At 47.4% G+C, this 115,343-nt stretch carries 109 protein-coding genes, 2 tRNA genes and 1 other RNA gene (2 of these 112 only partly in view); 86 read left to right on the forward strand and 26 right to left on the reverse strand.

Annotated elements, in window-relative coordinates; translation table 11 throughout:
• Positions 1-574, forward strand: partial view of a hypothetical protein gene (locus LKE33_05820; protein ID MCH3950436.1) — the end only. It extends 842 nt beyond the left edge of the window; only the last 574 of its 1,416 coding nucleotides appear in the window; its start codon lies beyond the left edge, outside the window; its stop codon occupies positions 572-574.
• Between the two features lie 279 nt (positions 575-853).
• Here LKE33_05820 and LKE33_05825 read toward each other — a convergent pair whose 3' ends face one another.
• The 3 genes from LKE33_05825 to LKE33_05835 all read right to left on the reverse strand — a co-directional run bounded on the left by LKE33_05825 (position 854) and on the right by LKE33_05835 (position 4,661).
• Positions 854-2,380, reverse strand: coding sequence for a pyruvate kinase (locus tag LKE33_05825; protein ID MCH3950437.1), 1,527 nt, complete (start codon positions 2,378-2,380; stop codon positions 854-856).
• Between the two features lie 623 nt (positions 2,381-3,003).
• On the reverse strand, positions 3,004-3,924 hold the full coding sequence (locus LKE33_05830) for a SufD family Fe-S cluster assembly protein (protein MCH3950438.1): 921 nt from the start codon (positions 3,922-3,924) through the stop codon (positions 3,004-3,006).
• Entirely contained in the window at positions 3,924-4,661 is a 738-nt protein-coding gene (locus tag LKE33_05835) for an ATP-binding cassette domain-containing protein (GenBank protein ID MCH3950439.1), read from the reverse strand. Before LKE33_05835 ends, LKE33_05830 begins: the two co-directional genes overlap by 1 nt.
• 297 nt (positions 4,662-4,958) lie before the next feature.
• Here LKE33_05835 and LKE33_05840 point away from each other — a divergent pair, with 297 nt between their 5' ends.
• The gene (locus LKE33_05840) at positions 4,959-5,471 is read left to right on the forward strand and encodes a ferritin (GenBank protein ID MCH3950440.1); all 513 of its coding nucleotides are present in this window, start codon (positions 4,959-4,961) and stop codon (positions 5,469-5,471) included.
• A 357-nt stretch (positions 5,472-5,828) separates the two neighbouring features.
• On the opposite strand, the gene LKE33_05845 is transcribed toward LKE33_05840, so the two are convergent.
• Together LKE33_05845 and LKE33_05850 are read right to left on the reverse strand one after the other, a co-directional pair.
• A complete protein-coding gene (locus LKE33_05845) occupies positions 5,829-6,494 on the reverse strand; it encodes an HD domain-containing protein (protein MCH3950441.1) in 666 nt (221 codons plus the stop codon).
• Between the two features lie 38 nt (positions 6,495-6,532).
• Entirely contained in the window at positions 6,533-7,897 is a 1,365-nt protein-coding gene (locus LKE33_05850; GenBank protein MCH3950442.1) for a PhoH family protein, read from the reverse strand.
• 314 nt (positions 7,898-8,211) lie between these two features.
• Between LKE33_05850 and LKE33_05855 the strand changes: the two genes are divergently transcribed.
• From LKE33_05855 to LKE33_05870, 4 genes are all read left to right on the forward strand, one after another.
• Positions 8,212-10,644: an autotransporter outer membrane beta-barrel domain-containing protein gene (locus LKE33_05855; GenBank protein MCH3950443.1), complete on the forward strand. Its 2,433-nt coding sequence runs from the start codon at positions 8,212-8,214 to the stop codon at positions 10,642-10,644.
• A gap of 285 nt (positions 10,645-10,929) precedes the next feature.
• A complete protein-coding gene (locus tag LKE33_05860; GenBank protein MCH3950444.1) occupies positions 10,930-11,190 on the forward strand; it encodes a helix-turn-helix domain-containing protein in 261 nt (86 codons plus the stop codon).
• Positions 11,191-11,517: 327 nt separating this feature from the next.
• Entirely contained in the window at positions 11,518-14,352 is a 2,835-nt protein-coding gene (locus tag LKE33_05865; protein MCH3950445.1) for an autotransporter outer membrane beta-barrel domain-containing protein, read from the forward strand.
• A gap of 369 nt (positions 14,353-14,721) precedes the next feature.
• Positions 14,722-15,810 (forward strand): PTS sugar transporter subunit IIC, encoded by a 1,089-nt coding sequence (locus LKE33_05870; protein ID MCH3950446.1) that lies wholly within the window; start codon positions 14,722-14,724, stop codon positions 15,808-15,810.
• Positions 15,811-16,003: 193 nt separating this feature from the next.
• Here LKE33_05870 and LKE33_05875 read toward each other — a convergent pair whose 3' ends face one another.
• Positions 16,004-16,633, reverse strand: coding sequence for an N-acetyltransferase (locus tag LKE33_05875; GenBank protein MCH3950447.1), 630 nt, complete (start codon positions 16,631-16,633; stop codon positions 16,004-16,006).
• A gap of 150 nt (positions 16,634-16,783) precedes the next feature.
• Here LKE33_05875 and LKE33_05880 point away from each other — a divergent pair, with 150 nt between their 5' ends.
• From LKE33_05880 to LKE33_05895, 4 genes are all read left to right on the forward strand, one after another.
• Complete coding sequence (locus LKE33_05880; GenBank protein ID MCH3950448.1) at positions 16,784-17,548, forward strand: EFR1 family ferrodoxin; 765 nt, start codon at positions 16,784-16,786, stop codon at positions 17,546-17,548.
• A gap of 575 nt (positions 17,549-18,123) precedes the next feature.
• Positions 18,124-18,822, forward strand: a complete 699-nt coding sequence (locus tag LKE33_05885; protein MCH3950449.1) for a permease — start codon at positions 18,124-18,126, stop codon at positions 18,820-18,822.
• Positions 18,823-19,132: 310 nt separating this feature from the next.
• Positions 19,133-19,648, forward strand: coding sequence for a cupin domain-containing protein (locus LKE33_05890; GenBank protein ID MCH3950450.1), 516 nt, complete (start codon positions 19,133-19,135; stop codon positions 19,646-19,648).
• 36 nt (positions 19,649-19,684) lie between these two features.
• Positions 19,685-20,176, forward strand: coding sequence for a cyclophilin-like fold protein (locus LKE33_05895; GenBank protein ID MCH3950451.1), 492 nt, complete (start codon positions 19,685-19,687; stop codon positions 20,174-20,176).
• Positions 20,177-20,363: 187 nt separating this feature from the next.
• Here the strand turns inward: LKE33_05895 and LKE33_05900 are convergent, their stop codons facing one another.
• From LKE33_05900 to rlmD, 4 genes are all read right to left on the reverse strand, one after another.
• Positions 20,364-21,608: an IS256 family transposase gene (locus LKE33_05900; protein ID MCH3950452.1), complete on the reverse strand. Its 1,245-nt coding sequence runs from the start codon at positions 21,606-21,608 to the stop codon at positions 20,364-20,366.
• Between the two features lie 196 nt (positions 21,609-21,804).
• Complete coding sequence (locus LKE33_05905) at positions 21,805-22,134, reverse strand: cupin domain-containing protein (GenBank protein ID MCH3950453.1); 330 nt, start codon at positions 22,132-22,134, stop codon at positions 21,805-21,807.
• Between the two features lie 428 nt (positions 22,135-22,562).
• Positions 22,563-24,332: a DUF262 domain-containing protein gene (locus LKE33_05910; GenBank protein ID MCH3950454.1), complete on the reverse strand. Its 1,770-nt coding sequence runs from the start codon at positions 24,330-24,332 to the stop codon at positions 22,563-22,565.
• A gap of 1,015 nt (positions 24,333-25,347) precedes the next feature.
• Positions 25,348-26,727 carry a 23S rRNA (uracil(1939)-C(5))-methyltransferase RlmD gene (gene rlmD, locus LKE33_05915; GenBank protein ID MCH3950455.1) on the reverse strand — a complete coding sequence of 460 codons (1,380 nt, stop codon included), beginning with the start codon at positions 26,725-26,727 and terminating at the stop codon, positions 25,348-25,350.
• Positions 26,728-27,102: 375 nt separating this feature from the next.
• Between rlmD and LKE33_05920 the strand changes: the two genes are divergently transcribed.
• Positions 27,103-27,486 carry a CrcB family protein gene (locus LKE33_05920; GenBank protein ID MCH3950456.1) on the forward strand — a complete coding sequence of 128 codons (384 nt, stop codon included), beginning with the start codon at positions 27,103-27,105 and terminating at the stop codon, positions 27,484-27,486.
• A gap of 69 nt (positions 27,487-27,555) precedes the next feature.
• Positions 27,556-28,668: a metallophosphoesterase gene (locus LKE33_05925; GenBank protein ID MCH3950457.1), complete on the forward strand. Its 1,113-nt coding sequence runs from the start codon at positions 27,556-27,558 to the stop codon at positions 28,666-28,668.
• Between the two features lie 565 nt (positions 28,669-29,233).
• Here the strand turns inward: LKE33_05925 and LKE33_05930 are convergent.
• The 3 genes from LKE33_05930 to LKE33_05940 all read right to left on the reverse strand — a co-directional run bounded on the left by LKE33_05930 (position 29,234) and on the right by LKE33_05940 (position 32,031).
• Positions 29,234-30,811 carry an FAD-dependent oxidoreductase gene (locus LKE33_05930; GenBank protein ID MCH3950458.1) on the reverse strand — a complete coding sequence of 526 codons (1,578 nt, stop codon included), beginning with the start codon at positions 30,809-30,811 and terminating at the stop codon, positions 29,234-29,236.
• Positions 30,812-30,890: 79 nt separating this feature from the next.
• Positions 30,891-31,310, reverse strand: a complete 420-nt coding sequence (locus LKE33_05935) for a MarR family winged helix-turn-helix transcriptional regulator (protein ID MCH3950459.1) — start codon at positions 31,308-31,310, stop codon at positions 30,891-30,893.
• A 52-nt stretch (positions 31,311-31,362) separates the two neighbouring features.
• Entirely contained in the window at positions 31,363-32,031 is a 669-nt protein-coding gene (locus LKE33_05940) for a Crp/Fnr family transcriptional regulator (protein ID MCH3950460.1), read from the reverse strand.
• Between the two features lie 144 nt (positions 32,032-32,175).
• Between LKE33_05940 and LKE33_05945 the strand changes: the two genes are divergently transcribed.
• Positions 32,176-32,925, forward strand: coding sequence for a 4Fe-4S binding protein (locus LKE33_05945; GenBank protein MCH3950461.1), 750 nt, complete (start codon positions 32,176-32,178; stop codon positions 32,923-32,925).
• Between the two features lie 413 nt (positions 32,926-33,338).
• On the opposite strand, the gene LKE33_05950 is transcribed toward LKE33_05945, so the two are convergent.
• Together LKE33_05950 and LKE33_05955 are read right to left on the reverse strand one after the other, a co-directional pair.
• On the reverse strand, positions 33,339-33,917 hold the full coding sequence (locus LKE33_05950) for a chromate transporter (protein MCH3950462.1): 579 nt from the start codon (positions 33,915-33,917) through the stop codon (positions 33,339-33,341).
• Positions 33,914-34,525, reverse strand: coding sequence for a chromate transporter (locus LKE33_05955; protein MCH3950463.1), 612 nt, complete (start codon positions 34,523-34,525; stop codon positions 33,914-33,916). The genes LKE33_05950 and LKE33_05955 overlap by 4 nt, the downstream gene beginning before the upstream one ends.
• A 154-nt stretch (positions 34,526-34,679) precedes the next feature.
• Here LKE33_05955 and LKE33_05960 point away from each other — a divergent pair, with 154 nt between their 5' ends.
• From LKE33_05960 to LKE33_05970, 3 genes are all read left to right on the forward strand, one after another.
• Positions 34,680-35,582: a LysR family transcriptional regulator gene (locus LKE33_05960; protein ID MCH3950464.1), complete on the forward strand. Its 903-nt coding sequence runs from the start codon at positions 34,680-34,682 to the stop codon at positions 35,580-35,582.
• Positions 35,583-35,658: 76 nt separating this feature from the next.
• Positions 35,659-36,123: a tRNA adenosine(34) deaminase TadA gene (tadA, locus tag LKE33_05965; GenBank protein MCH3950465.1), complete on the forward strand. Its 465-nt coding sequence runs from the start codon at positions 35,659-35,661 to the stop codon at positions 36,121-36,123.
• 23 nt (positions 36,124-36,146) lie between these two features.
• A tRNA-Ser gene (locus tag LKE33_05970) sits at positions 36,147-36,234 on the forward strand.
• 310 nt (positions 36,235-36,544) lie between these two features.
• Here the strand turns inward: LKE33_05970 and LKE33_05975 are convergent.
• The 5 genes from LKE33_05975 to LKE33_05995 form a co-directional block, all read right to left on the reverse strand.
• Complete coding sequence (locus LKE33_05975) at positions 36,545-37,669, reverse strand: site-specific integrase (GenBank protein ID MCH3950466.1); 1,125 nt, start codon at positions 37,667-37,669, stop codon at positions 36,545-36,547.
• Positions 37,650-38,027, reverse strand: coding sequence for a hypothetical protein (locus LKE33_05980; GenBank protein ID MCH3950467.1), 378 nt, complete (start codon positions 38,025-38,027; stop codon positions 37,650-37,652). Before LKE33_05980 ends, LKE33_05975 begins: the two co-directional genes overlap by 20 nt.
• Before the next feature lie 148 nt (positions 38,028-38,175).
• Positions 38,176-38,514 carry a hypothetical protein gene (locus LKE33_05985; GenBank protein ID MCH3950468.1) on the reverse strand — a complete coding sequence of 113 codons (339 nt, stop codon included), beginning with the start codon at positions 38,512-38,514 and terminating at the stop codon, positions 38,176-38,178.
• An 8-nt stretch (positions 38,515-38,522) separates the two neighbouring features.
• Complete coding sequence (locus LKE33_05990; protein ID MCH3950469.1) at positions 38,523-38,792, reverse strand: hypothetical protein; 270 nt, start codon at positions 38,790-38,792, stop codon at positions 38,523-38,525.
• The gene (locus LKE33_05995) at positions 38,789-39,178 is read right to left on the reverse strand and encodes a helix-turn-helix domain-containing protein (GenBank protein ID MCH3950470.1); all 390 of its coding nucleotides are present in this window, start codon (positions 39,176-39,178) and stop codon (positions 38,789-38,791) included. Before LKE33_05995 ends, LKE33_05990 begins: the two co-directional genes overlap by 4 nt.
• 135 nt (positions 39,179-39,313) lie before the next feature.
• Between LKE33_05995 and LKE33_06000 the strand changes: the two genes are divergently transcribed.
• From LKE33_06000 to LKE33_06010, 3 genes are all read left to right on the forward strand, one after another.
• Complete coding sequence (locus tag LKE33_06000) at positions 39,314-39,508, forward strand: helix-turn-helix transcriptional regulator (protein MCH3950471.1); 195 nt, start codon at positions 39,314-39,316, stop codon at positions 39,506-39,508.
• A 734-nt stretch (positions 39,509-40,242) separates the two neighbouring features.
• Positions 40,243-41,394, forward strand: a complete 1,152-nt coding sequence (alr, locus tag LKE33_06005; GenBank protein ID MCH3950472.1) for an alanine racemase — start codon at positions 40,243-40,245, stop codon at positions 41,392-41,394.
• 29 nt (positions 41,395-41,423) lie between these two features.
• On the forward strand, positions 41,424-42,824 hold the full coding sequence (locus LKE33_06010; protein ID MCH3950473.1) for an FAD-binding oxidoreductase: 1,401 nt from the start codon (positions 41,424-41,426) through the stop codon (positions 42,822-42,824).
• Positions 42,825-43,077: 253 nt separating this feature from the next.
• Here the strand turns inward: LKE33_06010 and ffs are convergent.
• Positions 43,078-43,245: signal recognition particle sRNA large type (gene ffs, locus LKE33_06015), an RNA gene on the reverse strand.
• Between the two features lie 21 nt (positions 43,246-43,266).
• Positions 43,267-43,356: transfer RNA gene (locus tag LKE33_06020), tRNA-Ser, on the reverse strand.
• 270 nt (positions 43,357-43,626) lie between these two features.
• Here LKE33_06020 and dnaX point away from each other — a divergent pair.
• The 22 genes from dnaX to LKE33_06130 all read left to right on the forward strand — a co-directional run bounded on the left by dnaX (position 43,627) and on the right by LKE33_06130 (position 63,017).
• The gene (dnaX, locus tag LKE33_06025) at positions 43,627-45,519 is read left to right on the forward strand and encodes a DNA polymerase III subunit gamma/tau (GenBank protein ID MCH3950474.1); all 1,893 of its coding nucleotides are present in this window, start codon (positions 43,627-43,629) and stop codon (positions 45,517-45,519) included.
• A 13-nt stretch (positions 45,520-45,532) separates the two neighbouring features.
• Entirely contained in the window at positions 45,533-45,865 is a 333-nt protein-coding gene (locus tag LKE33_06030) for a YbaB/EbfC family nucleoid-associated protein (GenBank protein ID MCH3950475.1), read from the forward strand.
• Positions 45,866-45,872: 7 nt separating this feature from the next.
• Positions 45,873-46,469 (forward strand): recombination mediator RecR, encoded by a 597-nt coding sequence (recR, locus tag LKE33_06035; GenBank protein MCH3950476.1) that lies wholly within the window; start codon positions 45,873-45,875, stop codon positions 46,467-46,469.
• Positions 46,470-46,597: 128 nt separating this feature from the next.
• A complete protein-coding gene (locus tag LKE33_06040) occupies positions 46,598-46,843 on the forward strand; it encodes a pro-sigmaK processing inhibitor BofA family protein (GenBank protein ID MCH3950477.1) in 246 nt (81 codons plus the stop codon).
• Entirely contained in the window at positions 46,844-47,242 is a 399-nt protein-coding gene (locus LKE33_06045) for a GtrA family protein (protein ID MCH3950478.1), read from the forward strand.
• A 20-nt stretch (positions 47,243-47,262) separates the two neighbouring features.
• Positions 47,263-48,207, forward strand: coding sequence for an NAD(+)/NADH kinase (locus LKE33_06050; GenBank protein ID MCH3950479.1), 945 nt, complete (start codon positions 47,263-47,265; stop codon positions 48,205-48,207).
• A gap of 16 nt (positions 48,208-48,223) precedes the next feature.
• Positions 48,224-50,260 carry a sulfatase-like hydrolase/transferase gene (locus LKE33_06055; protein MCH3950480.1) on the forward strand — a complete coding sequence of 679 codons (2,037 nt, stop codon included), beginning with the start codon at positions 48,224-48,226 and terminating at the stop codon, positions 50,258-50,260.
• Between the two features lie 138 nt (positions 50,261-50,398).
• Complete coding sequence (locus LKE33_06060; protein ID MCH3950481.1) at positions 50,399-51,745, forward strand: MATE family efflux transporter; 1,347 nt, start codon at positions 50,399-50,401, stop codon at positions 51,743-51,745.
• A gap of 144 nt (positions 51,746-51,889) precedes the next feature.
• Positions 51,890-52,678 carry a transporter substrate-binding domain-containing protein gene (locus LKE33_06065; GenBank protein ID MCH3950482.1) on the forward strand — a complete coding sequence of 263 codons (789 nt, stop codon included), beginning with the start codon at positions 51,890-51,892 and terminating at the stop codon, positions 52,676-52,678.
• Positions 52,679-53,138: 460 nt separating this feature from the next.
• Entirely contained in the window at positions 53,139-54,140 is a 1,002-nt protein-coding gene (locus LKE33_06070) for a sugar phosphate isomerase/epimerase (GenBank protein ID MCH3950483.1), read from the forward strand.
• The gene (locus LKE33_06075) at positions 54,141-54,527 is read left to right on the forward strand and encodes a RidA family protein (protein ID MCH3950484.1); all 387 of its coding nucleotides are present in this window, start codon (positions 54,141-54,143) and stop codon (positions 54,525-54,527) included. It abuts the gene before it with no gap.
• Positions 54,528-54,546: 19 nt separating this feature from the next.
• Complete coding sequence (locus LKE33_06080; protein ID MCH3950485.1) at positions 54,547-55,977, forward strand: sodium:solute symporter family protein; 1,431 nt, start codon at positions 54,547-54,549, stop codon at positions 55,975-55,977.
• Between the two features lie 80 nt (positions 55,978-56,057).
• Positions 56,058-56,255 (forward strand): 4Fe-4S binding protein, encoded by a 198-nt coding sequence (locus tag LKE33_06085; GenBank protein ID MCH3950486.1) that lies wholly within the window; start codon positions 56,058-56,060, stop codon positions 56,253-56,255.
• A 20-nt stretch (positions 56,256-56,275) separates the two neighbouring features.
• Positions 56,276-57,361: a 3-methyl-2-oxobutanoate dehydrogenase subunit beta gene (locus LKE33_06090; GenBank protein MCH3950487.1), complete on the forward strand. Its 1,086-nt coding sequence runs from the start codon at positions 56,276-56,278 to the stop codon at positions 57,359-57,361.
• A gap of 1 nt (position 57,362) precedes the next feature.
• Entirely contained in the window at positions 57,363-58,103 is a 741-nt protein-coding gene (locus LKE33_06095; protein MCH3950488.1) for a thiamine pyrophosphate-dependent enzyme, read from the forward strand.
• Positions 58,103-58,642, forward strand: coding sequence for a 2-oxoacid:acceptor oxidoreductase family protein (locus tag LKE33_06100; GenBank protein MCH3950489.1), 540 nt, complete (start codon positions 58,103-58,105; stop codon positions 58,640-58,642). Before LKE33_06095 ends, LKE33_06100 begins: the two co-directional genes overlap by 1 nt.
• Before the next feature lie 15 nt (positions 58,643-58,657).
• Positions 58,658-59,515 carry a YitT family protein gene (locus LKE33_06105; protein MCH3950490.1) on the forward strand — a complete coding sequence of 286 codons (858 nt, stop codon included), beginning with the start codon at positions 58,658-58,660 and terminating at the stop codon, positions 59,513-59,515.
• Between the two features lie 85 nt (positions 59,516-59,600).
• Complete coding sequence (locus LKE33_06110) at positions 59,601-60,797, forward strand: CoA transferase (protein MCH3950491.1); 1,197 nt, start codon at positions 59,601-59,603, stop codon at positions 60,795-60,797.
• A 33-nt stretch (positions 60,798-60,830) separates the two neighbouring features.
• A complete protein-coding gene (locus tag LKE33_06115; GenBank protein ID MCH3950492.1) occupies positions 60,831-61,616 on the forward strand; it encodes a sulfite exporter TauE/SafE family protein in 786 nt (261 codons plus the stop codon).
• A 202-nt stretch (positions 61,617-61,818) separates the two neighbouring features.
• The gene (locus LKE33_06120) at positions 61,819-62,508 is read left to right on the forward strand and encodes a FadR family transcriptional regulator (GenBank protein MCH3950493.1); all 690 of its coding nucleotides are present in this window, start codon (positions 61,819-61,821) and stop codon (positions 62,506-62,508) included.
• A gap of 46 nt (positions 62,509-62,554) precedes the next feature.
• Complete coding sequence (locus LKE33_06125) at positions 62,555-62,773, forward strand: 4-oxalocrotonate tautomerase family protein (GenBank protein ID MCH3950494.1); 219 nt, start codon at positions 62,555-62,557, stop codon at positions 62,771-62,773.
• A 64-nt stretch (positions 62,774-62,837) separates the two neighbouring features.
• Positions 62,838-63,017 (forward strand): hypothetical protein, encoded by a 180-nt coding sequence (locus LKE33_06130; GenBank protein MCH3950495.1) that lies wholly within the window; start codon positions 62,838-62,840, stop codon positions 63,015-63,017.
• Between the two features lie 127 nt (positions 63,018-63,144).
• Here the strand turns inward: LKE33_06130 and LKE33_06135 are convergent, their stop codons facing one another.
• The 4 genes from LKE33_06135 to tnpA form a co-directional block, all read right to left on the reverse strand.
• Entirely contained in the window at positions 63,145-63,714 is a 570-nt protein-coding gene (locus LKE33_06135; GenBank protein ID MCH3950496.1) for a chromate transporter, read from the reverse strand.
• The gene (locus LKE33_06140; GenBank protein MCH3950497.1) at positions 63,714-64,253 is read right to left on the reverse strand and encodes a chromate transporter; all 540 of its coding nucleotides are present in this window, start codon (positions 64,251-64,253) and stop codon (positions 63,714-63,716) included. The genes LKE33_06135 and LKE33_06140 overlap by 1 nt, the downstream gene beginning before the upstream one ends.
• A gap of 166 nt (positions 64,254-64,419) precedes the next feature.
• Positions 64,420-65,535, reverse strand: coding sequence for a transposase (locus LKE33_06145; protein MCH3950498.1), 1,116 nt, complete (start codon positions 65,533-65,535; stop codon positions 64,420-64,422).
• A gap of 6 nt (positions 65,536-65,541) precedes the next feature.
• Positions 65,542-65,943, reverse strand: coding sequence for an IS200/IS605 family transposase (gene tnpA / locus LKE33_06150; protein MCH3950499.1), 402 nt, complete (start codon positions 65,941-65,943; stop codon positions 65,542-65,544).
• A 221-nt stretch (positions 65,944-66,164) separates the two neighbouring features.
• Between tnpA and LKE33_06155 the strand changes: the two genes are divergently transcribed.
• From LKE33_06155 to LKE33_06375, 45 genes are all read left to right on the forward strand, one after another.
• Positions 66,165-66,776, forward strand: a complete 612-nt coding sequence (locus LKE33_06155) for a hypothetical protein (protein ID MCH3950500.1) — start codon at positions 66,165-66,167, stop codon at positions 66,774-66,776.
• A gap of 196 nt (positions 66,777-66,972) precedes the next feature.
• The gene (locus tag LKE33_06160; protein ID MCH3950501.1) at positions 66,973-67,983 is read left to right on the forward strand and encodes an undecaprenyl/decaprenyl-phosphate alpha-N-acetylglucosaminyl 1-phosphate transferase; all 1,011 of its coding nucleotides are present in this window, start codon (positions 66,973-66,975) and stop codon (positions 67,981-67,983) included.
• Positions 67,984-68,009: 26 nt separating this feature from the next.
• Positions 68,010-69,170: a UDP-N-acetylglucosamine 2-epimerase (non-hydrolyzing) gene (gene wecB / locus LKE33_06165; GenBank protein ID MCH3950502.1), complete on the forward strand. Its 1,161-nt coding sequence runs from the start codon at positions 68,010-68,012 to the stop codon at positions 69,168-69,170.
• A 5-nt stretch (positions 69,171-69,175) separates the two neighbouring features.
• Complete coding sequence (locus LKE33_06170) at positions 69,176-69,595, forward strand: hypothetical protein (GenBank protein MCH3950503.1); 420 nt, start codon at positions 69,176-69,178, stop codon at positions 69,593-69,595.
• Positions 69,596-69,622: 27 nt separating this feature from the next.
• The gene (gene atpB / locus LKE33_06175) at positions 69,623-70,321 is read left to right on the forward strand and encodes a F0F1 ATP synthase subunit A (protein MCH3950504.1); all 699 of its coding nucleotides are present in this window, start codon (positions 69,623-69,625) and stop codon (positions 70,319-70,321) included.
• 39 nt (positions 70,322-70,360) lie between these two features.
• Positions 70,361-70,618, forward strand: coding sequence for an ATP synthase F0 subunit C (atpE, locus tag LKE33_06180; protein ID MCH3950505.1), 258 nt, complete (start codon positions 70,361-70,363; stop codon positions 70,616-70,618).
• A gap of 34 nt (positions 70,619-70,652) precedes the next feature.
• Positions 70,653-71,144 carry a F0F1 ATP synthase subunit B gene (gene atpF, locus LKE33_06185; GenBank protein MCH3950506.1) on the forward strand — a complete coding sequence of 164 codons (492 nt, stop codon included), beginning with the start codon at positions 70,653-70,655 and terminating at the stop codon, positions 71,142-71,144.
• A gap of 39 nt (positions 71,145-71,183) precedes the next feature.
• Positions 71,184-73,049, forward strand: a complete 1,866-nt coding sequence (atpA, locus tag LKE33_06190; protein MCH3950507.1) for a F0F1 ATP synthase subunit alpha — start codon at positions 71,184-71,186, stop codon at positions 73,047-73,049.
• Between the two features lie 4 nt (positions 73,050-73,053).
• Positions 73,054-73,965, forward strand: coding sequence for an ATP synthase F1 subunit gamma (gene atpG / locus LKE33_06195; GenBank protein ID MCH3950508.1), 912 nt, complete (start codon positions 73,054-73,056; stop codon positions 73,963-73,965).
• A gap of 207 nt (positions 73,966-74,172) precedes the next feature.
• Entirely contained in the window at positions 74,173-75,558 is a 1,386-nt protein-coding gene (gene atpD / locus LKE33_06200) for a F0F1 ATP synthase subunit beta (GenBank protein ID MCH3950509.1), read from the forward strand.
• Between the two features lies 1 nt (position 75,559).
• Positions 75,560-75,997, forward strand: coding sequence for an ATP synthase F1 subunit epsilon (gene atpC / locus LKE33_06205; protein ID MCH3950510.1), 438 nt, complete (start codon positions 75,560-75,562; stop codon positions 75,995-75,997).
• Positions 75,998-76,047: 50 nt separating this feature from the next.
• Positions 76,048-76,236: a hypothetical protein gene (locus LKE33_06210; protein MCH3950511.1), complete on the forward strand. Its 189-nt coding sequence runs from the start codon at positions 76,048-76,050 to the stop codon at positions 76,234-76,236.
• 357 nt (positions 76,237-76,593) lie between these two features.
• On the forward strand, positions 76,594-77,025 hold the full coding sequence (locus LKE33_06215) for an MICOS complex subunit MIC60 (protein ID MCH3950512.1): 432 nt from the start codon (positions 76,594-76,596) through the stop codon (positions 77,023-77,025).
• A gap of 23 nt (positions 77,026-77,048) precedes the next feature.
• A complete protein-coding gene (gene murA, locus LKE33_06220) occupies positions 77,049-78,308 on the forward strand; it encodes a UDP-N-acetylglucosamine 1-carboxyvinyltransferase (protein ID MCH3950513.1) in 1,260 nt (419 codons plus the stop codon).
• A 6-nt stretch (positions 78,309-78,314) separates the two neighbouring features.
• Positions 78,315-79,355: a rod shape-determining protein gene (locus tag LKE33_06225; protein MCH3950514.1), complete on the forward strand. Its 1,041-nt coding sequence runs from the start codon at positions 78,315-78,317 to the stop codon at positions 79,353-79,355.
• A 138-nt stretch (positions 79,356-79,493) separates the two neighbouring features.
• Positions 79,494-80,900: a phosphodiester glycosidase family protein gene (locus tag LKE33_06230; GenBank protein ID MCH3950515.1), complete on the forward strand. Its 1,407-nt coding sequence runs from the start codon at positions 79,494-79,496 to the stop codon at positions 80,898-80,900.
• Between the two features lie 232 nt (positions 80,901-81,132).
• The gene (locus tag LKE33_06235) at positions 81,133-81,435 is read left to right on the forward strand and encodes a biotin/lipoyl-binding protein (protein MCH3950516.1); all 303 of its coding nucleotides are present in this window, start codon (positions 81,133-81,135) and stop codon (positions 81,433-81,435) included.
• 82 nt (positions 81,436-81,517) lie between these two features.
• Positions 81,518-83,245: a hypothetical protein gene (locus LKE33_06240; GenBank protein ID MCH3950517.1), complete on the forward strand. Its 1,728-nt coding sequence runs from the start codon at positions 81,518-81,520 to the stop codon at positions 83,243-83,245.
• Between the two features lie 496 nt (positions 83,246-83,741).
• Positions 83,742-84,524, forward strand: coding sequence for an ABC transporter permease (locus LKE33_06245; GenBank protein ID MCH3950518.1), 783 nt, complete (start codon positions 83,742-83,744; stop codon positions 84,522-84,524).
• Position 84,525: 1 nt separating this feature from the next.
• Complete coding sequence (locus LKE33_06250; GenBank protein ID MCH3950519.1) at positions 84,526-85,287, forward strand: ABC transporter ATP-binding protein; 762 nt, start codon at positions 84,526-84,528, stop codon at positions 85,285-85,287.
• A gap of 11 nt (positions 85,288-85,298) precedes the next feature.
• Positions 85,299-86,552 carry an MlaD family protein gene (locus LKE33_06255; protein MCH3950520.1) on the forward strand — a complete coding sequence of 418 codons (1,254 nt, stop codon included), beginning with the start codon at positions 85,299-85,301 and terminating at the stop codon, positions 86,550-86,552.
• A 98-nt stretch (positions 86,553-86,650) separates the two neighbouring features.
• Positions 86,651-87,970: a TolC family protein gene (locus LKE33_06260; protein ID MCH3950521.1), complete on the forward strand. Its 1,320-nt coding sequence runs from the start codon at positions 86,651-86,653 to the stop codon at positions 87,968-87,970.
• A gap of 308 nt (positions 87,971-88,278) precedes the next feature.
• A complete protein-coding gene (locus LKE33_06265) occupies positions 88,279-92,604 on the forward strand; it encodes a translocation/assembly module TamB domain-containing protein (protein ID MCH3950522.1) in 4,326 nt (1,441 codons plus the stop codon).
• 516 nt (positions 92,605-93,120) lie between these two features.
• Positions 93,121-95,379, forward strand: coding sequence for a BamA/TamA family outer membrane protein (locus tag LKE33_06270; GenBank protein ID MCH3950523.1), 2,259 nt, complete (start codon positions 93,121-93,123; stop codon positions 95,377-95,379).
• 30 nt (positions 95,380-95,409) lie between these two features.
• A complete protein-coding gene (locus LKE33_06275; protein ID MCH3950524.1) occupies positions 95,410-95,889 on the forward strand; it encodes an OmpH family outer membrane protein in 480 nt (159 codons plus the stop codon).
• 24 nt (positions 95,890-95,913) lie between these two features.
• Positions 95,914-96,849, forward strand: coding sequence for an outer membrane chaperone Skp (locus LKE33_06280; protein MCH3950525.1), 936 nt, complete (start codon positions 95,914-95,916; stop codon positions 96,847-96,849).
• A gap of 14 nt (positions 96,850-96,863) precedes the next feature.
• Complete coding sequence (locus LKE33_06285; protein MCH3950526.1) at positions 96,864-97,268, forward strand: OmpH family outer membrane protein; 405 nt, start codon at positions 96,864-96,866, stop codon at positions 97,266-97,268.
• 64 nt (positions 97,269-97,332) lie between these two features.
• Complete coding sequence (gene lpxD, locus LKE33_06290) at positions 97,333-98,364, forward strand: UDP-3-O-(3-hydroxymyristoyl)glucosamine N-acyltransferase (GenBank protein MCH3950527.1); 1,032 nt, start codon at positions 97,333-97,335, stop codon at positions 98,362-98,364.
• A 13-nt stretch (positions 98,365-98,377) separates the two neighbouring features.
• A complete protein-coding gene (locus LKE33_06295) occupies positions 98,378-98,986 on the forward strand; it encodes a YjbH domain-containing protein (protein MCH3950528.1) in 609 nt (202 codons plus the stop codon).
• 184 nt (positions 98,987-99,170) lie between these two features.
• Complete coding sequence (locus LKE33_06300) at positions 99,171-100,070, forward strand: lysophospholipid acyltransferase family protein (GenBank protein ID MCH3950529.1); 900 nt, start codon at positions 99,171-99,173, stop codon at positions 100,068-100,070.
• 5 nt (positions 100,071-100,075) lie between these two features.
• On the forward strand, positions 100,076-101,404 hold the full coding sequence (lpxC, locus tag LKE33_06305) for a UDP-3-O-acyl-N-acetylglucosamine deacetylase (protein ID MCH3950530.1): 1,329 nt from the start codon (positions 100,076-100,078) through the stop codon (positions 101,402-101,404).
• Positions 101,405-101,419: 15 nt separating this feature from the next.
• Positions 101,420-102,229, forward strand: a complete 810-nt coding sequence (lpxA, locus tag LKE33_06310; protein MCH3950531.1) for an acyl-ACP--UDP-N-acetylglucosamine O-acyltransferase — start codon at positions 101,420-101,422, stop codon at positions 102,227-102,229.
• Between the two features lie 4 nt (positions 102,230-102,233).
• Positions 102,234-103,058: a UDP-2,3-diacylglucosamine diphosphatase LpxI gene (lpxI, locus tag LKE33_06315; protein MCH3950532.1), complete on the forward strand. Its 825-nt coding sequence runs from the start codon at positions 102,234-102,236 to the stop codon at positions 103,056-103,058.
• Positions 103,059-103,534: 476 nt separating this feature from the next.
• Complete coding sequence (lpxB, locus tag LKE33_06320) at positions 103,535-104,668, forward strand: lipid-A-disaccharide synthase (GenBank protein ID MCH3950533.1); 1,134 nt, start codon at positions 103,535-103,537, stop codon at positions 104,666-104,668.
• On the forward strand, positions 104,665-106,473 hold the full coding sequence (locus tag LKE33_06325) for an ABC transporter ATP-binding protein/permease (protein MCH3950534.1): 1,809 nt from the start codon (positions 104,665-104,667) through the stop codon (positions 106,471-106,473). The genes lpxB and LKE33_06325 overlap by 4 nt, the downstream gene beginning before the upstream one ends.
• Before the next feature lie 29 nt (positions 106,474-106,502).
• Positions 106,503-109,037 carry a tetraacyldisaccharide 4'-kinase gene (gene lpxK / locus LKE33_06330; GenBank protein MCH3950535.1) on the forward strand — a complete coding sequence of 845 codons (2,535 nt, stop codon included), beginning with the start codon at positions 106,503-106,505 and terminating at the stop codon, positions 109,035-109,037.
• Positions 109,034-109,828, forward strand: a complete 795-nt coding sequence (gene kdsB, locus LKE33_06335) for a 3-deoxy-manno-octulosonate cytidylyltransferase (protein MCH3950536.1) — start codon at positions 109,034-109,036, stop codon at positions 109,826-109,828. Before lpxK ends, kdsB begins: the two co-directional genes overlap by 4 nt.
• Positions 109,829-109,832: 4 nt before the next feature.
• Entirely contained in the window at positions 109,833-110,660 is an 828-nt protein-coding gene (gene kdsA / locus LKE33_06340; GenBank protein MCH3950537.1) for a 3-deoxy-8-phosphooctulonate synthase, read from the forward strand.
• Positions 110,661-110,663: 3 nt separating this feature from the next.
• Entirely contained in the window at positions 110,664-111,644 is a 981-nt protein-coding gene (locus tag LKE33_06345) for a KpsF/GutQ family sugar-phosphate isomerase (GenBank protein MCH3950538.1), read from the forward strand.
• Positions 111,645-112,232, forward strand: coding sequence for an HAD hydrolase family protein (locus tag LKE33_06350; protein MCH3950539.1), 588 nt, complete (start codon positions 111,645-111,647; stop codon positions 112,230-112,232). It begins immediately after the preceding gene.
• The gene (locus tag LKE33_06355) at positions 112,232-113,101 is read left to right on the forward strand and encodes a lysophospholipid acyltransferase family protein (protein ID MCH3950540.1); all 870 of its coding nucleotides are present in this window, start codon (positions 112,232-112,234) and stop codon (positions 113,099-113,101) included. The genes LKE33_06350 and LKE33_06355 overlap by 1 nt, the downstream gene beginning before the upstream one ends.
• Positions 113,102-113,118: 17 nt before the next feature.
• Entirely contained in the window at positions 113,119-113,670 is a 552-nt protein-coding gene (gene lptC / locus LKE33_06360; protein MCH3950541.1) for an LPS export ABC transporter periplasmic protein LptC, read from the forward strand.
• Positions 113,667-114,524: an organic solvent tolerance protein OstA gene (locus LKE33_06365; protein ID MCH3950542.1), complete on the forward strand. Its 858-nt coding sequence runs from the start codon at positions 113,667-113,669 to the stop codon at positions 114,522-114,524. The genes lptC and LKE33_06365 overlap by 4 nt, the downstream gene beginning before the upstream one ends.
• 16 nt (positions 114,525-114,540) lie before the next feature.
• Positions 114,541-115,260, forward strand: a complete 720-nt coding sequence (lptB, locus tag LKE33_06370; protein MCH3950543.1) for an LPS export ABC transporter ATP-binding protein — start codon at positions 114,541-114,543, stop codon at positions 115,258-115,260.
• A 13-nt stretch (positions 115,261-115,273) separates the two neighbouring features.
• Positions 115,274-115,343 carry the 5' end (the start) of an LptF/LptG family permease gene (locus tag LKE33_06375; GenBank protein ID MCH3950544.1) on the forward strand. 1,022 nt of this gene lie beyond the right edge of the window, so the window shows 70 of its 1,092 coding nt (coding positions 1-70); the start codon lies at positions 115,274-115,276; its stop codon lies beyond the right edge, outside the window.

Genomic DNA, 115,343 nt, shown 5'->3' on the forward strand with positions numbered 1-115,343 from the left:
TCCGACAAAGGGCGCCGGCCTGCAGTCCCTTTTGTGGGGATCTGTTCTTTCCGTTACGTCCATTGCCGTGATGTGCCTGGTAGAAAAAGTATTTACGCTTTCGCAGCTGACGAATGAACTCTTAAAAGGCATGTGTGGGATGTTGGGTATTGCCCTCATTTTGTGCCTCGCCTTTGCCATCAGTCCGCTCATTAAAAAGCTGGGCACCGGTGCTTATCTGTCTTCTGTTTTTATGCAGTTTCTGACACCGGGGCTGCTGCCGGTGCTGACTTTTATCATTGCCATGCTCCTTTCCTTTGCAACAGGAACTTCTATGGGGACGATGGCCATTATGTCCGTCATTGCCCTGCCGATGGCAATTGACATGGGTGTCAGCGTGCCGCTGACTGCGGGCGCGCTCTTCGGTGGTTCCATCTTTGGTGACCATGCATCGCCGATTTCTGATACGACCATCATGTCGTGTGCTACGACAGGCTGCAATATCATGGATCATGTCAAGACACAAATGCCGTATGTACTTGGTTTTGCAGTTGTGTCGATTGTGCTTTATGTGGTCTGCGGGTTTGTGATGTAAAAACAGGGGCTGTGAAGTAATGCGTGTGCATTATTTCACAGCCCCTGTTACGCGCTTTCCGCAGCCCGCTGTCCGCATCCTGCCCATGAAAGAAAAATGACCAAAGCATTTTTCTTTGAACTTATAAAAATAAAACCTGAAATTTAGATTAACTGCTAAATTTCAGGTTTTATATCATATTTTACTTGAATCAAAAGCTTTAACATACTTTCGCAGACGAGGCTAAACGCCATAGGCCAAAAGCCAAAAGCGCTTTTTGTTTTTCCACAGCTTTTTTTATTACCGTTTGTACTTGTTTAATGTATCTTTAGCAAGATGCAGAACTTCCAGCTGCGGCGTCTTCTTGAATTGATGGCGGGTCATGCGGTTCAGAATATCGACAAGTCCGGACACTGCTTTGACAATGTAGGGACCCTTATTCAGCATTACACACTCGGCGCGTTCGCTCATTGCGGCATCAGTAATTTCGGCACGGGACGGGATTCCCGTTTTGACCAGGTTTTCCAAAACATGCGTAGCCCAGATGACGGGAACGTGAGCCGCTTCACAGATCCACATAATCTCTTCCTGGAGTTCAGCCAGCCGGCGATAGCCTGCTTCAACGGCTAAATCTCCGCGGGCAATCATGACGCCGAAGGGGTTATGCGAAGCAGCTTGCACGATGATTTCCGGCAGGTTGTGCACGCTGTCCTGGGTCTCTATCTTGGCGATGATAGCCATGCGGCGTGCCTTTTCCTCATTGCGTTTCCGCAGTTCACTTTGCAGCAGCTGTACATCTTCTCTGTTGCGTACAAAAGAATATCCTACGCAGTCCGCATTTTCCATTATGAAGTCCAGATCTTCTAAATCTTTTTCAGTGAGAGGGGAGAGGTCAACCGGTGTATTCGGGAAATTGATACTCCGCCGGTTTTTCAGGTTAAAGCCTTTAGCTCTCGTTGCTATAACTTCCAGATAAGCACCCTGCTTAACGATTTCTGTGACTTCACACTGTAGTTTGCCGTCGTCTATAATCACGGAATCGCCGACCCGAAGTGTTTTAAAGACCTCGGGGATACTACTTGCGATAACGACATTGCCTTCAAAGTCTTTAGGGTAATTGGAAATCTTTCCGCTTACGAGAAAAATCGTATCCCCGATAAAGACTTTATTAGCTTCTCCGGAAAGCAAAACTTGCGAAACTCGGATTTTTGGTCCTCCGATATCCATATAGATTCGGCAGTGGCGTCTGAGCCGCTTTTCCGCACTGTGCACGTTGTAGAGAATCTTTTCCCAAACATTGACGTCGTCGTGGGCGCAGTTGATACGTACCACATTCATGCCGGCGCGAATCAAATCGTAGGCGAGCTGCGGATCATCGGCTGCTTCCGTCGGCATGGTAACCATGATTTTCGTGTATTGACCTAACGGACGGTTGCCAAATAACAAATTAGCATTGCGGCGCAGCAGGCTGTCTCCCTGGAAAAAACGTCTTCCGGAAGGGTAGGGAATCAGTTCGGCCTCTTCTTTGCCGCAGATTCTTCCTAAAGACGCCATGACAGCATCCAGGTTGGGCATCGTCCTTGCTTCACTGCGCCCCAGCGAAGAAAGTCCCAGAGGCAGCAATTCCTTTTGCAGTTTCCGCAGATCATGGCAGCGGATAGACAGGTAAAACGCAAGGTTCATCGCACTGAAACGGAAAGAAGATCGCTCAATTTCTTTTTCCCAGGCATGGTACATCGTTAGTCCATCAGCAAGAACTGATTTTCTCAGCTGCACCAATTGGGCGTATAGTTTGGAAGCATATTCGGGTGTGATGGACGAATTCACAATAGTAACCTCCTTCCAGACAATACCTATTATCACTATACCATGAAAAAGTGTGAAAACAGTGGCTTTTACGAAAATTTTACAACTGGTGGTTTAATTACAAAAAGAATAGAGGGCTGACTGCAAAAAAGGGTTTGCCGCTGTTTAGCGACAACCCCTTTAGGCAGATTGTATCAATTTATGGATTAAGGGCAACCTGCGGCCAGCGCCCAGCGACCGGCGAAAAAAAGAGCTGTGAAAAAATAAAAAGCGCTTTTAGCTTTTTGGCATATGGCATATAGCCCAGTAAAGTGGATAGTGGCTAGTGGAGAGTGGTTAGCACTGTAGTGCTGGCAGCTACTTTGGCGGATTCTTGAGATAGAATGCAGCGAGCAGCTAGTAGAAAATAAAGGCGCTTTTGGCTTATGGTATTTAGCCTCGCTGCAGCAGTGTGGTGAAGGTTTTGATTCAAATAAATATTATGTAAAACCTGAAATTCAGCAGATAATCTAAATTCCAGGTTTTATTTTTTATAAGTTCAAAGAAAAATGCCCTGGCAATTTTTCTTCCACGGGCGGCCAGCGACCCGCGACCGGCGAAAAAAAGCCATGAAAAAATGAACTCATTTTTTCATGGCCCTTTTTTTATTTCAAGAATCCGCTGATAATTTCTTCTTCCGCTTCTGCTTCGGTAAGGCCCAGCGTCATCAATTTGATAATCTGGTCACCGGCAATTTTGCCGATGGCAGCTTCGTGGACAAGAGCTGCATCCAGGTTGTTGGCCTCCAGAGAAGGAACAGCCAGAATCTTAGCATCGTCCATGATGATGGAGTCGCATTCCGTATGTCCCGAGCAGGGAGCATTCCCGGTGATGCGCAGATTCAGCTTCTGATGGGACTGGTCTCTGGCGACACCGCGGGAAACCACATCGGCACTGGAATCTTCGCCGTTTAACGTGACCTGGTAACCGCTGACAGCGTTCTGTACACCGTGCGTCATCAGGCGTTCACGTACAACAAGCTTGCCGCCTTTAGCGACTTCAGCTTTGGTTTCGCGGTCTGTGTCGTCGACGCCCTTGATCTGGGTCATTTCCATTTCCATGGTGCTGTTTTCGCCCAGATGAACTTCTGTCACCGGGTTCAGAATGCGTTTGCCTTTGCCGGTACCACTGCCGTAGTGTTTTTCAATATATTTGACTTTGCAGTTTTTGCCGACGTAGAAGCGATGGATGCCATCGTGTTCGGAATCCTTGCCGCCGCAGTTATCGATGCCGCAGCCGGCTACAATGATGACATCACTGTCGTCACCTACGAAAAAGTCATTATAGACCATATCTTTCATGCCGGTCTTACTCATGACTACAGGGATATGGACACTCTCATTTTTAGTGCCCGGTTTGATTTTGATATCGATACCGCTGACATCGGTCTTTGGGATAATTTCGATATTGGCCGTAGACTGGCGGTCGGCTGCCTTGCCGTTGACACGGATATTAAAGGCACCCGTCGGGCGGGCATCAAGATCTGCTACTTCTTTCAGCAGCTGCAATTGAATTTTATCCAGCATCAGGCTTCTCCTTTCTCCAGTTCGGAACATGCCGTGACGGCAGAATCGGTACCGAGCAGGGTGGGCAGGATTTCGTCCCGAGGCCCTTGCTTGACGACTTTGCCATCAGCAATGACGATAATTTCATCGGCAATTTTCAGGATCCGTTCCTGGTGGGAGATGATAATCATGGTGCCGTTCAATTTTTTTTGCATACGTTCAAATACACGGATAAGGTTCTGGAAGCTCCACAGGTCGATACCGGCTTCCGGTTCGTCAAAGACGGACAATTTGGTGCCGCGTGCGATGACCGTGGCAATTTCGATGCGCTTCAGCTCGCCGCCGGACAGTTCGGCATTGACTTGACGGTCTACATAATCATTGGCGCAGAGGCCGACTTCAGACAAGTATGCACAGCATTCGCCGCGGGAAAGCGTCTTACCGGAAGCGATGCGGAGCAGGTCAATGACTTTAATGCCCTTGAACTTGACAGGGGCCTGCATGGCGTAGCTGATGCCCTTTTTGGCTCGCTCTGTAATAGAAAGACCGGTGATATCTTCGCCGTAATAGAAAATCTGGCCTTCATCCGGTTTATCGATGCCGACAATCAGCTTGGCAAGTGTTGACTTTCCGCCGCCGTTCGGACCGGTAATGACGTAAAATTTATCGTCATCAAAATGCAGACTTACATCGTGAATAATTCCTTTTGTTCCCGTCTCAGTTTCCACACCGAACGAAACGTGTTTTAAATCAAGCATAAACTCCTCCTTCATGAACCGCCCCGCGATTCAGTTTCTGCTTTTCGTGATGGATTTTGTGGTTGCAGCAAACCATATCTGCATTCTAGGTTTATCGCCTAAAAATTCAAATGTGTGAACCATAGATTTTTATTTTATCATGTTTTGTATTTATTGGGTATATTTTGAGGGAAAAAAGCCTGTATCGGGTAGGAAAAAGCTTTGCACAGTGTTCTGCATTCCTTTTAAATTTTACTGACGGGTGTTTATTTGAAATGCTATAATAAAAGTATCAATTGTGAAAAAGGAGTGGCTGTCATGCTGGCTAAAAAGGTTGCTAAGTTAATCAATGAACAAGTAACATTGGAATTTTATTCTGCGTACCTGTATCTTGATATGGCAAACTACTATGCGGATCAGGGACTGGAAGGCTTTGCCCATTGGTTTGAAATCCAGACGCAGGAAGAACGCGACCACGCAATGCTGATGCGGACGTATCTCTTAAATAATGACGTTCACGTCGTATTCGGCACGATTGATAAACCGGATAAAGTATATAAAAAGCTGGAAGATCCGCTTAACGCGGCTTTGGAACATGAACAGTTCATCACGGGCTGCATCAATAAGATCTACAGCGCTGCCGCAGATGAAAAGGATTACCGCACAATGCAGTGCTTTGACTGGTTCGTCAAAGAACAAGGCGAAGAAGAAAAGAATGTAGGCAATCTTATCAAGAAGTTCAAGCTCTTTGGCAGCGACCCGAAAGGTCTCTACGCTCTTGATCAGGAACTCCTGGCCCGCGTCTATACCGCACCGTCTCTGGTATTATAAAAAAGAAAATAAACCGCAGACCGCTGATGCGGTCCGCGAAAAAGGGACTATGAAGAAATGCATCTGTATTTCTTCATAGTCCCTTTTAATATAGATAGTGAAAAATAAAAGCACTTTTGGCCTATGGCATTTAGCCATTGCCTTCGGCAGTGTGGTATGGCTTTTGATTTAAATAAAATAATAAAAAAACTAAAATTTAGCAGATAGCCTAAATTTCAGATTTTATTTTTATAAGTTCAAAGAAAAATGCCCTAGTCATTTTTCTTCCACGGGCGGGGTGCGGACGGCGGGTTGCTGAAGGCGAACAAGAAAGAGACTGTGAAAAATGAGCTCATTTTTCACAGTCTCTTTCTTGTTCTAACAGATTTTATTCCCATTTGCGGTCATCTTGAACCGCAGTCCCAATAGCTCGGCAGCACGTTTGCACATGAGCATGCGGTCCAGGAAGATTTCGAAGTAATCGATCATGGAACAGATATTTTCGTCAAGCTCGATTTCCAGGGTGATGACTTTTTTGTGGGTGTCGATGTGAAGCTTATTGGTCAGTGCAGCATAGTTCACAGTATCGTGCTTATCGAAAGTTTCCGGCACGGTCTTGCGTACCCGGTTGCGCCGGACGTCGGTTTTGTCGGCGAGAATAATGGCGGCCGAGATGGGGTCGACGGCAGTTCCGCTTGCTTCGTCATGCTGGCCAATAGCCGTAATGATGCTCGCAATGTCTTCCGGCGGCGCGCCCCATTTCTGGAGCAGCTGGAAGGCCATCAAGGCACCGGTGTGGGCGTGGTCAACGCGGTTGATGCTATTGCCGATATCGTGCATATATCCGGCAATTTTGGCAAGCTCGATGGTGTGGTTGTCATAGCCAAGCTTTTTCAGGATACGGCCCGCCGTGATGGCTACCTTTGCCGTATGTTTCCGGGAATGATCCGTATATCCCAGGGCACCGAGAACCTTATTGCCTTCTTCCAGATAGATGTTGACTTCTTTCGCATGGGAAATAGTTTCGTAGGTCAGTTTTTTCATACTGTTGGCTGATTGAAAGTACAGCCGTATTCAACTCCTTATAATCTCCGAATAGCTTCCAGAGCCAGCGGAGAGCGTTCGCATTCGGAAGGCAGCATGGTGACCTGGCAGCAAAGTGGGCTTCCTTTCATCTTTTCGGAAGCATAGCTCAGACCGTTCGTGCGTTCGTCCAGGAATGGTTTATCGATTTGGTGAGGATCCCCCAAAAGGATGATTTTGGTGCCTTTGCCTGCACGGGTGATGATGCCTTTCGCCTGGTTTGGCGTCATGTTTTGTGCTTCATCGATGATGAGGTAAATCTTTTCGAGGGAACGGCCGCGGATAAAGTTCAAGGCCTCCATCTGGATAAGGTTGCGGTCAAAGACTTCCATCAGACGGCTTTCCAGTTCCATTTCATCATCGTAGCGGGACTCTTTGTCTTCGTCCATGAGCTGTTCCAGGTTGTCCATGATGGGGCGCATGAGCGGGGAAATCTTTTCCTGTTCATCACCGGGCAAAAAACCGATATCTGAGTCAAACTGCGAATTCGGGCGGCAAATCATGATGCGCCGATATTCGCCGGTGGGATGATTCAATACCTTCTCCAGACCTACTGCCAGCGCGTAGAACGTTTTGGCGGTACCGGCCTGTCCTTTGACAATGACAAGCGGTGCTTCCGAGGCAGGCTTCATCAGCGCTTCCTGCATGAAGTACTGACCGGCATTCCGCGGCTTGACGCCATACGGGTTTTCCCGGGCGTATTCGAGCGGAACGACCCGGTCACCCCAGACTCTGCCAAGGTGTGTCTTACGCAGGGAAGCATCGGCTTTTAAGAGGACGAATTCATTCTGAACGGGCGATACCGGAGTAGTATTGCCTTCCTCATCGCTCTGGTAGAGCAGGGAGACCGGCACGCCTTCTTCCATGAACTTATCAAAGTCCTTTTCCGGGACAAAGCATTCTGTGCGGCCCATATACTGGCTGCTGCCGCTGGAAACCTGCTCGGTGCTGAAATCCTGGGCTTCGATGCCGAGAATCTGCGCCTTGAGGCGCAGCACCAGATCCTTCGTTACAAGAATCGGATGTTCCGGAGCCAGATGCTTGCAGACCTTCAAAATCCGGTTGTCGCTTTTATCATCCGGCAGTGATTCCGGCAGCGGTTCGTTGACGCAGTTGGTTTCTACTCGCAGCGAGCCTCCGCTGTTAAGAGCGACGCCGGTGATTAAATCACCGCTGCAGCGCAGGCTTTCCAATGTGCGGATGACCTGACGGGCATTGTACCCTCGTTCTCCTTCGGCCTTCTTGAGGCCATCCAGTTCCTCGATGACCACAAGCGGGAGAACCAGATTGTTTTCTTCAAAGCAATCCAGTGCATTAGGAGCCTGAATCAAGACATTGGTATCAATTACATAGGTTTTAGCCAAAGTAACGCACCCCTTCCTTTTGGGAGTCTATCTTGCTCACCTTTAGTATAACAATGATTTGTATAAATTATGAAAATTTAAGTAAAAAGTGTGTACATTTTGCGGGAAACCGACAAATTTTGCGCAATTTGAGACAAAAATGCCATCAGGTACCGCGGCAGCCGGAATAAAAGCATTCACAGCAGATAGAAGTGAAGAAATACGGCCCCGATTCCTATTTACTTAGATTTTACAATAAAGAATGCGCTATCGTGGTAAAATTTATTTATAAATAAATAATCGTAATTAATTGTACTTTTGGGGAAGGGAAAATTATGATTACTAAAACGCTGACGAAGGCTATCTTATTGGGGTTAACTTTTTCTGTTGCAGGTACTGCAGAGGCTGTGTACAGGGGACAGCTGATGCCGGGCGATGTGACAACGGAAAGTGCTGCCATTACACACGATTCGCCCTTGATTGATCGTCCCGGTACTTACAATATCAAGACGCCTTCCGGTACGATTGATGTGACAGGAACGACAAAATCAGCTGGCATCATCATTGGCTCGGAAGAAGGAGATATTACAGTAAACGGTGATATCAATTTTTCCAGCCGGGATGTGCTGAGCCATTATCTGATTCAGGGCACAGGCGGCAAAACTATTACACTGAATGGCAATCTCACGGTGAACAGTTATAATTCTACGAAGCTCAACGTACCTCCCGAGTGGGCACCGCGCGGTATCCAAATCATGGAATATAAGGCCCCGGGGACCAAGATTGTCTTTAACGGAGATGTAGATTTTACGGTCTACAACGATATGGATCCCAACGGCAAAGATGATTCTTATACAGTGGCCGCAGTCATGGCTCCGGATACCGAAATTGATTTTAACGGCAACGTCCATATCGTGAACACAGTCGACCATTATGACCGCGGGTACGGCGGGGCAAATGCCGTGTATGCCGAACATAACAGCACGCTGAATGTCACAGGCGATGAGGTTGTACTGCAGACTATCAGCTGGCGTCCTCACGCAATCAGTGCCAAAGATGGTGCCGTGGTCAATATTGATGCCAAAACGCTTCAGGTTGTCGGATGTATTGATATGACGGAAGATAAGTCACCCGATGTCGCTAAGGGCGGCACAGTGAATGCTGTGTTTTCCGGTGAGGATTCTTATTGGTACGGTGATGAGATTAATGTGAATGGTGACGGAAATCTGAATCTGACCTTTAAAGACGGCGCCACGTACATTCCTTTCGGTACGGTGCGTGAAGTCGGGTACGCACCGAACTATTATCCTGTAAATCCGTACGGTTCAAAGAAATACCTGAGTCAGCTCGGACTTGAATCGGGCGGTATTGTCGATCTGTTTGATGCGGATGCCCAAAGTAAGTGGGAAGCCCTTGGCTTGGACAGCCGGTATACGGCTTTGAAGAGTGCCAAGCTTGACTATCTGATGATTGGTGACCTCAAGGGATCCAATGGGATTTTCCGGCTGGATGTGGATGATCTCGATAAAGCACATACCGATATGATCTATGTGCTTGATTCGACGGAAGGGGAAGGCCTCCATTACATTGAGGCCTATAATGACAACCAGTTCGGCGCGGTATCTGAGACGAATACGCTGCGTTTTGCCACGGTCGCGGCCGCGGCGGCAAATAAGCTGATTTTCCGTGACAAGATGAATATTTACGGGAATTCGTTGTGGGATTATCAGGTCCTTGTCGGACACGCTCCTTATGATGTCAATGATCCGGAAAACGCGGTGTACAATGGCAGCCGGGATGGGCTGACTGCGGACCAGCTCAATGAACTTATGGCCGGCGGTACTAACTGGTTTATTTACAGGGCGGACAAGGTTCCTACAGATAATGCAAAAGTTGTCATTGATGGAACCAATGCCGGTTACGATATGGCAGTTTCTCTTGACCGCTATAATAAGCGACACGGGGAAGCGCGGTTCCTCAATCCGGACAGTAATGTGTGGGTTCGCCTGCAGCGCGGCGATATGAGCCGTGATGACAGTTACGACGGACAGTATACGATGGGTCAGATCGGTCTTGAGTTTGGCAGCGGCCATCAGCATTACGGCTTTGCGGCTGATTATCTGAAGGGAAGCAGTGATTTATCGCGCCATAACGGCACGGTAGATACGACGCGGCGCGGTATCATGGCCTATGACACGCTGACGTGGGATAACGGCAGTTACCTCGATATGGTAGCCCGCTATGGCCGTATGGAAACCGATCTCGACGGTTACGACACCCGTAATGGGCAGGAAATCAGCGGCAATGCTTCTCAGGCTGTATATGGCGCAAGTCTGGAATATGGCCGGAAACTGCCGCTCGCAGGTGATGGGCTTTTCTTCGAACCACAGGCTCAGCTGCAGTATATGCACGTAGGCGGCGATTCTTACCGTACCGGCAACGGTTTTAACGTTCATCTCGATAGTACCAACAGTTTGATTGGGCGTCTCGGTTTCCGACTGGGGCAGGAATGGGCCGATAAGGGTTCTGTCTACTTGAAGGCCGACGTGCTGCGGGAATTTACCGGCGGAGAAGACTTTACGATTCTCTCTTCCGATGCCGTGATGAAAGATGCGGTAGAAAAACGGGGGACTTGGTACGATGTGGGTATCGGTGCCGATTTTAATATGGCACCGAATGCTGTGTTTACCTGTGACCTGGAACGCAGCTTTGGCGGAGAGCTGGGCAAGAATTGGGAAGTGAATGTCAGCGCCCGCTGGAAACTGTGAAGTTTTTTTAGATCTATAGAACAATAAAATAAATCTTCTCTCAGGTGGTGCATGTCTGGCTTTGCATGCGGCTGAGGGAAGATTTTTTTATAGGTATAAGTGTTACATCGCTGACTGCGTGATGGCACCGGTTATTGCTGCTATTTTCGCGGACTTTGCTAATCCTATCTGCAATGTATGATTTTAGGTAAATCTATTCCTAAATACGGCATTTTTAGGGTATTAATCCAGCTAAAAAATTATGCAAAAATAGTAGTGTTTTTAGTAAAGGATCGTGGAGATATTGTGAGCACTAATCAAAAGTTGTATTTTACACTGATTGGCGCCAAAATCCGCTATTACCGCAGAATCAGTCATTTAAGCCAGGAGGAGCTTGCCAAACGTGTAGGCATCAGCTTAAGTACCCTCCGCAGAATCGAACAGGGAACCTATAACCAAAGTACGCCCCTGGTGACTCTAATGGACATTGCCGATGGTCTCAATATGGATGTCCAGGAATTTCTTGTTGTATCAGACCTTGAAAAGCGGCTTTCCGGCTGGAAATAGCGCCAATATAATATAATCGAATAGGATAATGAGAGTTTGAAATAAAAAATCAGCAGTGGTCTGTGCCTGTGGTTGTCTTATTATTCATGACTAAAGCGTGTACCACGTATACGGCAGGTGAGGCTAAAGACTATACACCAAAGGCCAGATGTGATTTTACCCTATCCAAAATGAGCTGTTATTTGCAGCTCATTTTTTTTGACATTGATTACAAATAGTAATATCATGTAGATGGAAACTATAATTTTTATTATATATTGTTAAATATAAATTTAGAATTTACTGAAAAATTAAGCCAGACTTTTCTGGGGAAAATAATGGAGGAGAATGATGAAAGGACACATGCTGCAAAAATCGAAAGTAAAATGGATTTTGCTCGGCTTATCATTATCGACAATGACCTTGATGGGAAATGCTTCGGCAGGAACGATCACACGTGAAGGAGATAATGTGATTTTACACAATGTCGGAATCGTAAAAGGCGTTGGTCAGGGATCAAACTTCTACACCTCATTTAATGAGCCGGATAAGAATTTGACAATTAAGTGGGACGGGCAGATGAAAGGAGAAGGGCCTATCCGCAATGCAAATATTGTCAATGCAAAAAATCTGACAATTATTTCATCCTATAGTACCGGCGATGAGAACCAGGACCAATATTCCACCAAGGGAATCTTTGCTGATAAGTATCATGAAAATCCGCCCGGAAATATTCATGTCAATGTTTCGGAAGATATTAACATTACTACCGGGCATTTTCCGATTTTTACGGATCCGGGCAGTATCTTTATTACGGGATTCCAGAATTTGAATGCCACGGCAACAGGCTTGATTAAAGATTCCGGTTATGTGGTCCGCAATGTGGCTGTCACTTGGCCTAATGGTACGACTACGGACAGCACGATTCAGATTGTGGGACAGGATGACAGCACAATTAATCTCATTTCTCAAAAAAGTAATAAGACAGAAAAACTGACGGCCGTCGTGGAAGATGGGTCACAAAAAGGAACACTGATCAAGGGCGGCACCATCAATATCAATAGAATCCATAAAGAGCCTCATTCAATTGTGCTGACCGCTCACTCCGCCGATGAAGGCCATATTGACATTGAAGGGAATCAGGCGGTAACCATCGGCAGTGCTCATGATGATTATGCTGTGCAGGCCCATTCCAAGAATGTAGGAGCTTCAACTATTGATATAAACAAAACATCCGGCGGTGTCGTGACAATCAATGGGAAAGTGACAGCCGACAGCGGCACGCTCAATATCAACTATGCCGGTGCGGGGTCACTGCAAAACGGCGATGCCGAGACAAGTACCTTTGCTCAAAATCCCGGTAAGTTGAACCTGAACTTCAGCGGTGAAAATTCCGGTATGACGGGAAATCTGAGTGCATTGAATAACAGTACGGCAGCAGTTTCTCTCGCAAGTACCAATACGTACCTTACAGGGGATGTGACAACAAGCAGTAACAGTACGGCAACGGTTTCCCTTACGGGCAGCAATGCGGCTCTTACAGGTGATGTAACGGCAAGCGGTAATAGTACAACGTCGGTTGCTCTTGCCGGTAATAATACGTCTCTCACGGGGAACATGATGACAATCGGGACCAGTACTCTTACTGTAGAAGCTACCGGCAGCCATGCGGTGATCACCGGCGACCTCGACAACGAGGGCGGCACGGCGAATGTGACTTTGAGTAACCAGAGCCTTTGGACCGGTACCGCTGCGACCGCAGATAGTGACACGGCAGTTACGAACGTATCACTCGAAGATAATTCAGTATGGAATGTGACCGCGGATAGTACGGTTTCAACACTGACGATTTCCTCCGGCGGGGTCGTCAATATGGAAGGCTCAGCAAGCACCTTGCGCATCGGGCATCTGACCTCGTCAGAAAGTTTATCCGGCACGCTGAGGATGGATCTGACGTATCACGACAATTCAGTCAGCACGTATGAAAACGCAGCAGACAGTGATTTCATCTATGTGGATAGTGGAACAGGCCATTCCTTCCAGATTGAACCGACATCGAATTCCAATTTGAATTCGATGCAGGAAGGGGATAAGCTGTATTTCGCTCAGACCGGGATAGGAGCTTCCGCATTTGAAGTCAATCAGCAGGTTTTACTGCGGAACACGAACCGGCTTTACAATAAGGAACTTGTTGTAAAAAACGAAAGTGATCCTTCCCTGGCAAACTATGAGGATTGGTTCCTGACTGCGGATACAAGCGGCGGTGCAGAAGACGGCGATATCCTGAATCCGAATGGTTTGGCACCGGGATCCGCCCATAATGCAGCCGTCGCCATGTGGCGCGACCAGGATACGCTCCTGAAACGGCTTGGTGAATTGCGCTACAACCGGGATGATGAAGGCATCTGGGCCCGCTTCATCAATAAAAAGCTGGAGTACGGCGGCAATCGTGGGTTTGAGACCAATCTCAAGACGGTGCAGGTCGGCTATGACTGGAAAAATTCCGGCAAAGACAGCGATTGGTACTATGGTGGTGCTTTTGAGCACACTTGGGGCAGCAGTGACTTCGGGGATAACGGAACCGGAGACCATCACCTTTCCGATGTAGCCATTTACGGAACGAACATTGGGAAGCACGGTCATTACCTTGACCTTATCACCAAATTCGGTAAGATCAGCTCTGATTACGAGTCTTCTTACAGCGATGAGGGTGAATTCGATAACTGGGCCTTCAGTATCGGCGCCGAATACGGCCGCAAGAAGGACCTTGGCAGCGGTTGGTATATCGAACCGCAGGCACAGCTCACATACAGCTACATCTGGGGTGATGACTATACCACAAAGAACGGAGCCAGGATCAAGCAGGATGATACGGACAGCCTCATTGGGCGCCTCGGTTTTGTAATCAGTAAGGAATATGATACGGATACCAATAGGGCAAAACGCGTCTACGCGAAAGCTTCCGTGCACCATGAGTTCCTTGGAGACCGGAGCGAACGTCTCTATGACGACGTTGCTTTCCGTGACAGCGATGATTTTGGCGATACCTGGTATTCCGTAGGTATCGGTACGAACATCCGCATCTCCGATAATGGTGCTTTCTATTTCGACGCGGAAAGAGATTTTGGCGCGGACGTGAAGAGTAAGTATAGACTGGAAGGTGGCTTAAGATTCGAATTCTAAGCCGGAATTCCAGAATGTAAAAATTATCTGGGCAAATTGGTTTTCAGCAGGTTTCTGAATGCTAATTTGTCCAGATTTTTGTTTGGCAGGACCAAGAATTTGCTGGTTTTCCAGCTTTAGGGCAGGCCACTGAAGGTGGCCGAGGACTTACTGCCAGTTGCCGGAGGCAACCTAAGCAAGCCGCCCACGGCGGCGCGCAAACTGGCCGACAAAGTCGGCCCAAGGCTTTTCTTTTTACTGTCTTGTCACATAAATTGACATAAGTATAGGCATGCGGTATGCTGACTCCTGACATACTCTGTATACAAAATACGCTTGTCAAAGGCAGAAATTTTCTGATGGCGGCAAACAATATGAGGAGGTTACTCGATGGAATCGATACGGGCATTTTTAAAGAAGAAAGACGTTGAAATATCGGTACAGCGGTATCTGATTGACGCAATGGGTGCAATGGCGCAGGGACTATTCTGTTCGCTGCTCATTGGTACAATCATTAATACTCTCGGCACACTTTTTGATATTGGGGCGCTGAAAGCCGTTGTCGCCGTCGTCGGCGGCAAGAGTTATACCGTAGGCGGCCTTGCCATGGCTATGAGCGGGCCTGCTATGGCAGGGGCTATCGGGCGTGCACTGCACTGTCCGCCGATGGTAGTTTTCTCGCTTCTGACAGTTGGCTTTGCCACGAATGCCCTGGGCGGCGCCGGCGGCCCTTTGGCCGTTCTCTTTGTGGCGATTGTAACGAGCGAAATCGGTAAGATCGTTTCCGGTGAGACAAAAATAGATATTCTCGTAACGCCGCTTGTAACTATCGGCGTGGGTGTCGCCCTAGCAGCCTGGTGGGCACCGCCCCTGGGAGCGCTTGCTATGAAAACGGGCGCACTGATTATGTGGGCTACGGAACTGCAGCCATTTTTGATGGGTATGCTTGTATCTGTTCTTGTAGGTATTGCACTGACCCTTCCGATTTCTTCCGCGGCAATTTGTGCGGCCCTGAATCTTACCGGTCTTGCGGGCGGTGCTGCTGTAGCAGGCTGCTCGGCACAGATGATTGGCTTTGCCGTGCAGTCCTTCCGTGAAAATGGCATGGGCGGTCTCTTGTCACAGGGACTTGGTACGTCGATGCTGCAGATGCCGAACATCATCAAAAATCCGCGTATCTGGATAGGTCCGATTATCGCTTCCGCAATCACAGGGCCACTGGCCACGTGTGTATTTCAATTGCGGATGGACGGTGCAGCCGTGTCTTCCGGGATGGGGACCTGCGGCCTGGTAGGCCAGATTGGCGTATTTACCGGTTGGGTAGCAGATGTTGCTGCCGGTACCAAGGCAGCGATTACTTCCTTTGACTGGACAGGACTGCTGCTGATTTCCTTCATTATTCCCGCCGTGCTGTCACCCCTCATCAATGCGGGCTGCAGCCGTCTGGGCTGGGTTAAAGAAGGAGACATGAAGTTATAAGATCATATATCTAACACGGAGTAAAAAAACAGGAGCTGTGAAGAGATTTACCGAAAATCTTCTTTACATCTCCTGTTCTCGTTTTTATTTTGTTCTAATCAATAAGGTGTACAATGCTGCCGCAGGCACAGCTAAAAGCTTAATGCCAAAGGCGAAAAGCGTCTTTTATCATTATACTACCTGTAGCTATTTATCAATTGCCCAGCTGCCCGGGCAGCACGAGTTTTTCTTTCTTAGGAAACTGGGCGTCATAGCGTTCAAAGGCTTCCGGGTGCCGGAACGGTTCCAAATACCCTTCAGGATCCATAAATGTACCTTTCACATCACGCAAAAAGTCCGGTTTCAGTTCTTTTATTAGGAAATACTCTGCTTCGGGATCGCTTGCATAGCGGATGCCTCTGGATTTTCCAGCGACAAATCCGGATTTGCCGTAGAATAACGGATTTCCGGTGATGGCAATGGCACCTGCTCCGAGTGCGGCCGCTTTTTTGATAGAATTATCCAATAGATATTTCCCGTATCCCCGGCGGCTGAAATTGGGGTGGATACTGAGAGGACCAAACGTTACAATGGGGATCATTACACCTTTATCGGTTTTGATTTCTGAATGGACGTACATAATCTGCCCGATAAGCTGTCCATCTTTTTCCAGTACGAGGTCAAGTTCCGGGATGAAATCCTTTTTTGAGCGGTAACAGTGCAAAATATAATGTTCATTGCAGCCGGGATGATAAACATTCCAAAAAGCTTCCCGTACCAGCATTTCGGTTTGGTGGTAATCTTCCGGCGTTTCCCGGCGAATCAGTAAATCATTTTTTGTCATTTGGTTTATCCTCTGTCGTTAGCGCGTACCTATTACTTTTCTGATGTACAAGTCATAGCCATAGAAATTTCAAGGGATTGACGCTTTTGATATACTATGATTGCATCAGCACCATATCATGAATCAAAGAGAAAGACAAGGAGAAATCCCATGAAAATTTTATTCTTTACGGCAACGGGAAACAGTTTAGCCGTTGCTAAAGCGCTTGGCGGAACGCGGCTTTCTATTCCGCAGCTTATTACAAAAGGAATCTATGAAATTGAGGACGAAGAAGCTATTGGCATCATATATCCCATTTATGCCGGCAATACTCCAAAGATTGTCCGGGAGTACCTTAAAAGGGCAAAACTGACGGCTCCTTATTTATTTGCTATCGGGACCTATGGAAATTATGCATGCCAGGCCATGACGAATTTCAAACGTTATGCTGAAAAATGCGGCTATCATTTCCAATACACAAATACGATTCTTATGGTCGATAACTATCTTGATCTTTTTGAAATCAACCGTCAGATTGAAAAGATCCCTTCGAAGAAGACTGACGAACAGCTTAAAAAAATCAAGAAGGATATTGCGGCCCGTGTGATGTACACGCCGGGTAAGAGTCTCTTGACTGAGGTAATAAACCTTGTCGTAAAACCGCAGGTGGCTAAGTTCGACAGCGGAAAATTGGCGCAGTCCTACATCGTAACGGATGCCTGTGTTCGCTGCGGTATTTGCGCCAAGGTCTGCCCACGGGGCAACATTTCCGTAAAAGATCATGTCACTTTCTCCGACCATTGCGAGAGCTGTTACGCATGCCTTCATGCGTGTCCGAAGGGAGCTCTCCATCTGAAACATGAGAGAAGTGCCAAACGCTGGCGCCATCCTGATGTTACCTTAGCGGAAATTATCGAAGCGAACAACGTCCAGTAAGTAAACTGATTTTTCGGTTCCGACGTTTTTTGAGATGGAATCAATGCGGGAGAGCAGAGGTAAAGCTTATCCCTTTATGCAATAAAATAGAATCGGTAGACTGCCGTGGCAGGTTTTCTCCTGCTGCGGCGTTTTTATTTAAGTAGAACGGTGGCGGAAAATTGTTTTTATTCGAAAACATAGATTTTCACTATGAATTAATCGGGGATTATACAGGAAGCATTATATCTTTGTGAAAAAATTGAAAATCCAATTCCTATCTGATTGACAGCTATACCCAATAGGGGTAAGATAACGAAGTAATTTAGTAGGAATTAAGAATTAAATCTATCAGGAGGTATTTTTTCATGAGTGATGACACGAGTATGAAAGAACATTCGAATGATGCCTTTGATTTTCTGACCCTGCGAGGTCGGGTAAGGGCTGTTACGATTCAGCGTTTCCCCATAAGATCGCTTCGACGGCGCTGCGAAAATAAGATGTGTCTTTGAGCACATTGAAATAGCAGGGCAGATGAAACTATTGAAAAGAATGAGAGATTTATTTCCTGTATTTATGATTAGGAGGAACACTAGATGGTTATGACGCATTATATGGAGCTTTTGTCGCTTCATTCTCCGTGGTTTTTGATTATATTTATGGTAATTCCTGTCGTTTTCATTGAAACGATTTTTATGGCAGAAGCTTTTACTCTTTTATCGGACAAGGAACATCAGGCAAAATGGAAGCATATCAGCCACTATGGCGGGATTTTCCTGGGTCTCTTTTTCATTGCGGCACCCATTTATCTCGTGACAAGCTATATCCCTACAATCGAGTGGCGCGGCCCCATTGATTATATTGCTGTCTGGTCTTATGTCTTAGCCATCATTCCTGCGATTTTGCTCCTCCTTAAGGAATTCGGATTTATCTTCAATGGCCAGGATGAAAGAAAAAATGCAAAGGCTCATATTATCATCCTGATTCTTTTCGTCGTCTTTACGCATGTCGCCATGGTCTTCGGTATGGCCGATCCGCGTCTTGCCGGATATAAACCGGCACAGCCATCCATGCAGATGGATATGCCTATGGCTCCTGCCCCTCATGCTGGCAATGGGAACAATGCCACGATGCCCCACGACGGAAGTTCCATGAATGAACATATGGATAGTCATCAGGATCATCATATGGATGGCAATATGAACGATACGATGAACAATCATATGAGTGATTCCACAAATCATCACATGAACGGGTCCATGAGTGGGGTAGCCGGTACTTCTCAAAATCCCTGATATAGAAAAATTGTGAATGGCTATGAAAAAATAAAAATGCGCTTTTGGCTTGTAGCCTATAGCATTTAGCTTTGTCTGCAATAGTGTGTTAAAGCTTTTGATTCAAGTAAAATATGATATAAAACCTGAAATTTAGGCTAACTGCTAAATTTCAGGTTTTATTTTTAAATGTTTTCTTCCTTTAAAACAAAATGCCTTTTAAGCATACATGTCCATGTAAAATAAATATTTTACATGGACATGCTTTTTCATGTATCCTATGAATCAGAAAAGGAATCCATTCAATTTTGATTTAACAGGAGGAATAAAAATGAAAAAGTCTAAAGTATTTTCGCTGATTCTTGGTGGTTTGATGACGCTGGGCATCGCAGGCAGTGTATTTGCTGCCAGTGCACCTCCCACGTATGAAGAAGTAGCTGCTAAAATGAAAGGAATCAATGGCACGGTTTTCCCGATTGGAACCTATAATACGGCGTATGCTCCTTATTTTACGGGTCATACTTATCTTGCTTCCATCACCAAAGACGGCGTGCCCATTTCTAATGTAACCTTTATTGACGGAGCTCATACGTTCTGGCATAAACATCACGGTACCTGTCAGATTCTGGTCGCTGAATCCGGCCATGGGTATTACCAAATCTGGGGCGAGGAACCTCACAAACTGGAACCGGGCATGACAGTGACTATCCCGGAAGGCGTGAAACATTGGCATGGCGGTGCTCCAAACTCTATGTTCCAGCATTTGTCCATCATGGAACCGAAGCAGTCTTCCACGGAATGGCTGGAACCGGTTTCTGATGCGGACTTCCAGAAGTTAGCGGAATAAGGGTCATAAAAAACCTGTGCCGGTAAGGAGGAAACTATGAAATCCTTGAAGAGCTTTGCAGGACTTTTGATTGTGATGGTACTAGTTCTTGTGGGATGTGGTGCGGCGGTCTCTAAGGAGGGAGCTGCCGAAAAGGGCAGTTCCGCTTCTGCGAGTGATACCGGAAAGGACGTGAAATCCATGAAGATTGAAGTGAACGATGGTACACACAAGGTAGTCTTTTCTCTGAACGGCAGCAATGCATCCAAATCCCTTCTTGAGCAGCTTCCGCTGTCGATCACAGTAGAAAATTACAGCAGCGAGGAGAAAATTTTCTATCCGAAAAAATTATCGACTTCAGGGACCCCAAGATCGGATGCGAAAGCAGGAAAGCTGGCTTATTATGCTCCCTGGGGAGATGTGGTCATGTTTTACCAGGATGGACCCAGTGGTGCCAGCGGACTGTATGAACTAGGCGAAGCCGTGGAAGGAAAGGAACAGATAAAACAGCTGTCAGGAACTATCACTGTCAAGGCGCTGTCTGAGTGAAAAGTGTTTTTAAGGTGCGTTTCCCATAAGCGTTCCTAAGAAGAATATAACGTCTGAAAATCAAAAAGCACGAACCATTGGAATGTAAGATTCCTATGGCTCGTGCTTTTTTGTGGGTTTGTCAAGTTAAGTGTGTAAGTTTTTTTAGGTATCATAAAAGAAGATGCGTTACCAGTGATTGCTGGCTTTAAAATTTCTCGTATTTCAGGATACGAGCTTGCAGCTTATCATCCATAGCCAACTGGTTTCTGACCATCGCCCAGTTCTGGATATGATGCCCTTCCCACTTGGCATAGAGTTCCTTTACCCTGAGATAGAGAACCTTGAAGACAGATTCCTCGCTGGAGAACGAGCCCTTCTTGGTGACTTTTCGGAAGCTGGAATTCACGCTCTCTATCGCATTGGTGGTATACATCACCTTCCTTACGGCACTGCCATAGTTGAATAGTTGCTGGACATGCTGCCAGTTCCGCTTCCATGTTTCTACTGCACCGGGGTACTGGCTCCAGGCCTGCTTGAACCGCTCGAATTCGGTCTCAGCACTCTTCAGGTTCACGGCTCCATAGACCTTCCTGAGCTGGGTCGTGTAGGCCTTGTAATCCTTGGATGGGATGTACTTGATGGAGTTGCGGATCAGATGGACGATGCAGCGCTGCACGACCACCTGGGGGAAGATGGACTTTGCTCCCTCTTCCAAACCGGAGACACCATCCATGCAGATGAATCCGACATCTTCAACGCCACGGGCCTTCAGCTCATCGAATATCTGCATCCAGTTATGTTTGCCCTCCGTCTCGTTCATCCAAAGGCCCAGGACATCCTTCGAGCCATTGATGTCATAGCCGAGGATGACGTAGACAGCGTGGTTCTTGGTCTCATAATCCTTGCGTACAGAGACGTACAGGCAGTCTACGAACAAGAAGGGGTAGAAGGGGTTCAGAGGACGTGTCTGCCAATGCTGGACTTCGTCCATCACTCGGTCTGTGATGTTCGAGATGCTCTCTGCGGACAGCTCGAATCCATAGATGTCATCAATCGTCTTGGCAATATCCCGCTGGCTCATGCCGCGTGCATACATGGCCAGTACCTTGCTCTCGATCCCTGTGACATCCTTGGTGCGTTTGGGGACTACCTGGGGCTCGAAGGTAGATTCGCGGTCCCGTGGGACGCGGATGGGGACCTCGCCGACCGAAGTCTGGATGGTTTTCTCCGTATAGCCATTCCGACGGTTGGAGGTTTCCTTCTTGCTATGATCATTGGAGCTATACCCGAGATGGTTATCTATCTCGCCCTGCAGCATAGCTTCGAAGATAGGACCGAACACGTCCTTCAGCGCTATCTGCATGTCTTCCTGCGTCTTCGGCTGGTATTGTTCCATGATGAGCTTGGCGATTGCCTGGCCTTTCTCACTCGGGTTTCTACGTTTCTTCATCAGTGCTGTACTCAATTCCTTTCAACCTGCTTTCTGATAGTGTACCGCACCTCGACAAAAAAATGAAGTGCGTAAGTTAGTAAATTGGTTACCGGTAACTTACACACTTCATTTTACACTCCCTTTTTTGTTGTTTATGGCATATATACAGCCAAAACAAATTGTCTTTATGCGGGTGGTGCCGGATAATTTGCGGCTATCTTTCTACCACAACGGTCAGGAGAACCAGGTCTTCCGTTCCCGTATTGACCAGTTGATGCGCATGCCCCTTGGGACAAATATGGCATACACCACCGGTCAATTCTTCCTTTACACCATCACTGTACGCGATGCCTTTTCCTGAAATGACGTAATTGATGTCATCGCTTGTCTGATGCAGATGCATGCCAATAGATCCTCCGGGATGAATCCGTGACAGAATCACTTTCCCATTTTTATCCATGTACATTTTTGCACTCATCGTTCCGGTTCCCTTGTTCATTCCAGGGAAAACTTTATCTTGCATTTCATTAAAGTCAATTCGCATATTTTCCTCCTTTACAGTTAATAGCTCTACATTGACGTAAAAGCAGCCCTTTTATTTTACGGACAGTGCTTTTTGGTTCTTCCGGGACATCCATACGACTGTCTCGACATGGTACGAGCCTTAGAAATGGCTGTCGGATGAGTTTTCGTTTACTGAAAGAAGTCGTTTCCTTGTTTGCAAAACGGGTCTAAATGAAAATCGGAGCAAAATGGCTGTAGTTTTGGTTCGGACCGTTTGTAATAACTGGTCTATGAGCGGGTTTCTTCTAAATTCTATGATGAGTACCGACAATTCTGCTAATCATCTCAAAGGTACGGTATGATGGAAAAAGTTCAACAATCCATAATCCATCGTCTCAACATCCACTTCGTGGAAAACTCGTGTATCCGATTCATATCAGCCACTGCGATTACTTCCAGACGTAATACCTATAATACCTGCGATTTAAATAATACTTTTTGTAATTCTGCTTTTAATAAATCTCTTCTCTGTTTAATAAATTTTGGGAAATTAGCATATGTATAGTCTATATCTGGCAAATAATTCAGAGTACGATATTGATATTTATCATTATTTGTTGGAAATTGCGAATTGAACCAGACATCAAAGTCGGTTGACAGTTTTTCTTCATTGAGCTGTGCTGGTATTAACTGTAGATTAGATATTTCATTTACTGTATTTATATACCAATCCAATTTGTCATCCGAGATTCCTTGCTTCCGGAGATATGATTTTGTGAATTTACCCTTAGGATACATATGATCCATATGAAATTTATTACTAAAATCAAGCGACGGATAAAGAAGCATGAGGGTAGAAAGGGTGTCGCTCTTTCCATATTTCAAGTTTAGTAAAAAATCATCAATGTCATCAACCGTAAATTGGATTGATTTGATTGTACCTTTAAATCTTTCAATAATTTCATCCAACGGGTATTCATTTGAACCGTTCGCTTTAATAATTTCTCGTATTGGTCTCAGAACATTATCTGGCTGTCCACTGAATACTTTCTTCAGCAAAGAAAGAATAAGCCACTTTTTGATTTTTTCTCTATTTGCCTTTGATTTCCCGGAAGTTACAAAGTTATCAGGCATATGATTAATAAAAAGATAGTATGCAATTGGAATCAATGCATTATTTGATGACAATGTATCACCGGAATACCCGAACGAAGATACCAGTAGTACCGCTTGTCTAATTGCATGTTTGATATCATCCCATCGAGACTCTATTTTCATCATATTTTTCTTGTTGAAATTATCAACTTTGAATGCAATGTTAGGAAGGTCACTTAATACAAGTGATGTTTTCAATACAAAATCTTTGTTGATTCTAAAACCATCGCCGATTGCATTTATATCATCTACGAAATTGATGATTTCTTCTCTTGCATCATGGTTTTCCCACTGGGCAGACGCAATGGATAAAAGCAAATCAGAATAGCTGAGCTTTGTGCCTCCACTGTTAACTCTTATAAAAATATTCAGCACTTTATCTAATTCAACTGCTTTTTCTCGATAGTAGCTAATTGTACCGGATTTATTAATTACGTTATAGAGCCTGGATAGGGCGTTGATAGCAAATTTCGACTGCTCTTTAGTATAATCATATTTATCCGAATAGCTAATATTCTCATTTACATACATGAATACATCGCCATCTTCATGCATTTCAAGAATCTTCCCTATTTCAAACCAGTATGTGTTTTGGTCATTTTGTACTTCCTTTTCAGAAAGAAATCTGAAATCATATTCATTATCGCCATCTGGTGGCGAAGATAACAGGTTCAAATATAATTTCCTGACAGGATACGCATTTTGGTTGTTCCTAGCCATATATTTTAGTTTATATGCATAAGTGCCTTTTAATCCTAAATAAATAGAAGTAAGACGCTGTTGGCCATCGAGCACTGCAGTAACTCCATTCGATCCCTTAAGATCCAATTTTTGATTATGGACATTTTTGTTCTCATGATAATTTCTGATAAATCCATAGAAATCATAATCTTTTACGTGATCCTTATTGATTTCCCAAAACAGAAAGGTGCCAATTGGGTAATCCCTCATAAGAGAATCGAATAAAGTCTCTATTTGCTCTGTGCTCCATACATATTCTCTTTGAATCGACGGAAGGACATATTTGTTTGCTGAAATATCATTCATAACCTCTGCAATTGTAAGTGGTGTTTCATAAGCCATGTTAAAGAATCCTCCTAACTTTTATCTCCGTTAAACCAGATTGTTTGCCCTCTTCAAAGTAATTCTGTTTTCCTTATAGCTATAGCTGTCTAATCCGCCCCTGTTATTTTAAGTCCCTTTTTATATATGTCAGTTCGATGTCGTATCCTATCTTCTCTGTCATCTGGATGAAGGTTCAGTTGACAATCTTGCCTAGATTTGTGATGAAACTGCTGACATACGACGCGGAAGTTTCAAACTTTCTCACAAGAGTTGCCTGCGTAGTCTGTTCTTCCAGACATTTTACTTTTACATCGATTCCGGTATTATTCTTAAGTGTAACTATAACCTCATTGGTTCAATTGAATTTCTCTTACGGCTAAATTTATTGTACTACATTCAGGTAATCTATACATTCCTATTTGAAAAAAGCATAAGAAAATGGCATAAAAAACAGCAGACAGATCATTTCCGACTACCTCACGGCTTTATCCTATCGATTGTTCCATTTAATTTTGCCAAAAATGTCACCGCAGTGCTCGCAGATGATAACGTTGGATAAGGCGTATTTTGAATTGTAGACTCGTTTTTTGCCATCTTTGATGATATTTGTTCGTTTGTTAATCTTGGCATGTACTCAGAGGAATACATCCCCGTCAATGATTGTTTCATTACTTTTCCACATGGTACATCGGCACTAACCTTCGTTTTTGATGTACCTATTTTTCAGAACATTCACCGTGTAGATTTTCTGCAGAAGTACATCCTCGATATACTTTCTCATATGAGATATTTCTGACCATAATCTTTGCTGTCCGCATAGAAAAATACCTCCTACCAGGTAGCCTCGGCAGGAGGTATTTTTCTTAGACTTTTATATAAAAGTCGCAAATACAACTATCAGCCCGAAGAATCAGTCTACTGGCTCTTCGGGAACTTTCACATAAGTTTGCAGATTGTTTCAAGACTTTCTCTCGGATCTGTTTCAATATTCAGTTCATCAAATCCCTTTATCTCAGGCTTCTCAGCCTCTTATTTACTTATTCCTCGACATCCAAACGACCGTCTCGACATGGGCCGTTTGCGGGAACATGTCAACAGGCTGTACCTGCCGAATCTTATAGCCGCCTTCATGCAGGATAGCGGCATCCCGGGCAAGGGAAGCAGGGCCGCAGGATACGTAGACGACACGCTGCGGTTTAACAGCAAGAATTGCTTTCAGCACTTTCGGGTCGCAGCCGGCACGGGGCGGGTCAAGAACGATCACGTCGGGACGAATCCCTTCCTTGACGAGGCGCGGCAGTTCTTTTGCTGCATCGCCGCAGATAAATTCACTGTTTTTAATGTTATTTTGCTGCGCGTTTTTCCAGGCGTCTTTGATAGCGGGAGCTACAATTTCAATGCCGAGAGCGTGGCTGGCTTTTTGCGCCAGGAAAAGGGTAATGGTACCCGTACCGCAGTAGAGATCGATGACGTTTTCTTTTCCCGTCAGGGATGCGTAATGCAGTGCAGTTTCGTACAGGACTTCTGCCTGTCTGGTATTGACTTGGAAGAAAGAAAGAGGCGAGATGGCAAAAGTCAGGTTTCCCAGCCGGTCATGAATGAAACCGGGGCCGTAAATAATCTTGCTCTTTGGCCCCATGATGACGTTGGTGTGACGCGTGTTGATATTCTGAACCAGCGTGACAAAGCCGGGAATTTCTTTCTTGAGCATGGCGGCTAACTGTTTCAGATGGGGAACACGATCCGTATTTGTGATGAGAACTGCCATGACTTCACCCGTATTGACGCCGACACGGCCCATGACATGGCGGACAATCCCCGTGCGGGCATCTTCATCAAGCGCCGGGATATGATACTGCTGCATCCATCTGCGGACAACTGACGCGATGCGATTATTGTTTTCGTCCTGGATTTGGCAGGTTTCTACGTTGATGACACGGTGCGTGCCTTGGGCAAAGCACCCGATGAGCAGCTCATGTTTTCGCCCTTCAGCCGCAGGGACCTGCATCTTATTGCGGTAATTCCATGGCGTTTTGGCTCCAAGCGTCGGGTTGACATTGATTCCTTTGAAATGACCGATGCGTTCCAGTGCGTCAATGACAGTCTGGCGTTTCAGTTTCAGCTGTGCTTCGTAAGAAAGATGCTGTAGCTGGCAGCCGCCGCAGGCCTTATACACGGGGCAGGGCGGATTGACCCGATCCGGCGATGGAACCAGAATTTTATCCAGATGGGCCTGACCATAGGACTTCTTTACGACTGTTACGGCAGCAGACACACGCTCGCCGGGGAGCGCTCCGGGGACAAAAAAGGTAAATCCTTTCACTTTACCGACACCCTCGCCGGAACTGCCAAGACCCGTAATCGTGACTTCTATATGTTGTTTAGGTGTGAACTTTACTTTTTCCGTATTCATAACATAAACATTATACAAAGGAAGCTGGGGGAGCGCAAGAATACCAGGAGCGGGTCCGATGCTATATGCCAAATGCCAAAAGCTGCTAAATTCGCTTTTCTTTCTGCTAACGGCGAGCTGCCGTCTGTCTTGGGTTTCACCCTAACAAGCTGTCTGTACCATGGTACTATCCACTATTTGCTAACTATTATCCACTACTTATTTTTATACAATTTCCCATTGACAGAAATCCCTTTTATCCTCTACCATATACATATAAGAGAAGACGCGACCTGCTGGCCAGCGCCTTTTTTCAGATACTCTTATGATACAAAAATAACTAATTCATGTATAAAAAATAAAAGAGTAGTAAACATACCTCGAAGGGAGATGCGGATGGGAAACCTGAAATTATTGGCATATGTGGCGATAGGAGGGGCGTTGGGCTCGGTAGCCCGATATCTGGTAGCCGGTTTCATTAAAGAGACGGGCGGAGGAACATTCCCCTGGCATATGATTTTTGTGAATACGTTCGGCTGTCTGTTAGTTGGCTTTTTTGCTTCTTTTTTGTATGTCAAACTACCGCATCCGCGTTGGGTTTCCTTGATTTATTGGGGTATTATTGGTGGTTTTACTGCCTTTTCCTCTTTTATTGGGGAGGGTATGCATTTCTTCCTGTCCGGGAAACATGTGACTGGATTTGCTTATTTGCTGTTACAGAATACATTGGGCCTTGCCGCGGCAGTGGCCGCATTTTGGCTTGGCCGGATGCTCCTGTAAATTTGTTTTGAAAATTCATGGATAGCCGTAGTATGTCCATGAAGTTGTGAGAGAAGGCGATTTTCCGTGATGCCATATCGTATGTTTTTCCTGGTCTGCACCTGTATCGGGGCAGTCGGGACGGCACTCGTCTGGCTGATGTATCGAACCGGTCTTGATGTCTTGAAGCCCTATTGGACTCTGGCGATTTGTATGATTGCACCGGTTCTTTTTGGCGTTTCGAATATTTATCTGAATTCACTTCCGGTCAAAGTCATTCGATATATGGCCTGGATCGGCGGCGTGTGGATGGGCTTTATTTTTTTCTCCTTTCTGCTGCTTGCTGTTTTTATTGTGCTTTATATACTTGGAAGGATCACCGGCTGGTCCGGTCTTGCGCCGATAGCCTCGCAGGTTTTGCTGGCAGTGGCTGTTGTTGCCACGAGTCTGGGCGTATGGCAGACCCTTCATCCTAACGTACGGCGCTATACTTTCCGTACCTATAAGAGCATTAGCCAGCCCTATCGGATTGCTTTCGTCTCCGATCTTCACTTTGGTGCTTTGTTCGGCAATGACCATGGCAATAAACTGGCAGCATTGGTCAATCAGGAAGACCCTGAATTGATTATTCTCGGCGGAGATATCATTGATCGGGATCTTTACTTTGCTCTTCGGGAAGGCAGTTTGAAGACGCTTCGGAAAATGAAGGCTCCGCAGGGAATTTTTGCTGTTATGGGGAACCATGATCTTGCAGGCGGAACGAGCGGGGAAGAACGAGCTTATCTGGAAAACATGGGCATTCATTTCTTGATTAATGATTCCCTTCCTATCAATAAGGATATTTGGATGACAGGGCTTGATGATTATCGGCTGGGCAACAGGAATTATACATTTCATGTGAGTGAACCGGACAAATTGAACATTTTTGTGGAACATGAACCGGTTCATATCACGGAGGCCTCTAAAAAGGGCTTTGATATTTACCTGGCCGGTCATACTCATGGCGGGCAGACAGTACCGCTGAATCTTGTCATCCAACGGATGTTCATGCAGATTTATGGTACCCAGGCGAGAGGAAACATGCTGACAACGGTAACGAGTGGATTTGGGCTTTCCGGGATGCCGCTGCGGCTGGGCGTGCCGCCGGAAATCATCATCATCACTGTAGAGCCGGGCCCGATTAAAAAAGGAAATAAAATATAGTAAATAAAAAAATGGGGCAGTGAAATAATAAAAAGCGCTTTTGGCTTTTAGCCTATGGTATTTAGCCTCGTCTGCAGCAGTGTGTTAAAGCTTTTAATTCAAGTGAAATATGATATAAAACTTGGAGTTTAGCACTTAACCTAAATTTTAGGTTTTATTTTTATAAGTTCAAAGAAAAATGCCCTGGCAATTTTTCTTCCACGGGCGGGATGCGGACGGCGGGCTGCGGAAAGCGTAAAAAAGGGACTGTGCAATAATGCACACGCATAATTTTACAGTCCCTTTATTTTTTTGTTAGTCTACTGAATTCTGTGACTGGATAATACAATGCCCGGCTTGTACTCGGTGCTGATTAAAAACTTTCATCTCGTCAGCTTAACCTGTTATTGCATATCAATATCTAAAGCTTCCTTGGGACAATAGTCTGTACAGAGACCGCAGCCGACACATAGTGATGGATTTACAACTGCGTGGTGATCTTTGAGCGAAAGGGCTTTATGAGGACATTTCTTGACACAAGTTCCGCAGCCTATACAAAGATTCAAGTCAATTTTTACCACGATTTTCACTCCTCTTCTTCCAGCTCATGACAATATTTAGCCGCTTCCTGTCCTGCCACATATCCGGAGTAGACAGAAGAAGCGTAGGCAGTTCCGTCAAGAGCTCCAAGTCCTTGAGAGCCGATGAAGCCGCTTACGCCGATGCCGGCAGCATACAGTCCTTCAAAAGGATAACCGCTTTCATGGATAACTCGCATCTTGTCATCAATCCGGATGCCGCCGAAAATGGAATCAAGAAAAATTTCCTTACTCTTGATGACATAGTAAGGGGGTGTCCGGAATGGGTAGAGAAAGCGTTTATTTTTCAAAAATTCCTCATCATATTGCTTGTCGTAATGGTCATTGATTCGATTGATTTGATCCTTGAAGTCTTTGGGATTGCACCCGATAAAATCGGCGATTTCGTCAAGGGAGTCGGTCTTTTTTACAATTTCCGGGTGATCCTTTGCCATTCCGTCCAGGTCACTTTCCAAATGATCAAGCCAGGCTGCGCCGTTGCCGGCATTTTTTTCATCCGAAATGAGGCCGTCGACACGCGTATTTGCCGCCTTGTTGTATATGTCATCATCGACGCCCTGACCAAACATTGCTTCGAAATTGCTCAGGACTTCATGCTTACTGACCATATCCCGCAGAGAAGCGGTATCGATGAGCCCGAAACACATATGCTTGGGCTGCCGGTCCAGTGCGGAGCCAATCATGGAGTGGTCATCGTTTGTAATCATAAGATCTTCATTGACAAAACGCTTTCCATACAAATTGACTAAGTGGATGTAGGGCCGGCTGAGTATCATCTGACCGACCATGTGTCCCGCGATGCAGGCACCGATGTAGAGCGTGGTCATAATGGGATCTCCCAGACAATTGACTTCTTTTGCCATCAAGTAACCATCGCCGTTGATCCATGGGTGAGACGCGGTAATTTCGGTATTGGAAAAATCTTTTTCGGGGTAAAATTTCTTTCTCAGGGCTGGGTTTGCAGTAATGGATCCTGTTGCGATAATGACAGCCTTTGCCCCAATTCGGATTTCTTTCCCCTTGGAAGAAACTACAATTCCGCAAATCTTTTTCTCCCCATCTCTGATGAGGTGCATAGCCCGCGTTCCCATTAAGAAATGCACGCCGGCCTTTTTGCACTCCCGGGTCAGAACATTGGCGATGACTCGCCCTGTAACCGGAATATTGTTGCCTTCCCGGATAGCATGACTTGTCTTATAGGTAGTTCCTGAAGTGGCACTGATATGATTGAAGGTGATTCCTTCTTTGCTTTCAAGCCAATCAATCATACTGGCCGATGCATTGATAAAATCACGGGCAAGCCTTGCATCACAGGCCCAGTGGGCGCTTTCCATATGTCTTTGGAAAACTTGATCCTTGGTTACGGTGATACCCCGTTCTTTCATGGGACGACTTTCGACAGCAAACATATGCCCGATAATGGCACCGGTTCCGCCGGTTAGTTTGCGTCGTTCTACGATAGTAACGTCCCTTGCTCCCGCCTCTTTGGCGGATAAGGCTGCAGGCAGCCCTGAACCGCCCGCTCCGATTACAACCACGTCAGTAGTAATGTCAAATTCCTCCATAAGTAAGCCTCCTTTTATAATAGCATGCTATCATAATGTGAAAAAAGAAAAGGGATTAAAAAATCCCTGATGGATGAACTTATTCTTTGCAGGCGGCAATTTTCATCAATAATTTCTTGAATATTACCCGTTCTTTTTCAGAAAGGGGAGCAAGTAAATTTATTTCAGTAGCATTACGGCATGCGGCAGCTTTTTTTAATTCTTTTAGTCCTTTATCGGTCAGAGACGCCATTTTTGCTTTGCTCCTGGGCACGGGATCCACTTTGATCAGTCCCTTTTTACTGAGGCGCGAAAGAATGCCGACTACAGTTGGCTGGCTGACGTGAAAGTGTTGTTCGAACTCTTTAAATAGGATGGCTGATTCTTTTTTGCTCGCCAGATATTCCAAATAACGAAGTTGAGAGAGTGTAAGTTGATTCTCTTTCAAGGAACTGTTTGCTTGTCGGGCAATACGATCATTGATTTCTTTAAGCAGGATTCCGCAGTCAATTGAGCCCATCTTACACCTCCATAATAGCATGCTATCATTATATACTTTCATTGTCCTAAAATCAATCAATGTTTTCTGTCAGCAGGGTGAATTTATTTTTGTGGTAGGATATTAACTGCTCTTTTTGCATTTTACTGAGTTCGGCACTTAAAGCGGAACGGTCTACACCGAGATAATCGGCCATTTCCTGACGGTCAAAAGGAACGATCAACGTTTTCTTCTTTTGCTTGGCAGCAAGAAATGAAAGGTAGGCCAGGACACGTCCGCGAATTGTTTTTGGTGCTGTATGCAGCATGCGGCGGTAAAGAGCCAGGTTTTTCTGGGCCATGATGCGCAGCAGGTTGCTGGCCACCATCTGATGCTGAGGACAAGCGTGCGGGCAGACCGTCAGCACTTTGTGCAGGTCCATCATGAGCACTTCTGTGTCTTCGGCTGCCAGTACATTGATAAGCAGTGGCTCATTTTCGGCACAGGCATAAGCTTCGGCAAACAGGTCGCCGGGGCCGGCACGGCCGATAAGCATCCTGTTGCCCCAGTAATCAATATTTTCGATGAGGACACTGCCGGAAAGTACGAGACTGACCGTATGAACGATATCGCCGGCACGGTGAATGTAGGTTCCTTTTGAAAAGGCCTTGGCACGGGCACCGAGGCAGGTAAGGCGTTCCTTTATGGCGGCAGGTTCAACGTTCTTAAAAAAGTCGGTTTGAGAAAGAAAAGAAAAATCCATATTTTTCTCCTTTTGTTGGTAAAACAACGTTTTTATCATTGCTCCTATCGTATAATGCAAATAACAGAAATGCAAGAGCAAAGATAATAGTCATTGACTACGGTCAGACTGACGTGAATTGATAATTTCGAGGAGGAAATAGTGATGAAAAGAAAAATTATTCATATCGATCAGGATAAATGCAATGGCTGCGGACTTTGTGCCGCTGCGTGCCATGAAGGCGCCATTGCCATGGTAAATGGGAAGGCAAAACTGATGCGTGACGATTACTGCGACGGACTGGGCGATTGTCTGCCGCATTGCCCGACAGGCGCCATCTCTTTTGAGGAACGCGAGGCTGCCGCTTATGACCGGGCTGCGGTGGAAGCCCATCTTGAAAAACAGGGTAAGAAACCGGCTCCGGCGGGCTGCCCCGGAACGCGGGTCAAAATGATGCATCCTGCCGGAGGGTGCCCCGGCAGCAGAGTTCGGATGATGCATCCTGCTGCGGCTGTTGAATCGCCGCAATCTGCCCCTGTATTTCGGAGTCAGCTTGCTCAGTGGCCCTGCCAGATTAAACTGGTACCGGTCAAGGCACCTTTCTTTGCCGGAGCAAAGCTTCTTATTGCTGCAGACTGCACTGCTTATGCGTACGCCAACATGCATCAGGAATTTATGAAAGATCACGTGACAATCATTGGCTGCCCGAAGCTTGATGCTGTAGATTATGCCGAGAAGCTGACAGCTATTCTGGAGAATAATGATATTCGCAGCATCACGCTGACTCGTATGGAAGTACCTTGCTGCGGCGGACTGGAACAGGCTCTTGTACGTGCTTTGAAAGCAAGCGGCAAGATGATTCCCTGGAGTGTAGTGACCATTTCAACGGACGGAAAAATCCTTGACAGAAGTTAAATAAAACAGGGGCCGTGAAAAAATGAACTCATTTTTTCACGGCCCCTGTTTTATGCTTTCCACCGTCCGCAGCCCGCCCGTGGAAGAAAAATGACCTAGGCATTTTTCTTCAAACCTATAAAAATAAAACCTGAAATTTAGGTTAACCGCTAAATTTCAGGTTTTATTTCTTCTTCTATACTGGTTAAATGCTGCCTCATCCTGTTGCAGGTGGAGCTATGTGGAGCTATGTACTGCATGCCAAATGCCGTTATGAAGCGCTTTTTCGCTGTCGGCTAACTGCTACAGGCTATCTGTCTTGGGCTTTTAAAAACAATCTGCCCGCACGGATGTACTAGCCACTAGACACTAGCCACTACCCACTCTACCGAAGGCCATGCCAAAAGCGCCTTTTACTTTTTCACGTTTTCCGTTCAGAGTGAAAAGACCACACCGATAGCCGCGGAAACGGCGATGTAGAGGATAGGGTGGAACTTCCATTTACGGTAGCAGATCCAAACGACCGCGGCCAGTAAAATCAGCTTCCAGCTAAAGAGGTCGGATATACTGCCGGTTGCTTTCCAGAGACTTGTCCGCAGGAGGGCAATTTCTGCAACACTAAGGCCGGCCGCCATAATCAGGGCCGTAGAAGCGGGACGAAGACCATAGAAAACTTTTTTAACGGTTTTGGATTCTTTGAACCGCTGGAGAATTCTTGCAATGATGAGGATAATAATGACGGACGGTGTAACCAGACCGAGTGTTGCGACGAGGCCGCCCTCAAGTCCGGCTGTTTTAAAACCGACATAGGTGGCCATGTTCACTCCAAGCGGACCCGGAGTCGACTCGGAAACTGCGACCATGTCTGCTACATCCATCATGGTGAACCAGTGGGTTACCTGTCCCATTTCCTGAAGGAAAGGCAGTGTGGCAAGACCGCCGCCAACCGCAAAAAGACCGGTCTTGAAAAATTGCCAAAATAGCTGAAAATCAAGTAACAGCTCTTCCATCATTGCACTTCCTTTCTTGCAGATTCGGTACCTTTCAGACTCGCGGAATCATTTGGTTTAGCGGATTTACTGCGAAAATCCGGGCAGACAAAATATCCTGTCACACCAGCCAGTACGATAAGCAGTACAGTCGGAACGTCTGTAAAAAGTGCAAATGCCAGCACTACAAAAAAGATAACCCGGCAGATGTTGTCTTTAAGAGATTTTTTGCCTAACTTTATGGCCGAATCAAAAATCAGAACCGTGACACAGGCACGGATTCCATTGAATGCATGCTTTACAATCGCAAGTGATGCAAAATTTACGAGAAAGACCGCAATGGCTGTGATGATAAGTATCGATGGAAAAATGACTCCAAGGGTTGCAATGATACCGCCGGATATTCCATACAGCTTGGATCCGATAAAAGTTGCTGTGTTGATTGCAATAACACCCGGTGTACACTGACCAATTGCGTAGTAGTCCATCAGTTCTTCTTCGGAAGCCCAATGGCGTTTCTCGACAATCTCGCGCTGCAGAATCGACAGCATCGCGTAGCCGCCGCCGAATGTGGTGACGCCGACCTGTGCAAAAACCCAGAACAGGTTCCATAGCTTTTTTAATTCTTCCATTTTTATGCCCCTTTCTCTCCTCGTACGGGAGAACACGCGGAGATATTGCCTTGCTGAAATATTTCAATAAAAATTGTGTGTTATTTTTCTACGACATAGAGTATCATAGAAGCAGATATATGAATAATATTTATTTCCTAACGAGGTATACGATATGGATATACGTCAGCTGCAATATTTCATCGCCGTAATCGAAGAGGGGACTATCTCTGCAGCCGCAAGAAAGCTTAACATTTCGCAGCCTCCTCTTTCGACGCAGATCCGCTTGCTCGAAACCGAGGTGGGTACCCAGCTTTTTATGCGCGGAGCACGCCAGATTACACTGACGCCGGCCGGACGCAGACTATACCAGTATGCACTTGAAATGACCGATATTGAGCGGCAGGCACTGGAAGAAATCCGTGAGATGAGCCGAGGCGGAACGGGTACCCTGCGTATCGGTTGTATCTCCTCTTCTCATGTGCCTGAGGCGTATGATGGACTTATTCGTTTTCACGAGCAATATCCTCTTGTCCGTTTCAGAATTGCAGAAGGAAATACTTATGAGCTGGAAGAACAGCTTGCGAGGAATGAACTGGAAATAGCCTTTGTCCGCACGCCCGAGAACTTTAAAAATGTGCGGCGTCTCGTCATCCGTCACGACCCGATGATGGCCGCCGGGAAGACAGATTTATTCGTAGATATTCCCTCCCGGAAAAAACTTACAGTCCGGGAGTTGGCTGATTATCCCATCATTCTTTATAAACGCTGGGAACGTAAGATACGCAATACCTTTGAGTTCTTTAAGATTAATCCGCAAATCGTCTATGTGGCTGATGACATCCGCACGTGTCTCTTGTCAGCAGAACATGGCCTGGGAATCTGCATTTCCCCTTTGCATGATCTTCACGGTTATCCAGGCCTCACGCGCCGTATAATCGCTGAACCTGCGCTCGAGTCGACACTCGAACTTGTGATTCGGGAGGACGAATACATTTCTTCAAATGCAAAGATATTTTTCGATATCTTTGAGAAACTATACGGAAAAGATAAACCGGAAGGGAACCAAAGAACCTGACGACAGGCGGGAGTGCGGATTTTCCTACACAACGCCAGCTAATTGTCTTATACTTATTGGAAAGGGGAGTGATGGAATGCAGCATCTGGCTTCTCCGGAAGATAGAAAATTTATGCTTGAGGCACTTGCAGAAGCTTGTCTGGCCGCTCGGGAAGGAGAAATCCCTGTAGGGGCCGTGTTGGTGCAGGACGGAGCCATCATTGCCCGCAATCACAACCGGCGGGAACAGAATCACGATGCAACCGCCCATGCAGAGATTCTGGTGATTCAGGAGGCCTGTCGGAAACTCAAAAAATGGCGTCTCACGGATACGACGCTTTATGTAACGTTGGAACCGTGTCCGATGTGCAGCGGCGCTATCTGGAATGCCCGCATCGGGCGTCTGGTGTATGGCGCTTTTGACAGTGCGGCCGGTGCGTGCGGCAGCCTGTTTCAAATCCCTCTCAATCCGGCGCTTCACGGCAAAACAGAAATTGTTGCAGGAGTCGAAGAGGCCGCCTGTAAAAAAATCTTGCAAGATTTTTTGAAAGAGCGGCGTTAATATGGTATAATCAGCGAGTATGCGGATGGGTGTCCGAGTGGTCGAAGGTGCTTGACTCGAAATCAAGTATACCGCAAGGTATCGTGGGTTCGAATCCCACCCCATCCGCCAATTCTTTTGACTTGCTCAAGGCATGGCACGGTATCAAGACAGCCGCGCTGTGCCTTTATTTTTTGCTTTTTATTAAGCGCACTTGTTAACACAACGTATCACAAGATGAATAAAAATTTCCCTATTTTGCCCCTATTTGATTTTAGGGAATTTCATTTTTAAGAAAATAGGGACAACCCTGTCGGAAGCATTGATACCATGCACCCGGCAGGGCTTTTTTTATTTTGCGTTTAGACATAAAAAAAGAACCGTCCCTATCGACATCGGGAACCGGTTCGGGCTGATTACCATATTTAATTATACTCGCTATTTAAATTGTGTTCAACGCTTTAACAACGTCGTTTTCCATTTTTTCGGAAACGTGACTGTAAACGGCTAAAGTAGTCGCTGGGTCATTGTGCCCGACTCTTTGCATTATCGCTTTTAACGGTACGCCTTTTTCGGCTAACATTGAAATGTGCGTATGCCGGAAAATATGAGTAGACAATTTCTTTTTATAGTTTAGCTTCCGGAGCTGCCGATTGACGTAAGAAATGTCAACGGGTCCTCCGTCGCGGTTAGTAAAGATAAACTTTTCTTTTCTTCTGTCGTGAATTGTTGGTTCCCAAGCGCGCCTCATTTTGTTACGGATAACAAATTTATCAATGATCTTTTTTGCTTTTGCGTCTAACTTTACCTTCCGGACGGAGTAAGCGTTTTTCGGCGTACCTCTTTCCGGGACCTCTCCGCGTTTCCTAGACCATACTAGCGTACCATTTACAAAGACGCTTTCACCGTCGTAGTCCTCATCACGCAGGGCGGCAAGCTCTCCGTATCGTAGGCCGGTCAATGAAAGAAATTCGCAAATGTCGGCGACTCTTTCATCCTTCTTTCTCAGGAGACTAATGACTTCTTTCAATTCGTCTACTGTCAGGAATTTTTGCGCGTGGCTCTCAACTTTTTTAAGAGACTGTTGCTCCCGGCCGACGACAACACAACGCACGGCGTCGGCGGATTTAATCAAGCCTAGACGTTCTCCCAACAAATACGTGCCGCGTAGCATGACTAACATTTTTACCGCGTAATTCCGGCTCTGACGCTTTTTCAAGTCGTCCAGTATAAACTGTATATCTACCGGCTTTAATCGCTCCGCAAGGGCATCCTCGTCAACGTAGCGGGCTAAACGTTTCTTTAATCTCAAATAGTTTAGCATTGTACCGCTCTTGATGGTATCTTCCTTGCTTTTTAAGAAACGGTCTATCAAGTCGAAAAGTTTAACGTCTGACTGCCGCTCCGTCTTTTCTTTAATGAGTGCCGCCAGTTTTTCCTCCGCTGCCTTTTTCTGCGCGCGGTTTTTACCTGGCATACTGACAGAAACTTTTTTCCTCTTGCCGGTCAGCGGGTCTTTATACATTTCCCGGAATGCGTAACCTGTTTTAGTTTTCTCTATCCACATTGTTACCTTCCTTTCTCCACATTGCAAGGATAACAAAGATTATCACGTGGACTACATAGAGACGAATAGGAAGAATGAATACAGGGAAAGAATATAAAATCGGATGCTTTACTTCAATGTCCCGTAGGCGCTTTGCAACTAGCACCCATTCAGCGACATCAAACAGGAAATAGACGATAAACGCGGGCAACAACTGACTAGCATTAAATAGCTGCGTCCGGTAGGCATTGTCTATACAATACAGAATAAAAACATACACGACATTTTGCACTAAAAATCCTATTCCCGGCTTACGTCTCAATTTAAAATTAAATGGCGAAAACAGTGTATCAAAAGTTTCCTTTGCTCCTTTATTCATTTTTCCTCCTATTAATCAAAAGGTGATATAATAATCACGTAGACTGCATCCGTTAATTCGGGGACTGATCTATGCGGCCTTCCTGTAAAGGCGGACTGTCTTAGACGTGTTGCTGACGAGCAATGCGTCTTTTTTTATTTCAGTAACTTTAATACCCTTCCTTCCATATCGTTCTGAGATAGACGTAAAGTACAACTGTATAAAATACTGCTTCCCATACATAGAAAACACGGAAGAAGATATACGGAATGTTCCTGATAAAAACAGAAATTAAAATCGCTACACCGTTTTTAAAAGCTACATCAACAATGGGGTGATTCTTTATTCTTATAAATATCGTACAGCTCCATAAACCGGCCGAACACGCCAAAATAAGACGGCCTCGCGGTGGACTGTAATTCATAGCTCCGTACAGCCAGATGAAAGGTATAGCTATTTGTGAGAGAAGCAGAACAGCTAACATAAATTTTCCCCACAAGTCTTTCATAGCTCCTCCTAAATAACCTTGTAAAAGAAATCGATCCCTTTTAATGAGACACTTTTTGTATTTTCCCGGACGTCTTTTTCAATCTTAGTAGCATCTGTTTTTTCTGTTGTGAAGTCGGCACGGATAATATGGGCTAGTTCGTGGACAACGGCAGCTTGTTTTTTGACTGGTGATAATGATGCACGGACAACTATTGTAATACTGTCGTCCGCGTTCAATACAGATAAAGCATCGATACCGCCAGGGAGCTTGGATGATTGTAGAACATTAACGGTCAAGACTTATCCTTCTCTCTTTGTTTTAAGTAGATAATGTAATTGTATGCTTCTTTCATACTTTCTGGGGGTAAATCTTGGGACGCTTTAAAAAGCATTCTCAATCCTTCGTTGGTCCTTAGCTTTTCAGCAAGCGCGGCTGTATCGTCGTTTGTATAGTAGTGCTTCCCTTCGTGGGCTTCGACTAAATCCGCTTTATTAATGCCAAAGTATTTAGCCATCTTTTCAATCTTATCAATACGCGGGTAAGCATGACCGTTTACCCAATCCGAAAAAGTCGAATACTTGAAGCCTAGATCATCACAGATTTTATGCCTGTCTATTCCTTTCAATGCCATATAGTATTGAATGTTCTTAGCCATTATCGTTTTATTACCTAAACCGCCCATTTTAACGCCTCCTTCTGTACCAAAATTATACGGTAAATCCGTAAAATTTTCAACGGGCCAGACAAAAAAATACGGTTTAACCGTTGACATTACGATTTAATCGCACTAGAATAGGGAGCATAGGAGGTGAAAAACATGGAAGGATATACGTTGAAAGCATTACGTGTTATGAAAAACTTGACTCAATATGAAGCGGGAAAACTAGTCGGAGTCTCGGAGGACACGTGGTCTAACTGGGAACGGAAGAAGACTTTCCCGGATGTACCGCACATCAAGGCTATCGAAAAAGCATTTAACGTGCCGTACAACAATATTATTTTTTTACCCTAATATTACGGTTTAATCGTAAAAAAGGAGCGGAGCCAATGAAAGGAAAAATGAAGCGGATTATATGCACTGACGGAACTTACATCAATCCAAAGACAATATTAGAACTGCGAAGAGAACCCTCGAAAAGGAAATTCGGTTATCGGATTGTTGCGGTGCTAGATGATGTAACCGTTAAAGACGGTTTTAATCGTAAAATACCGTGGGTCGCACGGAAATCTACGCCTGTGGAGAGAGTGTAAGTCGTCGCAACTCTTCGGAGTCAGAGGTGCTGTTCTCGTTGAAACAGGAAGCTCCCGCCTCTATAGGCGGGGGTACGTTCACATAGTGCTGAATACGTGAAAACTTCCGTACACGCTCATACTTTGGATATGAGAAGGTTTAGCTAATTATGCTAAGAACTTATCACAAATAAAAATAAAACGGCTCATATCTAAAATATGAAGGCCGTTTTTCTCTCAAAATACGCTAAAAAGTTTTCCTCGATTTGTCAGAAAACAATTTTGATAATGATTGTAGATTAACACAATTTTTTGTGCTATGATTAGGGACGTGTTATAATTTTAGATGCAAAGACCTTCTAAAATATTTTCTATTCCCTATGAACAGCTTTGTAAGTTTTCCCTATTATTCCCCTATTTCTTATAGGACAAAACTCTACAAGCGCTTATCAGGCGGATTGAAAGGAAAAATCCCACCCCATCCGCCAATTTTATAAAAGAACGGTGGCAAAGCATATGAGAGCAAGAAATGTCTGGGCAGAAGTTGATTTGTCCGCTATTGCCCATAACGTTCAGGTGACGCGAAAGGTACTGAAGCCGGATACCAAGATTTGTGCCGTCGTCAAGGCGGATGCTTATGGTCATGGGGCCGTTCCTGTGGCTACAGCGGCGCTGGCGGCCGGGGTCAATTATCTGGCAGTCTCTATGACCCAGGAGGCCATTGAGCTGCGCGAAGCCGGTATTATGGCACCAATCCTGATTCTGGGGACGATGACGGAAGAACATGAAAAAGCTCTTGTTGACTATAACATCACGCAGACCGTCTATGACCTTGCTGTGGCGAAGGAACTTTCCGCTGCGGCCTTGCAGGAAAATAAGGTTGCCAAGGTTCATCTGGCCGTTGATACGGGCATGAACCGTATCGGCTGCCGTCCGGAAGAAGCTGCCGATTTGGCAGAAGCCATCAGCCGTCTTCCTCATGTGGAACTGGAAGGCATGTTCTCTCATTTTGCCAGTGCCGATGAAGCCGATAAAAGTTTTGCCAACCTGCAGTACTCCCGTTTTAAACAGGCCTATGATGATATCAAGGCGCGGGGAATCAATATTCCGCTTGCGCATCTCGATAATAGTGCCGGCATTACGGAAATGCCCGGTTCCGAATTCAACATGGTGCGTCAGGGCATAACGCTGTATGGATTGTGGCCTTCCGATGAAGTACATAGGAACCTCGATATTCGTCCGGCCCTCAGCCTGAAGGCAGAAGTTGTCTTTGTCAAGGACGTACCGGCCGGTGAAAAGATTGGCTACGGCTGCACCTATGAAACCAAAAAGCCGAGAAAGATTGCCACGCTGCCTTTGGGTTATGCCGATGGCTACAGCCGCGCTCTTTCCAATAAGGGATATATTACTATTCGCGGCTACAAGGCTCCTATTGTTGGTCGTATCTGCATGGACCAGTTTATGGCTGATGTGACCGATGTTCCCAATGTGCATAAGGGGGATGAAGCGGTTATCTTTGGACCGGGTGGTGTTTCTCTGGAGACCATTGCCAAGTGGACGAATACGATTCCTTACGAGCTGATGTGTCTTCTCAGCACGCGCGTTCCGAGAAAATATACGTATCAATATACGATCCGGCACTATGTCGATAATCGTTTTCAATCATAAGATTCATAGCAGAAAGGTAGTAGAGAAGTATGGAAAAGTACAATCCGGTGACTCCGGAGATTATCGCAAAACTGAAGGAAATTGTAGGAGAGAAGAACGTCATTACCGACCCCAACGGTCTGGAAACCTATAAGACGGATCAGGAAACCGATCCGCATCTGTTCCATACGCCGGAAGCGGTTGTTTCTCCCGAAACGACCGAGCAGGTGTCTGCCATTATGAAACTGGCTAATGCCTGTGGCTTCTCCGTAACGCCTCGCAGCGGCGGTACGAGCGTATCTGACGGTGCCATTGCTGTCTATGGCGGCATCGTTATGCTGATGGAACGCATGAACAAGATTGAAAAAGTGGATTCCAAGGGCATGTACATGGTTGTACAGGCCGGCGTCCGTACGCTTGATGTCCAGCAGGCCGCCAAAAAAGAAGGCATGTTCTATGCAGGCGATCCCTGCAGTGCTGACAGCTGTCTGATTGGCGGAAACCTGGCTACCAATGCCGGCGGTGACAAAGCGGTTCGTTATGGAACGACCCGCAATCAGGTTTATGCCATCGAAGTCGTGCTTCCGACGGGTGAGATTGCCCATTTGGGTGCCCGTACCAAGAAGAATACAACAGGTTACTGCCTGGACCAGCTTGTTCTTGGCAGCGAAGGTACCCTCGGAATTATTACCCGCGCTACACTGAAGCTGCTTCCTTTGGCTCCTTATCGTTCCGATGTACTTCTGGTATTTACGGATTCCCGCAAAGCAACAAGTATCGTGCCGGTTCTTTTAAAGGCTGGACTGAATCCTACGAGCGTTGAATTTATGGACAATGGTTTTGTCCGTGCTTCCAGTGATTATTCCAAGTTCCGTCTGACTCACTATGATGACGGCTCTTACGTCATTTTGACCATCGAAACATTCGATGAGGACGAAATGGATAAAAAACTGGTGAAGGTGGACGAACTGGCCCGTGAAAACGGGGCTGTCGAAGTCTCTATGGCCGATGACCGCGTGTGGACGCTGCGTAAGAACTGCCTTGAGGGTACGCGGGTATTGAGCCGTGTCAGCACATCGGACGACTTTGTGGTGCCTCTCGATAAGATTGCGGATACGATTATGGACCTGTCTACGCTGGCCCAGGATTATCCGTTCCGTATCTTTACGCTGGCCCATGCCGGTGACGGCAACCTTCACTTCAATATCCTGAAGGGTGACCTGTCCGATGAAGAATGGGAAAACAGCCTCAATGACTTCCATGCAAAAGCCTATCGGTATGTGTATGACCAGGGTGGTCTTCTGAGCGGCGAACACGGTATCGGTGCGAAGAAGATTCGCCAGCTTCAGGCAATGACCGACCCGGGACAGATGCTGATGATGAAGACGATTAAGCGGGCATTGGATCCGCTGGATGTGCTCAATCCGGGCAAGGTAATAGCAAGATACTAAAAAATTGGGGACTGTGAAAAAATGATTTCATTTTTTCACAGTCCCTTTTTCGCATTCCGCTGCTCGCCGTCCGCAGTCCGCCCGTGGATGCAAAATTGGCCGGGCAATTTTGCCCTGAACTTATGAAAATAGTTCTTGAATTTCGTACAAAAGTTGGAACGGAGCTAAATGCCATATGCCATATGCCAAAAGCGCCTTTTTAACTTCTCACTTTATGCTGAAAAGACCATAAAAAAAGCACCGCCAGCGCGGTGCTTTTGCCTTATTTTCTCAGCGGGCTGCAGCAGCAGGCGTCCCTGCGGCACACAAGGTTATCTGCTTATTGCTGCTTCCTTCCGGACCTGACAAGGTTCACAGGACCTCATTGCGCAGGACCTCCCGCTGCAGTCCGCTGAGAAAATAAAGAAGTTAAAATAAAAGCCGCTTTCGCGGCGGAAATTCATGGCGGAGAGTGAGGGATTCGAACCCTCGATACGGTAACCCGTATACACGCTTTCCAGGCGTGCTCCTTCAACCACTCGGACAACTCTCCAGGTTAAAGAAATTAGTAAAACATGTTCAATTTTGTACAGTCTTTGAAAAACAACTGCGAGAACTAGTATATAGGATAATTCGCCCTCTGTCAAGTAAAAATATTATTTTTATAAGGAGCATACTGCTTGGTTATAAAATTTGGTCTGACTATGCTGCTAATACTGCAAGTTGAATTTTCCTATATAAACACGGTATAATACCAAAGTAAAGCTCAATCAAACGTTAGATACTTTGATGTAAGATATTTTAAAAAGAAGGGATGGGGTCCATGGCATACGTAGCACTATATCGAACTTGGCGGCCGCAGGATTTTTCTGAAATCGTCGGGCAGGACCACATCAAGACGGCATTGACAAATGCCCTGGAAACTGGCAAAATTTCTCATGCCTACTTGTTTACAGGACCGCGTGGTACCGGTAAGACGAGTACAGCCAGGATTCTTGCCAAAGCACTGAACTGCGAAAAGGGACCAACGATTCATCCCTGCAACGAGTGCGAACAGTGCCGGGAAATCTCCGAAGGAAATTCAGCCGACGTTATTGAAATCGATGCGGCGAGTAACCGTGGTATCGATGAAATCAGGCAGCTGCGGGATCAGGTCCATTTTGCACCGGTCTCCGGACGCTACAAGATCTATATCATCGACGAAGTCCATATGATTACGACGGAAGCCTTTAACGCCTTGTTAAAGACGCTGGAGGAACCGCCCGAACATGTCGTCTTCATCATGGCTACGACGGAACCGCAGAAGGTGCCGATTACCATTCAGTCCCGTGTGCAGCGGTATGATTTTCGGCGGGTAACGGTGGATGAAATCACAGCCCACCTTGAGAAAGTGGCCAGGGGCAGCGACATCAAGGCTGAGCCCGATGCACTGCGGCTCATTGCCATTCAGTCTGACGGAGGACTGCGTGATGCTGTCAGCCTGCTTGATCAGTGCAGCGTAATGGCAAGTCCGATTACTGCCCAGACCGTGCGTCAGGTACTTGGCAGCGTAGGCCGTGAAATACTGCGGAAACTTGTGGCTGCGATCGGTCAGCGGGACCTGTCGGCAGCACTCAATCTCCTGACGCAGCTTACCAATGAAGGTAAAGATGTCACTCAAATCTTGACAGAACTGTTGGAGTATTTGCGGGCACTCCTGTTGTTTCAGGCTGACCCTGCCTATCAGGAAATTTACCTGACGGATACGAAAGAAAACCTGGAACCGCTGGCAAAGCTTTATTCCCGTGAAAGGATTATCGGGGCAACCCGGCGCATCCACGATGCAATTCAGGCTGTAAAAAATTCGACGCGGCGGAAAATCGTCACAGAGCTTTGTTTGTTTGATCTTTGCCGTGAAGAAGAGCCTTCTGTCGATGCGCTCGTAAACCGTGTCAAGGAATTGGAACAGGAAGTACAGAATCTCAGCGGGGGTATGCCGCCGCTGCAGACGTATACGCCTCCTGTGCGTCAGACTCCGGTTTACACACCGCCTGAGCCGGCACCACGGCCCTTTGTGACGTCTGCTCCTAAAGCAGCTTCGGCAGCACCGGCGCCTGCTTCAGGTGCAAGTATATCCCCAAAAGATGTGGCTGGTGCTGAGGCAGAAAAGAAACCGAAGCCGGCACCCGTGCCAGGTAACCCGCAGCATGCCGCACAGCCTGCTCCAATCGTACCCGGAGATTTGGCACATGGCCAGCAGCTGTGGCGCTATGTGTATGAGGGACTTAAGAAAAGGCGGAAACGCACTTTCCTTGTGTATGCCGAGATGGCTCGCGTGCTTGCTTTTGATGGTACTACCCTGACGGTGGGCGTGACCACTCATACGTCCAAGGAGCGGATTGAAGAAATCGATTTTCGGAATCTGCTTCTTGAAATTTTAAAGGAAGGTGCCGGACGGGATATTGAGCTTTCCGTCGTACTTACAGATGGCTCCACACCGACGCCTGTCGTATCGCGCCCGCGGCCGCAGGCCGCACCTAAGGCAGCACCTGCCGCGGTAAAAAAAGCACCGCAGCCGGCTCCTCAGACAGAAACGAAGCCGGCACCGAAAGCAGCCCCGAAGGCAGAGGTGCCCGAGGCGCAGAAGAAATCAGAGGTACAAACCGACTATCCTGAGCTGGTCAAAAAGGCCCAGCAGGTTTTTGGCGGTACAGTTAAAGAAGAATCAGAATCATAAGGAGGAAATTACAATGTATAGAGGCGGAATGGGAATGAATAACATGCAGGGAATGCTGAAAAAGGTTCAAAAAATGCAGAACCAGATGCTCAAACTGCAGGAAGAATTAAAGGAAAGAACTGTGGAAGCTACGGCCGGCGGCGAAGCCGTAAAGGTTGTCGTGAACGGCAGCAAGAATATTGTCAGCCTGACTATCGCTCCGGACGCGGTTGATCCTGACGATGTGGAAATGCTGCAGGATATGCTCGTTACGGCTATCAATGATGCCATGAAGAAAGTGGATGAAATGACCGAATCGGAAATGAGCAAGGTTACGGGCGGCATGAAGCTGCCGGGAATGTTCTGATTCCGTCATGCGTATGGTCAAATCCCTGGCCCGGCTGCATGAACAGCTGCGCAAGCTGCCGGGTATCGGGTCTAAAACAGCGCTGCGGCTGGCTTACCACGTCCTCGATATGGATGAGAGAGATGTGGAGCAGCTGGCCCAGGCCTTGCTGGATGTAAAGAAACGTGTCCATTTATGCGAAACGTGCTTCAATCTCTGCGAGGGCTCACAGTGTGAGATTTGTGAAGATAAGGAGCGGGACCGCAGCCTGGTCTGTGTGGTTGAACAGCCGCAGGATGTAGCGGCAATGGAACGTACCAAAGGGTATAACGGACTTTATCACGTCCTGCACGGCGTTCTTTCACCGCTCGATGGGGTAGGTCCGGATCAGCTGAAAATCAAGGAACTCATGCGGCGGCTCCAGAGCGGGGAAATCAAGGAAGTCATTTTGGCTACCAATTCCGACGTGGAAGGGGAAGCAACCGCGGCTTATCTGGCAGGTCTCATTCGTCCGACAGGTGTTAAAGTCAGCCGTATTGCTCACGGTCTTCCCATGGGTGGGGATCTTGAGTATGCCGACGAACTGACCTTGTATAAAGCGCTGGAGAATCGGCGGGAGCTGTGAGCGATTATCCGCAATGGATGTTCGTGTCAGCTGCACTCTCCGGGCCCACTTTACTTATGCTTTACGATAAGCTAAAATATCATGATTAGACACGTCTGATTTTTTTATTGACAGAAAGGCAGAAAAACATGGAAGTATGGCTTTTTGGAGTGCTGGCGCTCGTCGGTCTCTTCATCGTAATTAACTTTTTTTCTTTGTCGATTAAACTGCTTTGGAACGGCATTGTCGGCATGATCTTGCTGTGGCTCTTCAACATGGTAGGTTCACTTGCCGGACTGCACCTTGAAATCAACGCGGTTACGGCCTTGGTAGCGGGCTTTTTTGGCGTTCCCGGTGTAATTTTTATGCTGCTTTACCAGATGTTGATGCAATAAATGATTCATTTTAAAAAATCTGACAGTGAACGTGTCCGCATCCTCTGCTACCTGATGATTGGAGGAACGGCAGCGCTTTTTGAATGGAGTCTGGTTTATCTCTTTGCCGTTGTACTGGCCTGGAATTATTTGTTTTCAACGGCGCTGGCATACTTGTGTTCTACGGTTTGCCATTACATAGCCACCAATATTTTTGTATTTGACAGCGGAGTCCGTTATGGAAAGAAGAAGGAATTTTCCCTGGTTCTTCTTGTTTCCACAATGGGCCTCGTTTTTAATGTGCTGCTCATGCGCATTTTTGTCGGAGCCATGGGGTTTGGCGTCATGCCTTCAAAAATCGCGGCATCTGCCATTGTGACAGTATGGAATTACTGCTCCAGGAAAAAATGGATTTATTAAAGGAGTCGTATTAGTGCATTATGCTTCGCAAGAGAGTAGACATCAAAAAATTCAATAAAGTATATCTTGTACATAACCACAGTGCGGGGAAACAAAGTTTTTTTGCTGGTCTGCAAAATAACGTGATGCATCTTGTTGACGAATGTACCGAATTATATGGACCAACCCGGTTTGAATACTCAAGGATTCATACGTTTCGGGAAGCACAGGAAGTGGCCCGCAAGATTTGTGCCGAAAAGGCAGATTGGGTGATTGTGGCAGGCGGCGACGGGACGCTGCGGGCTATTGCGGAGGTCATGATTGAGGAAAATTACATGCCGTATATCAGCGTATACCCGTCCGGTACTGTGAACCTCGTCGCCAAGGAACTGGCCCAGAAGACCGATGTCGATCAGTGGATGTTTCATGTCAGTAAGGGAGTGACAGTGCCCGTCTGGCTGGGAAAGGCCAATGACCGCATTTTCCTGACAGTTGCCGGAATCGGTGTCGATTCCATGGTGGTCGATAATGTTACGCCCGAGGAAAAAAAATATCTTTCAACCTTGGCTTATGTCAGACAAAGCGGGAAGGTGGCAGGCAATGAAATGCTGCTGCATTCCTGGAAATACAAGTTTAAAGTCATGATTGACAATGATGGAATCTGGCGTGAGGCCAGTTCTGTCATCGTTACGAAAAGCCGCTATTATGCAGGTCGTTTTTCTCTTGTCAACGGCGGTTCTCTTTCAAATCCTGCCCTCTATGTATGTCTCTTTAAGAAAAATCGCTGCGTCGACTTTCTGCGTTACACAGCGCTCATAGCAGCCGATATGCTGTCATTGGATAAAACTGTTGAAATTTGCAAGGCCAAGGAAGTTCAGATCCGCTGCAACGTCAAAAATTTTGCCGCCGAGCTGGACGGAGATTCAGTTGTGACATCCCCGCTTTCGATTTCCCTGCTGCCGACGCCGCTCAATTTTATCTCTTAAAGAATAGAGGTTTGCTGTGAAGATTAAGCTTATTGCTGCGCTTCTCGTACTGATTTGTTTTGGCGTGGAGTACGGGATGGCCTGGAATTTTCTGCAGGAGATTGTTCCTTTCCCCTGGTCGGAATTTTGGTATAAGACGCTGAATGCTTTTTTGCGGGACGTCTTGCTGATTGGGGTAGGGCTGCTGCTGTATTCCAGAAGAGGCCGGATTCGTGACCGGGCAAAACGCTATTTCCCGGTCGTCGTCATCGGCATTATGTACCTGCTGGATGCCTGGTTCATGGTGACGTACATCGAGATGGACTGGGGTTTTATGACAACTTTGTCCGTCCTGGCCGGGCTTTTTAATAATATCGTTATTGTCCTTGTTACGGCGATGTGTTATCATCACTGGCCCAACAAGGGGATGAAGGTTCTTTATTTCCTGATTTATTTCGCAACCGGTTTCATTATGCTTGGTGATGCGGTCTATTTCTGGAATACATCCATGCACATTGAAAGTGTGCTCTTTGAGAATCTGAATTATTACGCGGCTAAGGGAATTCTGTCTACAACGGAGCCTTGGAAAATAGGTCTCTTCGCTGTGCTGCTTGTCGTGCTGGCCGCTCTTTTCCGGGTTACGCGGCCGCACAAGAAGAAACCAAACTTGCCATGGTCCCTCTTGTGTGTCGTGATGTTCGGATTGGGACTGAACCTGACATATCTTCTCTGCCGTGAGGCTGTGTATCAGGCGCTGATTACCGCACCGGATATTGATATCGAAGGCGAACTTGAAAAGACCCGTAAAGTGACTCGCGACGGCATTGTTTACCCGATTAACGTGAACTTTGTGCAGAAGGCTCTTTTTAAGACAGATAAAGTTGTCCATGATCCGAGCGAATACAAGAAGCGGGAACTCACGGAGAAAGATGTCCGTGTGCTGACCAGACTCGGTATCCTGCCGAAACAGGAAGCCGTTCTTCGGAAAAAGCCGGCCTATGACCGTGTGGTTATGCTGATCCTCGAATCAGTGCACCGTGACTATATCCATTACTACAATCCGGTGATTCCGGCGGAAACAACGCCTTATCTTGACTCCCTCGTGGCAAAGTATCCTCACATGGATCACTATTATTCGTCGGCTGTCCCGACAACACAGGGCCTCAATGCGACTTTCCGTTCCCAGCTTATTTACGACGGAGATTTGCCGGGCGAGCATCAGCCTTCCTTGTTCCGTTCTTTGTCCCTGTTTGATTATCCGGGAACTTTTCTCAGTGCTTCGAGCCGGTATTATAACAACGAGTATCGGGAATATCCGAAACAATTCGGCATGGATACGTACCTTGCAAAGGAAGACCTGGGGAAGATGGGATATACGGGAGCCAGCGGATGGGGTTTCCATAATGATGTGATGTACGACGCGACACTGAAATTCCTTGAAGCAAATCGCGGAAGTAAATTTTTCCTCGTGACCAAGACGCTGGATATGCACCAGCCGTACCCGTATTATGGCATCGGCTATGAAGATATGCCTGAGAAAGTGCGTGACCAGGGAACCGCGACAGTCTGCGGTATGTACTGGGTAGACCAGACATTGAAGCACTTCTTTGAGGAAGCTGAAAAAGAGGGCTTTATGGATGAGCGTACCTTGTTTATTATCACGAGTGACCACAATCCGCATTCCGGCGGCGAATATAAAAAGCTGGTGGAAAAAGCGCAGGATAAACAAAGTGTTGCACCTATCCCTCTGATTTTTGTCAGCAAAAACCTGGAGCCTCTGAAAACGCTTGAAAGTACCGATTACGCCAGCCAGGAAGACCTGGCGCCGACATTGCTTGCCCTGCTGTCGCTTCCGGTTCCGGAAGAGTTCATGGGGCGCAACTTGCTGCAGCCGGCAGAGCACCCATATGCTCTGGGGTATTTTGGCGGAAAAGCCTATTATTATTCCGCCGACTTGAATGTAATTTCAACGCTTGATGAAGCAGTACCCGATATGGAAGAAAAGGATGCAATTGCCAACTATATCATGTATAATTACATCGAGCGTCATCTGAAGTATACACCGCCCCGTTAAGGGCGACATCTTGTAAAGAGGAAAAATCTCATTTGTTTTTCCGTTGATTCATAACGATATAAGGGAGGAGCCGTTCTGGTGGGACCACCCATCGGAAGGGCTTCTTTTTTTTTGCGTGAGAAAGAAAGGAGATCCTTCATGCCATTAACTCAGCCACAAACTTTCAAGGGACGCCTGAAACGCATCCTCCGCGTCATGGTGCCTGTACTTATTACCCAACTTGCCATTAATGGAATGAATCTGTCTGATACAATTATGTCCGGACATGCCGGCACTGCCGACCTTGCCGGTGTGGCTATCGGAGCCAATATCTGGATGCCTATTTTTACAGGACTGAATGGAATTTTGCAGGCATTGACTCCCATCGTTGCCAATTATCGCGGTGCCAAAGCTTTTTCGAAAATATCCGGCGCTGTCTTCAGCGGTCTTGTGATGGCCGTGTGTCTGGCCGTTTTTACGATTATGGCAGGTATCCTGAAACTTGACGATGTGCTGTCTTTGATGAGCCTGGCCCCGGACGTGCACGAAATCGCTTTCACGTATTTAAGCTATGTGGCGTGCGGCATTTTGCCCCTTTTTGGTGCCAGTATCCTGCGTTCTTTCGTGGATACAATGGGATACACGCACATTACAATGCGGCTCTTTTTGCTGACAATGCCGGTAAACTGCTTCTTGAATTATCTCTTTATCTTTGGCAAACTGGGCCTTCCGCAGATGGGCGGCGCCGGAGCGGGCGTGGGCACGGCGATTACGTGCTGGCTGCTCTTTTTAAGCTTTGCTTATTTAGTCAATCGGCTTTCCGTTTTTAAAGCTTTTCATGTGTTTCGCAGCAGCGGTTTTTCCCTGAGTCACATTCATGAGCATTTGCGGGTCGGCATTCCGATGGGTGTTTCCATTTTTCTCGAAACCAGCATCTTCGGTGTGGAGTGTCTTTTTGTTTCCAAATTCGGAACCATCGCCGTGGCAGCCAATCAGGCAGCTATGAGCTTTACGAACCTGCTCTACATGGTACCGCTTAGTTTCTCCCTGTCCCTGACGATTATTGTGGGGGCATTTGTAGGAGCAAAGGATTATGCGTCAGCCCGGCTGTACGCCCGGACCGGCAGAATTACCAACTTTATGATCGGCTTTTCCTTTGCCGTGTTTTTGTACTTGTGCCGGCCGCTTATCGCTCTCTTATATACCCATGATCCTGTCATGATGCAGCCCATTCAGCATTTCCTGACGTTTGCCGTCTGCTTCCAGTTGTGCGACAGTGCAGCGGCTCCTATCCAGGGCACGCTCCGCGGCTACAAGGATGTTAAAGCTACCTTCTACTCTTCTCTTGCCGCGTACTGGCTCATTTCCCTGCCTTGCGGGCTGATGCTGGACAATATCTTTCACTTTGGACCGGACGGATACTGGGTGGGTCTTATTGTCGGTATCTTCTTTTCAGCCCTGTTCCTGACGCTGCGGCTGCGGTATATCGAAAGAAAATATCGGTAATTTGCTAAAAATACTTGAATTTTTCGCCTTGATTTGTTACGCTAAATTACAAATGCAGGATGATATATATACGAAAAACAAGAAACTGTAATGTATATTACAAATCCTGCAAAATGTAGTGTAGAAGCAAGGGAGGAAAGTTTTATGAAATTGAACTGGAAGAAATGTGGAACGGCAGTCGTATTATCGGCAGTCATGATGCTCGGAACGATGGGCTCGGCCTTTGCCGGCAAGTTGGAGGATATTGCGGCACGCGGAACCATCCGGGTCGGTACAACCGGGGACTATCGCCCGATGTCCTATAAGAATAAGGACACAGGCAAGTACGAAGGCTTTGATGCGGAGCTTGCTGAAAAGCTGGCTGATTCCCTGCATGTAAAAGTAGAGTACGTTCCAACGACGTGGAAGACGCTCTCCCAGGATACAAAAGACGGCAAGTTTGATTTGGCCCTGTGCGGAATCACCCGCACCTTTGACCGCGAACGGACTCTAACGATGTCCGACGGTTATCTGCTCTTTGGTAAGACCATTCTCTGCCGGGCCAAGGACGCAGGTAAATTCAAGAGCCTTGCTGATATCAATAAACCGGAAGTCAAAGTCATGGTAAACCCCGGCGGTACGAATGAAAAATTCGCCCGGGCCAACCTGCCGAAGGCAACGCTTCTTGTTCATGAGCAAAATGCCGAGATTCCGGGGCTTGTCGGGGACGGTAAAGCGGACATCATGATCACGGAAACGATGGAAGCCCGGAAATACGTGAAACTCAATGATAAACTGGCAGCACCGCTGGTTGACAGTCCTTTCACAAAGAGCCGCTTCGGTGCGCTGATGGCCAAAGGCGACCAGGACTTCCTGAACTATGTGAACTTCTTCATGGCCGAAATGGAAACAAATGGCACCATGGATCAGCTCGAAAAGAAATATATTGATTAATAACAGTCTTTGCTGCAAGGCTGAATAAAAAATACCGTTGAAACATTGCTGAAAAGCTTGTTTCAACGGTATTTTTATTTCATTTCTGGTCATCTGAAATAGAGAATAGTGTTAAAACAGGTCGAACTCATCTATTTGTCCTACTTTAAACGACAGAGGAGATTTTCTGTTATTAAGTACAATACGACTAGGAAGAAGCATTCTATGTTCAATATTTTAAATAGAAAATTATAAATCAGTTAATAAACTGAAAAAGAAAAAATATGTATCTATTTAACAATTAATGAACTAAAAGAAATGAGAAAAACAATAAAGTGTAAAAATATATTTGGATAAGAGAAAAAATAGTAGGAAAAGTCTAAAAACTTTATATTGACGACAAAATAATATAGTAGTACAATTCAAATGTAGGATGTTTGAACAAATAAACAACAAGCACTAATAAAGGCAGGCGAGACCGATGATGAAGTTTGGCATCGAAACAGAAATTGTTCATTTGCTTTTCCAAAATAAACGGATTGATGCAAAGGGCTTTATTAAGAAAGCTGCTGAATTTGGATATGATGGTGTCATTCTTAATACGGTAGAGAAAAAGAACCTTCGCGAAGGGTTGGGAACTATCGGTAAGGATACAACAGAAAATCTGACAGAAATTAGAGATCTCTTAAGAAAGTACCATTTGTACGTGGAAATCGATACGCGGGGAACTGATTATGACCACATTTGTCATATTCTCTCTGTAGCAGAGTTTTTAGGGGCAGAACGGATTCGGACTTTTATTATGGGTGATGCCTCTACCTACAGTGACAGTAAATTGGGCGGTGATTTTTCTATAGAAAATATCCGGCATGGAATCGAGGATATCAAGAAAATCATTCCTGAATTGAAGAAAAGAAGGATCTTTCTTCAATTGGAGAACCACGAACTTGAAACTGCAGAAGAAATGAAGGCTATTATGGATGAAATTAATAGCCCTTGGGTGGGCATCTTATTTGATCCCGGCAATTATTTGAATGCGTGGCAAGATCCTCTTGATGCGTTAAATGTGATTGCACCGTATGTCAATGCAACTCATATGAAGGACGTACTGGTTTGCATGAATGGGGATGAGCCTGTAATTACCGGCGCAATGACTGGTAAAGGCAGTGTGAATCAGAAGGCAATCCTTCGCAAACTGCTGCAGGATACCTGCATCCAGCGGTTAAATATTGAAGGCGGTTACTTATATACCGGCGGATTTAGCAGACCAAGAGGGACTGGCGGCACAAGTGAATTTAAGGGAACTTTTGCTGTTAAGGAACCGCCTGTACCGGCTGATGAGGTTCTGCCAAATGATTATTATTTATATGATGGACCGCTGCTGGATAAACTGATGCAGGAGCAAATGGAAAATATGAGAATGAGTATTTTGTATTATAAAAATTTGATTCGAGAACTTGAAAAAGAAAAGGAGAGGATGTAAATGAAAAAATTTGCAATCAATGATGAGGAGCATCTGGGTCCCGCTTATGGCCCTTACTCCGAAGCCCTTGTAGTAGATAAGTTCTTCTATACGGGCATGATCGGTTCCTGTGGCAAGGAAGGAAAACTTCCGGAGTCTGTGTATGAACAGACAAAACAAATCTTTGCTAATACGGAACTCCTTTTGAAAAAAGCTGGTGGTTCTCTGGCCGATCTTGTTAATGTCACTGTGTTTATGGCTGACCTTTCCGAATTCGACGAGATGAATCGAGCTTACAAGGAATGCCTGACGCAGAAGCCGTTTCCGGCACGTGCGACTGTGGCTGCAAAAGAACTTCTTCCTGGCGTGAAGGTTGAGATGATTCTTACTGCCTACATAGATGAGTGAATGCTAAAGGAGAAAGAATATGTTTACAGGTTTGGATTACATAGTCATAGCCCTATATGTAGTTGCTCTCGCAGCTGTAGGCTGGTACGCAGCAAGCAAGGTTAAAAATGCCAGCGATTTTTTGACCGCAAATCATGGGCTTGGACTGATCGTAATGATTGGTTCACTGGCTGGTGCGGCTATCGGAGCCGTAGGAACTATTGGCCTTGCCTCTGATGTATATACGATTGGCGTCAGCGGGTATTGGCAGATTATTGGTTGGAATGCTGGTTGGCTGCTCCTGGCTATCATGGCCAAGCGAGTATGGGAAACGGGTGCTTCCAGTATTGCCGATATTTTCGGAAAAGCTTGCGGACGTACTACCCGTCTTGTGGCTTCTCTGGCCTGCCTGGGATTTTCTGTCCCGGCTCTGGCTTCTCAGCTCGTTGGTCTGGGCAATATGTTTAATACCGTTTTTACAACGGTTGGAATCAATCTTGATTATAAGGTAGCGGTTATCATTCTTTCCATCGTGATGATTATCGCAGTATTCCGTGGCGGTCTTTATTCTTCAGCCTATAGCGGAACCTTCAACTTTTTCATTCTGGGAATTGTGTTTGTCATTTGTTTGCCGCTGTTTACTTGTAAGGCAGCAGGAGGTGTGGAGCAGGCATTTAACAACATTTCAGTATTACCCCCCAAGGCATTGAGCTTATTTACGGGAATTTCAGCATCGGCTATTATAGGAATGTTTGTTAAGTTTGCTTTTGTGGCATCTACCAATATTGCATATGTAGGAAATACGTTAGCGGCAAAAGACGCAAAGACTGCAAGGAATGGATCGTATGGGGGAATTATTTCATACTTCGTAATTCCTGGGATTATCGTGTTTTCCATATTGGCATTAAGAAGCGTTTTTCCAGGTGTTGAGAATACGGATGGAATTTTAACTTATGTATTTGTTCAGATTTTTCCATCCGGTATCCGTGGACTTTCTATCGTAGCTCTGATTGCTGTAGTACTTTCAACAGCAGTAATCTGGGTACAAAACTCAGGAAAGATTACGGGCAGCGATATATACACTTACTTTAAGCCTGATGCTTCTGATCACGAAGTCTTGATGGTTTCCCGTGTATTCACGATTATCTGGAGTATTGCAGCCATCATTATGGCAATGTACGTTCCCAAAATCATGGTAATGTATAGTTACACTTCTACCTTGTATGGTTCCAGTATGTTTTTCCCTCTCGTGTTTTTGTTGTACTGGAAAGGCGTTACAAAATACGGTCTTATGGCGGGCATGGTGGTCGGAATGGTTTCTTCCATTCTGGATATGTTCCTGCACTTCGGCGGGACCATTGACCCGGTTATAGTTGGGAGCTGTTTAAACGGAATTACGGTAGTCATTGTAAGTTTGCTGACACGTGGCAGCGGGACTGTTGGAGAAACGTCCGCTGTAGAATCTAAGTAAATTGTTTTTTTTACATTAAATTGTAGGACATTAGAATAATAGTATGATAGACATAATTATAACTAAGGAGGTTTTCTGTCATGGCAAAAGCAACAACCAATACGGAATTGTGCAAGGGATGCAGATTATGTGTGGGTGTATGCCCAAGAAAGGCCATTATCCCTTTGACGACTGTCAACAAGAAGGGCTACGAAATCATTAAAGTAGACCAGGAATTGTGCATTGGCTGCGGCATGTGCTACAAAATGTGCCCGGACAACGTATTTACGATCGAGTGAGTTGAAAGGAGAAAAACGAGATGAGTAAAGACTACGTATTGATGAAAGGCAATGAGGCGATTGCTGAGGCCGCCCTGCGTGCTGGCTGCCGTTTCTATGCCGGTTACCCAATTACTCCGCAAAGTGAAATCCTTGAATACATGTCTGATCACATGGAAGAACGCGGCGGCATCTTTATTCAGGGAGAAAATGAAATTGCCAGTATGAGCATGTTATTCGGAGCTTCTGCTGCTGGTGCACGCGTTATGTCCAGTTCTTCCGGGCCAGGCTTTGATCTGAAACAGGAAGAAATTTCTTATTTGCAGTCCAACTGCCTGCCTGCTGTTCTGGTGAACGCTATGCGTTATGGCACTGGTGATGGTGAAATTACTGCCGGTCAGGATTCCTACTGGGTTTCTACTCGGGGCGGCGGACATGGCGACAGCCGCCAAATTGTATTGGCACCGGCTTCTGTTAATGAATGTGCCCAGTTGACCTATGAAGCTTTTGATCTTGCCGAAAAGTACCGCACCGTTGTTGAAATTCTGAGTGATGGTGCTATTAGCCAGATGATTGAAAAATGCACGCTGCCTGAACCGAAGGAACACGACATTAACCAATATGATGAATGGACGCTGCAAGGCAGACCATTAAATGGCAGACATGTAAAACATAACAATTACACGAACCGAATTGGTCATCCTGCTTATACGAAGATGATGAGAGAAAAGTATAAGGCAATGTTTGAAAACGAACAGCGTTGGGAAGAAGTAGAAACGAAAGATGCGGAACTGGTTCTCGTTGCCTATGGCATTTCTTCTCGCGTCTGCAAATCCGCCGTTCGTGAAGCTCGTAAGAACGGAATGAAGATTGGTCTTATCCGTCCGATTTCTGTATGGCCTTATCCGAGAAAAGCATTTGAAAAAATGCCAGATTCCGTTAAGGGATACGTTACCGTTGAAATGAGTATTTCTTCCCAGATGGGTGAAGATATTCTTCTTGCGATGAAGCACAGCAAACCTTTGTATGGTTATCTGACGGCCGTGAATATTCCTACTACGGAAGGCATTGTTGATTTTTGTAAGGATGTCCTGGCGGGTAAAGTTGAAGCGATGGAGGTAATGTAAAGTGGCTACTTATAAGAAACCGGAAGCAATCGTCAAATCTGTCGGATATTGCGGGGGCTGCGGCCACGGGATTATCCAACGCCTGATTGCTGAATCCATTCAAGAACTTGGACTGCAGGATCAGGTCATTGAATGCTGTGATATTGCTTGTTCCGAATGGTCTCTTGATGCTTTGAACTATGATGCGATTGCTGGCCCTCATGGCAGAGTTGTATCGGTGGCAACGGGCATTAAAAAGGTCCGTCCCGATAAGACCGTTTATGTTCATGCCGGTGATGGCAGCTCCTATGTTATTGGCCTGACTGAGACGACATATGCAGCTGTTCGTGATATTCCGATTACGGTCATTGTTGTCAATAATGGCATTTTTGGTATGACCGGCGGCCAGATGAACCTCGCTACGACCCTTGTTGGTGACCGTACCGTCAGCAGCAAGAAGGGCCGTAAACTTGAAACAATGGGGCATCCGGTAGATATGCTGAAATCTTTCCAAAACTATGATGTGGAATTCCTGGCTCGTGGTGCTCTGTATGATGTGAAGCACATCGAGGAGACCAAGAAATATATCAAACACGGTTTTGAAAATCAGATGCAGAACAAGGGCTTTTCAATGATTGAAGTACTTTCTCCGTGCCCGACCAACTGGAAGCTTTCTCCGGTCGACGCCATGAAGAAAATTAAAGAAGAAAATGAAAAGGTATTCCCACTGGGTATCTATACTGATCGCGGAGGTAAGAAATAATGGCTGACATTATTTTAGCTGGATTCGGCGGACAAGGTATTTTGACGGCTGGCAAGATTTTAATCAACGTAGCCGCTGAACATGGTAAAAACATTTGCTGGACTTCTTCATATGGCGCAGAGATGCGTGGTGGTACTGCCAGCTGCAGCATTGTCATCTCAGATGAAGAAATTGGTAGTCCCTATCCTTCCAAACTGGACATCCTGTTTGCAATGAATGAACCTTCTTATCATAAGTTCATTGGTCAGGTGCGTGATGGCGGATATGTCATCGTCAATTCTTCCCTTATGGCAAAAGATATCGAATATCCGAAGAACGTAAAAGTCTTTACGGTAGATGCTACGGATATTGCCAATGAAGTCGGTAACACCAGAGGCGCTAACTTGGTTATGCTGGGCACCATGATGAAAGCAACCAAGCTGCTTGATCCGAAGAGCTTTGGTGAAGGTCTGAACGCTTACTTTGAAAAGAAGAAGAGAAATACCCCGTCCAACCTTCAATGCTACAACCTGGGTATTGAAAAATCTGTTGAAAAATAAAAGGAAAGATATCCTATGGCTGAAGTGAAGAATCAATCCAAAACCAATCTTTATATCAGGGAAGTGGCTTACCTTTTGGTAGGGTGCGCCCTCTACGCCTTATCAGTTGTGCTGTTTATGGACCGAATCCATCTTATTCCTGGCAGTGTAACGGGAATTGCTGTTATCGTCAAAGCCCTTTTCCATTTTCCCATTGGGGCCGTAAACGTAGCTATTAACGTCCCCCTTATCTTAGTAGCTATGTTTTTTCTCGGTAAAAAGATGTTGGTCTACACGGTGATTACGATTTTGAGCACTTCAGCCATGATGGATTATCTGGCCTTTCTTCCTCCAATGACCACTGATTTTATGCTGGCAAGCATTTTCGGTGGAATCCTGATGGGCATTGGGCTCGGAATGATCCTGAAGGTGGGAGCCACCACGGGTGGAACTACCGTCATTGGTAGATTGATTGTACGCAAACACCCTCACATACAAATTGGTTACATCCTGATGGCTGGTGATTTCATCATTATCACGGTTGGCTCCTTCCTCCTCAGGGATTGGAATCTGATGCTCTACTCCTTAATTAACCTTTATATTTGCTCGATTATCAATAACAAAGTCATTTATGCATCAAATCAGAAAATCATATCTTTCATCCACTCCGAAAGATATGAAGAAGTTGCAGGTCGACTGAAAGACGAACTGCATTGCAAAATAGACTTAATTCCCAGAAATAAAGATTTTGTCTGCTACATAGACCGGTCGGAATACGACAAGATGAAAAAAATAGTTAGTGCAGCAGATGAAAATGCCGTCTGTGCTGCGGTCAATGTAGACTATTCATTCGGAGCACTCGGCAAACCATTTACTTTTGGTGTCGGGAAATAGATAGCAGCACTTAGGGGGATCTCTTTTCCTTCTAAGTGCTTTCTTTTAGAAATCAATCATTTTTATTTCCTCAGGAGGAAAAATTATGAATTTACAAGATAAACCCCTTTCTGGTGTGCGTGTTTTGGATTTAACCCATGCTTACAGCGGTCCATTCTGTACTATGCATTTGGCTGATCAAGGGGCAGAGGTTATTAAAGTTGAAGTCCCCGGCAAGGGAGATCAAAGCAGGTTCTGGGCTCCTTTTAAAAACGGTGCCAGCGGTTATTACGCATACATCAATCGGAATAAGTATGGTATTTCCTTGAACCTGAAAACACCTGAAGGCAAGGAAATTTTTAAGAAGCTGGTCGCAAAGGTTGATGTTGTTGTAGAAAATTTTCGGGTCGGAACTATGGAAAAACTGGGACTTGGGTATGACGTCCTGAAGCAAATTAACCCCGGGCTGATTTATGCCTCTATTTCCGGCTTTGGGCTGAAAGGGGAGATGGCTTCCCGTCCTGCTTATGACATCATCGCCCAGGCCATGGGCGGCATGATGAGTATGACTGGCTTCGGCGAAAAATTCACCAAAGTAGGCCCTGCAATTGCCGATAACTATTCCGGCACTTACCTGTCACTTGGGATTGTGATGGCTTTGTATCAGAAGAGCCGTACCGGACTTGGCAGGCGTGTAGACGTATCCATGTTAGATACGATTTTCTCCATTTTGGAAACGGGTGTTGTCGAATATACCTTGAACGGCCATGTATCAGAGCCGATGGGCAACCGGGATCCTGGCATTGCTCCTTTTGATTCGTTCGAAGCTAAGGACGGTGGCTTTGTAATGGCGTGTGGAACCGACCGTTTTTGGAATGCCCTTTGTGACATTATGGAAAATCCGGAACTGAAAGCGGATTCGCGGTTTACGACAAATCAGGGCCGGTTCGACAATTATGCAGAATTAAAGCCGATTATTACGGCATGGACAACCCGGTTTACCGTCGATGAATTGGAACCAAAGTTCATTGGAGCCAATATTCCTTTTGGACGGATTCTGAGAATGGATGCTGTCTGCAAACAGCAGGTTCTGCGCGACCGCAATATGCTCTGGAAGGTCCACGATCCAGGGATCGGGGAGGATATTGAAATCCCGGGAACTCCTATCAAGATGCATGGCTGCATCGATGCCCCCGAAAGACCGGCGCCGGCAGTAGGAGAACATACAGAGAAGATTCTGAAGGAATATCTTCAAATGTCAACTGACGAAATTGAAGCTGTTCGCGAAAGAGGAGCAATTTAACGAGCATTCTGTTGAGAGAGGAAGGAAAATTACATGGTCAATATTATGTTATTGCTGATAGCTTTCCTGTCATCTGTCATCGGAAACATTTGCGGCGTAGGCGGCGGGGTTTTCATGAAACCTGTGGTGGATCTTTCAGGGATAGCAAGCGTATCTCTGGCAAGTTTTTTGTCTGGTGTGACTGTCCTTGCTATGACTGGTTACTCTACATTTAAAAATTTAAGCGCGAAAAACAATACGGTTAATGTTTCGGCTGTCGCTCCACTTTCATTAGGTGCGGCTGTTGGCGGTGTAGTTGGAAAATACCTGTTTGAAATGATTAAAAGCCAAAGTGCCTTTCCTGACAGGGTTGGAGCGGTGCAGGCGGTTTGTCTTGGACTTGTGGTTCTTGGTACTGCACTTTATACGCTCTGCAAAAAAAATATTCGGACTCTTCATTTGCAGAATCGCATAACATCTGTAATTATAGGTGTTGTCCTCGGAATCTTTTCCAGTTTTCTCGGTATTGGCGGCGGACCTATTGACTTGGTAGTTCTCCAGTTTTTCTTTTCCATGCCAACAAAAATGGCTGTTCAGAATTCTTTGTTCACGATTTTGTTCAGCCAGATTTTCAGTTTGATTTATACAGTAGCTTCTGGAAATGTACCAGAATTTCAGGTCGCCGCGTTAGTGCTGATGATTGCCGGAGGCATTGCTGGTGGTGCAGCAGGAAGAAAGATATCCAAAGATCTTAGCGGTGAGGTCATTGACAAACTTTTTATCGGACTTCTTGCTGTGATCTTATTAATATGTGTCCGCAATTTCTTTAAATATGTTTGACACAGTAGCTGCTCTATAAATTTTCTATTTGGTTTTAAAAATCTGTAGATAGCATCCGAGTACAGTCAGCCTGTTTTAGACTGAATACGTCTAAAGTGTGTATCTGTACGATACACATCACCATAAAGATATACTAATAACCTTTGTTCGGATTGTAGAACATTATGTTATAATGTGAGAAATATAATGTACGAGGTGTGAAATGGTACAGCTAAAGAAACCAAGACGTTCTACGCTGCCGGCGCAGATTGTCTCTCAAATGGAAAATTTAATCAAGACTGGAGCCTGGCCTGTTGGAGAAAAAATTCCCAGTGAGATGGAATTAATGGAAACCCTTGGCGTCAGCCGCAATACAGTCAGGGAAGCAACTTTGTCTCTGGTTCACTCAGGGTTATTAAGAGCAATTCCGGGAGACGGAACTTACGTAATTGCAGCTGACCGCCTGGACGCCGCGCTGCAGTCACGGTTTCGTGATGCCAAATTTCGAGATGTTATTGAAGTGCGGTATGCTCTCGAAGTGACTACGGTTCAGCTTGCGGCTGAATTTTCCGAAGAAGAGGATATTCAAAAGTTAGCAGAAATAAAAGAGAGATGGAACAGTGCCAATCCGACTTCTCCGGAATTTGTTGAATGCGATATGGAGTTTCATACGCAGATTGCTAAGATGTCTCACAATAAATTGATGTTTGATTTGTATAACTCATGTGACAGCTTTATTAGAGATGCGATTAAGGCTTATCAGGTAAAAGCCAGTAATTACTGGCAAAAAGATGAGCATACTGAATTGTATGAGGGTATCCGTCATCATGATGTGCCTAGAGCAGTCAAGGCCATACGTATGATTTTGGATGAAGAACGTGCACTTTTTAAAAAATTTGATTTATTTGATTGAATTTTAAGCCGTGTTGTATTTGTGAACAAAAAGGAGGATGGCAGTTATGCCACATATCAGTTTGACATTATATAAGGGGCGTAAAGAAGAAGATTTAAAAGCAATTGCAAATGAATTAAGGGATAGTTTGAAGAAATGGTGGCCTGATCCGGAAGAAGCTGTTTCCGTTTCCATTGCAGAAACCACAAAGGAAGATTTTGTAAAAGACGTGAAAATGAAAACGAAGAATGATAAGCTTATTCTTCGTTCGAGCGTAATAAAGTAAAGTAGAAACAGTGGAAGGGATACCCTTGCCACTGTTTTTATTTTAGATTGGGGAGTAAAGAGAAATGTTATTACTGTCGAAAAAGGATATGCAGCAAGTCTTCAGCATGCGTGATGCCATCAAAGCCAATAAGAAAGCATTTGCTATGATTTCAACTGGTCAATTTCAGATGCCTCTCCGTACGCAGATTACAGCAAGGGAAATTTATTGTCGTGCTGCAGGAATTGGAACAATTTGGAGTTAAATTTCAATATGAAAACTCCCTTCTAAACGACCTCGATTTGGTCGGTTTAGAAGGGAGTCCTTTTCGTAAGAAATCAATAATCTGTCAGGGAATTAATATTAAAAAATTATTCAATTTTTATTATTTCTCAGCTGCCGAAGTGAAAAACAACACCCACAACTGCAGCCATGGCTAACCACGCTACAGGGTGCACTTTTTTAAATTTGGTGGTTAAGAATAACAAGATGATGGCAAGAAGAATTCGAGGCCAGATCAGGGCAGACGTAATTGAATGGCTTGCCTGCCAGATTTCAGGCTGGATCAGGGTGACTCTGCCTACGAGTACACATGCTGCGGCAATCAGTCCGCAGGAAGCGGCCCGCAGTCCATACATTCCGGATTTTACATAGAAGTTATCGCCAAACTTTTTAAGCACAGAATAGACCATGATGATGACAATCACAGAAGGGGTGACGAGCCCGATGGTTGCACTCAGTACCCCCGGAATGCCCTGGATGTGGTAACCGACGTAAGTAGCCGTGTTGATTCCTATCGGTCCCGGCGTGGATTCAGAAACGGCAATCATATTCAGCAGATCATTCTGAGTGAACCAACCGGTTCTTTCCGCCAGCTTGGAAAGGAACGGAATCGTGGCCATACCGCCGCCAATGGCAAAAAGGCCGATTTTAAAATACTCATAAAAAAGGGAAAACAGCATTACTGTTCACCTCCGAGTTTTTTTGTCAGAACTCCGATAACGCCGGCCAGCACTACGAGCCAGGCAGGGGAAATATCCGTCAGCATATTGATGAACATGACGGCCAGGAAAATAAGAAAGGTGATTTTATCTATGACTGCTTTTTTGAGAAGCTTGATCACGGCTTGCAGAATCAAAATGCAGACGCAGACGCGGATGCCTGCAAAAGCGTCTTTGACAAGCGTGTACTCTGCAAAATTCGTCAGAAAAGCAGCGATAACGGTAATGATAACCATGGAGGGAAAAATGACTCCCAGTGTGGCAGCAATTCCCCCGGGAATTCCCTTTTCCTTGAGACCGATAAAAGTGGCTGTATTTACGGCAATGATTCCCGGTGTACATTGCCCCACCGCGTAGTAGTCAGCCAGTTCTTCATCGGTTGCCCAGTGATATTTATTAACGACTTCCGCCTGCAGAATGGGGAGCATGGCGTATCCTCCGCCGAAGGTAACGGCTCCCATACGGGCAAAGACGGTAAAAAGCTGTACATATTTGTTCAATCAAAACACCTCCACAATGGCTAATATAACACGGGTGTAAAACTCTTTGACATCCTCCCACGAATAAATTCGAGGGATTCCTGAGTGACTAACGCCCTCTGCTACCTTGCGATAGTCTTACGAGGACTCCTGCAGATGGACGATGCCCCGCCCAGTATTGTTTACTTCAGGCCGATTCAAGTATTCGCAGGCCTTCCTGATGGATATTACGGGCAGCATTCCTGTCCCTGTCATGATGCGAACCACAGGCAGGGCAAACCCATTCGCGAATTCGGAGATTTTTCATCTCAGGATTCTTATAGCTGCATTCCGAGCAGAGTTGGCTGGACGGGAAGTATGGATCTACTTTAACGATTCTTGTACCAACCTGCCTGCCTACATAAGCGAGGATATTCTCGAACTCAGAAAGCCCGTAGTCCATAACCTTTTTCCCGTGGCCTTTCTGCATGAACTTCATATTCAAGTCCTCAAGACAGATGACTGCGTAGCGGGAGCATAATTCTCTTGCCAACTGCCAGTGAAAAGCATTACGCTGATTCGCAATCCTACGATGCAGACGAGCCAATTCCTGGCGAGCCCTGCACCGATTGTTTGACTGCATACGTTTCCTGGACAGCTTGCGACTGGCACGGGCAATTTCGTTCCTGGCTTTGCGGAAAAATCCTGGTTCCCGGATATCTTCCTCCGGATTTTCAGCTATGAGCATTTTGCCATTGAAACCGAAATCGAAGCCGACGCTTTTACCTGTTCGTGCTCCTACTTCGACATCCGGCAATTCGCAGGTGAAATAGAGATAGATATCACCAAGACTGTCCCGTTTGATAGTCAATGTCTTAATCTTGCCTTCGATGGTACGGCTTTTCGCATAGCGGTATTTCTGTTTTGCGATATAGACAATACCATGTTCCTGATCCAGTTTCCAGCCAGCCTGTTTGAGCGTATAGGATTTATACTTTCGCACCTTGCGGAATCCTGGTGGTGCCGTCTTCCGCTCCCGCTTCAGGTTTTCCCAGAAAAGCTTATAGCCCCTGTCAATGCGTTGAGTAACGTCTTGCAAGGCTTGCGAGCCTATCTCTTTCAGATAAGCAAAACGCGGTATTTTCTTAAGCTTCGTGAGATGCTTCTGGAGCGCATAGAGGTTCAAGGACTTATGGTACAGTTTCCAATATCTCTTATGCAGGGCGATGCAATGGTTATAGGCCATTCCGGCAGCATTAATCTGCCGATGCAGCTTTTTGTTCCGCTTAGCACGGAACAGCTTGAACCCGAATGTCCTGACCATTGCTTTTCACCCCCTGGTTTTTTGAGTATCCACATAGCGTTTAATCGTTTCGCTGCTAACATTGCCGGCCGTCGAAACAAAATAGCTCCTGGTCCATAATGACGACATACCACTCAGTTGAGGAAATTCATCTCGAAGCCGATGAGAGGAAGCTCCTTTCACCTTCCTCATAATTTCGGCAGGGGATTGCTTCGGCCAGCACCTTAAAAACAAATACACATGGTCGATATGGCATTCCATGGCAAGGATTTCAATTTTGAGTTCCTCGCATATCTGCCGTGTCAGCTCCTTGAATCTCTCCTCGACATGAGGAATCAAGAATATCTTGCGGCGGTATTTGGGACAGAATACAAAATGATAGTTGATGAAAGATACTGTTGTTTTTGTCCTGAAATATTTATTTTCCATGATATTAATATAACACGTTAGTAGATAAAAGCAATTAAACATCTACGAGCATGCAAAATATCATTTCGTTTTTAGTGGACGAGTTTCATCCCATGGTTAAAACCAAGGACTTTCACTCGCTGGGGATTTGTAAATCTGTAAAATAGTAGTGAATTTTTTGCATGAAATATACTTTGATATGTTACACTTGATAGATAGAAAATAAAAGGGGAGGGAACTATATGCAAAAGGAACTTCCTTATTTTTCCATAGAAGGTGCATTTGGCGGCAGTCAGGCGTGGTTTATCAATGATAATTGGATGAAAATTGGCGGCTGTGCCGCCGTAACGGCCTGCGACTGCAGTATTTATTTCTCTTTATATAAGAATCGCCCTTTGGCATATCCTGGTGCCCGGAAAGAAATGACTCGCCGGGAGTATATTGCCCTGGGCATGAAAATGAAACCCTATCTTCGGCCTCGTTTCATGGGTATCGATCGCCTGGAAATCTATGAAGAAGGTTTTTCGCATTATTTGGAGGATCAGGGCGTAAGGGACATCGTTATCACAGGATTTGACGGCAGCCGTCCTTACGAAGATGCGCTTGCCGTCGTAAAAAAGCAGATTGATGCCGGGTGGCCGGTACCTGTGCTGACGCTTAAACACAGGGAACCTTCCTTTGCTAACCTTGTCTGGCATTGGTATCTGTTGACGGGCTACGACAATTTTGAAGACGTGTGCGCTGTCAAAGTGACGACCTATGGTACCTGGCGCTGGCTGGATCTGAAGGAACTATGGCATACCGGTCACCGGAGAAAAGGCGGATTAATTTTATTTACCGAAAAAGATTTCTGAGGGCATACGTTTTGAGTTAGGAGCAAGGGGATTCAGGTATGATTCTGTCAGTCAAAAATGGCTCGTCACTACTGATTATTTTTGTACACTTTTCTTTTGTATTTCTGGTTGAATTTACCCCCAATATGCTATAATGTAGTATATTGTGCAATAAAATAAAATATCTGCGCGGAAATTTCCGCAGAAGGGGATTTTTGTGAAACCATATCTTGTGGCTTTAGGGCTGTCCCTGCTCATCAGCTGGGCCCTGACGCCGGCCGTAAAAAGACTGGCGTTTCGGCTGGGAGCGGTAGACAGGCCGAATGCCCGTAAAGTACATCATAGAATTATGCCCCGCATGGGCGGTCTTGCTATTGTAATAGGATTTATGGCTGCTGCCCTGACCACGATGGAACTTACCAAGGATGTGATTGGTATTTTACTGGGAGGCTGCGCTATTGCCGCTGTCGGCATTGCAGACGATATGTTCCAGCTTTCGGCAAAGGTCAAGCTCGTGGGGCAGATCGTGGCAGCCTTGATACCGGTCTTGTTCGGCATACGGATTGAATGGCTGAACAATCCGTGGGGCGGCTATTTTTATTTAGATTATTTGTCGGTGCCTTTTACTATTTTCTGGATTGTCAGCTTTACTAACGTTGTCAACCTGATTGATGGGTTGGATGGGCTGGCAGCCGGTGTTTCTGTCATTGCTTCCGTTACCATTATTATGGTCGCCCTGCAGCAGGGACTGTACTCTGTGGCGATTATTACGGCTTCACTTGCCGGCGGAATTATCGGTTTTATCCGTTATAATTTCAATCCGGCTACCATTTTTATGGGAGATACGGGCAGTCTGTTCCTGGGTTATATGCTGGGAGCCATCTCTATTTTTGGTGCCGTCAAGAGTGCCGCGACGATTGCACTTCTGGTTCCGGCCATTGCCCTGGGACTTCCTATCATGGATACGGCTTTTGCCATTGTTCGTCGTTATAAAAATAACCGGCCGATTTTTCAGCCCGATAAAGGACATATTCATCACCGCCTGCTGGCCATGGGATTCAGCCAGCGCCAGGCCGTGATATTCATGTATTTGATCAGTGCCGGACTTTGCCTGACTGCCGTTTTGCTGACGGAAGTCGATGGCGTCTATGCCATCATTTTACTGGTCGTCCTGGTTGCTTTCATCTTTATTGGAGCTAAAAAAATTGGCATTTTGAAAGATCGTTGATAAATTTTAGAAACGGGGAGAAAAGTATGAGTAAACTCAAAGTCATGACAATTTTTGGGACGCGTCCTGAAGCCATCAAGATGTGCCCGCTTGTCCTGGAAATGAGAAAATTTCCGGAGTATTTGGAACCGATTGTAGCGGTTACTGCGCAGCATCGGGAAATGCTGGACCAGGTACTCAATCTTTTTGATATCAAGCCGGATTATGACCTGAATATCATGACGGCCGGCCAGACCCTGTATGATGTGACCTGCCGTGCCCTGATGGGACTTAAAGATGTATTGGAACAGGCCAAACCGGATATTGTTCTGGTTCATGGTGATACCACTACTACTTTTGTGGGAGCACTGGCTTCCTTCTATAAGCAGATTCCTGTCGGCCACGTGGAAGCAGGACTGCGTACGGGCAACAAATATTCTCCCTTCCCCGAGGAGATGAACCGGAAGCTGACTGCATCGCTTACGGATTTTCATTTTTCCCCGACTTCTACAGCCAAGGCCAATCTGTTAAGAGAAAATGTGCCGGAAGAAAATATTTATGTAACGGGCAATACGGTCATTGATGCCCTGCAGACAACGGTGAAAGAAAACTTTGACTTCCATAACCCGAAACTGGAAGCGGCCATTCGTTCCGACCATAAGCTGATCCTGATGACGACACACCGCCGTGAGAACCTGGGTGCCCCGATGCGCCACGTCTATCAGGCACTTAAGGAAGTATTGAAAGATAATCCGACGGTGGAAGCAATTTTCCCGATGCATAAGAATCCTAAGGTACGGGAAGTAGCTGAAGCGGTTCTTGGCAAGATGGATCGTGTTCATCTTCTGGAACCGATGGATTATGAACCGTTTGTCAATTTGATGGCCAGAGTCGATATTGTTCTGACGGATTCCGGCGGAATCCAGGAAGAAGCTCCGGCCCTGGGCAAACCGGTTCTGGTACTGAGAAATACGACGGAGCGCCCGGAGGCGGTCACGGCCGGTACTGTTAAATTGATAGGAACCGGCAAGGAAGATGTCTATGCCGCTACGTGTCGTCTCCTTAATGATGAAAAATATTATCGGGCTATGTCCGAAGCCGTGAACCCTTACGGCGACGGTAAAGCTTCCCGGAGGATTGTCAGTTATCTGCTGCATTCCCACGGATTCCCGGTGGAACAGATGCCCGAATTTAACGGCGGAAAATAAAGCGGATGAAAGCGCTTTTTACTGGTGGAAGGACGAAAGAAGACAGGGGTAAGTCAGGACTAAAATCTCAGCTGACCAGGCTTTTTAAGCGTCAGCTGATCGTTGCGGCCGTGGTCACAGTGGTGCTGGCAGCTGTCTTCCGGAGTCATCTTCTTACAATTGTACTTGCTGTAGGCGCCGGCGTATGTGATAATTTTCTGTTTCTCTCCGGCATTGACAGGGGAATGCAGCTGGTGCCGGCAAAATCGGCGGCTTATATGCGCTGGGTCATGGTAAAGCGTATTGCTATGCTGCTTGCTTTTACGCTGCTGGCTCTTTTTTTGAAGGCAGGGCCGGCGTATGTGTTAGTCACCTATCTTGTTTTTTATGTATGCCTGATTATCCATATGGCCGCATTGGGCATTCATGTGAAAAGTAAAAATTGAAGGGTAAAAATTGAAAGGAGTGATTGTATGGGTATTGCGGAAGCCGCAGGTTCCGAAATCATCCACTATGGAACTACCGAAGTCATGCCTGATGTAGTCGTCAACATGCAGACCATCTACATGTCCTGGCTGACGATGCTGATTGTTGCGGTTGTTGTCTTTGCTGCAACGCGCCGCGTCGAGCTGATTCCTCACGGGATTCAGAACTTTGTGGAAATGTTTATCGAATGGCTGGATAAACTGATGGATGCAAACCTGGGCATCGAAGGACGGCGTATGGCAACACCGTTTGTGATCACCTTGTTCTTATACATCTTTGTTGGTAATGAGCTCGGTATGCTGCCGTCTATTTTCGTGCATTTGTCTTCTCCGACAAATGACATCAACGTAGCCCTGGGACTTTCCATTACAGTGGCAGTTGCCGCCTACATTTTCGGCTGCATCAAACAGGGACCAAGATATTTTAAACATTTGATTTCCCCGTTTGCCCTGATGCTGCCGCTGAATATCCTGGAGGAACTGGCCAAGCCTCTGACCATGGCGCTGCGTCTTTTCGGTAATATTCTGGCCGGAGAAATCCTGCTCGGCGTGCTGTACCAACTGGTGCCGTTTGTAGTGCCGAATATCTGGATTGGTTTCAGCTTGATTATCGGATTCCTGCAGGCATTTATCTTCACGATGCTGACGATTATTGCCCTGGCTCCGATTTTCAAGACGAAATATTAATTTGAATCTACTCCTGTTGAGAGGAAAGGAAAAGAAAAAATGATTGACAACAATACTTTGATTATCATTGTTTCCATTATTGGCGCTGCCGCTATCGGCGTAGGCGCCTCCATTGCCGCAACCCGCGGTGACTCCAACGTAGCCCAGAAGGCTTTGGAATGCATGGCCCGTCAGCCTGAGCAGGCTGGTAACTTCCAGGTCAACATGCTGATTGCTATCGGCCTTGTTGAATCTATTCCTATCATTGCTTCCGTTATTGCCATTGTGCTGATTTTTGCAAACCCCTTTACAAAGTAAGGTTTCCGGAAGGGAAGGAAAGGAAGTGTAAGGCTTGGTAAGTATCAACTACACGTTAATTGCGCAGATTGTCAATTTCTTGATTCTTTTATGGATCCTGGCAAAATTTGCTTATAAACCGTTGCTGAAAGCGATGGATGACCGCCGTATGCGGATTGTCAAGGATATGGACAATGCCGAGAATGCCAGAAAAGATGCCGAAGCTTTGAAACAGCAGTATGTCGATAAGATGAAAGACGCCAAGAAAGAGGCTAATGCAATCATTGCCAAGGCAAATGCCCAGGCTCAGCAGATTCATGACGAAATGCTGGCTCAGGCCCAGAAAGAACGGGAAGAAATTTTAAACTCCGGACGTGACCGCGTGGAAGCGGAAAGAAAGAAAGCGCTTCTGGATGTGCGTGAACAAGTCATTGCTCTCAGTACGGAAATTGCCGGGCGCGTGCTGGAACAGAAACTGACCAGTCAGGCCGATCAAGATTTAGTGGCCCGCGTGACGGATAAAACTCTGGCGGAGAAAAATAAATAAGGGCTTTTGACAGCTCTTTGGAGGCAGTTGGATAAACAAATGGAAACGACGGATAGAAGAGAACTCTGGAAACAGATCCTGGAGCGTCTGCATATAACGGATGATGACCGGAAGCTGTTTCCTGCGGGACCTGATTTGCCTGTGTCCATTACGACGGCCAGACCGCTTGAAGAAGGAGAGGAAAGTCTCCTGCTGAGCCTTTTGAACGAAAAATTCGGCAAAAAGGTTGTTGTCACAAAGCAGGAAGTGGATGCTTCTCTCGTTGGCGGTATTATTGTCCGCTATGGAGATCATGTTTTTGACGCCTCGATGAAGCGTCAGCTGGAAAAAATGGACCAACTGATGCAGCAGATTCATCTGGATGCCGGGAACACCGCAGGAACTGAAGGCCTCACTGAAGCTCTTACCAAAGGGCTCCAGCAATATGATAATCATGTAAATCTGGAAGAAATCGGTGTCGTTCGTACCGTCGGTGACGGTATCTGTACCGCAACGGGTCTCGGCGGCGCTATGTCGGGAGAACTTGTCGCCCTTCGTGACGGTGTCTACGGTATGGTGCAGAACCTGTGGCCTGAAGAAGTGGGTATCGTACTTTTGGGCGGTGCCGATAAGATTAAAGAAGGCGACATCGTCCGGCGCACGGACAGAGTTATGAGTATCCCTGTTGGCGAGGAAATGCTGGGACGAATTGTCGATCCTTTGGGCAAACCTCTGGATGGCCGCGGTGCAATTAAAGCCACTGAATACAGACCGATTGAACATCAGGCTCCGGGCATTGCCGCACGTGAACCTGTAAAGGTGCCGCTGCAGACCGGTATCAAAGCTGTTGATGCCCTGGTTCCTATCGGGCGGGGCCAGCGTGAATTGATTATCGGCGACAGAGGTACCGGTAAAACGGCTATTGCCGTGGATACCATCCTCAATCAGAAAGATCAAAATGTAATTTGTATTTATGTTGCCATCGGGCAAAAGGCTTCTTCCGTAGCCCGGCTGGCACGTACCTTTGAAAAGTATGGAGCTGCTTCATACACGATTGTCATCGCTGCGACGGCAGCCGATACGGCTCCTATGCAGTATCTGGCACCGTATGCCGGTGCTGCTGTGGGAGAATTTTTCATGGATCAGGGCAAGGATGTCCTGATCGTGTATGATGATTTGAGCAAACATGCCGTGGCCTATCGTGCCATGAGCCTGCTGCTGCGCCGTCCGCCCGGACGTGAAGCGTATCCTGGCGACGTGTTCTACCTGCATTCCCGTCTGTTGGAACGGGCCTGCCGGAGAAATAAGGCACACGGCGGCGGGTCCATGACGGCATTGCCGATTATTGAGACTCAGGCCGGCGACGTCAGCGGATACATTCCGACAAACGTAATTTCCATTACGGACGGCCAGATTTATCTGGAAACGGATCTCTTTAACTCTGGTGTACGGCCTGCTATCAATGCCGGACTTTCCGTATCCCGTGTCGGCGGTTCTGCCCAGACCAAGGCTATGAAGTCCGTGGCAGGCACGCTGCGTCTGACCCTGGCTCAGTACCGTGAACTGGCAGCCTTTGCCCAGTTTGGATCTGACCTCGACAAAATGACGAAGATGCAGCTCGATCGCGGCGCCCGCGTGACGGAAATGCTTAAACAGCCGCAGTATCAGCCGCTTTCCATGGAGGAACAGGTCATCAGCCTCTATGCTGTGACCAATGGATTCCTGGATGCGTTCCCGCAGGAAGACGTGACGCGCTATGAAAAGGAAATGCTGAATTACATCAATGCTCATTACGGAGCTATTCCTGTGGCAATTAAGCGGGATGGAAAGCTGACGGATGAAACCAAGGCTTCCCTTGAAGAAGCTTTGAACGAATTCTCCAAGCTGTTTGAACCGACCGATACGGACGAGTTGAAGAAGGGATAAACAAATGGCAAACACGAGTGGAATTCGGGCCCACATGAAAAGTGTAGGCAGTATTGGGAAAATTACCGGAGCTATGCAGATGGTTGCTTCCGCAAGAATGCACCAGGCAGAACAGCGCGCCAATGCCAGTCTGCCTTTTGCCGTTAAACTGAAGGAACTGCTGCAGGAAGCAATCAGTGACCCTTCCGTACTGGCCCACTTGGATCCGGTTAAAAACCCGCTGCTTGAACAGCGTCCTGTCTACAAGACGGCGTATATTGTGATTGGTTCTGACAAGGGACTTGCCGGAGCTTACAACAGCAATGTGGTGAAACATACGGCAATCGAACTGAGAGGCCGGGAGAATTCTCCCCTCATTGCTGTCGGGAAGCAGATGCGTATCGGCCTGGAACATCGCGCATTCAATGTAGTTCGGACGTGGAATGGTTTTTCCGAAAAGCCGACTTTCGAGGCGGCAGAGGAAGTGGCCGATTACGTTTCGAGTATGTACATTCATCATGAAGTGGATGAAGTCGATATTATTTATACGTATTTTAAATCCCCGATGGTGCAGATTCCGCGCACGGTGACGCTCCTTCCCATCAAAGCAAAATTCGGCGAAGAAGATGAGGAAGAAAGAGCACAGATGGTGTGGGATACCAAGGACAGTACGGACTTTACGACCATTATCTATGAACCGGCTGCGGGGGAAATGCTTCCTTACCTGGCTCAATATTATCTGCGGAGCCAGATTTTTACCGCGTTCATCCAGAGTGCTGCCAGTGAACTGGCGGCCCGTATGACGGCCATGACTACGGCTACGGATAACGCAAATACGCTTTTGGGCAAGCTGCGCATTCATTATCAGAAAGTGCGGCAGTCCAGTATCACAACAGAAATCAATGAAATTGTAGGCGGTGCTGAGGCGCTGAAGTAAGCAATCGATGAGCAAGCTGCTGTCCTGTTTTTTTCTTCGGGAGCTGAGCAGGACGTAAATGCCGAATCAGTTGGGAGCAGCAAAGCATCGGTTCTGTAAGAGGAGGCACACACAGTGTCTGATTTGGACGAAAAGAGAAAAATTGACGAGGTGGTAGCGAACCTCTCGGCGAGAAAGCAAGGTCATATAGGGAAAATCGTGCAGGTCATGGGGCCTGTCGTCGATATCCGGTTCCCTGATAAACACCTGCCCGCTATTTATAATGCTATAAAGATTGACGCTATGGCCACCCCTCAGATCCATATCCATCTGACGACGGAAGTCGTACAGCATATTGGGGACGATGTTGTTCGCACCGTATCCATGAGCTCTACGGATGGTTTGGTTCGCGGCATGGAAGCCTTTGATACGGGCAAACCGATTAAGGTGCCCGTAGGCAAGGGCTGCCTGGGCCGTGTGTTTAATGTGCTGGGTGAGACTGTGGACGATGATCCGACGCCGGTTGACGCGGAGGATTATTGGCCGATTCACCGTCCTGCTCCGTCACTTGCGGAGCAGTCGACGGAAACGAAAATCATGGAAACCGGCATTAAAGTCGTTGACCTGATTGCCCCGTATGCACTGGGCGGTAAGATTGGCTTGTTCGGCGGTGCCGGTGTCGGTAAGACCGTGCTGATTATGGAATTGATCCATAACGTGGCCACGAACCACGGCGGTTATTCCGTATTTACCGGTGTCGGTGAAAGAACCCGTGAAGGGAATGACCTTTGGGGCGAAATGAAAGAATCCGGCGTTATCGATAAGACCGCCCTGGTTTACGGCCAGATGAATGAACCGCCGGGAGCTCGTATGCGCGTCGGCCTGACGGGCCTTACGATGGCAGAGTACTTCCGTGATGTCGGAGGGCAGGATGTACTGCTCTTTATCGATAATATCTTCCGGTTCATCCAGGCCGGTTCTGAAGTGTCCGCCCTTCTGGGGCGTATGCCTTCGGCCGTAGGGTATCAGCCGACACTGGCTAATGAACTGGGCGCGTTGGAAGAGCGTATCACGTCGACGAAGAATGGATCCATCACTTCTGTTCAGGCCGTTTACGTACCGGCCGATGACTTGACGGACCCGGCGCCGGCAGCTACTTTCTCGCACCTTGACGCAACCACGGTACTTTCCCGTGAAATCGTGGAACTTGGTATTTATCCGGCTGTAGATCCTCTTGCTTCGACAAGCCGTATCCTTGATCCTCTGATCATCGGGGAAGAACATTATAAAGTGGCGCGGGGCGTACAGGAAATTTTACAGCGGTACAAGGAACTGCAGGACATCATTGCCATTCTGGGCATGGAAGAACTGGGTGAACAGGATAAAATCATAGTTTCCCGTGCTCGTAAAGTACAGCGCTTCCTGAGTCAGCCATTCTTTGTAGCAGAACAATTTACGGGCCAGTCCGGTAAATATGTGCCGCTTTCCGAAACCATCCGCGGTTTCAGGGAAATTCTTGAAGGGAAGCATGATGACTTGCCTGAAAGTGCTTTCTTTATGGTAGGAACCATTGATGAAGCCGTAGAAAAGGGCAAGAAATTGAAAGGCGAATGATATGGCAAAACTAATGAGTCTTGAAGTGCTGACTCCGGATCGTTATTTGGTACAGCGTAAAGATATTTCCTATGTGTTGCTGAATACGGTAACCGGGGGTGTCGGTATCCTGGCCAATCATGGTCCGATGGTTGCGGTACTGAGTGAAGGCACATTAAAGTTGCAGGATAAGGATAACCATGTTATTCTAGTATACGTAGAAGGTGGATTCGCGGAAGTGAAGGATAACAAGGTCGTTATCCTGACCCCGAGAGCCCAGAAGGCGGAGAATATCGACGTTGCAAAATATGAGGGCATCCGGGACGAAGCTCTGCGGAGACTGGAGCATCCTGATGCATTGACGGATATTGAACATACGGAAAAGGTGTTGAGGCGGGCGCAGGCCAGGCTGAAGACGGCTTCACTGTTGAACAAAGTGGAACCGTTCCAGATTCCCTGAGATGAGGGAAAGAGCCGGGTGGCATGGGCTCGAAAAGGGGGACAGCCGCCATGGATTTCATCAGCAAAATGGCTGTCAGTAAGATGGGACAGCTGCGAGCTGAACTTGTAGAGCTCAACGAGCGGCTGCTCGTTGCAACGACAGAAGAACAAAAAAGAACGCTTAAAAAGACGATTCAGGAAAAGGAAACCTATTACAATATTCTTGCGGATCGAATTCGGGTTCATTCGTCATTTTGAGCCAAAGTGACCACAATAGAGGAGCTGTGGGGAAATGGATATCATTTCCCCGCAGCTCTTTCTTTACATAGGCAAACCGACACAGGAGGTTTGCTATTCTTCTATAACCTCCTTTCACGCTACGCAGTGGCGTCGAAAGGGACCACGAAGTGGTGGAGGATAGCCGGGAACTAGGGCAAACTGACGCAGGAGTGCGGAAAAGCTGCCAGCGGCGGCGCAGACCGAGGGACGCGGCCTGCCACAGCCATCTTTTTCACCTTATTTTCAAGCACTCCCAACTATGGTATAATTATCAAGATATAGCTAAAAGCAATAAAGAAATACCCGTAAACTTTGGGGGAGAGGGGGCCGTCCAGGTTGCAAGGGTTTTTAAGTGTTGCCGTGCTGTGTGTACTTGTCGCGTTTGTGATTCATGATACGAAGAAAATTGGAATCCGGCATCGAAACTTCTGGATTGTTTCGACCGCGTTGTTTTTTCCGACGATTTTCTTGTATTTGATCCGCCGTTATCAGTTTATTCACCAGGGACCGCTTTCTAAGCGGCAGATTCGTGAAATCCTGAAGAGGAAAAGGTCAAGAATTCGGCGGGAGAGGGCTGAAAATCAGCGGCGTACCTGGGAAAAGCAGCAGCACGCAAAGAAAAAAGAAAATCCGCAGGCTTATCTGGAAGAAAAAGAAAAAATCCGTCGTTCACGGGAAGAGATGCGTCAGAAGTTGGATGCTGAGCTTCAGAGCCAACAGCAGCGTCATCAAAAACGGATAGGCCTGACAAATGAAAAACGTAAATGAGCAGTGAAAGGTGTGGAAATAGCGTGGAAAAACTGATCGTAAAGGGAGGGCATCGCCTCAAGGGGACGGTGCGGGTAAGCGGCGCTAAAAACGCAGTGCTGCCGATTATTGCAGCCTCCGTGCTTGGAACCGAGGGCAGCAAGATTAACGAAGTTCCCGAATTGGATGATGTAAGCACGATCTGTAAAGTGTTGGAATGTCTGGGGTTGAAAGTAGATCGCTCCGAACCCCATGTCCTTAAAATCGATAGTCATAATGTAACGGGGTGGGAAGCTCCTTATGATCTTGTAAGCACCATGCGTGCTTCTTTTTTGGTAATGGGTTCCCTTCTTGCCCGCGTGGGCAGAGCGAAAATTTCGCTTCCCGGCGGCTGCGCCATCGGGACGCGTCCGATTGATATCCACTTGAAAGGTTTTGAAGCCCTGGGTGCCAAAATAAAACAAGAGTATGGCAGTGTGGAAGCATCAGCTCCGCATGGTCTCACCGGCACGACCATCTATCTTGATTTCCCGAGCGTAGGTGCGACGGAAAACCTTATGATGGCAGCTTCGATGGCAAAGGGTACAACGATTATTGAAAATGCGGCACAGGAGCCGGAAATTGTCGACCTGGCCAACTACATCAATGTCATGGGCGGCAAGGTCAGAGGTGCCGGTACAACGGCCATCCGCATCGATGGCGTGGAAAGTATGAAGGGCGGAGAACATACCGTTATTCCCGACCGGATTGAAGCCGGAACCTTTATGGTTGCCGGTGCCATGACGCAGGGGGATATCGTCGTTGAAAATGTTCTCTGCGAACACTTGAAACCGCTGATTGCCAAGCTGCGCGAAGCAGGCTGCACCGTAGAGGAAGGCATTGATGATGTTCATGTGATCGGGCCGCGTGAACTGAAACCGATTATTATCAAGACGATGCCGTATCCTGGCTTCCCGACAGATATGCAGGCCCAGGTCATGGCGATGATGTGCATTGCCAAGGGACAGAGTTCCGTATTGGAAACGGTTTTTGAAAATCGCTTCATGCATGTGGATGAGCTGCTCCGTATGGGTGCAAATATCAAGACGAGCGGCGGTCGTGCGGCTTTGATTGAAGGTGTACCTAAACTGTATGGCTGTCAGGTTCGGGCCACGGACCTGCGGGCCGGTGCGGCGATGGTGCTTGCCGGACTCGTGGCTGACGGAACCACTGAAATTACGGATATTTATCATATTGACCGTGGTTATGAAAACCTTGTCAGTAAGTTTACAAAGCTGGGCGCCGATATCCAGCGTGTAGGGTAAGCAGGTATGAAACTTTTTGAAAATGGCTTTTTAAGTCAGCTGTTCACGAATGTGGACGTGGGAATTGACTTGGGAACGGCTAACTTGCTTCTTTTTCTCAAAGAAAAAGGAATCGTATTCAATGAACCTTCTGTCGTAGCAATCGATAAAAGTAACGGTAAGGTTGTGGCAGTCGGACGCAAGGCTCATGAGATGCTTGGCAAGACACCGGATAACATTAAAGTGATTCATCCGCTCTCCGGCGGGGTAGTCGCCGATTATGAAGCTACACAGGGAATGCTGAGCAGTGTGCTGACAAAAATTGTCGGGCGCAATCTGTTCTTCAAGCCGCGGGTGATGGTCTGTGTGCCGACGGGGATTACCAATGTAGAACGCCGGGCCGTCAAAGAGGCCTGCATCCAGGCCGGGGCCGCAAAGGCGTTTCTTATCGAAGAACCGCTGGCTGCTGCCATCGGGGCAGGCATTGATGTCCAGGAACCGATGGGCCATATGGTCGTCAATATCGGTGGGGGCACGACGGATGCTGCCGTGATCAGTTTGGGCAGTATTGTTGCTTCCAGTGCCCTTCGGATAGGCGGAAGCCGGTTTGATGAAGCAATCGTACGCTATATGAAAAAAGACCTGAATATCCAGGTCGGGGAAGATATGGCGGAAGATATCAAGAAAAGGATTGGCACGGTAAGCCGTCTGGGGCGGCATGGTGATATGGCGATCCGAGGACGTGATATGATTACGGGCCTTCCGACGACGTTGCGGATGACGAGCCGGGATACCATGCGGGCTATGACTGAGCCGGTCGGTATGATTTTGGGGTGTATCCAGTCCGTCTTTGAAAAAACGCCTCCGCAGCTGGCTGCGGACATCCTGGAAACCGGGATTATCCTGACCGGAGGAGGGGCTCTTCTGGAAGGACTGGCCGATGTCATCCAATCGGATATGCATGTGCGGACCAAGGTGGCCGAAAATCCTCTCGAATGTGTAGTCAGAGGGGCAGGACAGGCGCTGGACAATCCGCTCGTCATGGAAATGCTCTTGGAAGAAAACTAAAAAATTACGGGGACGCGCTCTAAGGAACCAATGCTGAGGCAGCTTGGATTTGCGCGAGATGCGTGAAGACAAGTCGCCGGAAGATTTTCACGATTGGCTCTTCGACGTGCGTCCTTTTTATGTGTAGGAGTGAGAAAATTGCAGTTGCGAGTGCAAAAATGGCTGAATCGGGCGATTTTGACAGCCGTTTTGTGCGGATTGCCTTTTACTTCCGTACAAGCTGCTAAAATCAGTCAGATGCGCGGCGGTGTCAAAGATACGCGCGCCCGTATCGTCATGAATATCGATGAGCCGATTACATATAAGGCTGAAACTTCAGGAAAAAAATTAACGGTATTGTTTAATGGCAGCACGGATCGTACGCGCACCGTACGGCTGCGGGACAAACGGATTCGTCAAGCTGTGCTGGAGCCTGCAGGGAAGAAGAGCCGCCTGGTGATCACATTTCGGGTTCCTGTACCGGAATATAAAATTTTTCTGCTGAAGAAGCCACATAGAATTGTCATCGATTTTCCGAAATCAGGCAGTCAGTCCACTTCGGCTGGAAACGCTGTTCTCAAGGGAGTCTATTATAAAGAGGATTCTGTCAACATGGGAGCCGGTAATGTCAACACCTATGTCCTTACTGTCACGCCAAAGAGCGCATACCGTCTGGATTTTATTCCCGGATATGGGCATACCATCCAAAAGGGTACTCTGACCAGGATTGCCCGCCGTTCCGGGGCCAAGGCCCTAATCAACGCATCCTATTTTGATAGTGATATCTGGGTCGTCGGCAATCTCAAAATCAAGAATAAATGGCTGGGAATGGAATCCACTCCGAGAACGGGACTTGTAATTCGCAAGAACGGAACGGTTACGATTCTTCCGAAACTTGCTTTTTCAGGGACTGTGACCCGGAAAGACGGTCAGTCCATGGAAATCAACGGACTTAACCGGATGCGGCTGGAAAATGAACTCATCTATTTTAATAACGGATATGATGATTCCACTGATACAAATCAGTACGGAACCGAAGTGGCAGTCCGTAATGGCAAAGCCATCAACAAGGGCAAAGGGAATATGAAGATGTTCTGGAACATGGTGGTACTTTCCGGCAACGGACCGGCGGCTTCCTTCTTAAATGGTATCAATATCAATGATCCCGTAAAGATTGTTACGACGCTGGGCAATGCTGAGGCAGATGCCGCACCTTCTGTCGGGACGGCAGGCCCGATGCTGGTCTATGACGGGGCCGTTCATGTCACAAGCGCAGAGGAAGAAATCGCATCTGATATTGCCTATGGAAGAGCACCGCGCACAGGAGTCGGTGTGAAACGCGACGGGACAGTTCTTCTCGTGGTAGCAGATGGCCGCTCGAGTTCGAGTGCCGGTATGACGTTAAATGAATTTGCACGTTATTTCGTAAGACTTGGGGCTGATCGGGCAATGAACTTTGACGGCGGAGGATCCAGTGAAATGGTCGTGAAAGGCATCGTCATGAATTCTCCTTCCGACGGCAAAGAAAGACCGGTGCGGGTCGCACTGGGCTTATTGCCAAAATAAAAGACGCAGGTCGCCGGCCGCTCATTCTGCAGCCCGCCTGTGGAAGCAAAATTGCTGACGCAATTTTACATCGACCATTTGATTGTGCAAGCCGGTTAAAAATATCATCACGACTGTACTAACTTCTAACCACTCACCACTAATCACTCTGACTGTTTTTTGCCGCTTGCATCACGTGCAAGCTTCGATATATAATAAACTAATAGGGAAATCATGGAGGAGGGAAATGACCATGATGGAGAGAATTAGAAAATATCATAAAAAAATTTGGGCGGGAGCCCTTTTAATTGCAGCCTTGGCGGTGGGAATTTGTTCGGCAGCCGGCAAAGCTCAGACAAGCAGTCTGTCCGGACAAGTTGTGTCAGTTGTTTCCGTGGGTACGACAGTATCTGAAGGAACTGTGCTCGTCTCCGTTAAGACACTGGCAGGCAGTGCTCCGGCCGCTCGTGCCAACTGCAGCGGTAAAGTTGTTTCCGTAAAGGTAACACCGGGCAGCCAGGTACAGGCTGGTCAAGTCGTAGCGGAAATTCAGTAAGTTGAAGGTAAAAAAGGGCTGCAGCAGAGCTAATTTGTTGCAGCTCTTTGTATGTTGTAAGGAATAACAGGAGGACAAGAACGTGCGTTACTGGAAAAGGATCCTCATTATGGCCGCCGCACTTGTTATGCTTGCTATGGCAGTATGCTCTGCGGCGATTCCGACGATTGCCGTAGAGGAATTGCAGGCCGGTATGAAAGGATACGGCAAAACTGTTTTTAAGGGGAACACCATTGAGACCTTTGATGTCGAAGTGTTGGGCGTGACCGGGTCGGAAACGGGCGGCTACAATATACTGATCAAGGCATCGGGAGACAATCTCGAAAAAAATGGCGGTATTTCCCAGGGCATGAGCGGCAGCCCCGTCTTTATCGATGGAAGGCTTGCCGGGGCCGTAGCTTATGGGCAGGCTTTTTCCGATCCTAACTATTGCTTTTTGACACCGATCAATGAAATGCTGAAGATGCTTGATGAAACAGATCCGCGCCCTTCCGTATTTCTGCCAAAGAGTACGCCGCTGATGGTCAGCGGGTTTTCGGCGGATGGTCTGGCCCATCTGAACGAGCGTCTGGCCCCGTTTGGTCTGACGTCATATGCGGTACCGACGGGTACCCAGAACCTGGACCAGACAACACTGGAACCGGGCAGCTCCGTCGGTGTTTCGCTGGTGCGCGGGGATATGACAATCGGTGCCATCGGAACCGTGACATGGACCGATGATGAAGGTCATGTCCTGGCGTTCGGGCATCCGTTCCTGCAGCATGGTACGTCCGACTATTTTATGACAAATGCCTGGATTTACGCGGCAGTCCCGAATATTCAGAGTGCATTCAAAGTAGGCTCCCTGGGAGCTACGATTGGCAGAATCTGTGAAGATCGGCTGACCGGTGTGGCCGGTATCGAGGGCGAAAATGCTAAAATCATCCCCATGTACGTTTCGGCTACGGATAATGACCGGGGCATTCATAAATCGACCAATGTGCAGCTTGTGACGGATGAAGATCTGGTGCCGACCCTTGTGGACGGCGTCGCTTATAATGCCGTCAGCATTGCTAAGGACAGAAAGGGAGGCGGCACCAGCCGCGTCCGCTTTACAGTCACTGCACAGGGCGAAAAGCAGGGGCCAATCCGTCTGCGCCGTGAAAACATGTTCTACAGCAGCAAGGATATCGGCAAAGTAACGAATTCGGAATTGAATCTGGCCATGGATATGCTGATGAATAATCGGTTTGATACGGTCAAAATTTTTGATATCAATGTCGATGTGGAAACCTCTTCCAATTGTCAGGTTGCCGAACTGGTCGGTGCTTCTATTCCGCGAAAAGCGGTAGTACAGGGCGGTGATCTGCCAATCAAGCTGACTTTCAAGCCCTATCGTTCAGACGAGATTACGCGCATCATTCACTTTAAAGTGCCGGATAAACAACCGCCCGGAAAGATGCGTCTCATTGTCCGCAGCGGCAATGCGACCAAGTGGATTCAGAGTGCGATTTCCAAGCAGAATAAGGGATCCGGCTCGGATAACGGGGGAAATTCGGATCTGCAGGATGAAGAAGAAAGTATGAGTACGGGTTCCCAAAAAGAACTCAAGGATTTTCTTGACGATTTCAATGCGATGGACGCCAACAACGAAATTGTTGTGGATTTGGCCCAGGATATTGACTCAATGTCAAGGGATGGTCTCAATTCAAAGAGCCTTGCAGCCGGTCTTTCTTCTCTTTTGAAGGGCAGTGCCAACAAACAAAAATATACGATGGACTTTATCATTTCCGGTGAAACCAGTATCACGGCAAATGTAAAAGCAAAGTAAATAAAAATGAGCTATGAAACAACGAATAATTGTTGTCTCATAGCTCATTTTTCGCATTCCGTCGTCCTCCGTCCGCATCCCTCTGCCGAAGGCCAACGAACTGCCAGATGCAATTTATCTCAAGAATTCCGTTAAGAAAAATGCCCGCACTAGCGTACTAACCACCACTCACTAACCACCAACCACTCTTGGCTGTTGGCCGGCCAAATGCCATATGCGATTTTGCTGCTAACAGCAGCTGCCTGCAATCTGCTAACGGCTAGTTGTTGCTCTTCTTCATGAAATATTCCTTTTTCTGATGTACAATTCCCTATGTGCTGGGGCTGATTGTACTGCTAACTGAATGTTTTTGAATTGATTTTAGCAAGATTTCAAGAAAATTTCACCAAAATGCGGTATAATAGCAAACATAAGTACTTATGGAAGCGGAATCTGGCCTTACGATATGTTTTATTTAGTGGATATTCTTTCCGCGTCCATTAAAAGGAGTCATGCTATGAGTTTGAATCAGCTCTGCCGCTGGATGGGGAAAAGGGTCAATTATGCCTGTGTTTCTACCGGCCGCATTATGAACTTGTTCCTGGATACGTGTTCCGTGGCAGCACGGGCGAATCCTCGGGAAATTTTGCGCCAGATGTCAAAACTGGGCGCTGATTCTCTGCCCATTGTCAGTATGACGAGTATGTGTACCGGAATGGTACTTTCCGTACAGACTGCCAAGGAGTTTGTCCGCTTTGGTGCAGCCGATTCGGTAGGCGGTATCGTAGCGATTGCCATGGGACGCGAACTGGCCCCGATTCTGGCCGGTGTTGTCGTGGCCGGGCGTATCGGAGCTGCTATCGCGGCTGAAATCGGTACGATGAAGGTGACGGAACAAATTGACGCGCTGCGCGTCATGGCGACAAGTCCGACTCAGTATCTTGTAGCACCGCGCTTCATTGCAATTGTACTGATGATGCCGATTCTGGTCATTTACGCCAACCTGGTCGGAGATATTGGCGGCGGCCTCGTGGCGATGAACTACGCAGGTATCGGTTCTCATATGTTTATAGAATCTATCCGCGGTTTCATTGAGGCATGGGATATTATCGGCGGCCTGATTAAGGGAGCCGTTTTCGGCGCTATTATTGCCATTATCGGCTGTCATAAAGGACTCAACGCCCAGCAGGGTGCCGAAGGTGTAGGTAAGGCAACAACGGCGTCCGTGGTGCTTTCCATTATTTTGATTTTTATTTTTAACTATTTCTTGTCCGTAATTTTGTATGTAAATGGAGGCTGACATGGCAGATCCTGTGATTGAATTCAAGGAAGTTGACATGAGATTCGGCCCCAAGATTATTCTTGACCACGTCAGTTTTTCCGTGAATCCCGGCGAAACGGTTGCGATTATCGGTCCCAGCGGTACGGGCAAAAGTACGACACTGAAACTCATTATCGGGCTTTTGAAGCCGCAGGGCGGAGACGTAATCATTGAGGGTCAGAAGGTCAACGACTTTAACGAAAAGCAGTGGAATGAACTGCGCCGGCACATGGGTATGGTCTTTCAGTATTCGGCACTGTTTGATTTCCTTGATGTAGAAGAAAACGTGGCCTTCGGGCTGCGTCAGCATACAAATATGAGCGATGATATGATTCGCCTGCGTGTAAGGAAACTGCTTTCCCAGGTAGGGATGGAAGGCAGTGAGAGACTGTATCCTGCGGAACTTTCCGGCGGTATGAAGAAACGGGTCGGACTGGCAAGGGCACTTGCCCTTGATCCGGACATTATCTTGTATGATGAACCGACGGCAGGCCTTGATCCCATCATGGCTTCCAATATCAGTCAATTGATTCTGGATACTAAAAAAGAACGCGGCATTGCTTCTATTCTTGTTACCCACGACATGGCTTCGGCCTTTCTTTGTGCTGACAGGATCTTGCTCCTGAACGAGGGGAAAATCGTGTTCAGCGGCAGCGTAGAAGAAGCAAAACATACAAAACAACCGCTCGTCAGAGCGTTTATCCGCAGTGACCTTTTTGAAGATCAACCGGCGAAAGGATGAGGGAGTATAAGATGAAAGCAGATGAAGCAAAAGTAGGTGCGGTGACATTAGGCGGTTTTGTCATTCTGGCACTGATGCTGACGTTTCTTGGAATATTTAGTTTCACAAAGGGAAGCTATACGCTGAATGTAATATTTGATAATGTCAATGGCCTCAAAACGGGCAATGAAGTTCGTTTTGCCGGTGTGCCGATTGGAAAGGTCTCTGATATTCTTGTGGACGGTTCCAAGGTCAAAGTCATTATGAAAATTGACGAGAAGCAAAAGGTGCCTCGTAATTCCCAGTTTGGTATCGGGATGGACGGCGTCATGGGTACGAAGTTTGTAACGATTTCGCCTCCTGAGATTGCCACGGGCATCAGCTTCCGCGATGGTGAGACCATCACGGGACAATCCACTTCCGACGTGGATAAAATGATGCAGACCACAGAAAAAGTCATGGAAAAGCTGGGTGATGTCGCCGATGCTTTCAGCAATGTGTTCGGGGACAAGGATGTACAGCTTGCGATGCGGCAGGGATTCATCCAGACCGGTGAAGTGACAAAGAACCTGAATGCATTCACGAAGGCACTTGCCCAGATGGCTCAGGATAACCAGGGCGATATCAAGACCATGGTCAGCCAGATGAAGGACATGACGGTGCATATGAACAGCATCGTAACCCAGGCTGATGCCAATGGAGCTACCGGCCAGAACGTAGCAGCCATGGCTGCGAATATGAAGGACGCCAGCGAGAAAATCAAAAATACGGCTGAATCTCTTCAGAACGTCGTAACCGATGCTTCTGTTCAAAAAGATTTGAAAGATACGATCCACAACGCGGCAGAGACGAGTGACAAGGCCAATCGGATCATGGGTGCCTTCACCGACGCAAAGCTGCGCACGGATATCATGTATAACGATAAGGAAAGCAAGTGGCGCGCTGACGTAGGGGCCGAGATGCCGCTGCGCAACGATGATTTTATTTACTTGGGCATTTCCGATGTCGGCGATGATGACGATCTGGATCTGAGTTATAACAAACGACTGAGCCATTCCCTCTGGGGACGTGTCGGTGTCATTGAAGGCGACTTCGGCGTTGGTGCTGATTGGTGGGTTTCTCCTAAGGTGAAACTCTTTACGGATTATTATGATTTCAATGACGGTAAACTGAAAGTAGGTGCGGAGTGGGCATTCAGTCCCAAAATTTCCCTGATTGGGGAAAGCATGGACGTGCTGGATGATGCTTCCAACCATACTTACGTTGGTTTACGGGCACGTTTCTAAATTTAAATTCTGTGTGAGTTTGGTTGACTTTAGCATGTTGAATGTTTATAATGATTTATACTGACTAAGCAGTCAGATTCATAGGAGGGTATAAAACCGTGAAGTGGATTCCTAAGAAAAAGACGATTTTGAGCACGCTTGTGTTAAGTGCATTAACGTTAAATGCGGTATGGGCAGCTACTCCGAATACCGTAAGTTTGGATCTCAATAAAGCAGTCCGGATGGCGTTGGAAAATAACTCCGATGTCAAGATTTCCGGACGCGAACTGGAAGCCGCAGAGGCTGAAGTGGATCAGGCCAAGGGCGCTCGCTGGGGCACGATCGATTTTGCTCACAGCACGGGCCGGAATATGACCTACCGCGAGCTGGGAGGTGCTTCCTACAGGTCTCCGGTGAGCAAGAACTCCAGCATTAACACCGTAAGCATCCAGGTACCTATCTATACCGGCGGGCAGCTCGAAGGTCAGATTGAACGGGCTGAACGGAATCTGGATTACTACAAATACGGGATGAGCAGTTCTTATCAGACGGCTCGTTATAATGCAGTCAAGGGCTATTATGACGTCCTGGAAGCTGCGAATACAGTTCAGCTTGATAAGGAAACCGTGGACCGTCTCGCTGAGCACTTAAAGAATACAGAAGCACAATTCAATGTAGGTGTTTCTGCAAAAGTAGATGTGCTGCGTTCCCAGGTGGAACTGGTAGATGCACAGCAGACGCTGACCCAGGATCAGAACAGCTACGAGGTAGCCGTTGCAACCTTGAATAATGTCATCGGACTGCCGACGGAAACCCGTCTTAACTTGAGCCAGGGTCTTGAATACAAGCCTAATGATTATACATTGGATAACTGCCTGACGTATGCAATGATGAATCGTCCGGAAATCCATCAGGCTGAAGCTTCCGTGAAGATGGCTGAAGCTGACCAGAAGATTGCAAACGGTGCTACGCTGCCGAGCATTTACTTTGATGCTGATAACCGGTGGGGCGATGATCACTTCCCCGGGAAAGATAAGTACGACTGGTCCATTGGAGTCACGTTGAACTTCAATATCTGGGACTACGGCGTGAATGCGGCTAAGATTCGCGAAGCCAAGGCCAACGTTGAAAAGGCTCAGGAAAGCTATCGCCAGATTTCCGATCAGGTGAGACTGGCTGTTCGTACGAACTACCTCAGCATGCGCGAAGCTGAAAAGCGCATCAAGACAACGGAAGTTGCTGTTGCGGAAGCTGAAGAAGATTACCGTATCGCTCAGCTCCGTTATCAGGCCGGCGTGGGCACGAACACCGACGTTATCGATGCTTCGGTTGCCCTGACTACCGCAAAGAACAACTACATTACAGCTCTCTATGACTACAATACCTCCTGGGCACTGCTTGAACAGTCCATGGGTGTTCCGACGGACATGGAAGAGTAATAAAAAGAATTCGAGCATATCGACTTTGTGTCGATATGCTCTTTTTTGTGTGGCAAACCGGGAGGCTGCCATCCTACCCTTTATGAATGATTTCTTTCATTGTTTCTTCATTTTTATGCGTTATTCTGTTATAAAAAAGTATAATCATAAAAAACCGGCACGGTTTACATTTTCTTTATCTTTGTGAAAAAATCGTGTTTTACTGTATTTTTATTTTTTAATTGCTCTGAGTCTGATATACTATGATTAATTGATTGGAAGTTGTTTAAACCAAAAAATCAGTGTTTCCACGAATGGGGAGGACACAGATGCGGTTCCGAATGAAAAAATGGCTGCCTGTCTGTGCAATCGTTCTTGTCAGTGCTCATTTGGTTGTGTGGAAGGTCGTACTTCCCAAGGGACTTGAGCAGGCAAAACCGTTTATCGAGCAGACGGCTGAAGCATATATCAACGGAAAACTGCATATTGAAAAGATTGAAGCCAGCCCTGACTTAAGCTTTACGGTGAGGGAGGCTTCTTTGCGCGATGAAAACGGTACACTCATTGCCCATGTGCCTGCTCTGTCTTTTTACGTGAATCCCCTGCGCCTTTTGACCGGCGGAGGGGCTTTTGGCACGGTCTCCACAATTACCCTTGACCATCCCAGTGTCAATATGGTCATGGATGATCAGGATAAATGGAATGTGGAGCATTTGCTGAAGGATACGGGCAGCAGCAACACGGACTTCAAGGGACGCGTCTACATAAAAGAAGGAACGCTGAATCTTTTAACGCCCTTTGGCAGCTGGCAGGTCGGTGCAGACGGCAGTATTGATCTTGCGAGGAACCCCGACTATGGCCTGAATATCGACGTTTCCTACAAAGATCAATCCATCAGGCTGGCAGGCCTCATTAACAGCAAGGGACAAGGAGAAGTCACGGCTTCTTCCGATGCGCTGACGGTAGATGATTTCTCCGCACTGGTCGGCCATTATGTACCGCTTACGGAGACTCGCGGGAATATTCGCGGGCTTACCCTGACCTGGACCAATAATGATGAAGGCAGTCGTCTTTCAGGTAAAGTCGAGGCAGATCCATTGGAAACGCATTACAGCTACCAGGGAAATGATTTGCCGATTCGTCTTTCCGGCGGTATTTCTTTTGATAATGCGGACCTGACCTTTGACCAGATGCAGGCTGCACTGGCCGGGCAGAACGTAACACTCAACGGGGAACTGAATATCAATGATACGAAGAATCCTGTAATGAAAGCTTTCAAAGTCACGCTTCATGACTTTGATCCGGGCGCCCTGCTGCTGGATATTCCTGTGAGCGGAGCTTTAAATGGTTCGCTGGTTCTTAATGGTTCCAGGGATGATTTGAAGGCGGACGGCGAGATTACCTCGGATGTACTGACAGTCAAAGACTGGGAGTTTGAGCGAGTTCGTATCCCTATTGGAACGGCACCTCATACTTTTGTGATTACAAACGGTTCGGCGGATACGGCCGGCGGCCACGCTGTTATTTCTGCAACCTATGACTGGGAAAATCACGCGGCTGCGGCTTCCCTGAATTTAGATACCGTTAATATCGGTACTTTTGTGCCTAAGGCCGGAAATCTGATGGCGAGCGGCTCGCTCTATGCGGCGGGAACTTATGAAAATGAAGCCCTGTCCCTTGAAGCAATCGGGGATGACCTGACGCTTTCCTGGAACGGGCTGACGCTGCAAAATCTGAGGGCCCAGGCTGTGATTGAAAAAGACCAGATGACGGTAAACCATCTTTCCGCTTATACGAAGGACGGCGGCATCATTACGGCACAGGGAAGTCTTGCCGGTGACGCTTTGACCGGGGATGCTTATTTGACGGATATACCGATTTCTCCGTTCCTGGCCTACGCAGGCCAGGAAGGCGACGGGCTTTTGTCGGCGCACGTGATGGCCGGCGGCACGCTGGACGATCCGGAAGGCAAAGTTGCCTTTTCCCTGCGGGATGCGTCTTTTAAGGGCGTCATTACCCGGGAGGCCCACGGCATGGTCGGATGGAAAAACCATGTAGCAACCTTCATGAACGTAGAATTTAATCCGCCTCAGGGACGGCATCATCTCGATGGTACTATAGACCTTTCAGGGTCTGAGCCCATCCTTGATATGACGCTTGTTACGACAGGCGTTCGTCTTGAACCGTTCAGTGAAGCTTTCCATTCGCCGTATCCGGTGACAGGCAATCTGACGAATACCATCCAGGTGCAGGGCCCGCTGTCGAACCCGACCTTTAACGGTCATGTCCGTGCCTATGATGGTTCTTTCAATAAATTCCTGGTCGATGAAATCGCCGGGGACTATACGTATGACGGGTCGGTGCTTCAGCTTAAAAACTTCAAGATGAAGGCCCTGACTGCGGAAGCCACATTCTCCGGGCAGATTGGGCGCGATGGGCGCCTGAATCTCGGTGTGGACGCCCAGGGTGTACGGCTGCAGCGCCTGCCTTGGTTCAAGGAATATGTCGATCTGGCGGGCAGTGTCAATTTCAGCGGTGCTGTAAGCGGCACGGTTGGGAGACCTCTTTTCAACGGTGTTCTTTCTTCTGATTCGGTTTTTGTCAACGGAGAAGAATTTACCGGTGTGGCACTCAGCCTTTCCAGCAGCGGCGGCCATGTTAACGATTTTGAAGGTTCTTTCCAGCAGAAAGCCGGAGGGGATTATTTCCTGACACTGCACTTTGATTTTGACCAGAAATTATTCCAGTGGACAGCCGATGTCGAAAAGGGAAATATTCGTTCTCTCCTCAAAATTGGCGGTCTCGATTGGAATGTAGATGGTCTCTTGTCCGGCCGGATTGAACTGAATAAAGAGGGCCGGGGAACCGGTATGACTATTATCGGCAAGGTCGAAGACGGCGTTGTGAGCGGAGTTCCGTTCTCGTCTGCTGATTTTGACCTGTTCACGAGACGTGGTTACTGGGAAATTCGCAAACTTGAAGCCCATGAGACCGGCGGCGGTATGCTGGCCGCACAAGGCAATTTCGATGTGCGCAAGAAGACGATGAATCTCGAAGTAGCCGCTAACCAGATTAATCCAAAGCTGTTGACGGTGACGATGAAGGATCCCCCGGAAGTCGGTGGTAAGATGAATGTTGCCGCACAGCTGAAGGGCACCTTTGATGATCCGCAGGGCAACTTCTCCCTGGAAGTGAATAACGGTTCTGTCAGCGGAGTTTCCTTCGATGATATTTACGGTATGGCTACGCTGAGAAACGGCATGTTCAAGGTGGATCAGCTGCTCGCTCAGCGGGATGTCTATAAAATCTCCGCTTACGGAACTTTCCCTCTGGATCTGCTGCGCAGAGAAAGCGAGAGAAGGAATCCGGGCGCACGGATGGATCTTGAATTCCATCTGGATAATGCTAACCTGGATATCCTGCCGACCATGACGAAGTATGTGCAGTGGGCTTCCGGTCCGCTGAAGGGTAATGTCTCACTGACGGGTACGCTTGAAAATTATGCGCTCGACGGGTCTGTGGATCTCGATGACGGAACGATTAAATTCCGCGGTATCAATAATACCTTTGATCACATCAAGCTCCATACTTCTTTTGAAGGCGATAAGATTTTACTCAAGGAATTTTCGGCTGTAACCGGAGATAACGGCAAAGGGTCGATTACTGCATCCGGCAACTATCAGCTGCACGGCGGTGACATGCCTTACAGTCTGGTTATGAATGTAAAGGATGTCGAGCTGGATTCCAAGCTCATCGGCGGTAAATTTAACGGCAACTTCTCCGTTACCCAAAAAGACAGTATGCCGTTTATTTCCGGGAATGCAAAGGCGGAAGATCTCTATATCGGAATTACTTCCATTCCGGACTTTGGGCCGGGCGGTTCTCCGAAAGGACTGGATCTTAATATTGATTTGGGCGACGACATCCATTTGCACTCTTCTTCGTTCTACGATATCTGGGCCAAAGGGAAACTTCATGTCCTGGGTACGACATCCTATCCGGAAATTGACGGCGCCATCCAGGTGACGAAGGGGAATCTCAATTATCTCAATACACCTTTCAATATCGGGTACGGCCTGGTTTCCTGGCCGAAAGCAGGAACCTTTGTTCCTTTCCTTGATATGAAGGCAATGGCACGGCTTGGTCAGTACGCCATCTTTGCTACGGCCGAAGGTCCTCTTTCCCTGGATAAACTTCATATCAGGCTCACCAGTGATCCGCCGCAGAATGAAGATACGCTGAAGCGTTTCCTGACATTGAAAACAGATAGTGAAGACTTGACGTCGGATAACTGGATGACACTGGTGGATGCCGGCATTCAGCTGAGTTATCTTTCCGATGTGGAAGATATTATCAAACAAGCTCTGCAGCTTGATGAGCTGCGTGTGTACAGCGGCAGCCTCCAGAGCGGCATTGGCTTCTCTATCAGTTCCAATCGGGCAAGCGAGGTCGTCGGTGAAGACCGGCGGCAGTACAACTGGCTGGCAGCCCGGTATTTCGGGCGCAACCTGCGGATTGGTTACACAGCCAGCTTCGATGGACAGGATACGAGCATTTTTGCCGAATACAATCTGGGCCGGAATTGGAATTTCAGTATTTCGGAAGACGAAGATCAGAATAAATGGTATGGGCTTCAGTATCATACAAAGTTCTGATGATAATCATTGTCCGGATGAGGTTGTTTTCGAAGCGGCACTGCCGTTGCCCCATGGGGGCACTGCTGGTTCTGTGTCGGATTTTCTTTGATTCGCAGACAGCAAGATGCCAAATCAGGGTCAATGGTTTGTGCCTGCTTCTTGAAAAATAAATATCAATATAATGTGACCTGCTTCTGCAGCTGGCCGCTTTCACAAATCCAAAGGAAGTGTTGTGGAATGATTTTTTGATTTTCTCTTTTTGTCTTGGAAAAGCCTGTTTCTTTGAATCAGAGCAAGAAACAATTGCAAAGTTTTTGTAAATATTCCGTTAAATTTCCCACCTCTTTCCGAGCGTTGACTAGTAATTTTGAGGGAGAGAGGGTATAATTAGAAGGTATAACTTGACCGGGCCGGGGATGCCCGGTCAGCAGGAATACTGATTTAACATTCAAAAACAAAAATCAGTAGCTCCTCCCGGGAATCGCGGATGAGTCCATCGGTTCTCAATTTTAACCGTTAAGCAGGGGGTTATGTATGAATACAAATTTGCATTGGCGCCGGCTTTCCTTAGCTGTCGCAGCGTCCTTGGTACTGGCGGCACCGGCTTATGCTGAAGTGTCCCATAGTCAGGATATTACGCTTGCTGGCCGTAAAACGACTGAAAATGCTCAAGCTCCGACTGGAACGATTACGGTTTCCCCGGAGGAAAAGGCAGCATTGGAAGCGCCGGCTACTTCGCAGGTACAAGGTACAACTACAACGACTACGAGTACCACAAGTACCGCTCAGACGAGTACTGATGCATCTCAAGCCACGGAGTCCACTTCTCAGGAAAATGGGGAGAATAAACCTGTTTACCGTGAAGTGCGCCGCAATGGTATTACCTATATCGAAAAGGTCGGTAAGGAACAACTTGAGAAGGAACATAAGGAGCAAGTTGTTGAGGATGAACAGATGCTGGCCCGTCTGCAGCAGCAGAAGGAAATCGCCGAAGCACAGCAGAAACAGGAACCTGGTCTCAGTGCCATGAACCCCGGTTCTGATGCGGCGGTTGTCAATGAATATGAAAAGCTGGCCAAGCAGGTCGCTCCGTATGAAAATCTGACAATCACAAAGATTACATTCGAAGGCAACAAGAATGAAGAAACGAGCGGTCTCAATGATGCACTCAAGATGACTGCCGGAACCAAGTTCACTTCGGCGGGCCTGCAGGATGATATCCGGTCGCTTTATGAGACGGGCTGGTTCTATGATATTGTCCCGACTTTTAACCGCGTGCCGGAAGGTCTCCAGATTGTCTATCACGTAGCCGAAAACCCGATCTTGACGGAACTGGAAGTCGAGGGCAATACCAAGATTTCCACCCACGATATCAAAAAAGCTATGAACCTGAAAGAAGGTCAGGTCGTTAACGCCCGTGACGTCAACATCGGCGCGCGCAAAGTCGAAAATCTTTATGCTGAGCAGGGCTATATTCTTGCTAAAGTAGCCGATGTTCGTATGCTGCCGGATGGTCATCTGATCCTGGAAGTAGCTGAAGGCGTGATTGAAGACTTCCGCGTCAAAGGCAACACGAAGACGAAGGATTATGTAGTGATTCGTGAAATGCGCATGAAGAAGGGTGATCCTTTCAATGCCAAGCTGGCTCGCCGTTCCATGCAGAAGATTTACAACCTGGGCTTCTTTGAAGATGTAAACATTCGTCTGAACCCGGGCCAGATGCCGAATACGGTATCGGTCGAAATTTCCGTAGTAGAACAGAGTACCGGTACGTTTGGTATCGGTGCCGGCTACAGTGATGCTGATGGTTTCCTCGGTATGGTGACCATCGGTGATAAGAACTTCCGCGGCACCGGCGACAGCCTTAATGCCCGTTGGGAATTCGGCGGAGACGATGAAACCAATACGAACTTCGAAGTTTCTTACATCAAACCGTGGATTGACGATAAAGAAACCACGATGGCGCTCTCCTTCTATAACATGACGAACGAGTACGCCGACTATGACCGCGACGGCGACGAAATTGCCCGTTACTATAAGAAGAGAATCGGTGAAGAAATCACCTTCAGCCGCGTGACGGACAACGAATTCATTACGAACCAGATTACGTTGAAAAACCGTGATGATAAATATAAGGACACGGTCGACGGATATAACTACAACCAGTACTTTGAAGGCGTCGATGACGGCGTGTTCAAGGGCGATGATGTAGCTCACAAGAGAAGAGAGAAAAACTTCGGTACGACTCGCAGTATTACCTTTGCCCGTATCCTCGATACGCGTGACAACATCTTTGATCCGCGCGAAGGTAAGAGAACTGCTTACTCCGTAGAATGGGCAAGCTTCGGCGGCGACTTTACCTTCGAAAAATATCAGGCTGACTACCGGTACTATTATCGTATGGGTAAGGATAATGTCTGGGCCCTCAACCTCGGTATCGGGTATGCAAACGGCGATATGCCTTTGTCCCAGCGCTTTGCTGTCGGCGGCAGTGAATTCCTCCGCGGCTATCGTGATGACCAGTTCAAAGGCAACAGTATGCTGAAAGGCTCGCTGGAATACCGCTTCCCGATCTTCAAACAGGTACAGGGCGTTACCTTCACGGATGCCGGTTACGCCTGGAGTAAGGATTATGACGAAACCGACTTCGATCTGAGCGATTTGAAGTATACGGTTGGTCTGGGCCTGCGCATCAATTCTCCGCTCGGCCCGATTCGCCTGGATTACGGTTATCGTCTGGATGGTTCTGACCGCGGCGGCCGGTTCCACTTCAGCTTTGGCGGTCAGTTCTAATAAGATTACGAGGAAGTAGGGATAAAGAAAATGATAGAGTTTGCCAAGAAAAAGAATGTAAAAGTTGTTTCATTGGCAATTGCAGCAATTTTTGTCATTGGTGCTTTTGCTATTGCCGTAAGAGGAGCCGCTCTGACTGGTTCCGCCGGCGATGCAAACAACTCTGCCATTGGCAAAATAAACTATTCTGCCGCACTGGCAGGCGCACCTGGTATGGATGAAGCCCGTACCAAGATTCAGCAGGCCGGCGAAGACGGCAGAAAAGAATATGAAGAGAAAAGTAAGGATATGAGCGATGCCGATAAGCAGCAGCTCTATACCGACATCCAAAAGAAAATCCTGGATACGCAGGAAGAAGCCATCGCACCACTGAAAAAACAAGTGGATGAAGCGATTGTATCTGTCAGCAAGACAAAGGGCCTTATCGTAGTCGTTTCCGATAAGGCAGTTGTCTATGGCGGTACGGATGTGACACAGGATGTGCTGGCCGCTATGAAGAAACAGAAATAAGGACGGCGGCAGGGGGAGGCGCCTATGCGAAAGCTTAAGCTTGTTTGCCTCATTATGGCAGCGGCGCTTTTTCTTGGCGGGTGCGGTGCTTTGAGCCGTTACTTGCCATTTGGGCGCCAGCCGGTCAAATTTGCTGTAGTAGATTGGGACCGCCTGGTGAAAGAACACCCGAATTACAAAAAGTGGCAGGCTAAGCAGCAAACCTTGGAATCCGCAAAGAAAATGCGGGATAAGCAGCTTCAAAATGGGCGTCAGCAGCTTGCCATCCTGAGCAAAATGAAAAGTCTGAACACGGCCGGGAAGAATCAGTTTGCCCGTGCCAAGTTCGCGGCTCAGATTGCTGAAAAGCAGGCGCAGGAGCAGGATGCCTTGAATAAAAAACAGGAATCTTTGATGGCTGCGGCCGAAGAAAAGGTCAAGGCTGACCGGGAAGCTCTGGAAGAGGAGTACCGGGTTCCGCTCTTTAATCTCCGTCTGAAACTTGGCACACTGAAGATGACCAAGGAGTCCCAGCAGGCACTTCTGCAGGAACAATCCGAACTGCTTGAAAAAAGGCGGCAGGCAATCGAGGCGATTGAAGCTAAAAAAAGAGCCTATATTGCAGAGCAAATGGCAGACGATGTGGCTGCCAGCAGGGCTCGTATTGCTGCCTATGGACAGTCGCTTGCCGAGGCCCAGGCAGAAAAGGATACAGGTCTCAGCCTGAAAGACGGAAAGGGATTCCAGCCCGGTGAAAAAGAGCTGGATCAGCTGATTCAGTCTATGGATAACCAAATCCAGAAGCAGGCAGAAGAAGAACAGAAGCTGCGTGATGAAATCGACAGTGATATTCTGAGCGCCATCAAGAAAGTAAATCTGACCCGGAAATACACCTTGATATTCCGGAATCCCCGTGCCAATATCAGTGCGGACGATATTACGGATGAGGTTAGTCTCGAGGTCAAAAAAATAGTATACTAAGAGGGATTACAAACATGAAAAAAATTTTAGCAGTTGGCATGATTGTTACCGCTTTATTTGCATTTGGCTGCGGCCGCAACCCACAGTTCGGTGTCGTGGATATGCAAAAAGTAGAAACCGAAAGTGAAGTCTTCAAGAACGCAACCAAGGAACTGCAGGAAAAAGGTAAGGCTGCAGAAGAATCCTTCAAGCAGGAAATCCAGGGTAAGAGTGAAGACGAGCAAAAGAAGATTTACACGCAGAAGAACAACGAAATGATGACTGCCAAAGCGGAAGCTCAGAACAAGGTAAAAGCAAGCTTTGAATCGGCTGTGTCTGAAGTCGCAAAGCAAAAGAACCTGAGTGCTGTCCTGATTAAGGAAGCTGTTCCTCAGGGCGGTGTTGATGTAACGGACGACGTAATCAAAGCAATGAAATAAAGAATGGAAGGGCGAACAGGGGGTTCGCCTTTTTCCAATTCCAAAATGAGAAAGGATGCTGAATATGGAAAAAACGCTGCAGGAACTGGCCACACTACTACATGGTACCATTGTACAGGGGGATCCGAAGATGGTAATCAGCGGAGTAAACGGCCTCGAGGAAGCACGTCCCGGAGAAATCTCTTTTGCGGTTCCTCCGTATCTGGAAGTTGCCGGACAATCAAAGGCAGGTGCTATTCTCATTCCTGAAGATGGGGAACTTAAAGGTCCGCAGGCACTGATTCGGGTAGCTAACCCGCGTGCTGCCTTTGCCGACCTGCTGACGCTGTTCCGTCCGCCTGAATCGATCGAACGGAAAGTCAGTCCCTACGCTTTTGTCCATCCTACGGCAAAAGTTGGCAGCAATGTGGCCATCATGCCTTTTGCCTATGTGGCGGAAGATGCTGAGATTGGTGATAATACCGTCATTTATCCGCACGTGTACGTAGGCCGCCACGTCAAAGTCGGCAAAGACTGCACGCTCTATCCGAGTGCTGTTGTGCGTGAAGACTGCGTACTGGGCGACCGTGTCATTCTGCAGGCAGGCTGCTCCATCGGCGGTGATGGGTTCGGTTACATTACGACGAACGGGAAGCATACCAAAGTACTGCAGACCGGTAACGTAGTATTGGAAGATGATGTGGAAATTGGCTGCAATACCTGCGTCGACCGGGCTACCGTGGACAGTACAATTGTTGGTAAGGGTACCAAAATTGATAATCTTGTTCACATTGGTCATAATGACATTATCGGCGAAAATTGTATCCTTGTAGCTCATGTCGGTATTTCCGGCAGCGTGACCATCGGTCATAATACGACTTTTGGCGGTCAGGCTGCTACGGCAGGCCATTTGAAAGTAGGCAGTAACTGCACGCTGGCGGCTCGTTCGGGTGTCATCAGCGACATTCCGGATAATATGGTTATGGCCGGATTTCCGGCGCAGCCGCATCTGGAATGGCTGCGCATGATGGCTAACCAGCGTAAAATCGGTGACCTTGTTAAAAAAGTCCGCAAGCTCGAAAAAGCAATCAGCGAGCTGCAGCTGGAAGAAAAGTAAAAGAGGTTTTCTTATGAACAAAAAAATGATGATCGTCATGGCAGCCGCCCTTACAGCGGCTTTGCCTTATGCGGCAGAAGCAAAAACGACTCCGTCGGGGGTTAGTGGCGTCATCAATACTCCTTCCGCGTACACGGGACATGTCGGCCGGTTATCCATCGGTTATGATATGACGAAGGATGAACAAAATCTGCGCGGAAACGTGACGCTGCCGCTGGGACTGCAGGTAGCAGGCAGTCGTGTGGATCCGAAGCACGGAGATATCTACAGTACGGTAAGTGCCAAGTGGAATCTGATCAAGGAAACTCCCATCACGCCGGCGATCGCAGTCGGCGGAGATGATCTCGGCGATGAAAAAGACCGGCGCGGGTACATCGTTGCCAGCAAGGCGCTGCCTTATGGTATCAAAATTCATGGCGGTATTGGGACGGACCAATACAAGCATGGATTCGGAGCTCTCGAAAAAGATATCAAACTGGGCAGTCAGACGATGACGCTTATGGGTGAATATGACGGCAGTCATTTCAACTATGGCGCGTCGCTGCCGCTTGCTAAATTCACTACGGCTGAAATCGGCGTTCGTACACATCACCTCTACGGGAATTTGAATTTTACTTTTTGAAAAAAATAGCAAAGTGCCCGGTGGTGAGTGCTTGGCCGCTCGTCACCGGTTTTTTATGAAGGGGTCTGACAAATCCTGAAAAGCGAATCTGTAAGACCTGCAATGCACAGGCATGGTTCAAGGGGCTTTTCAATGATCTGATAGCTTTCAGATTGCCTGTCAATTTGATAAGGGAGGGGACGCAATGCTTGCGTATAACCTCGTAAAAATGATAAGCCGAATTGTGTGCGCTCAGCCGCAGTGCCTTAACAGGGCACTTGCTTCCGCTGTCGGTGAGCTTGGCTGGCATGTGGTTCCGGCGTGGCGGCAGTATATGGCCGTTCAGAACATTAAGGAATGTCTTGGTGTACCAGAAGCAGAAGCCCGGCGTATTGCCAAGGAAAGTGTGACCCGTTTCGGACGGATGCTGGTGGAAGTACTTCGGTATCCCCTTATTACCAAGGACAATTTCCGCGAGCTTGTTCATTTTGAAGGATTGGAATATCTGGAGCAGGCTTATGCCGAAGGACACGGCGTCATCATGTGTACGGCACATTATGGCAACTGGGAGATGCTGGGCGCGTCGATGGCGCTCCTTGGTTATCCGATTTTGTCCATCACCCGTAAACAAAATAACGGGGACATGGACCGCTTCATCAATGACTACCGGCAGATGGTCGGTCAGCACGTGACGTATAATCACGGTAATAACAGCATGCTGACTATCGGACGGTATCTCAAGGAAAAACATCTGGTAGGAATTTTGTATGACCAGGATTCGGCCCATACAGGCGAACACCTTGAATTTTTTGGCAAGCCTTCCCGCGTACCTGACGGGGCGGCACATCTGGCGAGAGTCTTTAAAGCGCCGATTGTGCCTCTTTTTATGCACAACAATGACGACGGCACACTGACCGCTGTCATCCATCCTCCTCTCCATGCTGTAAAGACAGCTGACCGCAAAGAGAATGTTCATGTTATAATGAGAGAGTTGATAGCGATTGCGGAAGATGAAATCCGCCGTGACCCTGCCATGTGGTTTTGGGTTCACGATCGTTGGAAGGATGGACGGGAGAGATATAAAAAATATAAGGAAGGTGTCTGACCCTGATGATTACAGAAAAACAACACACTTTGCTGGGGCCGGTATCTTGTGACGGGGTAGGTCTTCATTCGGGAAAACTCGTGAAGATGACATTGGTTCCGGCACCGGTGGATACAGGTATTGTATTTGTCAGAACAGATTTGGACGGAAGGCCGACAGTCAAGGCGTCGGCTGAGAATGTTTCCGATACGACACGAGCGACTACGCTCTCGCAGAATGGTGCCAAAGTAACCACTATCGAACACGTCATGGCAGCGCTTGCTATCCTGAAAATCGATAACTGTTACATTGAAATGGACAGCGCAGAGCCTCCCGTAGGGGATGGCAGTGCCAAGGGATTTATCGATCCTATCCTCAAGGTTGGGATAAAGGAACAGGAAAAGGCCCGATGCGTTTATGATATCGACCACGCCTTTAGTCACTATGATGGGGACCGCTCCATTGTCGTGCTTCCGTACAACGGGTTCCGCATTACCTTTACTTCCATCAATCCTCATCCGCTTTTGGGAACTCAGGTGATGGACATTGAGGATCAGGGCGATGCCCTCGCCAAAGAAGTGGGACCGGCACGGACCGTGGCCTTTGAAGAAGAAATTGCCCAGCTTCAAAAAATGGGACTGGGTTTGGGCGGCAACCTGGATAATGTGGTAGTCTTCAGTAAAGATGGCATCCTTTCCAAGCCGCGCTTTAAAGATGAACTGATTCGCCATAAGATTCTGGATGTAATCGGTGATATGTATCTGCTTGGACCGATTCACGCGCATATCATCTGCATGAAATCCGGTCATGCTTTTAATGACAACGTTTCGCGGCAGATTGCCGCTTACAGAAAAAAGCAGGAACACAAATCTCGTCATACCGTGTGTTCCCAGGAGATTAAGACAAGGAGTAAGAACATGATTACGTTAGGCATTCAAGAAATTCAAAAAATCCTTCCCCATCGTTACCCGATGCTGCTCGTTGACCGCATTGTCGAACTGGAACCGATGAAACGTGCCGTCGGCATCAAAAATATCACCTTCAATGAACCGCAGTTTATGGGACATTTCCCAAACAACCCGATTATGCCGGGCGTGCTGCTGATTGAAGCTATGGCTCAGGTCGGCGGCGTTACGCTGCTGTATCCGGAAGAAAACCGCGGCAAGATTGCTGTTTTCGGCAAGATTGACAAAGTTCGTTTCCGCCGTCCGATCAAACCGGGCGATCAGCTGGTAACGACGGCAATCATTACCAAAATCAAAGGAACTATGGGTGTAGCTCATTGTGAAGGTACTGTAGATGGAGAACCTGCCTGCGAGGGAGATTTCTTCTTTGCACTCACGGACAATAAGTAAGGGGGAGTGATTTGAATGGCAGATTCTAGTATGATACATGATACGGCAATCATCGCACCTGGTGCTGAGATAGGTCCTAATGTAAAAATCGGCCCATATGCCATTATTGGCGAACACGTTAAAATCGGGGAAGGTACAATCATTCACCCGCACGTTGTCATTACGGGACGTACGACGATTGGTAAGCATTGTGAGTTTTTTCAGGGCGCAAGTATCGGCGAAGTCCCGCAGGATTTGAAATACCGCGGTGAAGATACGGCCACCATCATCGGTGACAATACGACGATTCGTGAATGCGCAACGGTCCACCGTGCCGTAGGGGAAGGCAATGAAACCCGTATCGGCAATAACGTGCTCATGATGGCTTATACCCATGTAGCCCATAACTGCATCGTCGGCAACAACGTGATTATGAGTAACGTGGCAACCCTTGCCGGACACGTCATTGTCGAAGACCGTGCCGTAATCGGCGGCCTGACAGCTGTTCATCAGTTCACCAAAATCGGACGCAACTGCATGTGCGGCGGCATGAGCCGGATCAATCAGGACGTACCTCCTTTTGTTATCGTAGCCGGCAACCCTGCTTACGTGGCAGGCCTCAACAGTGTCGGTATTTCCCGTGCCGGAATTTCCCTGGAAGTTCGCCGGGAACTGAAGAAAGCTTACAAGATTCTTTATAAACGCGGCCTTTCCCTGGCTGATGCTATCTCCACGATGGAACAGGAACTCAACAGCTACGAAGAAGTAGAGCATTTTATGCGCTTCCTGCGTTCCGTGGAACGTGGTATCTGCCGCGCTACGTCTCAGCACAGCAAGGAATGGTGATGGCATGACGAAGACCTTGGGAGTTCTGGCCGGCGTCGGGCACCTGCCTGTGGACGTCGTCCTGGGAGCCAAAAAAAGCGGGTACCGCACGGTCGTAATCGGGCTGGTACCGGGCACCCATGAAGAGCTGCCTCACGTGGCCGATGTCTTTTATGCCATCAATATTGGTAAGGTCGGTAAAATCTTTAAAACCCTGCAGAAGGAAGACGTTACTGAAGTCACGATGATTGGCAAAGTGACGAAAGAAATCCTGTATTCGGGCGGTGTGCTTGTCCCGGACTGGCAGGCACTGAAGATTTTAATGTCACTGCCTGACCGTCATGATGATACAATCATGAATGCCCTGGTAGCCAAACTTGAGAGCATGAACATCCACGTGATGGATCAGACGCTCTTTTTGAAGGATATCATGCCTAAGCCCGGCGTCCTGAGTAAGCGGAAACCGACGCAGGAAGAATGGGAAGACATGAAATATGGCTTTGCCATGGCAAAGAAAATCGGCGGTCTTGATATCGGACAGACTGTTGTCGTGAAAAATAAGGCGATTATGGCTGTAGAAGCGATAGAAGGCACGGACGCGTGCATTTTGCGCGGCGGTAAGCTGGGTAAAAAGGCGATTGTGGCAAAGACGGCCAAACCGGCTCAGGATCATCGTTTTGATGTGCCCGGAGTGGGAGTTAAGACGATGGAGTCCATGATTGCATCCGGCTGTGCCGGTATCGTCATGGAAGCAGGGCGGACTCTTTTTGTAGAAAGGGAAAAAGCCTTGAAAATGGCCGATGAACATGGCCTTGTCGTCGTAGCCATGAGCGAAGATGAATTGAACTGAATAAGGGGACTGTGAAAAAGACGAATCGTTTTTTCATGGTCCCTATTGTTTTTCCCGGTAAACCGGAGCAAAAAACACGGGTCGCGTGCTGATATGCCGCAGATTGCTGGTCGCCCGTGGAGGCAAAATTCCAAGTCAATTTTTGCTCTGAAGTTTGATTAGATATCAGAGGCTGAAAACTAAATCTAAGGCGTCATTATTTCTTCACTGCCAGTTATAATCTTCTTCAAGAATTGGTCAAAGTTACTGCTTGCACGATTGTACTATCCACTTTTTCACTAACCACCAGCCACTTTTACTATTCTGTTGAAGGTGAAGCTATCTGTAACTGCCAACTGCTTTTATTTTTGACAAACAATGATTGTACCAACCACTTTTGCCCCTTTTTCTTTCTCAAAATCCCCACTTATGGTATAATAAACTGATATTTTGTGAGTGAAAGAAGAGTATCAATCAGACCGGGAGGTGTCAATGCCATGCGCATTTTCATATCGGCCGGGGAAGCCTCCGGCGACATGCACGCAGCTGCACTGACCAGGGAGATTCTTGCAATGCGGCCCGATGCCGAGGTGTTCGGCATGGGCGGGGATGCCCTCAGGGCTGCAGGCGGTGAAGTTATTTTTGATTACAAAGATCACAGTGTCATGGGGTTTGTGGAGGTACTGCGCAAACTGCCCGACCTGTTTGCACTCCGGGACGCTTTCCGCCGCGTTATGGTGGACTGGAAACCGGATATTTTTGTGACAGTCGATTACCCGGATTTTAATATGCGGGTTGCAAAAATTGCAAAATCCCTTGGTATTCCTGTCTTTTCCTATATTCCGCCGTCGGCCTGGGCCTGGCGGAGAGGCAGGGCCAAAATGGTGGCACAGCTGGCCGCCAAGGTAGCTTGCATCTATCCTTTTGCTTATGAGGTTTATAAAGAAGCGGGTGCCCCCGTGGAATTTGTCGGGAATCCGCTGGTGGATATAGTCAAACCGACGCTTTCTCGGGAGGAAGCCGAAAAACTGGTCGGGAAAAAAGCCGGCCATCCACTTATTCTGCTGCTTCCCGGAAGCCGTGCCAAGGAACTGGAGGGCGTCCTTCCGGTGATGCTGGAGGCTCTGCCTCTCATTCTGGAGAAGGAACCGGAAGCCGAGTTTGTACTGGAGCAGGCCCCTTCTGTGGATCCGCAGCAGCTCTCTGCCATTTTGTCTCAGACAGATATCCCCATCCGTGTGATTAAAGGTCACGGGTACGATGTCATGAGTGTCTGTGACGCGGCTCTTGCCACAAGCGGCACGGTGATTCTTGAATGCGCACTTTGCGGGCTGCCAAGCGTCATCTGCTACAAGGCCAGCCCAATCAGTATCGCCATTGCCAAGGCCTTGGTGAAAGTCAAGTATATTGGACTGCCGAACCTTTTGGCAGGAAAGGAAATTTTGCCGGAACTGATTCAGGAAAAAATGACGCCGCAGAACATGGCGTCCTGGATTCTTCGTTTCCTGGAGCCGGACTATTCAAAAAAAGTCCATCAGGACATCAGGGAAGCTGTTGCCCGGCTGGGAGAACCGGGAGCTGTCCGTCGTACAAGTGCGTTAATCATCAAAACTGCTGAGGAGAACAAATGAGCCTATACCTTCGAATTCTTAAATTTATCCGACCTTACCTGTTTCGCCTTCTTTGCGCCGGTTTTTGTACCGTCATGTGTGCGGCTGCCAATCTGTACGTGCCATGGATTGTCCGTGACGTCATCGATAAAGTCTTTGAAAACAAGGACGGCGATTTGCTGAACCTCATTGCTCTTGGCATTGTCGTGATTTTCTTTGCCAGAGGTATTTTCTATTATGGACAGAGTTACCTGATGAACTACGTCGGCGAGAGTATCGTCATCGACGTACGCAGCATCGTCTTCCGCAAACTGATGACGCTGAGTACCCATTTCTTTGATAAGAATAAACTTGGTACTGTCATGAGCTACGTGACAAACGACGTAGCTGCACTCCAGGGAGCCATGGTTTCCAACAGTATCGAAATCATTACCGAATCGAGTGTCCTTATCGGATCCGTAGGGGCTATGGTGTATTTGGACTGGAAACTGACACTCTTTACTTTCTGTACTTTCCCGATAGTGCTGTTCTTTATGGATTTCTTCGGAAAGAAAATCCGCCGTTCCGGACACCGTATTCAGCAAGCTTCTGCTGATATTACCTCCGTGCTGCAGGAAACCCTGTCGGCTACGCGTGTGGTGAAATCCTTTGTCCGTGAACCTTTTGAAATCGATCGTTTTAACAAACAGAACAAGGCAAACTTCTACGCCAATATGAAGAGTGCCAAGCTGATGGGAACGCTTTCCCCTGTCATTGAATTTATTGCTGCTCTCGGGGTAACGGCTATCATCTGGTTTGGCGGCCGGAGCGTTATTGCCGGGGATATTACAGCCGGTTCTTTGATTGCTTTCCTGGTATATGCAATCAACATTTCCAACCCGATCAAGAGAATTGCCCGCGTTATGGGGAGTATCCAGAAAGCCCTGGCGGCCGCAGAACGTGTCTTCTATATTCTCGACCTCAAAGATGTGATCCCGGAAAAGCCGGACGCGATTGAACTTCCGGCGGTAACCGGCAAGGTCGAATTCAAGCATGTTTCCTTTGCCTATAACCCCGGGGAAATGATCCTGCACGATGTGAGCTTTTCGGCAGAACCGGGCCAGGCCGTTGCCCTTGTCGGCCCGAGCGGTGCCGGTAAATCGACGATTGCCAGTCTGCTGCCGCGTTTTTATGACGTGACGGAAGGATGTATTTTGGTTGACGGTATTGATATCCGTGACGTGACCGTGGCTTCGCTGCGTGAACAGGTCGGTATTGTACCGCAGGAAACCGTACTCTTTAACGATACGGTGTATAACAACATCCTGTATGGACGCCTTGACGCAACCCGGGAAGAAATTATTGCTGCTGCCAAAGCAGCTAATGCCCATGATTTTATTATGCAGCTGCCTCACGGGTATGAAACCCACCTCGGTGACCGCGGTATCAACGTATCCGGCGGTCAGCGGCAGCGTATTTCCATCGCCCGCGCAATCTTAAAGAACCCTCGTATCCTGATTCTGGACGAAGCCACGTCTGCCCTTGATACGGAAAGTGAACGCATTGTACAGGAAGCCCTGGACCGCCTGATGGTCGGCAGAACCTCTTTTGTTATCGCTCACCGTCTTTCGACCATTCAGAATGCAGATAAGATTCTGGTACTTGATAAGGGCCGCATCGTAGAAGAAGGTAACCATGAGGAACTGATGGCAAAGCACGGACTCTACGCACACCTGCATGATATCCAGTTCCGCGAAAATGAAGTAGATGAAACCGAGAATGCTGATGATCCGGCAAATGCTGACAAAACTTTGGAAGCTTCCAAGGATAGCCAGAGCCTTCAGTAAGCCGCGCGTCGGCAGGAAGCGAGACGAGAATGATGTATTATCTGTATAATTTTCTGGCAGTGGTGATTTGTATTTTTATCGTCCTGCCCTATTATACCTGGCGGTATTTCCGGGAAAAAGGGTTTCCCCGTCGTTTCCGGCAAAGCATGGGATTTGTCCGGGATGAGGAAATTGCCGCTGTCGCTCACCAAAATTGTATATGGATTCACGGAGCTTCCGTGGGCGAAATTGTAGCTACGAGCCCGCTGGTCAAGGAAATCCGCAAATCGATGCCGGATGCTAAGATCTTGGTGTCGGCAGTTACGACAGGCGGATATAATATGGCTCATCAGATTATTCCGGAGGCGGATGCGATTATCTACTTCCCACTGGATATGCCTTTTATTGCCGAATCTCTGGTCAAACGGATTATGCCGCGTATTTTCATGCCGGTAGAAACGGAACTTTGGCCAAACTTTTTGAGGGCGGTCAAGCTCCGCAGAATTCCTGTCATGATGGTCAACGGCCGTATTTCCGATAAATCTGTGAAAAGCTACCGTTACCTCTTTGGCATTTTGGCCGATATGATGGGCAGCGTGACACGTTTTTGCATGCAGTCTTCTATCGACGCCGAATATATCGCCCACCTGGGCGCCGAAAAACGTCGTATTTTTGTGACCGGCAATACCAAGTTCGATCAGACTTATGCGGAAGTTACATCGAAAGATCTGGCACAGTATAAAGCCGAACTGGGGCTGGGCGATGACTATCCTGTCATCGTGGCAGGCAGCACTCATCCGACGGAAGAAGAATCACTTTTTAAGAGTTTTGATGTCATCCGTAAGGAATTCCCGCATGCACGTCTTATTATTGCTCCGAGAAAACCGGGACGGACCAATGAAATAACCCGTGCTGCCGAAAAACACGGCCTTACGGTGGGACTTCGCTCTCAATTGAAAGCGCTGCCGAATCCACGTCCTTTTTACAACGTAGTTCTCATTGATACCATCGGTGAACTGGGCCGCATTTATGCGGTCGGCGATGCTGTCTTTGTCGGTGGCAGCCTCATCCGTCACGGCGGCCATAACGTATTGGAACCGGCAGCGCATGGTAAACCGATCATCGTAGGACCGAGCATGTCAAACTTTAAGGATTCCTTCGCCCTCCTCAGCAAAGTCGGTGCTTGCGTACAGATTAAAGATGTTCCGGAAATGACGGATATGTTCCTGAAAATCTTCCGGGATGATGAGCTGCGCAAAAAAATGGGCGAGGCGTCTCTTCAGGTAATCCGCGAAAATCGCGGTGCCGCTGTCCGTACTATCAAGTATCTGGAAGAACTCCTGAGGCTGACGGCTACGGAAAGTATGGTGAATACGCACTACAAAATTAATACACGTAATATTAATGACGAAGTTTCGCCGAAAATGCGGCCCGGCGATGCCGTGACCCAGTATCTGATGCAGCTTTCTCATGGCGAAGACAATGGAGTAATCGACTGGCTTGTCCTTGCTTTTTTGAGAGTGCTTTCAGTGCTTTATGAAGCAGGCGTGCGACTGAAACTTGCTGCCTATACGTATCATATTCTTCCAAAGACGAAACTTGATTGCTGTGTTATCAGTATCGGTAACATTACTGTTGGTGGCACGGGCAAGACGCCTACGGCTCAGAAGGTAGCTCTCATGATCCAGAAAATGGGTTATAATGTAGTTATCCTGAACCGTGGTTATCGTTCCCATTGGAAAGAAAAAATTGGCGTTGTTTCTGATGGTAAGAAAATTTATATGACGGCTTATGAAGCTGGTGACGAAGCTTTCCTGATGGCCAAGCAATTGCCTGGAATTCCGGTTGTTATCGGTAAGGAACGTGCGATTACCGGCCAATTTGCCGTGGATAAATTTAATGCCGAAGTGATTATCCTCGATGACGGCTATCAGCATTGGCAGCTGGTTCGTGACCTTGATGTGGTGCTTATCGATACCCTGAATATGTTCGGCAACGGCAGCATCTTACCGCGTGGTACGCTGCGTGAGCCGCTGAAGAACTTGAAACGTGCCAGCTTGTTCCTTTTGACGAAGTGTGACCAGAGTTCCCCGATTTCCAGAGCAACGCTCTGCGATGCCCTGCATCGGTATAAACCAGGCGCTCCTATTGTGGAAAGTATCCACAAACCTTGTGACTTTATTGAAATTGCCGATTGGTATAAGAGCGATTCTTCGAAGGCACTGCCGCTTACTGCCTTGAAAGGGCAGCAGGTGATGGTATTCTCGGCTATCGGCAATCCATCTTCTTTCGAACAAACAATGGCGGCCGAAGGCCTCGATATCATCGAAGCTATCCGCTATCCGGACCATCATGATTACGGCATGGTGGAAATGCAGTATATTATGGAAAGAGCCATCAGCAAGAAGGTGAAGGCTCTTGTAACAACGGGGAAGGATGCTGTCAAGATTCCAACAGAATTCATTTATCTGCACAGAGAAGTACCTCTGTACATCCTGGACATGGAAATCCAAATTACAAGCGGACAGAAAGAATTTGAAGACACTATTACTGCCGCAATTAAAAAGGAGCAACCAGAGAAATGAAAATCTTATGTGTGATTCCGGCCAGATATAGTTCTACCCGCCTGCCCGGAAAACCGTTGGCCATGATAGCGGGTAAGACGATGATTCAGCGCGTTTATGAACGAGCTGCGCAGGCTACGAAACCGGACGAAGTCCTTGTAGCGACCGACGATGAAAGAATTAAGGAGGCCGTAGAAGGATTTGGCGGCAAGGCCATGATGACAGCTGCCACTCATCCCAGCGGGACGGATCGCCTTGCAGAAGTAGCTCTGAGCTATGATCAGATGGATGTCATTATCAATGTACAGGGGGATGAACCGATGATTCCTCCGACTTTGATTGATGAACTTTGCCAGGCTTTTGAAGACAATCCTCAGTTGCAGATGGCAACGGCAAAGACATTGATGCAGCCTGAGGACTATAACAATCCGAATGCGGTCAAAGTTGTGACGGATCAAAGTGGGTATGCGCTGTATTTTTCACGCAGCCTCATGCCGTATCCGCGCTATAAGACCGCTGATTATAAGGTGTATAAACATATCGGCATTTACGCTTACCGTCGTGATTTTTTGCTCAAATTTGCCGCACTCCTGCCGACGACGCTTGAACAAATCGAAGGCCTGGAGCAACTCAGAGCACTCGAGAACGGTACGCGCATCAAGGTGCTGACAACTGATTTCCAAGGTATTGGCATTGATACTCAGGATGATCTGGATAGAGCCAATAAAGTGTTCGCTGAGATGGAAGCGGAAAAAGCAGCCAAGGAAGCCGCTGCCGAGAAAGCTGCTCAGGGCGGCACAGAAAAGGAGTAATTGCATGAAAACTGTTACGATTGGTTCCTACGAAGTGGGGCAGGGCCATCCGCTCCTCATTATTGCAGGTCCTTGTGTACTGGAAGGGTACGAACGCAGCCTTGCCATTGGTAAAAGAGCTAAGGCTATCTGTGAAAAATTGGGACTGCCGTATGTCTTTAAAGCTTCTTATGATAAGGCCAACCGGTCTGCGTTGGATTCTTACCGCGGACCCGGTATTGAAGAAGGACTGCAGATTCTGGCGCAGATCAAAAAGGATTTGAATGTACCTGTGATCAGTGATGTGCACGAAACCTGGCAGGTTGAAAAAGCTGCAGAAGTCCTGGATATCATCCAGATTCCGGCTTTCTTGTGCCGCCAGACGGATTTGCTCGTGGCTGCGGCGCATACGGGACGCGTGGTGAACGTCAAAAAAGGACAGTTCCTTGCACCCTGGGATATGAAAAATGTTGTCAATAAACTCGTCGGCTCCGGCACAGAAAAAATCATGCTGACCGAACGGGGCGCCAGCTTCGGTTACAATACGCTCGTGACGGATATGCGGTCTCTGCCGATCATGCGCGGCTTAGGTTATCCGGTCATTATGGATGTAACCCATTCCGTCCAGGTCCCGGGCGGCCAAGGTACGTCTTCCGGCGGACAGAGCCAGTTTGCACCGCATATGGCACGGGCTGCTGTTGCTGTCGGTGTAGATGGGCTCTTTATGGAAGTTCATGATAATCCGGCGGAAGCCCTTTCGGACGGACCGAACATGATTGCTTTGGATAAATTGGAAAAAGTATTGAGCGACGCGAAGGCCATTGACAAGATTGCCCGCGGTACCATTTACTGATTGATGGGAGTGACGGTAATGCTGGAAAAAGCAAAAGAAACATTGAAAACGGAAGCGGATTCCATTCTGGAGCTGCTTCCGCGGATAGATGAACACTTCCAGGCAGCGCTGGATATGATTTTGGCCTGCCCAGGCCGTATTGTAGTTACCGGCATGGGAAAATCTGGAATCATTGGCCGCAAGATTTCCGCGACGCTCGCCAGTACGGGTACCCCTTCGTTCTATCTTCATCCAGCCGAAGGCATTCACGGAGATTTGGGAATGGTCACGGCGAACGACGTAGTTCTTGCCCTTTCCAACAGCGGTGAAACGGGGGAAGTATTGCACCTCCTGCCATCTCTGCGCCGTATTGGGGCTAAGATTATTGCCATGGTCGGCAACCCGGAATCAACGCTGGCCAAGAATGCAGATATTGTTCTCAATGTCGGTATTACAAAAGAAGCCTGCCCGCTGGGGCTCGCTCCGACAAGCAGCACGACGGCTGCCCTCGCTTTTGGTGATGCCCTGGCGATGGAGCTACTGAGTGCACGCAAATTCACGGCCAACCAGTTTGCTATTTTCCACCCGGGCGGCAGTCTGGGACGCAAATTGCTCCTGACCGTCAACGATATAATGCATAAGGGCGATGAAAATCCCCTTGTGCCGGCTGATATGAGCGTCAAAGATGCCCTTTTTGTAATCACGGATAAGGGCCTTGGTGCCGTTTCCGTCGTCGACAAAGAACATCATTTGGTCGGGCTCCTGACAGATGGTGATATCCGCCGCGGTTTCTCACGCAGTCTGGAATGCATGAATCGTCCTGTCAGGGAACTGATGACAAAGCATCCGAAGACAATTACCAGTAACAAGCTCGCTGCTGAGGCACTGCACCTCATGGAAAGCAACAAGCCGCGTCCGATTACGGTACTGCCCGTCATCGACGAGGAAAAGCGCGTAATCGGTCTGCTGCATATGACCGATTTGGTCCATCAAGGAGTGGTATAAATGGGAACGTCCGGTGTAGTCCGTAACAACGAAATAGAGAGATTTCTGAACCGGGATGATAAACTGGCCAGTATTGAACTTTTGGCCCTCGATGTGGACGGGGTCATGACGGATGGCAGTATTATCATCGGCCAGGAAGGTGAACTGAGCAAGCATTTTGACGCTCATGACGGCATGGGACTCAGCCTTGCCATGCGTCACGGTATACAGGTAGCCCTTGTTACCGGACGACACAGCGAAATCGTGCTGCACCGCGCTATGGAACTGGGAATCAGCAACGTTTATGAGAATGTGGCTTATAAAGGCAAGATGCTGGAAGAGATTGCTCAGCAGCTGCATATTCCTATGGGACATGTTGCCTTTATGGGTGATGACCTTAATGATTTACCGGCTTTCATGAAAGCAGCTATCAGTTTTGCTCCCTCGGATGCAGTCCCGGAAGTCCGGGAACGGGCCTATTACGTAACGGAACATGAAGGAGGACACGGCGCGGTACGTGAAGTGTGCGAGAAGATTTTAAAAGCTAAGGGCGTCTGGAATGAGATTGTCAAAGGCTATTTGGAGCATGGCGTTGGAGATAAACAATAATGCTGTATAGTGTATTAAAAGGCATGAGCACATTTATTTCCTGGCTCCCTTATAAATTGGTCGTCCGGCTGGGAAGGAATTGTGGTAAAATATACTGGCGCGTTGCTAAAAAGCAACGCATCCGGGCGGAAGAAACTATAGTGGAGCGCATGGGTGTTACGCCGCAGGAAGGACACGATATTATCTATCGTCTGTTCCTGAACCTGGGCATGACTTTCATGGAAATGCTCTATATGCCTGCTTTGAACAAAGATAATATTCGCGGGCTTGTCAAGTTTGATCGGCCTGATGTATTATGGGAGGCACTGGCCCAGAAAAAAGGCGTTGTCATGTTGGCCTGCCATATGGATAACTGGGAATGGCTGGGGGCGGCTCTGGCGCTTAACGGGTTCCCGCTCAGCGCGGTGGAAAAACCGCAGCCGAATCCCGTATACAGTGACTTTATGAACGAATTACGGCGCGGCGTCGGTCAGGAAATCTTTGCCCGCGGGACGAATGAAATCCTGGGTTGTGCCCGCGCTATGAAAAAAGGCCGTATGCTGGGCCTCATCGCAGACCAGGACGGCGGTCCCAGAGGAATTTTTGTTCCTTTTTTTGGAAAAATGGCTTCGACGCCGGAAGGACCGGCTTACTTTGCCCGTAAATTCAATGCACCTGTGATTCCGATATTTATTGTTCGGAGACCGGGCGGATACGGTCATCAGGTCTTTGTGAAGGATCCGATTTATTACGAAAATACGGGAGACCAGAAGCACGACGATTACGTCATCACACTGAAGATGACTCAGGAAGTAGAAAAAATTATTCGACAGTATCCTGATAACTGGATTTGGTTCCAGCATCGCTGGAATACGCCTTACGAGGGATGAGGAAAGGAACGGTCTGCATGCGCGAAAAACGTACAATTTTGGTCATTCTTGGGGCCATTTTGCTCATGGGCGGCGTGATCGGCTGGCTGCTCAGCAGTAAGCCGACGACGGGCACCGTGAAGGAAGTTAAGCAGACGGATCCCCATCAGGTGACGGGTTCTACCATAGAGGAAGCTAAAGATGGCAAGACAGTATGGACGCTCACCGTGGATTCCATGGTATACGACAAGGATACGATGATTGACCATATGAAGGGCATCAAGGGCACCTTCTATGACAAAGATGGTACGACGATGACGGTCACTGCCGATGAAGGACAGGTCAACGTCAAAACGAAAAACGTCGTACTGACTAAGAATCCTGTAGGGACTACTTCCACGAATGGCAGAGTCACTGCGGATAAAATCACCTGGATGAATGAGAAGCAGATTGTCGTGGCAGAAGGGAATGCCCGGCTGGTGAAAGATGATATTGTAGCTACCGGGGATAAGGCAACGTTCAACGTACCCATGGAACGTGCTAAGCTTGAAGGAAACGGAAAGGTACAGAAGGGAGAATCGGAACAGTGAAAATCAAGGCAATGCTTGTAATGGGTCTCGTAGCCGGTCTTCTGTCCGTGGGTGCCACTGCGTTTGCGGCCTCTTCTGTGAGCGGAGACGTAGTTGATTATGATTTTCGGAGCGGCCAGGCGGTCGTAAAGGGAAATGTTCAAATCACGCACGATAAAGGCACGGCTTCCTGCCGGGAGGCAGAGTATAATACAAAAACCGGTGAAGGAAAATTGACGGGCAACGTGGTTGCCGACCAGGAAGATGCCCATCTGACGTGCTCGACCCTCGTCATTAAGAAAAAAGGAAATTATCTTTCGGCAATAGGGGATGCTGTCCTTAAAAAGGCAGATAAGACGCTGCGTGCAGCTCAGGTAAACTATGATTCGGATGCGCAATATGCCGAGACGATCGGTGATTGGGCTCAGATGACCATGGATGATGGTTCCTCTCTTGATGCGGCGGAAATGAAATACAACATGGCCTCCGGAGTGGCAAATGCCGAAGGTAACGTGCGGCTTATCAGTCCGCCCCGGAACCTGACGGCTCGCTCCGACAGGGCGATTTATAACACCAATGAAGAAGAAGGTACAATTTATCTGATTGGCAACGCTACGGCTACGCAGGATGGCAATACGGTCAGCGGTGATCAGCTGGTCGTTCGCGGTGCCGGCGGTAAGGTTGCTGCAGCTGACGGCAATGTAAAGATGATTATCGTTCCGCAGCAGCAGAATAATGATGAAAATTCGGAAACGCTCATTTGCGACGTCGTCGGAGATGAAAATATACCGGAAGAAGTTTATAAGTTCTATAACTGGCCCGGAGAACCTGCGGAAGTGGGTGTAACGCAGCTGGAAGAAGTGCAAATGGCGTAAAGGAGCAGTAAGCAGAGTGAAGATACGCACAGAAAATCTCGTGAAGGAATACGGCGGCCGGCGGGTTGTCGATCATATTTCCCTGGAAGTAGAGCAGGGAACCATTGTCGGCCTTCTGGGCAAAAACGGCGCCGGTAAAACCACGACCTTCTATATGATAGTCGGGCTCGAGCATCCGGATGGCGGTCATGTCTATCTGGATGACCGGGATATAACCCATCTCCCTATGTATAAAAGAGCTCTTGCCGGTGTTGGGTACCTTCCCCAGGAAGCTTCAGTCTTTCGGAAGCTGACGGTGGAGCAAAATCTTTTAGCTATTTTGGAGCAGGTTGAATCGGATAAGAAGAAGCAGCAGGAAAAGATGGAATCCCTTATTGAGGAATTCCATATCGGCCATATCCGTAAGAGCATCGGCACGGCCCTTTCGGGCGGTGAGCGCCGCCGTGTCGAAATTGCTCGGGCACTTGCCATGGACCCTGCATTTATCCTTTTGGATGAACCTTTTGCCGGTATCGACCCGATTGCTGTAGCAGACATTCAGCAGATGGTCTACCATCTGGCAAAGCGCGGTATCGGAGTGCTGATTACGGACCATAACGTCCGTGAGACCCTGAGTATCGTAGACAAAGCCTATATTGTCAACGAAGGCAAAATCATGGTAGAAGGCACGAGTGAGAAAGTCGCAGCCGACCCGATCGCTCGTAAATACTACCTTGGTGATAATTTCCGGCTGTAAGGAGAGGCATCTTATGAAAATTTTAGACAAATACATACTCAAACAGATGCTGCAGCCTTTTGTCTTCGGTGTTGCTGCCTTTT

This window comes from Acidaminococcus sp., from assembly GCA_022482815.1.
Classification (GTDB): domain Bacteria; phylum Bacillota; class Negativicutes; order Acidaminococcales; family Acidaminococcaceae; genus Acidaminococcus.

Bases quoted from the DNA above. Each gene is read 5' to 3' on its own strand.
- LKE33_05830 (MCH3950438.1), bottom strand. From the start codon at position 3,924: ATGCTGGATAAAATTCAATTGCAGCTGCTGAAAGAAGTAGCAGATCTT.
- LKE33_05835 (MCH3950439.1), bottom strand. From the start codon at position 4,661: ATGCTTGATTTAAAACACGTTTCGTTCGGTGTGGAAACTGAGACGGGA.
- LKE33_05840 (MCH3950440.1), top strand. From the start codon at position 4,959: ATGCTGGCTAAAAAGGTTGCTAAGTTAATCAATGAACAAGTAACATTG.
- LKE33_05845 (MCH3950441.1), bottom strand. From the start codon at position 6,494: ATGAAAAAACTGACCTACGAAACTATTTCCCATGCGAAAGAAGTCAAC.
- LKE33_05855 (MCH3950443.1), top strand. From the start codon at position 8,212: ATGATTACTAAAACGCTGACGAAGGCTATCTTATTGGGGTTAACTTTT.
- LKE33_05865 (MCH3950445.1), top strand. From the start codon at position 11,518: ATGATGAAAGGACACATGCTGCAAAAATCGAAAGTAAAATGGATTTTG.
- LKE33_05870 (MCH3950446.1), top strand. From the start codon at position 14,722: ATGGAATCGATACGGGCATTTTTAAAGAAGAAAGACGTTGAAATATCG.
- LKE33_05875 (MCH3950447.1), bottom strand. From the start codon at position 16,633: ATGACAAAAAATGATTTACTGATTCGCCGGGAAACGCCGGAAGATTAC.
- LKE33_05880 (MCH3950448.1), top strand. From the start codon at position 16,784: ATGAAAATTTTATTCTTTACGGCAACGGGAAACAGTTTAGCCGTTGCT.
- LKE33_05885 (MCH3950449.1), top strand. From the start codon at position 18,124: ATGGTTATGACGCATTATATGGAGCTTTTGTCGCTTCATTCTCCGTGG.
- LKE33_05890 (MCH3950450.1), top strand. From the start codon at position 19,133: ATGAAAAAGTCTAAAGTATTTTCGCTGATTCTTGGTGGTTTGATGACG.
- LKE33_05895 (MCH3950451.1), top strand. From the start codon at position 19,685: ATGAAATCCTTGAAGAGCTTTGCAGGACTTTTGATTGTGATGGTACTA.
- LKE33_05900 (MCH3950452.1), bottom strand. From the start codon at position 21,608: ATGAAGAAACGTAGAAACCCGAGTGAGAAAGGCCAGGCAATCGCCAAG.
- LKE33_05905 (MCH3950453.1), bottom strand. From the start codon at position 22,134: ATGCGAATTGACTTTAATGAAATGCAAGATAAAGTTTTCCCTGGAATG.
- LKE33_05910 (MCH3950454.1), bottom strand. From the start codon at position 24,332: ATGGCTTATGAAACACCACTTACAATTGCAGAGGTTATGAATGATATT.
- rlmD (MCH3950455.1), bottom strand. From the start codon at position 26,727: ATGAATACGGAAAAAGTAAAGTTCACACCTAAACAACATATAGAAGTC.
- LKE33_05920 (MCH3950456.1), top strand. From the start codon at position 27,103: ATGGGAAACCTGAAATTATTGGCATATGTGGCGATAGGAGGGGCGTTG.
- LKE33_05925 (MCH3950457.1), top strand. From the start codon at position 27,556: ATGCCATATCGTATGTTTTTCCTGGTCTGCACCTGTATCGGGGCAGTC.
- LKE33_05930 (MCH3950458.1), bottom strand. From the start codon at position 30,811: ATGGAGGAATTTGACATTACTACTGACGTGGTTGTAATCGGAGCGGGC.
- LKE33_05935 (MCH3950459.1), bottom strand. From the start codon at position 31,310: ATGGGCTCAATTGACTGCGGAATCCTGCTTAAAGAAATCAATGATCGT.
- LKE33_05940 (MCH3950460.1), bottom strand. From the start codon at position 32,031: ATGGATTTTTCTTTTCTTTCTCAAACCGACTTTTTTAAGAACGTTGAA.
- LKE33_05945 (MCH3950461.1), top strand. From the start codon at position 32,176: ATGAAAAGAAAAATTATTCATATCGATCAGGATAAATGCAATGGCTGC.
- LKE33_05950 (MCH3950462.1), bottom strand. From the start codon at position 33,917: ATGATGGAAGAGCTGTTACTTGATTTTCAGCTATTTTGGCAATTTTTC.
- LKE33_05955 (MCH3950463.1), bottom strand. From the start codon at position 34,525: ATGGAAGAATTAAAAAAGCTATGGAACCTGTTCTGGGTTTTTGCACAG.
- LKE33_05960 (MCH3950464.1), top strand. From the start codon at position 34,680: ATGGATATACGTCAGCTGCAATATTTCATCGCCGTAATCGAAGAGGGG.
- tadA (MCH3950465.1), top strand. From the start codon at position 35,659: ATGCAGCATCTGGCTTCTCCGGAAGATAGAAAATTTATGCTTGAGGCA.
- LKE33_05975 (MCH3950466.1), bottom strand. From the start codon at position 37,669: ATGTGGATAGAGAAAACTAAAACAGGTTACGCATTCCGGGAAATGTAT.
- LKE33_05980 (MCH3950467.1), bottom strand. From the start codon at position 38,027: ATGAATAAAGGAGCAAAGGAAACTTTTGATACACTGTTTTCGCCATTT.
- LKE33_05985 (MCH3950468.1), bottom strand. From the start codon at position 38,514: ATGAAAGACTTGTGGGGAAAATTTATGTTAGCTGTTCTGCTTCTCTCA.
- LKE33_05995 (MCH3950470.1), bottom strand. From the start codon at position 39,178: ATGGGCGGTTTAGGTAATAAAACGATAATGGCTAAGAACATTCAATAC.
- LKE33_06000 (MCH3950471.1), top strand. From the start codon at position 39,314: ATGGAAGGATATACGTTGAAAGCATTACGTGTTATGAAAAACTTGACT.
- alr (MCH3950472.1), top strand. From the start codon at position 40,243: ATGAGAGCAAGAAATGTCTGGGCAGAAGTTGATTTGTCCGCTATTGCC.
- LKE33_06010 (MCH3950473.1), top strand. From the start codon at position 41,424: ATGGAAAAGTACAATCCGGTGACTCCGGAGATTATCGCAAAACTGAAG.
- dnaX (MCH3950474.1), top strand. From the start codon at position 43,627: ATGGCATACGTAGCACTATATCGAACTTGGCGGCCGCAGGATTTTTCT.
- LKE33_06030 (MCH3950475.1), top strand. From the start codon at position 45,533: ATGTATAGAGGCGGAATGGGAATGAATAACATGCAGGGAATGCTGAAA.
- recR (MCH3950476.1), top strand. From the start codon at position 45,873: ATGCGTATGGTCAAATCCCTGGCCCGGCTGCATGAACAGCTGCGCAAG.
- LKE33_06040 (MCH3950477.1), top strand. From the start codon at position 46,598: ATGGAAGTATGGCTTTTTGGAGTGCTGGCGCTCGTCGGTCTCTTCATC.
- LKE33_06045 (MCH3950478.1), top strand. From the start codon at position 46,844: ATGATTCATTTTAAAAAATCTGACAGTGAACGTGTCCGCATCCTCTGC.
- LKE33_06050 (MCH3950479.1), top strand. From the start codon at position 47,263: ATGCTTCGCAAGAGAGTAGACATCAAAAAATTCAATAAAGTATATCTT.
- LKE33_06060 (MCH3950481.1), top strand. From the start codon at position 50,399: ATGCCATTAACTCAGCCACAAACTTTCAAGGGACGCCTGAAACGCATC.
- LKE33_06065 (MCH3950482.1), top strand. From the start codon at position 51,890: ATGAAATTGAACTGGAAGAAATGTGGAACGGCAGTCGTATTATCGGCA.
- LKE33_06070 (MCH3950483.1), top strand. From the start codon at position 53,139: ATGATGAAGTTTGGCATCGAAACAGAAATTGTTCATTTGCTTTTCCAA.
- LKE33_06075 (MCH3950484.1), top strand. From the start codon at position 54,141: ATGAAAAAATTTGCAATCAATGATGAGGAGCATCTGGGTCCCGCTTAT.
- LKE33_06080 (MCH3950485.1), top strand. From the start codon at position 54,547: ATGTTTACAGGTTTGGATTACATAGTCATAGCCCTATATGTAGTTGCT.
- LKE33_06085 (MCH3950486.1), top strand. From the start codon at position 56,058: ATGGCAAAAGCAACAACCAATACGGAATTGTGCAAGGGATGCAGATTA.
- LKE33_06090 (MCH3950487.1), top strand. From the start codon at position 56,276: ATGAGTAAAGACTACGTATTGATGAAAGGCAATGAGGCGATTGCTGAG.
- LKE33_06100 (MCH3950489.1), top strand. From the start codon at position 58,103: ATGGCTGACATTATTTTAGCTGGATTCGGCGGACAAGGTATTTTGACG.
- LKE33_06105 (MCH3950490.1), top strand. From the start codon at position 58,658: ATGGCTGAAGTGAAGAATCAATCCAAAACCAATCTTTATATCAGGGAA.
- LKE33_06110 (MCH3950491.1), top strand. From the start codon at position 59,601: ATGAATTTACAAGATAAACCCCTTTCTGGTGTGCGTGTTTTGGATTTA.
- LKE33_06115 (MCH3950492.1), top strand. From the start codon at position 60,831: ATGGTCAATATTATGTTATTGCTGATAGCTTTCCTGTCATCTGTCATC.
- LKE33_06120 (MCH3950493.1), top strand. From the start codon at position 61,819: ATGGTACAGCTAAAGAAACCAAGACGTTCTACGCTGCCGGCGCAGATT.
- LKE33_06125 (MCH3950494.1), top strand. From the start codon at position 62,555: ATGCCACATATCAGTTTGACATTATATAAGGGGCGTAAAGAAGAAGAT.
- LKE33_06130 (MCH3950495.1), top strand. From the start codon at position 62,838: ATGTTATTACTGTCGAAAAAGGATATGCAGCAAGTCTTCAGCATGCGT.
- LKE33_06135 (MCH3950496.1), bottom strand. From the start codon at position 63,714: ATGCTGTTTTCCCTTTTTTATGAGTATTTTAAAATCGGCCTTTTTGCC.
- LKE33_06145 (MCH3950498.1), bottom strand. From the start codon at position 65,535: ATGGTCAGGACATTCGGGTTCAAGCTGTTCCGTGCTAAGCGGAACAAA.
- tnpA (MCH3950499.1), bottom strand. From the start codon at position 65,943: ATGGAAAATAAATATTTCAGGACAAAAACAACAGTATCTTTCATCAAC.
- LKE33_06155 (MCH3950500.1), top strand. From the start codon at position 66,165: ATGCAAAAGGAACTTCCTTATTTTTCCATAGAAGGTGCATTTGGCGGC.
- wecB (MCH3950502.1), top strand. From the start codon at position 68,010: ATGAGTAAACTCAAAGTCATGACAATTTTTGGGACGCGTCCTGAAGCC.
- LKE33_06170 (MCH3950503.1), top strand. From the start codon at position 69,176: ATGAAAGCGCTTTTTACTGGTGGAAGGACGAAAGAAGACAGGGGTAAG.
- atpB (MCH3950504.1), top strand. From the start codon at position 69,623: ATGGGTATTGCGGAAGCCGCAGGTTCCGAAATCATCCACTATGGAACT.
- atpE (MCH3950505.1), top strand. From the start codon at position 70,361: ATGATTGACAACAATACTTTGATTATCATTGTTTCCATTATTGGCGCT.
- atpA (MCH3950507.1), top strand. From the start codon at position 71,184: ATGGAAACGACGGATAGAAGAGAACTCTGGAAACAGATCCTGGAGCGT.
- atpG (MCH3950508.1), top strand. From the start codon at position 73,054: ATGGCAAACACGAGTGGAATTCGGGCCCACATGAAAAGTGTAGGCAGT.
- atpD (MCH3950509.1), top strand. From the start codon at position 74,173: ATGGGGCCTGTCGTCGATATCCGGTTCCCTGATAAACACCTGCCCGCT.
- atpC (MCH3950510.1), top strand. From the start codon at position 75,560: ATGGCAAAACTAATGAGTCTTGAAGTGCTGACTCCGGATCGTTATTTG.
- LKE33_06210 (MCH3950511.1), top strand. From the start codon at position 76,048: ATGGATTTCATCAGCAAAATGGCTGTCAGTAAGATGGGACAGCTGCGA.
- LKE33_06225 (MCH3950514.1), top strand. From the start codon at position 78,315: ATGAAACTTTTTGAAAATGGCTTTTTAAGTCAGCTGTTCACGAATGTG.
- LKE33_06235 (MCH3950516.1), top strand. From the start codon at position 81,133: ATGATGGAGAGAATTAGAAAATATCATAAAAAAATTTGGGCGGGAGCC.
- LKE33_06245 (MCH3950518.1), top strand. From the start codon at position 83,742: ATGAGTTTGAATCAGCTCTGCCGCTGGATGGGGAAAAGGGTCAATTAT.
- LKE33_06250 (MCH3950519.1), top strand. From the start codon at position 84,526: ATGGCAGATCCTGTGATTGAATTCAAGGAAGTTGACATGAGATTCGGC.
- LKE33_06255 (MCH3950520.1), top strand. From the start codon at position 85,299: ATGAAAGCAGATGAAGCAAAAGTAGGTGCGGTGACATTAGGCGGTTTT.
- LKE33_06265 (MCH3950522.1), top strand. From the start codon at position 88,279: ATGCGGTTCCGAATGAAAAAATGGCTGCCTGTCTGTGCAATCGTTCTT.
- LKE33_06270 (MCH3950523.1), top strand. From the start codon at position 93,121: ATGAATACAAATTTGCATTGGCGCCGGCTTTCCTTAGCTGTCGCAGCG.
- LKE33_06275 (MCH3950524.1), top strand. From the start codon at position 95,410: ATGATAGAGTTTGCCAAGAAAAAGAATGTAAAAGTTGTTTCATTGGCA.
- LKE33_06280 (MCH3950525.1), top strand. From the start codon at position 95,914: ATGCGAAAGCTTAAGCTTGTTTGCCTCATTATGGCAGCGGCGCTTTTT.
- LKE33_06285 (MCH3950526.1), top strand. From the start codon at position 96,864: ATGAAAAAAATTTTAGCAGTTGGCATGATTGTTACCGCTTTATTTGCA.
- lpxD (MCH3950527.1), top strand. From the start codon at position 97,333: ATGGAAAAAACGCTGCAGGAACTGGCCACACTACTACATGGTACCATT.
- LKE33_06295 (MCH3950528.1), top strand. From the start codon at position 98,378: ATGAACAAAAAAATGATGATCGTCATGGCAGCCGCCCTTACAGCGGCT.
- LKE33_06300 (MCH3950529.1), top strand. From the start codon at position 99,171: ATGCTTGCGTATAACCTCGTAAAAATGATAAGCCGAATTGTGTGCGCT.
- lpxC (MCH3950530.1), top strand. From the start codon at position 100,076: ATGATTACAGAAAAACAACACACTTTGCTGGGGCCGGTATCTTGTGAC.
- lpxA (MCH3950531.1), top strand. From the start codon at position 101,420: ATGGCAGATTCTAGTATGATACATGATACGGCAATCATCGCACCTGGT.
- lpxI (MCH3950532.1), top strand. From the start codon at position 102,234: ATGACGAAGACCTTGGGAGTTCTGGCCGGCGTCGGGCACCTGCCTGTG.
- lpxB (MCH3950533.1), top strand. From the start codon at position 103,535: ATGCGCATTTTCATATCGGCCGGGGAAGCCTCCGGCGACATGCACGCA.
- LKE33_06325 (MCH3950534.1), top strand. From the start codon at position 104,665: ATGAGCCTATACCTTCGAATTCTTAAATTTATCCGACCTTACCTGTTT.
- lpxK (MCH3950535.1), top strand. From the start codon at position 106,503: ATGATGTATTATCTGTATAATTTTCTGGCAGTGGTGATTTGTATTTTT.
- kdsB (MCH3950536.1), top strand. From the start codon at position 109,034: ATGAAAATCTTATGTGTGATTCCGGCCAGATATAGTTCTACCCGCCTG.
- kdsA (MCH3950537.1), top strand. From the start codon at position 109,833: ATGAAAACTGTTACGATTGGTTCCTACGAAGTGGGGCAGGGCCATCCG.
- LKE33_06345 (MCH3950538.1), top strand. From the start codon at position 110,664: ATGGGAGTGACGGTAATGCTGGAAAAAGCAAAAGAAACATTGAAAACG.
- LKE33_06350 (MCH3950539.1), top strand. From the start codon at position 111,645: ATGGGAACGTCCGGTGTAGTCCGTAACAACGAAATAGAGAGATTTCTG.
- LKE33_06355 (MCH3950540.1), top strand. From the start codon at position 112,232: ATGCTGTATAGTGTATTAAAAGGCATGAGCACATTTATTTCCTGGCTC.
- lptC (MCH3950541.1), top strand. From the start codon at position 113,119: ATGCGCGAAAAACGTACAATTTTGGTCATTCTTGGGGCCATTTTGCTC.